The following is a 110,721-nucleotide window of genomic DNA, read 5'->3' as shown; positions in this document are numbered from 1 at the left end:
TTGCACCGATGTTGTCCTCGGCTTTGGCTCGTATGCATTCTTCGATGATGCGATCCAGTGCGCTGTCGCCGCTGTCTTCCAGGTCCAGCACAGGAATTTCAGCAGCTCGCACGCGTCGGCAATGGTGAGCAAAGCCGTAGTTCTGCAGCAGGTGCTCAGCGATGATGCCGGTGCGACCAAGGGTGGTGACGATCGAGAAGCGAGTGCTGATCAGAGTGGCCATGTGGAAAGCCGCTTCGGCGATGCCAATTACCGGGGCGCGGGTCAGTTCGCGTGCAGCCAGCAGTCCTGGGTCCCCAAAGCAGGCGAGAATATAAGCGTCGGTTCCTTCGCGCTCACCGGTGCGTACTTCCTCAAGCACACCTACCGCGCTGATGGCTTCGTCGAAATGACTCTCGATCGATACCGGGCCGCTACTTGGGTTGCTTGCCACGATCTGAGTGTCAGGAGCTGCGATACGGCGAGCAGCCTGGCCGATCTTCTCGGTCATGCTGGCTGTGGTATTGGGATTAATGACGCGGATTCTCATGGAGTTCCTCTCTTTTCTGCGCTGTATACATCGCTAAGCTTCTGATGGTTTTTTGTATACAGTTATTGGTGCTCGATTTGCATGGGCCGTAGATTGGCGTCTGGTACCGTTACGCCCGGTCATCGGCTCATGCAGCTCAAACTACGACGTCGGCGCGCTTCAGCGCCTGCGCCTGGCCGCGCATCAGGCCGTAGTGCAGCAGCCCGCCGAGCAGGGCGCCGAGCAGCCAGGAATAGCCCGACAGCTGGCCCAGAACGGGCGCCCAGACCGAGGCGACGGAGAACACCGAGGCGACGGCAAAGGCGACCAAGGCCTTGCGGTTCCAGCCGCCGTCGAAGTAGTAGGCCGAGCCGACCTCGGCACTGAACAGTTGCTGCAGATCGAGCTTGCGCCGGCGCACCAGGTAGTAGTCGACGACGATGATGCCGTACAGCGGCGCCAGCACGGCGCCCAGGGTGTCGACGAAGGCGGCGATGCCGACGCTGCTGATGAAGGCCACCCACAGCGCGCCGATGAAGAAGGCGATGCCCGCAGTGATGAAACCACCGGTGCGAGCGCTGATGTGAGCCGGTGCCAGGTTGGCCAGGTCATAGGCTGGTGGGATGAAGTTGGCCACCAAGTTGATGCCCACGGTCGCGGCGAAGAAGGTCAGCGCGGCGATGATGGTCAGGGTCAGGTTGTCTACCCGGGCGACGATATCGGTCGGGTTGGTCAGCGTCTCGCCGAACACCACCACGGTGCCGGCAGTGATCACCAGGGCGATCAGCGAGAAGATCGCCAGGCTCACCGGCAGGCCGAGGAAGTTGCCGATGGTCATCTGCTTCTCGCTTTTGACGAAGCGGGCGAAGTCGCCGTAGTTGATCACCACGGCGGCGAAGTAGGCGACCATGGTGCCGACCACGGCGAAGAACGCAGCCACCGGGCCGGCCTTGTATTCGCCGGTACCGCTGAAGATGTTGCCCAGTTCGCTGAGCAGGCTCGGGCCGGCCTGATACCAGATCAGGCCCATCAGCGCGATCATCACCACATAGACCAGTGGCCCGGCCCAGTTGAGGAAGCGGGTGATCCAGCTCATGCCGCAGACGAACAGGCCGACCTGGAACAGGCAAACGATCACGTAGGACACCCAGCCGATGGCGGTCAGGCCCATGTATACGGCTGGGTCTTGCGGCTGCAGCAGCGAGTTGAGCAGCAGTGCCACGGCGGTGGAGGCGAAGTAGGTCTGCACGCCGTACCAGAAGATGGCGACGATGCCACGCACCAGCGCAGGGAAGTTGGCGCCGCGCACGCCCATGCTGGCGCGGGCGAACACCGGGAAGGGGATGCCGTACTTGACGCTGGGTTTGCCGGTCAGCTGCACCAGGCCCATGACGATGCAGCCGGCGAGGACGATACCGGCCAGCACCGCCCAGCCATTGAGCCCGTAGGAGATGAACAGCGTGGCTGCCAGGGTATAGCCGAACAGGCTTTGAATGTCGTTCGACCAGACGTTGAAGATCTCGAACCAGCCCCAGGTACGCTTCTCGGGCGCCAGTGGAGCGAGGTCCTCGTTGTGTAACGACGGATCGATGTTCTTGATGCGAAAGTCTTCGGTGTTGGACATGGACAGCTCCCAGTTTTGTTCTTGCGCCGCGGCGATCTGTGAGGAGGTTTGTCTGCAGGTTTCGTTTCGATTTTGTATTCGCGTCGTGACTGAATCGATGTATACAGCCATTTCGACAGTGTTTCGGTAGTAACCTGATTGTCTTGTACACAGAAAATACGCTGCTGAACATGGCTTTTGGACAAATTGCACACAAAAAGTAGAAATATTGTGATCAAAAACTTGACCTTGCGGTCAGTTCTGTGGTTGCAAGGCATTGATGAAAAAGCCGGATGGGCGGCCCGATTCTGCACCGATGCGGTGCCAGGCCTGATTGCGGAGCGCCGGGTTGGTGCGCACGGTGTTCAGCCGGGGGGCATGTTAAATACCCGTAGGGTGCGCCTTGCGCACCAGCTCTTTTGCTCGGCCCAAAGAGGAAGATTTCTCGCCTGGTTTAGAGAAATTGTCGGCTGATACCGGGCTGGCAATTTTGTGTGCATACCGTTCACTGGCTTAGCACTATCCGTTACCGAGTCCGCTGAGCGTTTGGGATGCGCCCCTTACGGGCGCCACACCTTGATTCGCTGCGTTTCCTCGCTCCGGCGCCGCTGCGGTGGCCGGCTTACATGGGCCATCCTTGGCCCATTAAGCGGGGCCGCCATCGGTATTTCGCCGCATCCATGCGGCTCGCTCCCCTACGCAACACCTCCGCTCGGCCTCCTGAAGGGGACCGGGCCGTGAGCTTGCGAAATCTCCGGAAGATCAAAGTCGGCAGCGTTTGGATTTTGCTTTTTAAGCGCGATCTTGCAGACGACGCCCAAGCCCCCTTCAGGAGGCCGAGTGGAATCGCCGTGGAAGGGGTTGAGCGACATGGATGTCGCGAGAGCCGTGATGGGCCAAGGATGGCCCTTCACGGCGTGCCCCTGGAGCGGTGATGGAAGGAGGGAACCCCGGCGCAGCAGGGCGGGGGCGCCTAGCTCGTATGCAGGGGTGTGTTTCTTTGCTTACTTTCTTTGCACAAGCAAGAGCTACGAAGCGCAGCGCAGTAACAGCCGCAGGCTGGCCCGCAGGGTGAGCGCAGCGAATCAAGTGAGTCGCCCGTAAGGGGCGAAACCCGTCAGGTCAGGCGACGCGTTAATGGATAGGGCAGCACCGAAAGCACACACTTATTTGCCAGTCCGGTCTCAAGCGCACCGTGCATGGAAAGATGAAGATCAAAGAAAAAGGGGGAGGGGCGCGAGCGCCCATCCCCCTTTTTACCCGGCCGCCGTCCCTACCCGACGTCGGCCAAGTACGTTGCGGCAGTGGTCAGAAGTGATACTTGACCAGTGCCTGCACGGCGGTCTGGTCGAAACGATCATCCGAACCATCCACCGGTTTCACGCCGTATTTGGCGCGCCACATGTTGATCTCGGTGCCCACGTAGAGCTGGCGCTCCTTGCCGAACAGGGCCTTGCCCGCATCCCACTTGACCTGGATCGAGGAGCCGACCGAGGTCTGGGTGCCTGCGTCACGCGACGGCGAGCGCCAGTCGAGGAAGCCGTCGACGACGAAGTCCTGGTCGCCCAGGCTGAACGGGTAAGCCGCGCTGACGGTCAGCTGGGTGGCGTAGCCGTTGCTGTCCGCGTCGGTGAAGAAGGTGTGGTTGTTGATCTTCACCTGATACAGGTTGGTCTTGAAGTAGGTGAAGCCGGGCACTTCCCAGTCCAGGCCAACACCGTACAGGTAGTTCTCCGGACCCGGGCCGCCTTCGCCTTTCTCGTAGGTGAAGGCGGCGAACACGTCCTTGATCGGGCCGGCGGCCAGCTTCTGCCCGGTCAGCCAGCTCAGGCTGAGGCGCGGGGAGAACTCCATGTAGTAGAAGGAATTCTTGTCATGCTGACGGAAGCTGCCGTTGTCGAAGCTGCCGCGCGACTGCACGTTGTCGGCGCGGATGTAATCGAGGAAGTAGAAGACGTCGCCCCAGGCCCAGCCACTGGCGTGCTCGAAGGTGAAGGTGGTCTGGGTGCGCTGTTCTTCGCCATTGAAGTTCATGCGCTGGAAGTTCTCGCCGTACAGGTACGACAGGCTGTTGTCCTGCCAGTAGAGCAGGTCGCTGGCGAGTGCCTGCTGGCCGCAGAACAGTCCGGCTGACAGGGCGAGGCAGTGGGGCAGATGCTTGAGTTTCATGGGTTTTCCTTATTGTTGGCGTGCAAGCGTGCCTCTCCCGGCGGCGTGCCGCCGGGAGTTGGGTCTGAGTCTGGGGTCAGCTCGGCCGGGCGGCCGGGTCGAGGTCGCGGCTGAGGGGCTTGAGGCTGCTGTCGTCGCTGGCTGCATCTTCCGGACGGTTCTGCAGCACGGTGTGCAGGTGCGCCTCGGGGTCGTAGTCGTCTTCCTCGACTTCGTGATTCTCGTCGGGCAGGAAGATGTTCAGCACGATGGCGCTGAAGGCGCCGATGGTGATGGGCGAGCCGAAGATGTTCTTCAGGACGTCCGGCATGTGCGAGAGCACGTCCGGTACGCCGGCTACACCCAGGCCAAGGCCCAGGGAAATGGCCACGATCAGCACGTTGCGGCGGTGCAGGCCGGCTTCGCTGAGAATCTTGATACCGGCCACCGCGACAGTGCCGAACATGATCAGGGTGGCGCCACCGAGCACCGGCTTGGGCATCAGTTGCAACACCGCGCCCACCACCGGGAACAGGCCCAGCAGCACCAGGATGCTGGCGATGTAGAAACCCACGTGGCGGCTGGCCACGCCGGTGAGCTGGATCACCCCGTTGTTCTGGCTGAAGGTGGTCATCGGCAAGCTGTTGAACATGGCGGCGACCGCCGAGTTGCAGCCGTCGGCCAGTACCCCGGATTTGATCCGGCGCATGTACAGCGGTCCTTTGACCGGCTGCTTGGAGATGATCGAGTTGGCGGTCAGGTCGCCTGCCGTTTCCAGCGGGGTGATCAGGAAGATCACGGCGATCGGTACGAAGGCGATCCAGTCGAAGCCGAAGCCGTACTTGAACGGTTGCGGCACGCTGATCAGCGGTACCTCGGCCATGTTGGCGAAGTCCACCCGGCCGGTGAACCAGGCCACCGCAAAGCCCAGGGTCAGGCCGATGATCACTGCAGAAAGACGCAGCACCTGCGAGGACGCGCGGTTGAGCACGACGATGGTGCCCAGCACCAGACCGCCGAGGGCCAGATGGTGCAGGGCGCCGAGATCTGGCGCGCCATAGCCGCCGGCCAGATCGGTCATGCCCACCTTGATCAGCGACAGTCCCATCAGGCAGATGATGGTACCGGTGACCACCGGGGTGATCACCTTGCGCAGCTTGTTGATGAACTGACTGAAGGCAATCTCGACGAACGCGGCGCAGAAGCAGATGCCGAACAGCGTGGCGAGTATCTCCTCCTCGCTGGCGCCGCGCCCCTTGACGATGAAGCCGGCGCTGAGAATCACGCTGAGAAAACCGAAGCTGGTGCCCTGCAGGCACAACAGGCCGGAACCGATAGGGCCGATGCGTTTGGCCTGGACGAAGGTGCCGAGGCCGGAGACGAACAGCGCCATGCTCACCAGATAAGGTACATGGGCGCCAAGGCCCAGAGCACTGCCAACGATCAGGGTTGGGGTGATGATGCCGACGAAGCTGGCCAGCACATGCTGCAGCGCCGCGAAGATGGCTGGGGCGAAAGCTGGTGTGTCGTCCAGCTGATAGATCAGGTCGCTGTTGCCGACGGGCGCAGCTGGGGCTTGGGTGTTGCTGTCTGTGGTCATGTCATAGCCTGCCATTTTGTTTTTATACGGTCATGGGCTTAGAACTTGTTCAAAGTCTGCTGCGCGTCGGCACTGCTGCGTTAAAAACAGGCTCGGACTGCTCATTTACAACTCGTAAAGTCGAGCGCGACTCCGACTGGCCCTCGCCTGTTTTTGCCTTGCATTGCTCTAGCTCGCGAGACTTTGCACAGGTTCTTACACGAGGCTTCACGGCACCTCTGCTCCGATCGATCGAAAAATTGTCCGGTCGGTCAGGATGTGCCGACTATAGCAACTCGTGGACATGGTTAAAAACAATTTATTTAAAGATTGTGCACAATGGCTTGGCCGCTCGCTCAGGTGGCCGACGCCATGCCCTGGGCGGTTGAGCCTGATCGGTTGCAGCGGCTGGGGGACGGAACGAAAGTGCCCGGATCGGGCGGCTTTGGGGGAGCGAGGGCGTCGCCGCGACCGCTCAGGTTCGGATGGTCGAGGGCGACAATCCTCAGGCGTGAGCGATGGACGAGGTTGACGCGCAGGCGCTGAAGGCCTGCGCGTGAGGCTTACAGCGCTTGCAAGCGAAACAGCGCGATCTTGTTGATCTCGGCCAGGGCGTAGGCGAATTCCTCGTCCGGGGTGTTGTGAATCCGCTCCTCGAAGGCCGCCAGGATCTGGTGCCGATTGCTGCCCTTCACCGCCATGATGAAGGGGAAGCCGAACTTGGCCTTGTAGGCAGCGTTGAGTTCGGTAAAGCGGGCGAACTCCTCGGCGGTGCATTCATTGATGCCCGCGCCGGCCTGCTCCGCGGTAGAGGCGGCGGTCAACTCGCCGCGCACGGCGGCCTTGCCGGCCAGGTCCGGGTGAGCGTTGATCAGGGCCAGCTGTGCGGCATGGCTGGCCCTGAGCATCAGACCGGCCATGCGCTGATGCAGGCCGTCAATCTCGTCGATGCGCTCGTCCTGGCCCAGGTCAAACGCCTGCTCGGCGACCCAGGGCGAGTGCTCGTAGATGTCGGCGAAGGCCTTGATAAAGTCTGCACGGCTCAGGCGCGATGGGGTCAGGGTTTGAAAGCGGCTTGTCGCCTGTGCCCCTGGGCCGGCGGCTGGTGTCGTGGGTGGCTTGAGGCTGTCATTGTCGCGGCCGTCCAGGGTGGTCGGGCTGCGGTCTTGCTGGAGGGGGAGGTCGCCGGCACTGGCACCCAGGGCAACAAGCAAGCCAGCCGAAATGGCCAGGCCACGGAACAGAGGGTTGAGCTTCATCGGTGCTTCCTTTTTGTCGGGGTGGTCAGAACATGCTTTGGGGGCTTGCCAGGCTGATTGCTCCTGTAGCCAGCCACGGGGCTGGATCGGCAAGTCGGTGGGGCGGCCGTCCCGGTTCAACCGGGGCGCGCCTGGCAACTGCTGGTGAGTGGCGGGTGGGGCGCTCAGGTCGCTGCTTGCAGGCGCAGCTGTGGTCTGTGCGCAGGGAGTCGTGGTCATAGCAGCGCCTGCCAGTTGTTTTTATCGGCTCATGGGCTTGGCGAGGCTTCACGTGGCCTCTGTTCTGTAGGCGGACGACCTTGCTCGCTTGCTCAGAATGACTCGACTATAGCAATTTGTTCACAGTTAAAAGAACAACTTGTTTTCATATTGTGTACATGAATCGGTGCGCAGTCAGGGCGGCGGTCGGCGTAGCCCTCTGCCTGGCGGCGTGTCGGGTCGCGACGGGCTGCGCGCGGCACGCGTGGCAGGCTGCGACTGGCAAGGCGGGGGCTTGGTGTTGTTGGCGGGGCGTGCGGCGCGGCGTCGCGCACTGACAGCGTTGGCGAGCATCCAGGCGGGGTCGGCAAGAAAATGCCGCGCTCAGGGGCGCGGCATTGCAGTGGATCAGTTGAGCTGGGCGCCCTGATCGATCCATGAGCCAATCAGGTCGCGTTCGTCCTGGGTCATCTGGGTGATGTTGCCCAGCGGCATGATCTGCGTGGCCACGGTCTGCGCGTGGATCTTCGCTGCCTGCGCCTTGATCTGCTCGGGGGTGTCGAGCATGAAGCCGGCCGGTGCGGTGCTGAACATCGGGCTGGTGGGGCTGGACGAATGGCACACGGTGCAACGCTCATGGATCACGCTTTCGACTTGGGCGAAATCGGTGCTGGCGGCAGGTATCGCGCTGTCAGCGGCAGTAGGTGAGGCCTCGCTTGTATCGGCTTTGGCCTGGGTTTCCTCTACAGCAGGCTTGCTGGTTGTGGAGGGGTTGCCGGGGCGGCCGGTAGCAGGAACGGGAGCGTACTTGATCGCCGGGGCTTGGGCCGTTGCCGGTGCGCTGACCGATTGCGTTTGCGGGCCGGTGACGTAAGCCAGGCAGATCATGCCCAGCGCTGCGGCCGGCAGGGTCCAGACGTACTTGCTGCTGTCATGGCGGGTGTTGAAGTAGTGGCGCACCAGCACGGCCAGAATCGCGATACCGGCCAGGATCAGCCAGTTGTACTGACTGCCGTAGGTGCTCGGGAAGTGGTTGCTGATCATGATGAACAGCACTGGCAGGGTGAAGTAGTTGTTGTGGCGCGAGCGCAGCAGGCCTTTTGCCGGCAGGGTCGGGTCCGGCGTGGTGTTGTCTTCGATGGCCTTAACCAGCGCGCGCTGAGCCGGCATGATGGTGAAGAACACGTTGCCGACCATGATGGTGCCGATGATGGCGCCGACATGGATGTACGCGGCGCGGCCGCTGAAGATCTGGCTGAAGCCATAGGCCGCAGCGATGATCAGCACGAACAGCACGGCGCCGAGCAGGGCCGGGCGTTTGCCCAGCGGCGAGTCACAGAGAAAGTGATACGCCACGTAGCCGGCGATCATCGAGCCGAAGCCGATGACGATGCCCATGGCTGGTGCCAGTTCGACGCCCGGCTTGATCAGGTACAGGCTCGGGTTGAGGTAGTACACCACCAGCATCAGGGCGATGCCCGACAGCCAGGTGGCGTAGGCCTCCCATTTGAACCAGTGCAGGTTCTCCGGCATTTTCGGCGGAGCCAGCTTGTACTTTTCCAGGTGGTAGATACCGCCGCCGTGAATCGCCCAGAGGTCGCCCGACAGGCCCTCGCGGGGATTGCTACGGTTGAGGTTGTTCTCCAGCCAGACGAAATAGAACGATGCGCCGATCCAGGCGATACCGGTGATCATATGGATCCAGCGGATGCCCAGGTTTAGCCATTCGGTGAAATGTGCTTCCACGATCTGTACCTCTTTCCCGGGATAGGCACGCCAGCCCCGGGCTTCTCTTATTGGTGGGGTTTGAGGAGAAGGAGCTCGTCCTCATTGAAAAAATGCTCATCGCAGTTGTTGCCGGAACCACTGCGATCAACCACCAGGAAGTCATCCCGCTTTTCGATCGTCAGCACCGGGTGGTGCCAGACGCCGCGATGGTAATTGATGCCCTGCCTGCCATTGCTGAGGAAGGCACGGACGGACCCTGATACAGGTACATCGCCAACTGGCGCGACCACGATCAGAAAGGGGTTGCCGAGCAGCGGAATGAAGGCCTGGCTGCCCAGCGGATGGCGTTCCAGCATGCGGATGGTCAACGGCATCTCCAGCGACTCGGCGCTGAAGATGCTGATGATGGCCTGATCCTCCGGCTGTGCGGTCTCCACGCTGGCCAGCTTGTGATAGCGGCGGGTGGAACCGTTGTTGATCATGAAGAAGTCGCTGCCGTCGGTTTCGATCACGTCACCGAAGGGGGCGAAGGCTTCTTTGCTCAGGGGCTCGATGGTCAGGCTACGCATGGCTGTTCTACTTGTTCTGTTCGGGTGGGGAGGCTGCAGCGCTTACAGCTGCTGCAGGCGGAAGAGGGCGATCTTGTTGATCTCGGCCAGGGCAGTCTGGAATTCCTGCTCCGGCGTGTTGTGAATGCGCTCCTCGAAGGCGGCCAGGATCTGGTGGCGGTTGCTGCCCTTGACGGCCTTGATGAAGGGGAAGCCGAACCTGGCCTTGTAGGCGTCGTTGAGTTCGGTGAAGCGCGCGAACTCTTCGGCGGTGCATTCGTGGATGCCGGCACCGGACTGCTCGGCGGTGCTGGAGGCGGTCAGTTCGCCACGTACGGCGGCCTTGCCGGCCAGGTCCGGGTGCGCGTTGATCAGTGCCAGCTGCGCCTCATGGCTGGCGGACAGGAGAATGTCGGCCATGCGCTGCTGCAGGCTATCGATGTCGTCGACGCTCTCGTCGAGACCCAGGTCGTAAGCTTTCTCGGCGACCCAGGGCGAGTGCTCGTAGATGTCGGCGAAGGCGGCAACGAACGCGTCGCGGCTCAGCTGGGAAGGGGTCAGGGTCTGGAAACGGCTCATGGGCAGCTCTCTCATTCGGTCGCACGGAAGGGATGGGTGGCGTGCCAGTGCCTGGCGATGTCGACGCGGCGGGCGCACCAGACCTTGTCATGGCTCTTCACGTAGTCGATGAAGCGCGCCAGCGAGGCCAGGCGCGCCGGGCGGCCGAGCAGACGGCAGTGCATGCCGATCGACAGCATCTTCGGTGCGCCGGCTTCGCCCTCGGCGTAGAGCACGTCGAAGGCATCCTTGAGGTATTCGAAGAAATCGTCGCCCTTGTTGAAGCCCTGTACCTGGGTGAAGCGCATGTCGTTGGTGTCCAGGGTGTAGGGGATCACCAGGTGCGGCTTTTCTGTGGTGCTGGCCGGGTCCCAGTAGGGCAGGTCGTCGTCGTAGGTGTCGGAGTCGTAGAGGAAGCCGCCTTCCTCACGCACGATGCGCCGGGTGTTCGGGCCCAGGCGGCCGGTGTACCAGCCCAGCGGGCGCTCGCCGGTCAGTTCGGTGAGGATGCGGATGGCCTCGAGCATGTGCTCGCGCTCGGTGGCTTCGTCCATGTTCTGGTAGTCGATCCAGCGATAGCCGTGGCTGCAGATCTCGTGGCCGGCGGCGACCATTTCGCGAATCACCTCGGGGTGACGCTGGGCGGCCATGGCCACGGCGAAGATGGTCAGCGGAATGTCGTGCTTCTTGAACAGGTTGAGCAGGCGCCAGACACCGGTGCGGCTGCCGTACTCATAGAGCGACTCCATGCACAGGTTGCGCTGGCCCTGCAGCGGCTGGGCGGAGACCATCTCGGAGAGGAAGGCCTCGGACTCCTTGTCGCCGTGCAGGATATTGCGCTCGCCGCCTTCTTCATAATTGAGCACGAAAGACAGGGCGATGCGGGCATCGTCCGGCCAGTGCGGGTGGGGTGGGGTTGCGCCGTAGCCGATCAAATCGCGTGGGTAATCAGCGTTCACTGCAGTCTTCCTATCTGGAACGTTGCGGTCACTGCGTGCCGGGTAATCGACGGCTACGCGACCGGGATGGCTAATTGTATACAAAGTTGGTTGCCGTTTGTAAATCGACTTTTCATCATTTTCTTCTCTGCGTGCCAAGGCAAAAAAATTGCCGAGGCGGTCAGCAATGCGTGCTGGTTGTACCGTGGTTGCTGGTTGGCGATGTCGTGGGTAGTGAGCCGATTTGGTGCGCGCATGGCATCTGCATGGGGTTTATTGTGTACAATTTATGAGTAAAATGTTTTATATTCGATCTGCGTGCTATCCTGCCATTGCGTCGGAGCACTGCGACGAGCCGATTTCAACAGAGTAGAGGAGGTGTGGTGTTCGTAGGGCGTGAGGCGCTGCGGGCATCCGAGACCCATGGGACGTTTGACTACACATGTACTGGATGCCGCGCACGGCTGCCCAGGGAGTGACATCAAGGTCGAGCTGTACCGCGTCGAAGGCGCGCAGCTGGAACTGATCAACAGCGTTACCACCAACCATGACGGCCGTTGCGATGCGCCGGTGCTGCAGGGTGACGACTACCGCACGGGCGTTTACCAGCTGCATTTCCACGCCGGCGACTACTACCGCGCCCGTGGCGTGAAGCTGCCGGACACGGCATTTCTCGATGTCGTGGTCCTGCGTTTCGGCATCGACGCCGGCCAGGAGCACTACCACGTGCCGCTGCTGATTTCCCCCTACAGCTACTCCACCTATCGCGGTAGCTGAGTGACTGGCGGGCCAGACGCCTGCCAGACGAATGCTTGTCACCCTCAGACTCGTTTGAGTCCTTACGCCCGCTCACACTGCGGGCTTTTTTTTTGCTCGCGCGTAGGGTGCGCCGCCTGGTTTTTTCGGACCAAACGCAAAGCCCCGGCACATAGCCGGGGCTTCGCTCGGCGCGGGGTGTTTGCCGTCAGAGGAAGGCGAACTTGGCGATGAAGATCACGCATAGCACGTACAGGCTCAGCGAGACCTTGTCACTCTGGCCTGTCAGCAGTTTCAGCGTGGCGTAGGTGAGGAAGCCCAGGGCGATGCCGTTGGCGATGGAGAAGGTCAGCGGCATCATCACCACGGTCACGATGGCCGGGATGGTGTCGGTGTGGTCCTTCCAATCGATGTGCGCCATGCCGCTCATCATCAGCATCGCGACGTAGATCAGCGCGCCTGCGGTGGCGTAGGCGGGAATCATGCCGGCCAGCGGTGCGAAGAACATCGCCGCTAGGAACAGGAGGCCGACGGTGATGGCAGTCAGGCCAGTGCGGCCACCGGCGGCGACGCCTGCAGCGCTTTCCACGTAGCTGGTCACCGGCGGGCAGCCGACCATGGCGCCCACGACGCTCGAGGTGGAATCGGCTTTCAGGGCCTTGGACAGGTTCTGGATCTTGCCATCTTCATCCACCAGATTGGCGCGATGGGCCACGCCCATCAGGGTGCCGGCGGTGTCGAACATGTTCACGAAGAGGAACGCCAGAATCACGCTGATCATCGCCACGTTGAACGCGCCGGCGATGTCCATGGCCAGGAAGGTCGGGGCCAGGCTCGGCGGCATCGACACCAGGCCACCGTATTCCACCAGGCCCAGGGCCCAGCCGATTGCGGTCACGCCGAGCATGCTGAAGAGAATGGCGCCAAACACGTTGCGGTGGCTGAGCACGGCGATCATCAGGAAGCACACGGCAGCCAGCAGCGCCGAAGGGTTACTGAACGAACCCATGGTCAGCAGGGTGGCCGGGCTGTCGACGACGATGCCGGCGGTCTTCAGGCCGATCAGGCCGAGGAACAGGCCGACCCCGGCACCCATGGCGAAGCGCAGGCTCATCGGAATGCTGTTGAGCAGCCATTCGCGAATCTTCGACAGGCTCATGATCATGAACAGCACGCCGGAAATGAACACTGCGCCCAGTGCGATCTCCCAGCTGTAGCCCATTTCACCGACGACGGTGTAGGTGAAGAAGGCGTTCAGGCCCATGCCGGGTGCCAGGCCGACCGGCCAGTTGGCGTACAGCCCCATCAGGAAACAGCCCAGGGCCGCGCCGATGCAGGTGGCGACGAACGCGGCGCCGTGATCGATGCCGGCGGTGGCCATGATGTTGGGGTTGACGAAGATGATGTAGGCCATGGTGACGAAGGTCGTCAGGCCGGCCAGCAGTTCGGTCTTGATGGTGGTGCGGTGCTCGGTCAGTTTGAAGAAGCGGTCGAGCAGGCCACCTCTTGCCAGTTGATTCGCGTGTTGTTCTTGTTTGACGCTTTCCACAGCGGGTACTCCTCATCTCTCTTGTTGTGTACCGCCCAGAGCGTTGCGCAAGAACAATGCTCTCTGAGGCAGGCGGTGTTTTCGACGGTGCTTCCTGGCTAAGTTGTTGACCGAGCGGTCAAGAAGTCACTCAGGCGCGATTATGATGTTGTATACAAAAAATGCAATTAATGTTTTTAATGTTGCATTGATCGCACCAATGGGCCGTGCCGCCGTGGGTGCGTAGGGATTTGGCGACAATCTTCTCGGTCTTCAGGGTTAAGTTCTTTTAAAACAAAGAGATATGGTTATGGCCGACTGGGAGGCTTCTATCGGCCGGGCAACGATTCGTCAGCCGTTGAAGATTCTTAGCCGCTAATGGCCTGAATGAGGCAGCTATATATAAGGAAAGAATTGGTTGTTCTGCGCTCAGCCTCAGGCGATGAGCTGCCGGTAGCTCAGCTATGACGTCATACAACGAAGGGTGTAGTGGCTGGTTGACTTGTGTACAATTGCCTGAATTTTTTTCTGATGTTTTTTCGCTCGGAGCTTGTCAGCTACCGGGTAGAACACAGTAGAGTCGCAGTGTCGCCGACTCTCATTGACGCGAGCCAGAATGAACGATCAATTGCAGCCTCTCAAGAAGCAGCCGCGCGTGGGCAAAAGCAGCCGCAGCGGGACTCAGGACGATGTCGTATATGCCCATATCTTCGATGCCATTCTCGAGCAGCGTCTGGCGCCCGGCACCAAGCTGAGCGAAGAGGCGCTGGGTGAGATCTTCGGCGTCAGTCGCACCATCATCCGTCGCGCCCTTTCGCGTCTGGCTCATGAGGGCGTGGTGTTGCTGCGCCCGAACCGTGGCGCGGTAGTGGCCAGCCCGAGCGTCGAAGAAGCGCGGCAGATCTTCTACGCGCGCCGTCTGGTCGAGCGCGCCATCACCGAGCTGGCCGTCGAGCACGCGACCGCCGAGCAACTGGCCGAGCTGCGCCAGATGGTCAAGGACGAGCAGGACAGCTTCTCACGCGGCGATCGAGGTGCAGGTATTCGCCTGTCCGGCGAGTTCCACCTGAAGTTGGCCGAGGCCGCGCGTAATGCGCCGCTGGTAAGTTTCCAGCGCAGCCTGGTGTCGCAGACCTCGCTGATCATCGCCCAGTACGAAAGCGGCAGCCGTTCGCATTGCTCCTATGACGAGCACAACCAACTGATCGACGCCATCGAGGCGCGCGATGCCGAGCGTGCCGTACACCTGATGATGCATCACATGGATCACATCGACAGCAAGCTGAATCTGGACGAGGAAAGCGCCTCGGACGATCTGCACGCAGTGTTCTCGCACCTGCTCCAGACCAAGAAGAAGCCCGGCCGCAGTGCTGCCAACCGCTGATTTGTTGCGTGTAACAAGAAAGCCCCGATGCTCGCGCATCGGGGCTTTTTCGTATCCAGCGCGGTAGGGTGCGCCGTGCGCACCATGGCCACGTGAAATTGGCCGGTGTGCTCGATCTGGGAACGGTTGATGTTCAGGGTGGATTACGCGGCGTACCGCTCTCATCTGCGCCTGCAAAATTGGCGTTCAGCGCCGCGAACCGACCCGTCAATCCGTAGGGTGGATCGCGCTTTATCGATCCACCGCTTTGCTGGATGTGAAAAACGACCTCCACCCTGCGCCACCCTGTCCGCCGCAATTCCCGTGCGGCCCTTGGTGCGCGCGGCGCACCCTAGGTCGGCCCGTGGATCGCGCGGTACACCCCGCGCTTAACGCTGGTGCACCGATACGCCGGCGGCGAAGGTTTCCTTCACGGTGCGGTCATCGCCGAGCATGGTCAGGGCGAACAGGCGTTCTTCCAGGCTCCTGGCCTGCTGCATGCGGTAGCTGATCAGCGGCGTGGCGTTGTAGTCCAGCACCAGGAAGTCGGCGTCCTTGCCGGGCAGGAAGTTGCCCAGCTTGTCGTCCAGGTACAGCGCGTTGGCGCCGCCCAGCGTGGCCAGATACAGCGACTTGAACGGGTCGAGTTTCTTGCCCTGCAGTTGCATGATCTTGTACGCCTCGTTCAGCGATTGCAGCTGGCTGAAGCTGGTGCCGGCGCCGACATCGGTGCCCAGGCCGACGCGCACACCATGGGCTTCCAGTTTGTTCAGGTCGAACAGGCCGCTACCCAGGAACAGGTTGGAGGTCGGGCAGAAGGCGACCGCCGAGCCGGTCTCGGCCAGGCGCTGGCATTCGTCGTCGCACAGGTGCACGCCATGGGCGAACACCGCGCGTGGGCCGATCAGCCTGTGGTGGTCGTAGACGTCCAGGTAGCCCTTGCGCTCGGGGAACAGCTCCTTGACCCAGGCCACCTCGGCCTTGTTCTCGGAAATATGGGTGTGCATGTACAGATCGGGATACTCGCCGAACAGCTTACCGGCCAGGTCCAGTTGCTCCGGGGTACTGGTGGGCGCGAAGCGCGGGGTGACCGCGTAGTGCAGGCGGCCCTTGCCGTGCCAGCGCTCGATCAATGCCTTGCTCTCGGCGTAGCCGGATTCGGCGGTGTCGGTCAGGTAGTCCGGGGCGTTGCGATCCATCAGCACCTTGCCGGCGATCATGCGCAGGTTGAGCTTGTCGGCCTGCTCGAAGAAGGCGTCCACCGACTGCGGGTGCACGCTGCCGAACACCAGGGCGGTGGTGGTGCCATTGCGCAGCAGTTCCTTGAGGAAGATCGCCGCCACGTCGCTGGCGTGCGCCTTGTCGGCGAACTGTTTCTCGGTGGGGAAGGTGTAGGTGTTGAGCCAGTCCAGCAACTGCTCGCCATAGGAGGCGATCATGCCGGTCTGCGGGTAGTGGATATGGGTGTCGATGAAGCCGGGCGTGATCAGCGCGTCGCGGTAGTGCTGAATGTCGACGCCGGCCAGCTTCGGCAGCAATTCGGCAGCTGCGCCGACCTGGGCGACTTTGCCGTTCTCGATCAGCAGGATGCCGTCCTCGAAATACTGGTAGGACGGCTCGACGCCGACGACGGCCGGGTCGGCGAGGCTATGCAGGATGGCGGCGCGGTAGGCTTTGATATTGGTGGTCATCTGTTAGGTCTCGATTGAGCGGGCAGTGCGTAGGGTTCGCGGGGCCGCCTAGGCTGTGCGCACCACGGACAATGCGGTGTTATTGGTGCGCGCGGCGCACCCTACTGGGCGCGGCGTGAATTAGGCAGAGTAGTCAGGACCGGCGCGAGGCCGGCAGCAGCTTGGCGATGCTGGATTCGCCTTTCTTCACGTCCTGGCCGAAGCTTGCGTTATAGGTGGCGATCACTTCGCCGGCGATGGACACGGCAATTTCCACCGGCAGTTTGCCCTTCACCTCGGCCAGGCCCATGGGGCAGCGCATGCGGGCCATCAGGCTTTCCTCGAAGCCACGTTCGCGCAGGCGATGCTCGAACCTGACGCGTTTGGTCTTTGAGCCGATCAGGCCGTAGTAGGCGAAGTCGCCGCGCTTGAGGATCGCCGCAGTCAGCTCCAGGTCGAGCTGGTGGTTGTGGGTCATGACGATGTAGTAACTGCCGGGCGGCATGTTCTCCACCTCGTCGACCACCTCGTCGCTCAGGATCTTCTGCGCGCCAGCGGGGATCTGCTCGGGAAACTCGTTCTCCCGCGAGTCGATCCAGCGCACCTTGCACGGCAGGCTGGCGAGCAGTGGTACCAGTGCGCGGCCGACGTGGCCGGCGCCGAACACGGCGATCTGCGCCTGTGGCTGGCCCATGGGCTCGAACAGCAGCACGGTGGCGCCGCCGCAGCACTGGCCGAGGCTGGCGCCGAGGGAGAAGCGCTCCAGGCGCGTGTCCTGGCTGCGCGTGGCGAGCATCTCGCGCGCCATCTCCATGGCCTTGTATTCCAGATGACCGCCGCCGATGGTTTCGAAGATGCGCTCGGCGGTGACCACCATCTTCGAGCCGGCGTTGCGCGGCGTCGAGCCTCGCTCTTCGATGATGGTCACCAGAACGCAGGCTTCACCTTGTTGCTGCAGGTCGGCGAGGGCGCTGATCCAGCTCATTTGCTCAGCCTCCAGGAAGGCGTGGTCTGTCCCGGGCGCGGCAGGCGCCAGTTGCTCGGCGAAGGGTCGAGAATCGGCTCCGGTGCCGGGCGAGCAGGGCGGTTATTCGGTTCGGTGTGTTTTGTCATTGTTGTGCACCGTGGTTTGGGGGGAGGGTGGGCTTCAGCCCACCAATACACCCCCGTTGATGTTGGTGGGCTGAAGCCCACCCTACGCTCCGACCGTTTCCATTTCGACGGCGCTTGTTCTGGCTTGTTTCAACTTGCGCATCTGCTCCACGCCCCAGAGCACGCGCTCGGGGGTAGCCGGGGCGTCGATCTGCGGCTGCACCTTGTAGTCTGCCAGGCTGGCCACGGCGTCCTTCAGGGCACACCAGGCGGCGATGCCGAGCATGAACGGCGGTTCGCCGACGGCCTTGGAGTGGAACACGGTGTCTTCCGGGTTCTTGCGGTTCTCCACCAGCTTCACGCGCAGGTCGATGGGCATGTCCGCGATGGCCGGGATCTTGTAGCTGGCCGGCCCGTTGGTCATCAGCTTGCCCTTGGCGTTCCACACCAGTTCTTCCATGGTCAGCCAGCCCATGCCCTGGACGAAGGCGCCCTCGACCTGGCCAATGTCGATGGCCGGGTTCAGCGAGTCGCCGACGTCATGCAGTATGTCGCCGCGCAGCATGCGGTATTCGCCGGTCAGGGTGTCGACCAGCACTTCCACGCAGGCCACGCCGTAGGCGTAGTAGTAGAAGGGACGGCCGGCGGCCTTGTCGCGGTCGTAGTAAATCTTCGGCGTGCGGTAGAAGCCGGTCGAAGACAGCGAGACCTGGCCGAAGTAGGCCTTCTGGATCATCTCCTCGAAGGACAGGAACTGATCGCGCACGCGCACCTGACCATTGCGGAATTCGACGTCTTCCGTGCTGACCTTGTACTCGCGCACCAGGAAGTCCACCAGGCGCTGCTTGATGATCTCCGCCGCGTTCTTCGCCGCCATGCCGTTGAGGTCGGCGCCGCTGGAGGCGGCGGTTGGCGACGTATTCGGCACCTTGTCGGTGTTGGTGGCGGTGATCTGGATGCGCTCGATATCGACCTGGAACACCTCGGCCACGACCTGCGCGACCTTGGTGTTGAGGCCCTGGCCCATCTCGGTGCCGCCATGATTGAGGTGGATCGAGCCGTCGGTGTAGATGTGGATCAGCGCGCCGGCCTGGTTGAGGAAAGTGGCGGTGAAGCTGATGCCGAATTTCACCGGGGTCATGGCCAGGCCTTTCTTCAATACCGGGCTCTTGGCGTTGAAGGCGCGAATTTCTTCACGACGCTTGGCGTACTCGCAGCTCTCCTCCAGCTCGGCAGTCATTTCGTGAATGACGTTGTGCTCGACGGTCTGGTGGTAGTGGGTGACGTTGCGCTCGGTCTTGCCGTAGTAGTTGAGCTTGCGCACGTCCAGCGGGTCCTTGCCCAGGCTGCGGGCGACGGCGTCCATCACTTCCTCGATGGCGACCATGCCCTGCGGGCCGCCGAAACCGCGGTAGGCGGTGTTCGAGGCGGTGTTGGTCTTGCAGCGATGACCGTTGATGGTGGCGTTGCCGAGGAAGTAGGCGTTGTCCGAGTGGAACATGGCGCGGTCGACGATGGAGCCGGAGAGATCCGGCGAGTAGCCGCAGTTGCCGGCCAGATCCATCTCGATGCCGTGCAGCAGGCCGTCGTCATCGAAGCCGACGTCGTACTCGACGTAGAAGGGATGACGCTTGCCGGTCATGCTCATGTCTTCCATGCGCGGCAGGCGCATCTTGGTCGGCCGGCCGGTGAGGTGCGCAATCACTGCGCACAGGCACGCCGGGCCGGCGGCCTGGGTTTCCTTGCCGCCGAAGCCGCCACCCATGCGGCGCATGTCGATGACGATCTTGTTCATCGGCACGCCGAGCACTTCGGCCACCAGCTTCTGTACCTCGGTGGGGTTCTGCGTCGAGGTGTAGACCAGCATGCCGCCGTCTTCGCTGGGCATGACCGAGGAAATCTGGGTTTCCAGATAGAAGTGCTCCTGGCCACCGATATGCAGGCTGCCCTGCAGGCGACGCGGGGCGCTTGCGAGCTTGCTGGCCGAGTCACCGATGCGGTGGGTGTGGCTGGCGAGCACGAAGTGCTTCTTGCGCAAGGCCTCGACCACGTCGAGCACCGGCTCCAGGTCCTCGTATTCGACGATCGCGGCCATGGCCGCCTTGCGCGCGGTTTCCAGACTGTCAGCAGCTACCGCCAGCACCACCTGGCCCACGTACTCGACCTTGCCGTCAGCCAGCAATGGATCACCGGCGACCACCGGGCCGATGTCCAACTGACCGGGTACGTCATCCTTGGTGATGGCGATGGCCACGCCTGGAAATTCGTAGCAGGGGCGGGTGTCGATACGCAGGATGCGCGCATGGGCGCGATCCGACTGGCGCGCGTAGACGTGCAACTGGTTGGGGAATTCCAGGCGGTCGTCGACATAGACCGCTTCACCGGACACGTGCTTGTCCGCGCTCTCGTGCTTGACGCTCTTGCCGACGCCGCTGGTCATGCCGGCGCGGAACAGGGCGGCCAGCTCTTCCTGGGATTTGTGTTCGATATGACTGGACATCTTCGCCTCCAAAACTTCGCATGCCGCCGGGCGGGCCGGCGGCGTATCAATTCACTGCGCCCTTAGAACAGGCTCTTAGGCGTAAGCGGTAACCCGGGTTTCGACCTCGGGCGACTGCTGCTCCAGGAAGAACTTGCGCAGCAGGTTCTGGGCAGTGAGCAGGCGGTATTCCTTGCTGGCGCGGAAATCCGACAGCGGGGTGAAGTCTTCACCCAGCGCGGCGCAGGCGCGTTCGATCACGCCCGGGTACCAGGCCGAGCCGACCAGTGCCGCTTCGCAGGCGCTGGCGCGTTTGGGGATGGCGGCCATGCCGCCGAAGGCAATACGCGCTGCGGTGACCACGCCCTCGACGATAGTCAGGTTGAAGGCGGCGCAGACGGCGGAAATGTCGTCGTCCAGGCGCTTGGAGACCTTGTAGGCGCGGAACGCCTGATTCGCCTGGGCACGCGGCACGATGATCTTCTCGATGAATTCGGCTTCCTGGCGCGCGGTCACCTTGTAATCGAGGAAGTAGTCCTGCAGCGGCAGGATGCGCCGGGTGTTGCCCTGGCGCAGGGCGATCTGCGCGCCAAGAGCGATCAGCAGCGGCGGAGCGTCGCCGATGGGCGAGGCGTTGCCGATGTTGCCGCCCAGGGTGCCCTGGTTGCGGATCTGCAGCGAGGCGAAGCGATGCAGCAGTTCGCCGAAGTCCGGGTATTCGCGCGACAGCGCTTCGTAGCAGTCGGACAGCGCTGCGGCAGCGCCGATTTCGATGGCGCTGTCGGTTACTTCGATGCGCTTCATGTCTTCGATGTGGCCGACGTAGATCATCACCGGCAGTTCACGGTGGAACTGGGTGACTTCCAGGGCCAGGTCGGTGCCACCGGCGAGCAGGCGTGCCTCGGGGTTGGCAGCATAGAGGTCGGCCAGGTCGGCCACGGTCAGCGGCACCAGGCAGCGCTTGTCGCCACTGTTGAGCTCGGCGGTTTCACGCGGGGCGATGGCCTGGAGCTGGGCCACGGTGTTGCTTTCGAAGGCATCGAACTGATCCGGCTGCTTCTGGCAGCAGGCCTGCTCGGCGGCATCGATGATCGGGCGGTAGCCGGTGCAGCGGCACAGGTTGCCGGCCAGGGCCTCCATCGTTGCGCCCTTGTCATAACCCTTCGAATTCTTCTGCAGGGCGAACAGCGACATGATGAAGCCGGGTGTGCAGAAGCCGCACTGCGAGCCGTGGCAGTCGACCATTGCCTGTTGCACGCTGTGCAGTTGGCCCTGGTGCTTGAGGTCTTCGACGGTGATCAGCTGCTTGCCGTGCAGGCTGGAGACGAAGGTCAGGCAGGAGTTGAGGGTGCGATAGCGCACGCGCTCCCCAATCAGCTCACCGACCACCACGGTGCAGGCACCACAGTCGCCGGAGGCGCAGCCTTCCTTGGTTCCGGTTTTGCCGACGTGTTCACGCAGGTAGTTGAGCACGGTGACGTTGGGGTCCAGGGCATGCTCGGTGCGCAGCTCCCGGTTGAGTAAAAACTGGATCAAGGACGACCTCCAGGCACTTTATTGTTATGAATCGGTGGCTCGCCGGGTAATGCGCACGCATTGCAAGGTCCGGGCGTGATTGGCCATGGGGGCAATCTAGAGTTTTCTGACTTTTGGGTCAACAAATATTTGACCTCGTGGTCAGCTTCTTGTCATGCATTTCAGTTATCAGCGCGGCGGGCGGGATTGATGCTCTGAGCGTAGCGGTTTTCGTGCCAGCGAGTGCTCTGCTGCGGGGGTTACGCAGGATGTCGCGGGGCTGCCTGGGCCTCGCGCACAAATGTTCGGCGGCGAATGGTTGGTGCGCATGGCGCACCCTGGGTGACTTTCATGCCTGCGAGGGCTCTGCCAGGGGGCCGAAGGGGGGGGCGCCGCGCGCACCAATGACCACGGGTACACATGGCACAGCACTGGTGCGCACAGCCTGGGCGGCCCCGCGACACCCTGCAAAAGCAAAACCCCGGGAGCTTGCGCAGCCGGGGTTGCTGGAGCAGGAGGCTTACGTCAACTGCGACTCACTCAGTTGGTGCTCTTCGCCGGCGTAGTAGGCGCGCACCCTGGGGTCCATCACGGCGCGCCACAGCGGTGGGAACACCGCGAGCACGATCATCCCGGCATAGCCATTGGGCAGCTGCGGGCTGTCGTCGAAATGGCGCAGCACCTGGTAGCGGCGCTTGGCGTAGGCGTGGTGGTCGGAGTGGCGCTGCAGGTGGAAGAGAAACAGGTTGGTCAGCAGGAAATTGCTGTTCCAGGAATGGTGCGCATTGGTGCGCTCGTAGCGGCCATTATCCAGCTTGCGCCGGTGCAGGCCGTAGTGTTCGACGTAGTTGACGATCTCCAGCAGGGTAAAGGCGATGAACGCCTGGCCGAGGAAGAACAGGGCGCCCAGCCAGCCGAAGGCGAGGGTGAAGCCGAGCAGCATGAGCGCGCTGATGGCGTACCACCCGATCAGCTCGTTGCGCCAGTGCAGTGCCGGCAGGCCGCGCCGCTTGAGACGCTCGGCCTCCAGCTTCCAGGCGTTGAGAAAGTTGTGCTTGTAGGCGTGGGGCAAAAAGGCATAGAGGCTCTGGCCGAAGCGTGAGGAGGAGGCATCCTCGGGCGTGGAGACGTGAACGTGATGGCCGCGCACATGCTCCACCTTGAAGCCGGCGTAGCACACCGCTGTCAGTAGCAGGCCGCCAGCATTCTGCTCCAGGAGTGCGTCCTTGTGGATCAGCTCGTGCGACACGGTGATGCCGATGGCGCCCATCACCGTACCGACCGACAGCACCCAGCCGAGCTTGCCGACCCAGCTCCAGCCTTCGTACGTGGCGAATACCCAGCCGCTCCACACCAGCATCGCCAGCAGCAGCGGCACCGTGGCCAGGCTCAGCAGGCGGTAGTAGCCCTGAGCTTCCAGGGCCGGCACTTCGTCGCGCTCATCCGGGTTGGCCGGGTCGCGACCGACGACGAAGTCCAGCAGGGGAATCACGCCGAACACCACGCCGATCACCAGCCAGGGCCAGGCGTCTGCATGGGCGCTGCCCTGTGACCAGTGATAGCTCAGCGGGATGCCCAGTACCGGGATCAGCCAGATCCAGTAGCCGACCTTTTTCAGGGCGAGCATCCAGTGTGAAGGCAGGCGTTCGAACATCGAATTCTCCAGGTCATTGCTGTCGCGGGGCTTATCTCAGATTGTAGGACAATCCATTTTCATGGACAGATGCCCACGACCAATCTTTAGAACGGAAAGTGCCCTGTGGGGACGCTTGGCGGGGTAACACCCTGTGTTACACTCGCCGCCAGATTTTCTTGCTCCCGCCCAGCCGTGACGGGGCTCCCAGACTCGACCGCCTGCCCCTGGATCGACGCAAATAAGGAATGTCATGACATTCAAGGCCCCGGACAGCCTCGCCGAGCAAATTGCCCATCACCTGGCCGAACGCATCATTCGCGGTGAGCTCAAGGAGCGTGAGCGCATCCAGGAGCAGAAAGTCACCCAGGCCCTCAACGTCAGCCGCGGCTCGGTGCGCGAAGCGCTGCTGATTCTCGAACGTCGCCACCTGATCGTGATCCTGCCGCGCCGTGGTGCCCAGGTCAGCGAACTGACCCCGCATCACGTCACCAGCCTCTACGCGCTGACCATCGAGCTCTACATCATGCTGGCGCGTGCGGTGATCGAGCGCTGGAAGGTGGAAACCGACCTGGCGCCCTTCGTCGATATCCAGCAGCGCCTGCTGGCCAGTCTGGAGCGCGGCGATATCGGCGCCTTCGTCGAGAGCAGCTTCGACGTGATGCGTGCGGCCTTTCCCTTCGCCGACAATCCCTATCTGCAGGAAACCCTGGAGAATCTGCTGCCGGCCATCAGTCGCACCTATCACCTGGCGCTGGAGCGGCGCAAAGGCGAGATGGGCCAGTTCATGGGCACCTTCGCCAGTCTGCTGCAGGCGATCATCGCCCGTGACCACGCGCGCGCGCGCGAGGTGCTGCAGGCTTATGGTCAGCACAACTGCCAGCTGGTGCTGGCGACCCTGGCCGAGCGCTGAGCCCCGATGCGCCTGAAGAACATCAAGCTGGCCGGCTTCAAGTCCTTCGTCGATCCGACGACGGTGAGCTTCCCCAGCAACATGGCGGCGGTGGTCGGGCCCAATGGTTGCGGCAAGTCCAACATCATCGATGCCGTGCGCTGGGTGATGGGCGAAAGCTCGGCGAAGAACCTGCGTGGCGAGTCGATGACCGACGTCATCTTCAACGGCTCCAACACGCGCAAGCCGGTGACCCAGGCTTCCATCGAGCTGATCTTCGACAACAGCGACAATTCGCTGGTGGGCGAATACGCCGCCTTCGCCGAGATTTCCATTCGCCGTCGGGTGACTCGCGACGGCCAGAACACCTACTTCCTCAACGGCACCAAATGTCGGCGCCGCGACATCACCGACATCTTCCTCGGCACCGGTCTGGGCCCGCGCAGCTACTCGATCATCGAGCAGGGCATGATCAGCAAGCTGATCGAGGCCAAGCCCGAGGAACTGCGCAACTTCATCGAGGAAGCCGCCGGCATCTCCAAGTACAAGGAGCGTCGCCGCGAGACCGAAAACCGCATCCGCCGTACCCAGGAAAACCTGGAGCGCCTGAGCGACCTGCGCGAAGAACTGGAACGCCAGCTCGAGCGCCTGCATCGCCAGGCCCAGGCGGCAGAGAAATATCAGGAATACAAGGCCGAGGAGCGCCAGCTCAAGGCGCAATTGCTGGCCCTGCGCTGGCAGAGCCTGAACCAGCAGGTCGGCAGTCGCGAGCAGGTGATCGGCGACCAGGAAGTGGCCTTCGAGGCCCTGGTGGCCGAGCAGCGCAGCGCCGATGCCAGCATCGAGCGCCTGCGCGATGGCCATCATGAGCTGAGCGAGCGGTTCAATCTGGTGCAGGGGCGCTTCTATTCCGTGGGCGGCGATATCGCCCGCGTCGAGCAGAGCATCCAGCACGGCCAGCAGCGCCTGCGGCAGTTGCAGGATGACCTGCGCGAGGCGGAAAAGGCGCGCCTGGAAACCGAATCCCACCTTGGTCACGACCGTACCCTGCTGGCCACTCTCGGCGAAGAGCTGGAGATGCTCCTGCCCGAGCAGGAGATGACCGCCGCCGCCGCCGAGGAATCCGCCGCCAGCCTGGAAGAGGCCGAGGCCGCCATGCACGGCTGGCAGGAGCAGTGGGACGGCTTCAACCAGCGCAGCGCCGAGCCGCGTCGCCAGGCCGAGGTGCAGCAGTCGCGCATCGCCCAACTGGAGCAGAGCCTGGAGCGCCTGGCCGAACGCCAGCGCCGTCTGGGCGAAGAACTGCAGCAGTTGGCGGCCGACCCCGAAGATGCCGCCATTCTCGAACTGAACGAACAGCTCGCTGCGGGTGAGCTGGAGCAGGAAGCCCTGCAGCTGGCCGAAGAGCAGCAGGCCGAGCGTCTGCAGCAACTGCGCGAGGAACTGCAGCAGGCCGGCCAGGCCCAGCAGCAGGCGCAGGGTGAGCTGCAGCGGCTGAACGGTCGCCTGGCTTCGCTGGAGGCGCTGCAACAGGCAGCGCTCGATCCTGGGCAGGGCGCGGGTGATTGGCTACGTGAACAGAACCTGCTGCAGCGCCCGCGTCTGGCCGAAGGCTTGCGCGTGGAGGCTGGCTGGGAGCAGGCGGTGGAAACCGTGCTCGGCGCCGATCTGCAGGCGGTGCTGCTGGATGATTTCGCCGGGCTGGATTTCTCGGTGCTGGAGCAGGGCGAGCTGCGCCTGGCCAGTCCCGTAAAGGGCGGCGCGCGCCGCGCCGGCAGCCTGCTGGACAAGGTCGAGTCGAGCCACGACCTGTCGCCCTGGCTGGCCGGCGTGCGCCCGGTGGAGTCCCTGGAGCAGGCGCTGGCGGCTCGCTCGCAATTGGCCGAGGGCGAAAGCCTGATCAGCCGCGACGGCTACTGGGTCGGCCGGCACTTCCTGCGCGTGCGTCGCGCCGCGGAATCCGATAGCGGCGTGCTGGCGCGCGGTCAGGAGCTGGAACGCCTGCAGCTGGAGCGCGAGGAGCGTGAAGCGGCCCTGGCGCAGCTGGATGAACGCCTGCTGGCGCTGCGCGAAGAGCAGCGTCGCCAGGAGGAACAACGTGAGCAGCAGCGCCGTCAGGGCCAGGAGCTGGCGCGTCAGTTGAGTGAGCTGAAGGCGCGGCTGTCCGCCAGCCAGGCCAAGGCCGAGCAACTGGGCCTGCGCCGTCGCCGTCTGCACGACGAGCTGCAGGAAGCGGCCGAGCAGCGCGAGATCGAGCAGGAACAACTGGGCGAGTCGCGCCTGCAATTGCAGGACGCACTGGACGCCATGGCGCTGGACAATGAACAGCGCGAGAGCTTGCTGGCCAGCCGCGACAGCCTGCGTGAGCGCCTCGATCGTGTGCGCCAGGACGCGCGTCAGCACAAGGATCATGCGCATCAACTGGCGGTGCGCGTCGGTTCGCTCAAGGCGCAGCACGACTCCACCCGCCAGGCGCTGGAGCGTCTGGAAATGCAGGCCGAGCGCTTGCATGAGCGGCGCGAGCAGCTGTCGCTGAACCTGGAGGAGGGCGAAGCGCCGCTGGAAGAACTGCGCATCAAGCTCGAGGAGCTGCTCGAGCGGCGCATGGCGGTGGACGACGAACTGCGTCAGGCGCGTCTGGCGCTGGAAGATGCCGATCGCGAACTGCGCGATGCCGAGAAGCGCCGCACCCAGGCCGAGCAGCAGGCGCAACTGCTGCGCAGCCAGCTGGAGCAACAGCGCATGGACTGGCAATCGCTCAACGTGCGGCGCAAGGCGCTGGCCGATCAGCTCGTCGAGGACAACTACGACCTGCACGGGGTGATCGCCACGCTGCCGGCCGAGGCCACGGAAAGCACCTGGGAAGAGGAACTGGAGCGCATGGCCGCACGCATCGCGCGGCTCGGGCCGATCAACCTGGCGGCCATCGACGAGTATCAGCAGCAGTCCGAGCGCAAGCGCTATCTGGATGCGCAGGATGCGGATCTGGTCGAAGCGCTGGAAACCCTGGAAAACGTCATCCGCAAGATCGACAAGGAAACGCGCAATCGTTTCAAGGACACCTTCGATCAGATCAATGGTGGTTTGCAGGCACTCTTTCCAAAAGTTTTCGGTGGCGGCAACGCTTATTTGGAACTCACCGGCGAAGATTTACTCGATACCGGTGTAACCATCATGGCGCGGCCCCCGGGCAAGAAGAACAGCACCATTCATTTGCTCTCCGGTGGAGAGAAAGCGCTGACCGCCCTGGCGTTGGTGTTTTCCATCTTCCAGCTCAATCCGGCGCCGTTCTGCATGTTGGACGAAGTGGATGCACCGCTGGACGACGCCAACGTCGGGCGCTATGCGCGGCTGGTCAAGGAGATGTCGGCAACGGTGCAGTTCATCTACATCACCCACAACAAGATCGCCATGGAAATGGCCGATCAGTTGATGGGGGTTACCATGCACGAGCCGGGTTGCTCGCGTCTGGTGGCAGTGGATGTCGAGGAGGCGCTGGCGATGGTGGAGGCGTGATGGCAGTGCGCCGCGAGATTAACTGAATACGGCAAAAGCTTGTGTGGCTGCCTGTGTAAAGTTGCCTTTCGTCGTGCTAGCTTATTGCCCACTTTTGTTACACGCGGAAAACGTCAGATAGAACATGAAGTTGGCGCCGCGTTTTATAGTCGAGTTGTGATCCGTTTGATTGGATCTTTTTTTCACCAGAATTTTTAAGGGTCAGGTATTTCATGGAATTCGGTCTGCGCGAGTGGCTGATCGTTATTGGCATCATCGTTATCGCTGGCATCCTGTTCGACGGCTGGCGCCGTATGCGCGGAGGCAAGGGCAAGCTCAAGTTCAGGCTTGACCGCAGCTTCGCCAACATGTCGGACGACGACAGTGATCCGGATCTGCTCAGTACACCGCGTGTGGTGCAACGCGACCACGAGCCGCAACTGGATGAAGACGACCTGCCCTCGATGACTGCCAAGGACCTGCCGCGTCGTCCGCGCAACGAGCCTCAGCAGGGCGACCTCAATCTGGCTGTCGATGAGCCGGTACCGACCTTGCTCAACCCGGTCGATGACCAACCCGTTGAACCCAAGAAAGCCACCAGGCCGGCTGTCGATGCTGCGCCGGTGGAAGAGGTGCTGGTAATCAACGTGGTCGCCCGCGACGACTTCGGTTTCAAGGGCCCGGCGCTGCTGCAGAACATTCTTGAAAGCGGCCTGCGTTTCGGCGAGATGGACATCTTCCACCGTCACGAGAGCATGGCAGGCAACGGCGAGGTGCTGTTCTCCATGGCCAATGCGCTCAAGCCAGGCACTTTCGATCTGGACGACATCGAAGGCTTCAGCACCCGTGCGGTGAGCTTCTTCCTCAGCCTGCCCGGCCCGCGTCATCCGAAGCAGGCCTTCGACGTGATGGTCGCTGCGGCGCGCAAGCTGGCCCATGAACTGGGCGGTGAGCTGAAGGACGACCAGCGCAGCGTGATGACTGCGCAAACCATCGAACACTACCGCCAGCGCATCGTCGAATTCGAGCGCCGGCAACTGACCCAGAAACGCTGAAACACCAGTGCATTGCAAAAGAGCAGCCGAGGCTGCTCTTTTCGTTTGAGAGACCGAGCATGACCGACGCCGCCCACCGTATTTCCGAACTGCGCAACGAACTGGACGCGCACAACTACCGTTACTACGTGCTGGACGAACCGAGCGTGCCCGACGCCGAGTACGACCGCCTGTTCCGCGAACTGCAGGCGCTGGAAGCCGAGCATCCGGAGCTGGTGACACCGGAGTCGCCGACCCAGCGCGTCGGCGGTGAAGCGCTCGGCGCCTTTGGCGAGGTGCGCCATGAAGTGCCGATGCTCAGCCTCGGCAATGCCTTCGAAGAGGACGACATGCGCGCGTTCGACCGCAGCGTGCAGAACGGCCTCGGTATGCAGGGCGGCGATTTGTTTGGTGGCGGTGCCGAGGTCGAGTACAGCTGCGAACCCAAGCTCGATGGCCTGGCCGTCAGCCTGCGTTACGAAAACGGGCAGCTGGTGCGCGGCGCCACGCGCGGTGATGGCAGTACCGGCGAGGACATCACCAGCAACGTACGCACCATCCGCAACGTGCCGCTCAAGCTGCAGGGCGAGGGCTGGCCGCAGGTGCTGGAAGTACGTGGCGAGGTGTTCATGCCCAAGGCCGGCTTCGAGGAGCTCAATGCGCGCCAAGCCGAGAGCGGCGGCAAGACCTTCGCCAACCCGCGTAACGCCGCCGCCGGCAGCCTGCGTCAGCTCGATCCGAAGATCACTGCCAGCCGTCCGCTGGAGTTCTGCTGCTACGGTGTCGGCCAGGTCAGCGGCGAACTGCCGGGCACTCAGGTGGCCATGCTGCAGCAGCTCAAGGCCTGGGGCGTGCCCATCAGTCGTGAGCTGAAACTGGCCAAGGGCGTGGAAGCTTGCCTGGACTACTACCGTGATATCGGCGAGCGGCGCATGAGCCTGGCCTATGACATCGATGGCGTGGTGTTCAAGGTCAACAATATCGAGGATCAGCAGCAGCTGGGCTTTCGCGCACGCACCCCGCACTGGGCCATCGCCCACAAGTTCCCGGCGCAGGAAGAGCTGACCGAGCTGCTCGACGTGGAATTTCAGGTCGGCCGTACCGGCGCGGTCACGCCCGTGGCGCGGCTGAATCCGGTCAAGGTGGCCGGCGTCATGGTGGCCAACGCCACCCTGCACAACATGGACGAAGTGGCGCGCCTGGGCGTGATGATCGGCGATACGGTGATCATCCGCCGCGCCGGTGACGTGATCCCGCAGGTAATGGCGGTGGTGCCCGAGCGTCGCCCGGATAATGCGCGCCCCGTGCATATCCCCGAACAATGCCCGGTGTGCGGCTCGGCGGTGGAGCGCACGCAACTGGTCAAGCGCAGCAAGGGCAAGGAGTCGCTCAGCGAAGGTTCGGTGTATCGCTGCGTCGGTCGTCTGAGCTGCCAGGCGCAGCTCAAGCAGGCGATCATTCACTTCGTTTCGCGCCGCGCCATGGACATCGAAGGTCTCGGCGACAAGACCATCGAGCAGTTGGTGGACGAGAAGCTGATCGCCTCACCGGCCGACCTGTACAAGCTGCAGTACGAGCAGATCATCGGCCTGGAAGGCTTCGCCGAGGTCTCCAGCAACAAGCTGCTGGCGGCCATCGCCGATAGCCGCAAGCCCACGCTGGCGCGCTTTATCTACGCGCTCGGTATCCCCGATGTGGGCGAGGAAACCGCCAAGGTGCTGGCGCGCTCCCTGGCCTCGCTGGCGCGCGTGCGTCAGGCGCTGCCCCAGGTGCTCACCTACTTGCCGGACATCGGTCTGGAGGTGGCGCATGAGATCCACAGCTTCTTCGAGGACGCGCATAACCAGCAGGTGATCAGCGCCTTGCTCGGCGAGTGCGGCCTCGAGTTGCAGGAAGAGGGCGAACTGAGCGCCGAGTTCTCGGCGGTTGCTACCCTCGGCGGCATGCTCGACAAGCTGAACATCCCGAGTGTTGGCCCCGGTGCTGCACAGAAATTGGCTGAGCGTTTCAGAACCTTAGATGCGCTGATTGAGGTGGCGAAGCTAGTCGACAAGGATGCCGATGGGCAATGGCTGAAGCTGAACACCTTGTCGGGGGTGAACGAGAAGGCCAAGCAATCTTTGCGAGCATTCTTTGCCAACCCAGATAATCAGACTCTTGCCCGCGCCATCGAGCAGCAATTGCGTGACTTCGGCATGCACTGGGAAAGCGAGAAGAAGGTCGCCGAAGGCCTGCCGCTGGCCGGGCAGACCTGGGTGCTGACCGGCACCCTGGAGGTGATGAGTCGCGACGTGGCCAAGGAGAAGCTGGAAAGCCTCGGTGCCAAGGTGGCCGGCTCGGTATCAGCCAAAACCCATTGCGTCGTCGCAGGGCCGGGCGCTGGCTCGAAGCTGGCCAAGGCCAGCGAGCTCGGGGTTAAGGTATTGGACGAAGCGCAGTTCCTCGACCAGCTCAAGGCCTACGGTATCGAACCCTAGGGCGCTGTTCGCGAGCAGCGCTCGCTCCTGCAGGGGAGGCGAAGATGCGCCGATCCTGTAGGAGCGGCTTCAGCCGCGAAATGATCGGTGCAGGGTAGCTCCGAGGCTCCCGGATTGCATCCGGGCTACGGTCCACCGCAACGGTGGATCGATGAAACGTGATCCACCCGACGATGTCGGCTGGTGCGGCGCTGACCTGCGTCCGGGTAGGGTGGATGACGCTCTTTTCATCGGTCTTGGCGATGCATCGGCTGTGGAGGGTGCAGCGCTCTGGCGGGTTTCACCCGCCCTACGTTCTGACCATGCTCGGTCGCACCAGCAGAGCCGCACGGCGCACCCTGCATCCGTCGACACGAACCGTAGGGTGCGCCGTGCGCACCGCAGCCCCTCCGATCCTCAACCGGCGAAACGCTGATCCAGATAGGCGATGATCGCCTTGGATTCGTACAGCCAGGTGCTCTGACCGTTTTCCTCGATGCGCAGACACGGCACCTTGATGCGGCCGCCGTGCTGTTCCAGCGCCTGCCGGTGTTCGGCATCGTGCTTGGCGTCGCGCAACTGCACCGGCAGGTTGAGGCGATGCAGGCTGCGCCGCACCTTGACGCAGAACGGGCAGGCGTGGAACTGGTACAGCGCCAGGTCGGCGGTGGCGCGCTCGACTTCGGCTTGCGCCTCGGGGCTGCGCTTGAGCTTGCGCGGGCGGCTGATCCAGTCGACGAATATGACGAGCTGGCCCAGGCCGATACGAAGGGCTTTGAGCAACATGTTGCTAACTCCTGAACGGGCGTGCCGCGAGCGGCACTCCAAATAATGATGAAGATCTTCGTGGCATGACCGCCCTCATCCGGCGCTTCGCGCCACCTTGATCCACAGGGATGTGGTGAATGCAGTACTCCCGCCGGGAGCGGGAGCTGCCTCCCGGAGGGCGAAGGGCATCGAGGAGGGCGTCGCTGCGCGACTTTCACGCTAACGGGGCGATGGCCGTTCAGCCAAGTGAGCGGCCGTCGTCCAGAGGCTGGCTCAGCGAACCAGATTGAGGAATTCGCCGCGGGTCGCCGGGTTGCTGCGGAACTCGCCGAGCATCACCGAGGTGACCATGGAGGAATTCTGCTTCTCCACGCCGCGCATCATCATGCACATGTGCTGCGCTTCGATGACCACTGCCACGCCCAGTGCACCGGTGACCTGCTCGACCGCTTCGGCGATCTGCCGACTGAGGTTTTCCTGGATCTGCAGGCGCCGCGCGTACATGTCGACGATGCGCGCCACCTTGGACAGGCCGAGCACCTTGCCGTTGGGAATGTAGGCGACATGAGCCTTGCCGATGAACGGCAGCAGGTGATGCTCGCACAGCGAGTACAGCTCGATGTTCTTGACCAGCACCATTTCGCTGTTGTCGGAGCTGAACAGTGCGCCGTTGGTGACTTCTTCCAGCGTCTGCTGGTAGCCACGGCAGAGGTACTGCATGGCTTTGGCGGCGCGCTTGGGCGTGTCCAGCAGGCCTTCACGGGTAACGTCCTCGCCAAGCTGGCCGAGGATCGCGGTGTACTGTTGTTCCAGGGACATGGAAAATCCTGTTGGGTATCGAGTGGGCGCAGGGTAGGGCGCCGACAAGGGCCTGACAAGAGTGCCAGGCGCCAATGCGGTTATCTCATTACTCGTCGCGACCATCCATCATGGTGCGCTTGAGGATGATGTACACCGCGCCGGTGCCGCCGTGTTTGGCCAGGCAGGAGCTGAAACCCAGCACCTGCGGATGCTGGCGCAGCCAGGTGTTCACATGGCTCTTGATCATCGGTTTGCGTCCGTCCATGCGCACTGCCTTGCCGTGAGTGACGCGCACGCAGCGAATCTCCAGCTTGGTGGCTTCGGCGAGAAACTCCCACAGCGTATCGCGCGCCTTCTCGACGCTCATGCCGTGCAGGTCGAGGCTGCCGTCGAAGGGGATCTGGCCCAGCTTGAGCTTGCGCATCTGACCGTCCTGCACGCCGTTGCCGGCCCAATACAACGGGTCTTCGGCGCCGACGTCGATGACGAACTGGTCTGACAGCCCGTCCACCTTGGTCTCGCCCTGGCTGATGGTCGCAGCCTGGCGCAGGGTGTTGAACCGTGTACGGTCAGCTTTGGGTTTGCCGGTGTCGGCGCGGTCGTGCTTGATCGGCTTGACGCCGCGCAGCTCGGCCTGGAACAGGGAAAAGTCGTCGTCTTGCATCGGTGGCTCCGCGAAACAGGCGGGCATTTTACCCAAATGCCGGGCGCTGTAAGCGTAGAAAGACCAATTCATGGGAGCCAGCGTGCTGGCGATCACTGATCCTGTCAGCGCAAAGTATCGCTGGCAAGCCAGCTCCTACAGTTGTGGGCGCTGTGTTTTCAGGCGATCAGTCGCGCTTTTTCATCAGTGATGGCGACAGGCTCAGGTCGCTGGGGCGACGCAGGCGTCTGCGGCAGCGACGCCAGAATGCGATGCCGGCCCACAACAGGAACAGGCCGAGCAGTAGCAGAACGATGGCCTCGCCGGTGGAGTCGTTGAGCGTACCCAGCACGGGCGCGCGGCCTGCGAGTGAGGCGATGCCCGCCATCGACAAGAGAATGCCGAAAGTGGCGAGCAGGGCGCCCAGGCCGGCTCCGATACGCAGGCGCCAGTTTCTCGGCTGGCGTGGGCGCAAGCGGCGTGCATCGAAATCGTCGGACAGCTTCATTCCGATTTCCTTTGGCTTATCGCTGCTACGACCGACTGGTCGCGTCCGGGTTCCGCAGCGTTGGCGATAACTGCTACAGGCTTCACACCAGCGATTTGGCGTGCGGCACCAGGGTGGCGAAGTTGTCGCCCAGCGCGATCATCTCGATGCGATGTACCTCGGCGGCGGCAATCACGCTGCCGTCCGCTGCAGGCAGGTCGCGGGTGGCGCAGGCGGCATCGACCAGGGTGCAGCGATATCCATAGTCCTTGGCGGCGCGCACCGTGGTGCTGACGCTGGAATGGGTCATGAAGCCGCAGACGATCAGATCGAGATGGCCGAGCGCCTGCAGGCGATCATGCAGCTCGGTGCCGGCAAAAGCGTTGGGCAGGCGTTTCTCCACGACGATCTCGCCAGCCAGCGGGGCCGCTTCCGGCAGGTGACGACCGCGCGGACCGCTGGGGTCGAGCAGGCCGCCGGGAATGCCGAGGTGTTTGACGTGAACGATGTCGGCACCGGCACTGCGCGCTGCTGCCAGCAGGCTGGCGATCTCTGCCAGCGCGGGGTCCAGGCCCGGCAGCGCGAGTACGCCGCTGCGGTATTCTTCCTGGGCATCGATGATCAGCAGGGTCGCATTGTTCAGGCTGGCCGGCGCGTGGCCACGACCGGTGAGCTGGAACATGGTTTGCGGATGGGACATCTCGGGCTCCTGGCTGATGGTGATGATGTGCCATTGTCCGCTTGCCAGAGCGCTCTGTGAACCTCTATCTGCGCCAAGGCTTGCTCGGTGCATTTTGCCGGAGCAGAATCGGAACTGCCCTGAAGGAGTCAGGGTCGTACGCAAAAGGAGTTGCCATGTCACTTTTGTCGCAGTTTTCCCCGCATTTCTGGCTTTTGTTCTCCATCGCCGTGGCCATCGCGGTTCTGCGCGAGCTGCGTCGTCCTGATGACCAGGCTTTGCGCAAGAAGCGCGAGCGCTCATGAACACTGGTTGATCCGCCATTCATGCGCTAGCCACCCGCACTGGGCTAAACTTCCGCACTTTTCACCCGGAGGCCGCCCGTGACTGCTCTCACTACCCGTTTACGCACCCTGCGTGATTACATCCGTTGGGCTGTCAGCCGCTTTCAGGCCGAGCAACTGTTCTTCGGCCATGGCACCGACAACGCCTGGGATGAAGCGCGCCAACTGGTGCTCGGTGCGCTGCACCTGCCTTGGGAAATTTCCGACGCCTACCTCGATTGCCGCCTGGAAGACGACGAGCACGCTCATCTGCAGGCGCTGCTCGAGCGCCGTATCGAAGAGCGTGTACCCACCGCGTACCTGCTCGGCGAAGCCTGGTTCTGCGGTTTGCCCTTCGTCGTCGATGAGCGTGTGCTGGTGCCGCGCTCGCCGATCGCCGAGCTGATCGACCGTCATTTCGCCCCCTGGCTGCCGACCGAGCCGGCGCGCATTCTCGACCTGTGCACCGGCTCCGGCTGCATTGGCATCGCCTGCGCCTACGAATTCCCTGAAGCGGAAGTGGTGCTGGGCGACCTGTCGTTCGATGCGCTGGAGGTGGCCAACCTCAATATCGAGCGCCATGGCCTGGAGGAGCGTGTCTACTGTGTGCAGGGCGATGGTTTCGCTGGGTTGCCGGGGCAGCGTTTCGACCTGATCGTCTCCAACCCGCCCTATGTCGACGCCGAGGATTTTGCCGACATGCCCGCCGAATACCAGCACGAGCCGGCGATGGGCCTGGCGTGCGGCAATGATGGCCTGGATCTGGTGCGACGCATGCTGGCCGAGGCGGCCGATCACCTGACCGAGCGCGGCGTGCTGATCGTCGAGGTGGGCAACAGCCAGGTGCATGTCGAGGCGCTGTACCCGGAAGTGGACTTCACCTGGCTGGACTTCCAGCGCGGCGGGCACGGCGTGTTCCTGCTGGCGGCCAAGCAGTGCCGCGAGCATCAGGCACTGTTTCGTTCGCGCATCGACGGCTGATCCGCCGGTGCGCACGGGAATTGCGGCTGGCAGGGTGGCGTAGGGTGGATGTCGATTTTTACATCCACCAAAACGGTGGATCGATAAAGCACGATCCACCCTACGGATTGACCTGGGGTGCGCCGCGCGCACCAAGTGCCAAACGGGAATTGCGGCTGACAGGCTGGGATGGGTGGATGTCGGTTTTTACATCCACCAAAACGGTGGATCGATAAAGCGTGATCCACCCTACGGGCTGACGTAGGGTGCGCCGCGCGCACCAGGGGCCGCTAGCGTGTGGCGATCCAGATCAGCAGGCCGGCCTGAAACAGGCTGAACGCCACCAGGCAGGTGATGGTGAAGCGCAGGCCGCTGTCTTCGCGCTTGAGGCGCTCGAGCCGATCTTCCAGCTTGCGCAGTTTGACGTCCTGCTCCTGCAGCGTCTGGTCGGCTTGCTGCAACATCGCGGCGGCGTCCAGCAACTCGATGATCTGCACCTTCTCGGCATGCCAGTCGCCATGCAGCGAGCTGACTCGCGGTGCGCTGTAGAAAGGCTTGAGTTGCAACGGGTCGCTGTACTCGATGGTGAAACCCTGCGCCTTCAGCGCGTGGTCACGGCGGGCGCGGGCGGCGTCATTGAAGTTGTCCTTGGTCGGCAAGGCGGCGCCCTCGACCTGATAATGCGCGTACTGCTTGCGTGCCCAGGCGATGCCCTGGGCCATGAGAAAGCGCCCCAGGCCACGATTGGCCGGCTCTACGCTCAGGCCCTTGTCGGGGCCGAAGCGAACCTCCTTGCGTTGATGGTCGGCCCAGACTTCCAGCAGGTTGTTGTGGCGATGCAGGCGCTGGCCGGGCACCTGGATGGTCAGGCGCAGCAGGCTCGTGTCTTTGGCGTGACGCTCCACCCGGCCAAGCTGAACGAAGCGCAGTGGCCTGGGACCGGTTTCCCGGTCGACGGGTAGCGGCGCCAGACGCAGCAGGCTGAATTGCTCGGCTGGAAGGTCCGCCCAGGGATGTGGCGCGGCAGGCGTTTCGCTTGTCGCCGCTTCGGCATCCGGCGCCTGTGCCTGCGGGGCTGGGTTCTCGCTCATGGGCGTCCTGTGTACTGTTCGGTGGCCTTCGATGCGTTATCGGCCATTTTCCTCAGCACTGGAGTGAATAAAGGACAGGATCTTCTCACCCAGCGCACGGGCCAAGGGTAGCTGTGGATCGTCGTAGGACGCCAGCTGTTCGTTCCAGGGCGCCGGGGTGATGCGCAGGACATGATTCATGCCGGCTATCATCGCCAGTTCGGCATCGGGTTTGGCCTGCTTGAGCGCTTCGGCGTTGTCCGGGCTGACCTGGGCGTCGTGAGTACCTTGCACGATCAGTGCGGGAATTTGCAGCGCGGCGAAGTTTTCCGCCGGATCCTGGCGCAGCAGGCTGATCAGGTAGGGCTGTACGCTGGGGCGATAGATCGCTTGCAGTTCCCTGGGCACCTTGGGCTGCAGCTTGCCGCGAATCAGGTTGGCGAGGATGTGCCGGCTCTCGGCCAGGAGCGGCGGCGGCAGGCGCATGGCCAGTTGCATGTCCAACACCTGGCCGATGGGGTAGGCGGGGCCGGCAATGGACACCAGGGCATCGGCCTGGCTACCGGGCGCGGCCAGGCTGGCGATCAGCGCGCCTTCGCTGTGACCGATGAGAATCAGTCGATCAAAACGCGGGTCATCCCTGAGCAACCCGGCCCAACCTTCGGCATCGGCCACATAGCGCTCGACGCTGAGGTCCCTTTCGTCCGGCGTGGCGGTGCGGCTGGCGGCCACGCCGCGCTTGTCGTAGCGCAGGCTGGCGATGCCATTGCGCGCCAGCACCTGGGCCAGCTTCTTCAGCGCATCGTTATGCCCGCCCTCGGGGTTGTTGCCGTCGCGGTCGGTAGGGCCGGAGCCGGCGATCAGCAGCGCCACCGGCACCGGCTTGTCGCTCTGCGGCACCAGCAGGCTGCCGTACAGGGTGCCCTGGTCGGTGTCGAGGCTGATGGGTGATTGCTGGGTGGTGTTGGCCTGGGCCAGGCCGGTGATCAGTGTGAGGGACAAGAGCAGGGCTCGTAGCATGATGAGGGCAGGGTAGTGGCAGGTTGGCATTGGACGCTGGCCGCGGGCCAAGGTTCGGGCACTTCTAAAAACTAGCTGCGTTGTCATCACTGCGTTAGAAAACAGGCTGGAGCGCCAGCCCGGTCAATGCTCATTTACAGCCCGTAAAGTCGAGCGCGACTCCGATCGCTTTTCGCCTGTTTTCTGCGGGGCCGCCATCGGTATTGTGCTGACTGCCTCGCTTACGTTTTTAGAAATGCCCGTTCGGGGTGAACTGCAAGTTATCGGCAGGTATACTCGCCCACCTTGTGAATCGGGCCTGCGCAGCGCCGGGCCTGAGCTGAATTTCGCGGAGCGTCTTCCCATGTCCGGCAATACCTACGGCAAGCTGTTCACCGTCACCACCGCTGGCGAAAGCCATGGCCCGGCGCTGGTCGCCATCGTCGACGGTTGCCCGCCCGGTGTCGAGATCTCCCTGGAAGACCTGCAGCGCGACCTCGATCGCCGCAAGCCGGGCACCAGCCGCCACACCACGCAGCGCCAGGAAGACGACGAGGTGGAGATTCTCTCCGGCGTGTTCGAGGGCAAGACCACCGGCTGCTCCATCGGCCTGCTGATCCGCAACACCGACCAGAAGTCCAAGGACTACTCGGCGATCAAGGATCTGTTCCGCCCGGCCCACGCCGACTACACCTACCACCACAAGTACGGCATCCGCGACTACCGTGGCGGCGGCCGCAGCTCGGCGCGCGAGACCGCCATGCGCGTGGCGGCCGGCGCCATCGCCAAGAAGTTCCTGGCCAGCCAGGGCATCGTCATCCGCGGCTACATGAGCCAGCTCGGCCCTATCGAAATCCCGTTCAAGACCTGGGACAGCGTCGAACAGAACGCCTTCTTCAGTCCCGACCCGGACAAGGTACCGGAGCTCGAGGCCTACATGGATCAGCTGCGCCGCGACCAGGATTCGGTCGGCGCGAAGATCACCGTGGTCGCCGAAGGGGTGATGCCGGGCCTAGGCGAGCCGATCTTCGACCGCCTCGACGCCGAACTGGCCCATGCACTGATGAGCATCAACGCGGTCAAGGGGGTGGAGATCGGCGCCGGTTTCGCCTGCGTCGCCCAACGTGGCACCGAGCATCGCGACGAGCTGACCCCGGAACGTTTCCTCTCCAACAACGCCGGCGGCATCCTCGGCGGTATCTCCAGCGGCCAGCCGATCGTCGCCCACCTGGCGCTCAAGCCGACCTCGAGCATCACCACACCGGGACGCTCCATCGATGTCGATGGCAACCCGGTGGACGTGATCACCAAGGGCCGTCACGACCCCTGCGTGGGCATCCGTGCCACGCCGATCGCCGAAGCGATGATGGCCATCGTGCTGATGGATCACCTGCTGCGTCACCGTGGGCAGAACGCCGACGTGCGCGTCACCACGCCGGTGCTCGGTCAGCTTTGAGCGACAAGCCACAAGCCGCAAGTCACGAGCGGTGGTGCCGAAGCTTTTGCTTGCCGCTTGAAACGTGCCGCTCATGACTGCTTCTCTGCCGTACTGGCGGCTGTCCGGTTTCTACTTCTTCTACTTCGCCCTGCTCGGGGGGACGGCGCCGTTCCTGGCGCTGTACTTCGACCACCTGGGCTTTTCCCCGGCGCGGATCGGCGAGTTGATCGCCATTCCCATGCTGATGCGCTGCCTGGCACCGAACCTGTGGGGCTGGCTGGGTGACCACACAGGTCAGCGCCTGTTGATCGTGCGTTTCGGCGCGCTGTGCACCCTGGTCTGCTTCGCCGGCATCTTCTTCAGCCAGAGCTACGCCTGGCTGGCGCTGATCATGGCCACTCACGCCTTCTTCTGGCATGCGGTGCTGCCGCAGTTCGAGGTGATCACCCTGGCCCACCTGCGCGAGCAGGCGGCGCGCTACAGCCAGATTCGCCTGTGGGGCAGCATCGGTTTCATCGTCGCCGTGGTCGGCCTCGGCCTGCTGTTCGAGTGGCTGAGTCTGGATGCCTATCCGGCGGCGCTGCTGGTGATCATGGCCGGTATCGTCGTCAGCAGCTTCTGGGTGCCCAATGCGCAGCCCGTGCTGCGTCCGAGTACGCTGGAGGCGGAGGGCTTTGTGCGCCAATTGCGCCGCCCCGGCATCCTCGCGTTCTACCTCAGCGTCGGGCTGATGCAGCTGAGCAACGGCCCGTACTACACCTTCCTGACCCTGCACCTGGAGGGTGTCGGCTACAGCCGTGGCGCCATCGGCCTGTTCTGGGCGCTGGGAGTGCTGGCGGAGATCCTGCTGTTCCTGGTCATGGCGCGGCTGCTGCAGCGTTACTCGCTGCGCGCCGTGTTGCTGGCCAGCTTCCTGATCACCGCCGTGCGCTGGCTGCTGCTGGGCAGCCTGGCCCAGTATCTGCCGGTACTGCTGCTGGCGCAGTGCATGCACGCCGCCACCTTCGGCGCTTTCCACGCCGCCTGCATCCACTTCGTGCAGCGCAGTTTCGCCGACCGCCAGCAGGGCCAGGCCCAGGCGCTCTATGTCAGCCTGGCTGGCATCGGCGGTGCGTTGGGCGCGCTGTATGCCGGTTATAGCTGGAAGGGCCTTGGCCCGGCCTGGACTTTCGCCATCGCCAGTCTGGTAGCCTTGCTCGCAGCCTTCATCATTGCCACCCGCCTGCCGCCCGAGCGGCCCTGAATCGAGTGAACCCTCCATGAGCAGTCTCGCCGTCCACCTGCACAGGTCCCCGGAGTTGCCGAACAAGGTGCTCAATCACGCCGACGATATCGCCAGCACGCTGGCGGCGGTGGGCATCGACTATCGCCAGATGGAGCTGCCGGCTGCGTTGCGCCCCGGTTGCGAGCAAGCCGAGTTCGACGCGGCCTATGGCCTGTGGCTGCAGGCATTCATGGGCAAGGAAGGGCATGTGCAGCAGGAGCTGTTCAACCTGCAGCGCAATCATCCGCAGAAACTGGAGCTGCGCGCGCGTCATCTGGACGAGCAAGTGCAGTCTAGCGCCAGTACCTGGTTGTTCCTGGGTGGTTTCGCCCAGCTCAGCGTGCATCTGGATGGTTACGTATACGTGCTGCAGGGCGAGCGTGGCGACCTGCTGACGCTGCCGGCTGGCACGCGTCACTGGTTCGACCTCGGTGAGGAGCCGCATGTGCTGGCGCTGCGTCTGAGCCCGAGTGAAGAAACGCCAGAGCGCACCGGTGACGATATCGCCAGCCGCTTTCCGCGCCTGGGGGACTGAGCGAACCCCAGCCAATCAGCGACTATGCTATGCAGGCAACCTCTCGGACAGGAGTGTCGTCATGGGTTCCACCTTCAATGGGCTGATCGGCCTGGTCATCCTGGCCCTGGATATCTGGGCCATCATCAACGTGGTCAAGAGCAACGCGGAAACCGGAATCAAGATTCTGTGGATTCTGCTGATCGTGCTGTTGCCGGTGATCGGTCTGATCATCTGGGCGCTGATGGGGCCGCGCGGCAACGTCAGAATATGACTCGCCTGTGGTTGCTGGCCTTGGCGTTGCTGCCACTGTTCAGTGTGGCAGCAGATGATGCCAACGCCTGGCAGGCCGTGCGCGAAGGCCGCGCGCTGCTACTCATGCGTCACGCCACTGCGCCGGGTACGGGCGACCCGGCGAACTTTCGCCTGGGACAATGCGACACCCAGCGCAACCTCAACGCTCAAGGGCGTGCCGAGGCCCGGCGTTGGGGCGAACTGCTCGCGCGTCAGGGGATCGAGCAGCCGCGTCTTCTCAGCAGTCGCTGGTGCCGCGCGCTGGACACGGCCAGCAACCTGCAGCGCGGTCCGGTACAACCCTTCGCTGCGCTGGATTCGTTCTTCGGCAAGCGCGAGCAAGGCGCCGAGCAGACCGCCGAGCTGATTCGCTCGATCAACCAGCTGCCGGCTGGCGCGCCGTTGGTGCTGGTTTCCCATCAGGTCAATATCACCGCCCTGACCGGTATCTTTCCGGCCTCGGGCGAAGGGCTGATCCTGGCGTTGCCACTGCGCCCGCGTGCCGAGCCTCTGGCGCGCATACCCGCGCCCTAGGCTACAAAGCCAGTTGCGCCTGAGCCGGCTGCAACACGCCCTCGAGCTCCAGCAACTGCTGCTTGCGCGGCAGGCCACCGGCATAGCCGGTGAGGCTGCCGTCTCGGCCGATCACGCGGTGGCAGGGCACGATGATGGAGAGGGGATTGGCGCCATTGGCCGTCCCCACCGCGCGTACTGCCTGCGGCCTGCCGATCACATTGGCCAGCTCCGAATAGCTGCAGGTGCGGCCGTAGGGAATGGCCAACAGCGCCTGCCAGACCGCCTGCTGAAATGCCGTGCCCCGCGGCGCCAGGCGCAATTCGAACTGACGGCGCTTGCCGGCGAAGTATTCATCGAGCTGGCTGCACACGGCGTCCAGCTCACGGCCAGCGGGCTGCCAATGGTCTTCGATGCGCCAGGGCCGGCTGTCCAGCTCCATCAGCAACAGTTGCAGGCCGCTGTCGTCGGCTGCGATCAGCAGCGGACCGACGGGGCTGTCGTGGTAGCGGTAATGCATGATTTCAGCCTCCCGAATAGTTATGCCAGAGATGCGCCGCTGCATAAGCGCGCCACGGGCGCCAGGCTTCGGCGCGCGCTTTCAGGCGGCGCGCATCGATACCTTGCGTTCCCCACACCGGCGCCTTGAGCAGACCCAGGTCGCTGGCGGGAAAGGCGTCAGCCTCGCCGAACGCGCGCAGGGCGATGTATTCCGCCGTCCATGGGCCGATGCCCGGCAGGGCGCACAGCTGCTCGATCAGTGCTGCACTGCCATCGGCCAGGTGCAGTTTCAGGCTGCCATCGGCAATGCGCGCGGCGAACTGCTGCAGGCACTGCACGCGTTTGCCGGGCATGCCGATGCCAGTCAGATCGGCCTCGGCAAGCGCTTGCGGTGAGGGGAACAGATGGCTGATGCCCAGCGTTTCCGGCGTCTCGATCGACGTACCGACACGCTGTACCAGGCGCCCGACTATGGTGACCGCCGCCTTGACCGTGACCTGCTGGCCGACGATGGCGCGCACCGCCTGCTCGAACGGATCGAAGGCCACCGGCAGGCGCAGGCCGGGATTGCGTCGCAGCAGCGGCGCGAGCAGTTCGTCAGCGCTCAGGTGCAGGGCAATCGCTTCGGGCTCGCTGTCGAGATCGAACATGCGCCGCACGCGTTGTTCGAGTTGCTCGAGGTGTGCGGGCGAGGCCAGGCGGCAGCGCAGTTCCAGCGCGTTCTGCCCTGGCAACGGGGCAACCCGAAACCAGCCGGGTGTGCCGTCGAGGCTGAAGCCGCGGCTGTAGCTGTCCGCGCTCAGTGACTCCAGCCCGGGAATCGCGCGCAGGGCGAAATGGCTGTGGAACTGTTGCCAGTCCCAGGGCGGTTGGTAGGGCAGAAGCAGCGTGATGATGTTCATGGCTGGCACCCTAGCGCGGCGTTTGCGCCTTGTCAGCGTGAAGATGACTTTCAAACTGCGGCGATCTTGCCTGTGTGCGGGGGCGCGGTGCGCACGGCGCACCCTACATGAAGCGCGTTCCAGGCGCACGGGCTTGTCGTAGGGTGCGCCGCGCGCACCAGGGGAGCCAGCGGCGATACATGGCAGCACGGCTCAACGGCACCCTAGGAGCCACGTTGATAACGCCCGGGCGTGATGCCTTTCCAGCGCTTGAAGGCGTGGATGAAGTTCGACAGCTCGCCGTAACCCAGGCGCTCGGCGATTTCCTCCAGGCTCAGGCCGCCGGCATCCAGCAGCTCTTCGGCCAGCGCCTGGCGCACTTCATCCTGCAGGGCGCGAAAGCTCGTATCTTCTTCGATCAGGCGCCGGCGCAGGGTGCGGCTGCTCAGGTGCAGGCGCTCTGCGACCTGTTCCATGTCGGCGATCCGCCCCGGCGACTGCAACAGTAACTGACGCACCCGCCCGGCCAGGCCCTGATGCCATTGGTGGCGCGTCAGCAACGCCTGGCATTGCTGCTCGCAAGCACTGACCAGTTGCGGATTGGCCCGTGGCAGTGGGTTGTCCAGCAGGGCGGCGTCAAAGCCCAGGCGATTGTGCGCCGCGCCAAAGTGCGGCATCTGGCCAAAGGCAGTGATGAAGGGCGAAACGTCAGCCGGCGCCGCCTGGCGCAGTTCCACATTCAGCAATCGCAGTGTGCTGCCGAGCAGCTCGCGCACGACCACCAGGGCACCGAGCATGTCGCGCTGCACGATGAAGTCATGCAGTGTCGGGGGTAGGGCGCTGTCGTCGAAGTTCAGGCTGGCGACGGCGTCATCCACGTTCAGGCTGATGCGGGTGAAGGCATAGGTCAGGCCGTGATAGCGCAGCCCCAGCTCGGCGGCCTGGCGTACCGTGGCGCTGCTGAGAATGGCGTAACCCCAGGCACCGTAAGTGGTCAGGTGGTAGCGCCGCCCGGCCTGCAAGCCAAGGTCGCCAACGTCGGGCAGCGCCTCGATCAGGTTGGCGATCAGCTGCAGTTCGCGCTGCGCGTCGATCTCCCAATTCAAGCTGGCCAGTTGCACCGGACTGAGCTCCGTTTCATGCAGGCATCGGTCCAGGCTCAGGCCAAGGTCGAGCCCCAGTTGAGTGAGCAACTGGAGACTGATGATGCTGCGTCGTGCAGGCCAGGGGGCTGACATGGATTGTCCGAAAATCACAATATCCTGGCCGACTATGCCATAACCTCGGTGTGGCGAGGCAAGTAGCATCGACTCATCGTCATACACGGGTTGGGGAGACCACAATGAATAACAACCCCCGTACGAACGCGCCCTGGCGCGTGTTGATCATCGGCAGCGGTTTTGCCGGTCTGGGCTTGGCCATGCAGCTGCGCAAGGCCGGCGAGGACGACTTCCTGTTGCTGGAAAAGGCCGGCGAGGTCGGCGGCACCTGGCGCGACAACAGCTACCCGGGCGCCGCCTGCGATGTGCCTTCGCACCTGTATTCCTTTTCCTTCGAGCCCAAGCACGACTGGTCGCGCAAGTTCGCGCCGCAGGCGGAAATTCACACCTATATCCTGCAGTGCGTGGAGAAACACCGGTTGCGCCCGCACATCCGCCTGAACAGCGAAGTGCTCGGTGCCGAGTTCGATGCCGCGCGCGGTATCTGGCGCGTCGAACTGGCGGGGGGCGAAGTGATCGAGACGCAGGCGCTGGTCAGTGCCTGCGGCCAGCTCAATCGGCCGGCCTACCCGAAACTGCCCGGCCTGGAGCATTTTCGCGGCGAGGCTTTTCATTCGGCGCGCTGGCGGCATGACCTGGATCTGACCGGCAAGCGTGTGGCGGTGATCGGCACCGGCGCTTCGGCGATCCAGTTCGTACCGCAGATCCAGCCGAAGGTCGCCAGCCTGAGCCTGTTCCAGCGCTCGGCGGCTTATGTGCTGGCCAAGCCGGATCGTGCCTATAGTCCTTGGGAGATCGCCCTCAAACAGCGTTTGCCCCTGCTGCAACGCGCCGACCGCCTCCTGCAATACCTGCATCACGAGGGCCGGGCGCTGGCCTTTATCCGCTTCCCCTGGTTGATGCGCCTGTTTCGTCATAGCTTCACCCGCCATCTGCAACGGCAGATGCCCGATGCTGGCAAGCGTGCGCAGTTGCAGCCGGACTATCCCATGGGCTGCAAGCGCATCCTGATCAGCAACGATTACTTCCCGGCGCTGGCGCAGGCCAATGTCGAGATCGTCGACGCGGCGATTCGCGAGGTGCGCGAGCAGTCGTTGGTGACGGCCGATGGTCGTGAGCATCCCTGCGATGTGCTGATCTACGGCACCGGTTTCACCGCCACCGATTTCCTCGCGCCGATGCGCATTCGTGGCCTCGATGGGCTGGAGCTGAACCAGGCCTGGAAGGAGGGCGCCGAGGCCTACAAGGGCATCAGTGTCAGCGGCTTTCCCAATCTGTTCCTGCTCTACGGGCCGAACACCAACCTCGGCCACAACTCCATTCTCTATATGCTCGAGAGCCAGTACGCCTACGTGCTGGGCTGCCTGCAGGCGCTGCGCGAACAGGGGCTGCGCTACCTCGATCTGCGGCCGACGGTGCAACGGCACTACAACGCCGAGTTGCAGCAGGCGACTCATCGAACGATATGGGAACAGGGCTGCGACAGCTGGTACAAGACCGCTACCGGCAAGCACACCAACAACTGGCCGGGGTTCACCTTCACCTATCGCCTGATGACCCGTACTCCGGAGCTTGCCGACTATGACTGCGTCCGCTGACTTCAAAGCCCCCGCTGCCGAGCAGATGCTGCTGCGCGGCCTGTTGCGCGGTTTTCTGCGTCTGTTCTTCCGCAGCCTGGTACGGCCGCCGATGCCGGTGGCCGGGCAGCGTCGTGTGCTGCGTGCACTCACCGCCATCACCCTGGCGCCGCGCGGAGTCAGCCGCAGCGCCGATACCCTGGCCGGGCGCCCCTGCGAGTGGCATCGACCGCCAGCCAGCACTGGCAGCGTGCTGCTTTATCTGCACGGCGGCGCCTTCATGATCGGCGGGCCTGACACGCACCGGGGCATTTGCGCCAGCCTGGCCAAACGCGCTGCCCTGGAGGTCTGCGCGCTGGATTACCGCCTGGCGCCGGAGCATCCCTACCCGGCAGCGCGCGATGATGGGGTGACGGCTTACCAGGCGTTATTGGAGGCCGGCCATAGAGCCGAACAGATCGCCATTGGTGGAGACTCGGCGGGCGGCAACCTGAGTCTGGTCTGTTGCCTGCGCATCCTCGAACTCGGCCTGCCGGCGCCTGCCGCACTGGTGTGCTTCTCGCCGGTCACCGATTTCACCGGCGAGCAGATGCACGAGCCGCCAGCCGGCGACCCACTGCTCCACCCCAGCTGGGTCGAGCAGGCTGCGCAGCTGTATTGCCCGGCCGACCTGCCGCGCGCCGATCCGGGCCTGTCGCCGCTGTTCGCCGATCTTGGCTGCCTGCCACCGACGCTGATCCAGGTGGGCGAAGACGAGTTGCTGCTCAACGACAGCCTGCGCCTGGCCGAGCGTGCCAGGGCGGCCGGAGTGGACGTGCGTCTGGAGCGTTATCCGGGGTTGTGGCACGTGTTCCAGGCGCATGTCGGCATGCTGCGTGCGGCGGATTACGCCATCGCCCGCGTGGTGGCCTTTCTCCGTGAGCGGGGGGTGTGATGAACAATATCCTTATCAGTGGCGCCGCATCGGGCATTGGCGCCGCCACCGCGCGGCTGTTTCACGCGCGGGGCTGGCGCGTCGGGTTGCTCGATGTCGATGAACGGGCGCTGGCAGCCTTGGCCACGGAGCTGGGCGGCGCCTGGCATGCGCCGCTGGATGTGGTCGATGCCGCAGCGGTGAAAGCCGCGCTGGCCGATTTCTGCGCGCTGAGCGGCGGCCAGTTGCGCCTGCTGTTCAATGGCGCGGGCATTCTGCGCACCGGCGCCTTCGCCGATATCGAGCAGGAGCAGCACGCGCGTCTGGTACAGATCAATGTGCTCGGCGTGCTCAACCTCTGTCATGCGGCTTTCGCCTATCTCAAGACCACGCCAGAGGCGCAGGTGATCAACATGGGCTCGGCCTCGGGGCTCTACGGTGTGCCACAGCTGGCCAGTTATTCGGCCAGCAAGTTCGCCGTACGGGGACTGACCGAGGCGCTGGAGCTGGAGTGGCGCGAACACGGCATCCGCGTGGGTGACCTGATGCCGCCGTTCGTCAACACGCCGATGGTTCGCAGCCAGACGCAGCGTCCACCGGTGATGCGCCGTCTGGGCGTGCGCCTGGAGGCCGAGCAGATCGCCGAAGCAGCCTGGAAGCAGGCCCATGCCAGCACCGTGCATCGCCCGGTGGGGCTGCAGTTCGGGCTGCTGTTCAGCCTTGGGCAGATCACCCCGGGCTGGATCAACAGATTGCTGATGGCCTGGCTGAGTCGCCCGTGAGTTCGGGCGAGGCGTTCAGGCTGGCCAATTGCCGCTGGTCGCCGGTTTTGTCACAAAGGCTTTCTGTATAGCGCGAATCTCTCTCGTAGCAGCTACTCTACGGGAGACGGTTTCAGTTCGGTGTTCTGCCGGGCAGTCGTCGATACGCTTGCAGTAGACACATCGAGCATCTGCTCGATTCTCGGGGCGGCGCCACTTGGGTGCATCTGTAAACGCAGGGCGTTTTCAGAGGTTTCCGGTAAGAGCCGCGACACCGTCCGCAGGACGGTCGCATTGGGAAAGCGGTTAATCCATCCATAGCCTGAGAGGGGGTCGTTTATGAGCACAGCCTTCCACGAAGACTCCAGCACGTCGGTGCTGCGTCGGATGAAAGAAGGGGGATTCGACTTCGCCCAGTTTCACCCGATCGAGTTCTACGCCATCTTTCCCGACGAAGAACGGGCCAGAACGGCGGCCAGAAACTTTCGCGGCGAGTCGCTCAACGCTCAGATATCCGCCCGTGAGGACGGCATCTGGCACCTGCAGATTAGCAAAGTGATGTATGCCACCCATGCCGGTATCGGCGAGTTCGAACAGGACCTGGAGTCCATCGTCGTCCCGCTGGGCGGCAAGATGGATGGCTGGGGCGTTACCCAGGAGGTGAAAGCGTCAGCCATGCGTTAAAGGTGAATGCAGCGGTATTCCCCACCACAGACCATCGGCCGGCTGTCCGGCCGATGGCTTCAATTCCCAGCCCACCTCGACTTGCCAATCCTTCTCGCGCAGACTGCGCGGCGGAGGTAGCTATGGCCGATGTTCTGATCCTGACTCATATCGATTATTGCCCGCCAGCCCACCTGGCGCAGGTGCTGCAGGCGCGTGGCTGCAGTTTCGACGTGCTGCGCGTCGATCTGGGTGAGTTGCGCGGCTACGACCTGGAGCTGCCCAAGGCGGTCGCCGTGATGGGCGGGCCGATGAGCGTCAATGACCCGCTACCCTGGATCGCCGACGAAGTGGCTGCGCTGCAGCGCTTTATCGCACGTGACATTCCCATCATCGGTCACTGCCTGGGCGGCCAGCTGCTGGCCAAGGCACTGGGCGCCAGCATCCGCCGTATGGCCTACACCGAGGCGGGTTGGCAGCGTATGCAACGCCGCCCGGAGGCAGCCAATAGCCCCTGGCTGGCGCATGTGCCCGCAGCGTTCAGTATTTTTCAGTGGCATGGCGACACATTCGCGCTACCTGAGGGCGCCCAGCCACTGCTGAGCAGTCGTTGGTGTGATAACCAGGCTTTCGCCTGGGGTGACAAGGTGCTGGCGTTGCAGGGCCATCCGGAGATGACAAAAGAGCTGATCGAACTCTGGCTCGATGACTGGGCCCATCTGCTCGATGCCAGCCAGCCCAGCCAACAGAGCATCGCCGAGATGCGTGACGACCTGGGCGGGAAGGTCAGGTTACTGAATCAGGTGGCCGAGGGTTTCTACGCGCACTGGCTGAAACTGGCTGGGCTTTGACGTCCCAGAAGAGCGGGTAACAATAACTCTGTGGCAGGAGATCTCTCATCGTCTGGAAATATGGCACCGTCGTGCGGTTAACCGATACATCGCCGCCACGCGAGAGCCTATTCCCTGCGCGGTGCTGCTTCTACAAGGGTTATTGGACGCCATGCGGTAGGAGCCCCGCCCCGGGGCGAAGCCTTTGCAGCGCCAGGCTCTAAAGCGCGTGAGCACCGGTTTTTCCGGTGCCTACGGGCCCCAATAATTGAAGTAGTAGATGTTGCCGGGCTTGATCTCGATATCGATTTCCCCACCGCACTTGATCGTGCGCGTCCCGGGCATTATCTCCCCGGCCTCGTGAAGCTGGTGAGGCCAGTGTTCGTCGTCTACCGAGAGCGCTCCACAGCCACCACCGTTATCGTGTTCAATCACCAGGTAGGTTTTGCCGTCCGTGGATGGTTTGTAGCGGCCTCTGAGTTCATAAGTGGCATCCGTATCCGTGGAGGCAATGCTCACCATCAAAAACGCCACTGCAATCACAAGAGCGGAGCATAGAACTGCGCCGAGGGTGATCAGCAAATACTTGAGTGCTCGCATCATTTGCTGGGGTACTTGTTCAATTTCATGGCTCGTCAGGGATCAGCGTCAGCAGATCGGTCACCCCGACATCCGCACCCGCCTGGGTTAGTAGCGTCGTAGCCTGGCCGCGGTGATGCGTCTGGTGGTTGAACAGGTGCATCAGCAGGGCGAAGAAGTGCTTTTGCGCGGCCACACCCTTCATGTTGCGGTAGCTCAGCGGCTGATCCAGCTGCTCTTCGCCCATCTCGGTGGCCAGGGCTTCGATGCAACTGTCCAGCTGTTTACGCAGTGCGGCCAGCTCGCGTATATCCGCACCCATCGGTTGATCCAGGCGCGTCGGCTTTTCCAGCCCTGCAAGCGCCTGCAGTGCCCGGAAGTTGGCCGGGTGCGCGGTGTAGCGCCCCAGCCAGATACGGTCGGCCACCAGCAGATGATTCAGCGTGCCGAGGATCGAGCCGAAGAACGCACCCCGCTCGGCACTCAGCGCTTCGTCAGGCAGGGTGGAAGCCGCTGTGTAGAGCCGTTCGTTCATCCAGCTGTTGTAGCGCGCCATCAGGCGGATATGGTCGATTCTCTGCATGGATTCACCTGTTGCTAACGGTTTACCGGTGATTATCGCGGCTGCGCCAATCGTCTCTCAGTAGCCCAAAGAGTGCCGAGTCCGAGACCTGTCCGTCGATGATCCAGCGCTGGCGTAGCAATCCTTCCTGGCTGAACCCCAAACGTTCAAGCGCGCGGCCGGAGGCGGTATTGGTCGGGTCGATCTCGGATTCGACGCGATTGAGCTCCAGGGTTTCGAACCCGTGGCGTAGTAGCTCACCGGCCGCTTCCTGAACGTAACCCTTGCCCCAGGCAGAGGAGGCGATGCCAAAACCGATCTCCGCGCGGCGTGACTCCGGCTGATAGTTGAACAGCAGGCATTTGCCTATCAGCTCGGCGCTTTCCCTGTCGACGATAGCCAGGGTCAGGCGTTGGCCATCGTGCATGGCCTGTTGCTCGGCGCGGATGAAGTCCTGCGCCATGGCCTCGGTGGTCCAGGGTGGGGTATTCCAGTACTGCATGACCTGTGGATCGGAAAAGATCGCGAACAGCGTTGGTGCGTCCGCTGCTTGCAGAGGACGCAGCAGGAGGCGATTGGTTGTCAGTGTCACGGAGAGATCAGACATGGGTTTCCTTGTATTCAGAAGCGCTCATCGGCGATGGCCGGTAGCACCAGCTCACGCACGTAACGGGCATCGGACAGCGTCGGAAGCGTTCGCAGCAGAGCGACGGCATCGTGCACTGGAATCAGCTGACCTCTGCTCTTTTGCACCGTCTGCGCGAGACGACGGTTGCTGGCTTCCGAGGTCCACTACTGACCGTCCGGCTCCGACCACACGGCAAACTCGTTGCCGCCCGGCTCGACGAAGTGAAAGCGTCTGCCGCCGGGGAAGGAGAATATCGGTTTGACGATTTCCCCACCGGCGGCCTCGACCTTGGCCAGAGTGTCTTCCAGCTGTGCGCTGTAGAACACGATCAGCGCGCTGCCGTTGTCGCTGCGCGCGGACATCTCGGCGCTGAAGAAACCGCCATCCAGGCCTTCGTCGGCGAAGGCTGCGTAATCGGGGCCGTAGTCCGTGAATCGCCAGCCGAAAGCGGCCTGGAAGAAGGCCTTGGTGGCCGGCAGATCGCGGCTGGGGTATTCGACGTAATTGATCTTCTCGTGAGCAGGCATGCCGGGTTCCTTGGCAATGAAAGAGAGGGAGGTTACTGACGTGATTTGGCCAGATCGATGGCCGCCTGAATAGCTGCGCGTGCTTGCGGGCTGTTTTTCCAGCAGGTCGAGCCCAGCTGACCGGCTACCGCCGTGACGATATCGCTGACGCTGGCTTCGGCCAATTCCTGCAAGGAGTTTATGCCGATCTGTTCGAGTCGCTGCACGACAGTAGGGCCTACGCCTTTAACGTTTAGAAGGGCTTGGTGTTCATCGGTTGGGAAAGGCATTGGGATTGTTACCGCGCATTGGTTAAGGGCCGGGCTTTGGCCCTTCTCAGTGAATATTGAGAGTGATTTGGATGCATTGTCAGGTTTCGGTTGAAATGAAATGGGTCTTGATGAATTTTTGGTTGATTAGAACGAAGGCTGCTGTGCTGTAAAAGATGAACATTACGGTTAACCCAATCATAGTTGTTATCTGTTCTGCTGTTTGGGCTGGTATTTTTAAAAGCATGGTGGCTGTAGTGACGCTTGCTAGTAATGATGGCACTGCCATAACCCATCTCGACCAGTTTGCGCCTCTATAGAGAAACCAGCACAGAATGCAGTTTATTGTCAGTCGAATTAAGTCTTTTGTCTCAGGTGTGGGGAACCAGCTATATATAGATAAGGAGACGAAACCAAAGATGATGGTCAGGACTACTATTTTCTGATTATTCATGTGGTGGCTCGATAGGTATCTGGTGCATGGTTAAAGCGTAGGCTTCGGATCGCCCGCAGTGAGCGGGGCGAGCGATTTTTTTTCGCTAGTTAGGCGTTACTGCTACCTTCTTTTTTAAAAATATTCGTCTTGCTGGGCTAGGAGCAGTGCTTCTTCAGGATGTTGAGCTAATTTTGAAGCGTCAATTCTTGTTCCGGTCTTTTGGGGCTTTATAGCGCAAACAACATGATGAAAGTCGCGAGCAAGATCAATGATGTTGCCGACTTTTAACTGAATTTCTGAACTGTATTTTTTCCAGTTGGCGTCATCACAGTCAGCCAGATAGTGAATGCGGTACTCGAACATACGTAGTTCCTAACGTTTGGTTAAGGGCGGGCTTTAGCCCGTCCCAGTGAGCGAAGCGAACATTTTGAATATCACATATTAGGCTTGCGGTAGTTCTGAATTACGCGTTATTAGTTCTACTTCTACACTTTCAAACCAAGTGTCTTCATCGGAGGTCGGATAGCCCCCAAATGCGTTGTAGTTCACGGTCAACTCTGCTTCTTGAGCGATCGGAGTGACGGCCGTGAATCGAAGAAACTGACCTCCACCGCATGCCTCGTAGCGTAAGTTTGCTGGATTTGCGTGGTTGTACATACTGCCGTATCCAAGGGCAATTGCATGAACGCCTTCAGTCTTTGCTAGAACGGACCAGTCGAAAACGATACGGCGAATTTCCATGGGTAGGTCATCAAAGTTTCCCGATATCAGTATGACTGGACATATTTCTATAGTTTCTCCAGAGGTTATTGGCCGGCTGGCGTAAACACCTCGCCCCATAGGTGTCCCAGTATCTTTGACGTAACCAACAGATGGTTGTGTGCGCATGTTCTTGGCCTAACTATAAATAGACACCAAATGGTGCATAACCTGCGGGCGATTTTTGTGGATAACCTTCCTGGCCATTTTCAAGATCCTTCTCTAGCTCGCGGGAGGTAGCGAGGCGATGGGGTGTTTGGGAGGTTATACACCATGTCGTATAACGGCTGGCAAGTGTCAATTATGCGAAAGCGGGGATGGTCGGGAAGGGCGTAGGAAAGATCGCGAGCAAGCTCGCTCCTACAAAAAGCGGGGTGGGGAGGGGAAGGCGCAGCGGTGAGCCGCTGCGCCTTTCGTTTCAGCGGTTGAAGCGTTCGACCAGGGCGTATTGGCCCTGTGCGGTGTTGGTCAGGGCTTCGCTGAGTTTGGCGGTATCGTTGGCTTCGCCGGCGGTCTGGTCTGCCAGTTGGGCGATGGTGGTGATGTTCTGGTTGATCTCGTCGGCGACGGCGCTTTGCTCTTCCGCCGCTGCGGCGATCTGGTTGGCCATGTCGGCGATATTGGCCACCGAGTCGCTGATGCCGGACAGCGCCTGATCGGCCTGCAGCACGCGCTCGACGCCTTCATCGGCCTGCTTGCGGCCGATTTCCATGGTCAGTACGGCTTCTTCGGCAGTGCGCTGCAGTTTGGCGATCAGTGCGTGGATCTGTTCGGTGGATTCAGCGGTGCGTTGCGCCAGCGAACGCACCTCGTCGGCCACCACGGCGAAGCCACGGCCCATTTCGCCGGCGCGGGCGGCTTCGATGGCGGCGTTGAGGGCGAGCAGGTTGGTCTGGTCGGCGATGCCCTTGATCACGTCGACCACGCCGCCGATCTCGCTACTGTCCTGGGCCAGGCGGGTAACCGTCTCGCCGGTGTCGCCCACCGATTGCGACAGGCGCTGGATGGCTTCACGGGTTTCTGCGGCGATGGTGCGACCTTCGCTGGTCAGGCGGTTGGCTTCCTGGGTGGCGATGGCGGTGCGGGCGACGTTGCTGGCCACTTCCAGAGTGGTGGCGGCCATTTCGTTGACGGCGGTGGCAACCTGCTCGGTCTCGCTGCGCTGGCGCTCGAGGCCGGCCGAGCTGTTGTGCGCGAGCTTGTCGGCTTCACGCGCTTGCAGGGTCAGTTGCTCGGCGGTGTCCTGCAGGCGGGTGAGGCAGGTTTTCAGGCGCGCTTCCTGGCTGAGCATGGCCATTTCCAGGCGTGCTTCGGCGCCACGGCTGTCGGTGTACATCTGCGCGATCAGCGGGTCGGAAGTGGTTTGCTCGGCGAGGCGCAGCAGGCGTTTGACGCCGCGCGTCTGCCAGGCGATGCCAGCCAGGCCCAGCGGCACCGAGAGCACGGCAGCGAGGATGAAGCCCCAGTTGCTGCCCATCCAGTGGCCGATCATGAAGCCGATCTGGCTGACCAGGATGAAGGGCATCCACGCCTGGACGATGGGCAGCCACTGGTTGCTGGCCGGTACGGCCGATTTGCCGGCGTTGAGGCGGGCGTACAGCGTTTCGGCGCGGCGCACCTGCTCGGCTGTCGGTTTGATACGGACGGATTCGTAGCCGACAACCTGGTTGTTCTCGGTCACGGGCGTGACGTAGGCGTTGACCCAGTAGTGGTCGCCGTTCTTGCAGCGGTTCTTGACGATGCCCATCCACGGGCGGCCCTTCTTCAGGGTCGTCCACATGTGCTCGAACACGGCGGACGGCACGTCAGGGTGACGCACGATGTTATGTGGCGCGCGCAGCAGTTCTTCGCGCGTGAAGCCGCTGACTTCGACGAAGGCGTCGTTGCAGTAGCTGATTTGTCCTTTGAGGTCGGTGGTGGATATCAGGCGTTGTTGTGCAGGAAAGGTGCGCTCACGCTGAGTGACCGGCTGGTTGTTACGCATGGCAGGTATCCGTCGTTGTAATGCCCTGTCATCGGCCGGCGAGCGGCGAAGTTGAGGGCTGAATCCATTTTCGGCGAGTGTAAACGCTTTTTGAACGGCGTCACGTTTCTGTCGCGGCGTTGGCCATCTCTGGCTCGACGGATAAGGAGGCCCTGCCGCCAGTGGCGGCAGGGCAGGTGCATCAGTTGGCGATCATCTGGCGCAGCACGTAGTGCAGGATGCCGCCGACCTTGAAGTACTCGACCTCGTTGAGGGTGTCGATACGGCACAGCACTTCGACTTCCTCGTGCGTGCCGTCTTCGCGGGTGATGATCAGCGTCAGTGGCATCTGTGGGCGCAGCTCGACGCCTTCCAGACCTTCGATGGCCAGCACTTCCTTGCCGGTCAGCTTGAGGCTGGTGCGGTCGGTACCGGGTTTGAATTGCAGCGGCAGCACGCCCATGCCCACCAGGTTGGAGCGGTGGATGCGCTCGAAACTTTCGGCGATCACCGCCTTGACCCCCAGCAGGTTGGTGCCCTTGGCCGCCCAGTCGCGGCTGGAGCCGGTGCCGTATTCCTTGCCGGCGATGATCAGCAGCGGCGTGCCTTCGGCCTGGTAACGCATGGCCGCGTCGTAGATCGCCAGCTTCTCGCCGCTGGGCACGTGCAGGGTATTGCCGCCTTCCTCACCACCGAGCATTTCGTTGCGGATACGGATGTTGGCGAAGGTGCCGCGCATCATCACTTCGTGGTTGCCGCGGCGCGAGCCGTAGGAGTTGAAGTCGGCCTGGGCCACGCCGTTATCGCGCAGATAGCGCCCGGCCGGGCTGTCAGCCTTGATGTTGCCGGCCGGCGAGATGTGGTCGGTGGTCACCGAGTCGCCGAGCAGGGCGAGGATGCGCGCCTGGCGGATATCGGTGATACGCGGCGGATCGCCGGCGATGTCTTCGAAGAACGGCGGATGCTGGATGTAGGTGGAGTCGCCCTGCCAGGCGTAGGTGTCGGCCTTGGGCACGTCGATGGCCTGCCATTTCTCGTCGCCGGCGAAGACTTCGGCGTATTCCTTGCGAAACATGGCGGTGTCGACCTGGGCGATGGCCTGACTGATTTCGGCCTGGGTCGGCCAGATGTCCTTCAGATAGACCGGCTGACCGTCCTTGCCGGTGCCGAGGGCGTCGCTCGTCAGGTCGAGGCGCACGCTGCCGGCCAGGGCGTAGGCGACCACCAGGGGCGGCGAGGCCAGCCAGTTGGTTTTCACCAGCGGATGCACGCGGCCCTCGAAGTTGCGGTTACCGGAGAGCACCGAGGCGACGGTCAGGTCGGCCTGGGTGATGGCTTTCTCGATGGGCTCGCGCAGCGGCCCGGAGTTGCCGATGCAGGTGGTGCAGCCGTAGCCCACCAGGTCGAAGCCGAGTTTCTCCAGGTAGGGCGTCAGGCCGGCGGCGTTGAAGTATTCGGTGACCACCTTGGAGCCGGGGGCCAGCGAGCTCTTCACCCAGGGCTGGCGCTGCAGGCCTTTTTCCACCGCCTTCTTGGCCAGCAGGCCGGCGGCCATCATCACGCTGGGGTTGGAGGTGTTGGTGCAGGAGGTGATGGCGGCGATCACCACGGCGCCGTCTTTCAGGCGATGAGTATGGCCGTCGTCCTGGTAGTCGATTTCGCCGCTCTGCTTGTCGCCGCCGACGGCCGTGCCGCCGCCGCCTTCGCTGAGCAGGCGACCCTCTTCCTTGGCGCTCGGCTTGAGCTGCAGGCCGACGAAGTCGTCGAAGGCCTGGTTGACCTGGCCCAGCGAGACGCGATCCTGCGGGCGCTTGGGCCCGGCCAGGCTGGCTTCGACGCTGCCCATGTCCAGGCTCAGGCTGTCGCTGAACACGGGCTCTTCGCCTGGCTCACGCCACAGACCCTGGGCCTTGCTGTAGGCCTCGACCAGTTGCACGGTGGCGTCCGGGCGGCCGGACAGGCGCAGGTAACCGAGGGTGATGTCGTCCACCGGGAAGAAGCCGCAGGTGGCGCCGTATTCCGGGGCCATGTTGGCGATGGTGGCGCGGTCGGCCAGGGGCAGGTCGGCCAGGCCGTCGCCGTAGAACTCGACGAATTTGCCCACCACGCCCTTCTTGCGCAGCATCTGGGTGACGGTGAGCACCAGGTCGGTGGCGGTGATGCCTTCTTTCAGCTTGCCGCTGAGCTTGAAGCCGATGACTTCGGGAATCAGCATCGACACCGGCTGGCCGAGCATGGCCGCTTCCGCCTCGATGCCGCCGACGCCCCAGCCGAGCACGCCGAGGCCGTTGATCATGGTGGTGTGCGAGTCGGTGCCGACCAGGGTGTCGGGGTAGGCGAGGGTGACGCCATCTTCCTCCTTGGTCCACACGGTGCGCGCCAGGTACTCCAGGTTGACCTGGTGGCAGATGCCGGTGCCCGGCGGCACCACGCTGAAGTTGTCGAAGGCGTGCTGGCCCCAGCGCAGAAAGGCGTAGCGCTCGCCGTTGCGCTGCATTTCCAGTTCGACGTTGTCATGGAAGGCGCTGGAGGAGGCGTAGCGGTCGACCATCACGGAATGGTCGATGACCAGATCCACCGGCGACAGCGGGTTGATCCGCTGTGGGTCGCCGCCGGCCTTGGCCATGGCGTCGCGCATGGCGGCCAGGTCGACCACCGCCGGTACGCCGGTGAAGTCCTGCATCAACACGCGCGCCGGGCGGTACTGGATCTCGCGGTCGGAGGCGCGCTGGTCGAGCCAGTCGACCATGGCCTGCAGGTCCTGCGGCTGCACCGTCTGGCCGTCTTCGTTGCGCAGCAGGTTTTCCAGCAGCACCTTGAGCGACTTGGGCAGGCGGTCGATGTTGCCAAGGCGCTGGGCGGCTTCGGGCAGGCTGAAGTAGTGGTAGGTGGCGTCGCCGACTTTCAGTTCGCGGCGGCAGTTCAGGCTATCGAGGGAGGGCATTGCACATCTCCTTGGGCCCGCACGGTTCGGGCTGTGTCTGATGGCGGCAGACCTTCAAGCTAGTTCGGCTTGGGCTGTCTGGCTAGCGCATTTCCTTTATCGGTCGCTATACGCTGCCTGTTCTGGGTGGCCGGACCCCATCGAAACGCGATGGCAGGTGGCTTCGTATCTGTGGGCAGCGCATATGTAGCTGGACAGGTTTAGCGGCTCGGGGTTCCGCTCTCGGGTATCATGCGCACCCCAAGGAGACCCTTTGATGAATACCCTGTTTCTGCATTGCCGCCCCGGTTTCGAAGAGGAGGTTTGCGCCGAGATCACCGACCTCGCCGCACGCCTGGACGTCCCAGGCTACTCCAAGACCAAGCCCGGCAGTGCGTGTGCCGAGTTCGTCTGCAGCGAGGCGGCCGATTGCGAGCGGCTGATGCGCAGCGTGCGTTTCAACCAGCTGATCTTCCCGCGGCAATGGGCGCGCGGGGCCTATGTCAGCCTGCCGGAGAGTGACCGTATCAGCGTGTTGCTGGAGGCGCTTGCTGAGTATCCGGTGTGCGGCAGCCTGTGGCTGGAAGTGGTGGATACCAACGACGGCAAGGAGCTCTCGACCTTCTGCAAGAAGTTCGAGGCGCCGCTGCGCAAGGCGCTGCTCAAGGCCGGCAAGCTGGTGGACGATGCCAAGAAGCCGCGCCTGCTGCTGACCTTCAAGAGCGGGCGCGAGGTGTTCGCCGGCATCGCCGAGGCGGACAACCAGGCGATGTGGCCGATGGGTATTCCGCGCCTGAAGTTTCCCCGTGAGGCGCCCAGCCGCTCCACGCTCAAGCTGGAGGAGGCCTGGCACCATTTCATTCCGCGCGAGCAGTGGGATCAGCGCCTGGCGCCGGGCATGACGGCCGTGGACCTGGGCGCCGCACCGGGCGGCTGGACCTGGCAGCTGGTCAATCGGGAGATCCGCGTCACTGCCGTGGACAACGGGCCGATGGCCGAAAGCCTGATGTACTCCGGTTTCGTCGTGCACCAGCGCGCCGATGGTTTCACCTTCCGCCCACGGCATCCGGTGCACTGGATGGTCTGCGACATCGTCGAGAAGCCGGCGCGCACGGCGGCGATGATCGAAACCTGGCTGGGCGAGGGGCTGTGCCGCGAGGCGGTGGTCAACCTCAAGTTGCCGATGAAGCAGCGTTACGCCGAAGTGCGGCGCCTGCTCGACCGCATCGAGTCGGGGCTGGCGGAGCGCGGCTTGAAGGTCAGCATCGGTTGCAAGCAGCTGTATCACGACCGCGAGGAAGTGACCTGCCACCTGCGTCGGCATGGCAAATGATGATCTGCGCGCAGGCCTCAGGGCTGTGCGCGCAGGTGACCTGAAGGTTAGCTTTGCGCGACAATGCGCGCCTGTATGTGGAGCCCCTTATGTCCGAAGCCCTGACCCTCAATCACGATGACCTGCTCGATGCCAGCGGCCTGAATTGCCCGGAACCGGTGATGATGTTGCACAACAAGGTGCGCGACCTGTCGCCGGGCGGTTTGCTCAAGGTGATCGCTACCGATCCGTCGACCCGTCGTGATATTCCCAAGTTCTGCGTGTTCCTCGGTCACGAACTGCTCGGGCAGGCCGAGGAGGACGGCAGCTACCTGTACTGGATTCGCAAGAAGGCCGATTAGACAGTTATCTCGTAGGGCGGGTGCAACCCGCCAAATAGCGGATGTTGTTGGTCGCGATGGCGGGTTGCCCCCGCCCTACGGTTTGCTAGCTTTCGCTGTTCCATCCCGCCTGTCCCGGCGCCAGGCCGCAGCTGTTCAGCAGTGTCTGCCAGGCCTTGACGTGACGCGCCGTGGCTGCGCGGAAATCCTGCCACAACGAATCCTGCTCGCCGGCCAGGCGCTGCAGGTGCTCGCGGGTAGCCGAGGGAATGCCGTCGATGCGCTGCAGCTGCAGCAGCGCCGCCTGCCACTGCCGGCCGCGCTGGTCGACCTGGGCCAGATAAGGCTGCAGGCCGCCAGCGTAGAACTTGATGAAGATGTTCTGCAGGATGCGCCCGCGCGGGGTCGCCTGGCCCAGCGGGCAAAGTGGGCGGTTCTGCTGGCGTTGCTCCAGCAGTTCGCTGCCGGCGTCGAGGTTGTGGCGCAGGCTGGCCAGGCTGGTGATCAACTGGCCGCCTTGCTCGCTGGCGTAGAGGGCGAAGAACAGCGGCTCCAGCTGATCGGCGCTCGGCGGTAGCTGCGCGGGCAGGGCGGCGCCGATGCTGGCCAGCCGCTGCAGTGCGTCCAGTGCGGCGCTGTCTTCCTGCGTGTCCACCGGCAAGGCCTGGTCGGCGAAGCGCAGGTAGTCTTCGAACTCCGGGCTGCCGTTCAGCGCATTCCAGAACACTGCAGGCAGTTGCTGACGCTTGTCGCTGGCCAGGCGCTGCAGGGTGGCCTTCAGGCTGGAGTCGTCCTGCAGATGGGGCAGGCAGTCGTCGATGGCGCGCAGCAGATCGCCTTCATAGCCCAGCCGTTGGCTGGGCATCAGCTGCTTGCCCAGGCTGCTGTTGCGCTGGCTGATCAGCTGCTGCAGGCGCGGACAGCGCCGCGCATCGATCACCAGATCGAGCAGGCCGATGCGCAGTTCGGGGATCGCCGAGATTCGCTCGCGCCGAGTCGGCAGGCGGTACTGACTGATACTGCGACTGTCGAACGAGCTGATGTTCGGCGCATCGAGCGAGCGCTGCAGGCGTTCGAGGTAGTCGCTTTGCAGGGCCAGGCCGTCGTTGGCCGGGCCGCAGGCGGTGAGCAGCAACAAGCAGAGGAGCAGGGCGAGTCGGGTCATGCGCTCAGTCTAGAGCTGATTTCCTGCCTATCCAATCACTCAGGCAGCCCGGCGAATGCGTTTGCGCGCGCTGCGCGCCAGGCGCACGGTGAGCATCGCGGCGGCGCAGGTCAGTCCGACCACCAGCCCCTGCCACAGGCCGCTGGGGCCGCTCGGTTCGCCGAACAGGTCAGACAGCCCCAGCGCATAACCCACCGGCAGGCCGATGCCCCAGTAGGCGAACAGCGTCAGCAGCATGGTGATGCGCGTGTCCTGATAGCCGCGCAGTGCGCCGGCAGCCGTCACCTGAATGGCATCGGAGAACTGGAACAGCGCCGAATAGACGATCAGCGTTGCCGCCACCGCGATCACCGTCTTGTCCGGGGTGTAGATCTGCGCGATCTGTTCGCGCAGCAGGAACATCAGGCTGGCCGATACGCAGGCGTAGCCCAGCGCCGCCGCCATGCTTACCCCGGCAGCGAAGCGCGCTTCGCGCGGCTGACCACGGCCCAGCGCCTGACCGACGCGCACGGTGGCGGCCATGGCCAGCGAGTAAGGGATCATGAACACCATGGAGCTGAAGTTCAGGGCGATCTGGTGCCCGGCGACCACGGTGGCGCCAAGGCCGCCGATCAGCAGGGCGATCACCGCGAAGATGCTCGATTCGGCGAACACCGCGATGCCGATTGGCACGCCAATGCTCAGCAGGCGTTTGATCACCGTCCACTGCGGCCATTCGAAGCGGGTGAACAGCGAGCTGGCGCGGTAGTAGGGCGCCCATTTCACCCAGACCAGCATGCCGATCAGCATGAAGCCCATCACCAGCGCCGTTGCCCAGCCGCAGCCGACACCGCCCATGGCCGGCAGGCCGAACTTGCCGTAGATGAAGATGTAGTTGGCCGGGATGTTCAGCAGCAGGCCGAGGATGCCCAGCACCATCGCCGGGCGGGTGTGACCGAGGCCGTCGCTGAAACAGCGCAGCACGTGATACAGCGCCACTGCCGGGAAACCGCAGGCCACCGCGCGCAGGTAACCCATGGCGGGGGTGATCAGCTCCGGGTCGATGTTCATGGCGCGCAGGATGAATTCGGCGTTCCACAGCAGGGTCGCGGCGCTGCCGCCGACGGCCAGGGCCAACCAGAGTGCCTGGCGCACCAGCGGGCCGATTTCGGCCTCTGCGCCGGCGCCGAAGCGCTGCGCCACCTTGGGTGTGGTGGCCAGCAGGATGCCGGTCATCAGCAGGAAGACCGGCACCCAGATCGAGTTGCCCAGTGCCACTGCAGCCAGATCCTGCGGGCTCACGCGCCCGGCCATCAGCGTATCGACGAAGCCCATGGCGGTATGCGCCAGTTGGGCGATGATGATGGGCGTGGCCAGGATGAGCAGGCTGCGCAGTTCCGTGCGCACGCGGCCAAGGCGGGTGTCGGTAGACATTTCGACTCTTCGGGATGGCAGGAAACCGCGTAGTCTACGCCTTGACGTGTCGGTCAGGAAAGCGCGATCTGCACCTCTGTCTGGCGGCTCTCGAGGCGACGCTGAGGTGTCGACTGACTTAGAATGGCGGCCTGCCCGATGGAGCCTGCCATGCACATAGTCGCCGACGAAAACATTCCCTTGCTCGATGAGTTCTTCGCTGCGTTCGGCAGCATCCGCCGCTTGCCCGGGCGCGGCATCACGGCAGCCGATGTGCGTGATGCCGACCTGCTGCTGGTGCGCTCGGTGACGCAGGTCAGCCGCGCCTTGCTCGAAGGGAGCCGGGTGCGTTTCGTCGGTACCTGCACCATCGGCACCGACCACCTGGATCTCGATTACTTCGCCGAAGCCGGCATCGCCTGGAGCAGTGCCCCCGGTTGCAATGCCCGTGGCGTGGTGGATTACGTGCTGGGCAGCGTGCTGACCCTGGCCGAGCGCGAGGACGTAGACCCGGCGGCGCGCGTTTACGGTGTGGTTGGCGCAGGGCAGGTCGGCGGGCGTCTGGTCACTCTGTTAGAGGGGCTGGGCTGGCAGGTGCGCGTGTGCGACCCGCCGCGTCAGGCCGCCGAGGGCGGCGACTTCGTCAGCCTGGAGCAGATCATCGACGAGTGCGATGTGATCAGCCTGCACACGCCGCTGGACGCTTCGACGCGGCATCTGTTCGGTGCGACTCGCCTGGCGGCATTGAAGCCAGGAACCTGGTTGATCAACGCCAGCCGTGGTGCTGTGGTGGACAACGCCGCGCTGCGCAGCCTGCTGCCGCAGCGGCCTGATCTGAAGGTGGTGCTGGATGTCTGGGAAGGCGAGCCGCTGGCCGATGTCGAGTTGGCCGCCCTGTGCCAGCTGGCGACGCCGCATATCGCCGGCTACAGCCTGGACGGCAAGCTGCGCGGCACGGCGCAGATCTACCAGGCCTGTTGCCGGGTGCTGGGCGTGGCCGAGCAGGTGAGCCTGGCCGATCTGTTGCCTTCGCCGTGGCTGAGCGAGCTGAGCATCGACGGCAGCGCGGACCCGGCCTGGGCCCTGGCCAGCATCTGTCGCGCGGTGTACGACCCGCGCCGCGACGATGCCGACTTTCGCCGCAGCCTGGCCGGCGATGCCGATGCCCGTCGCGCCGGCTTCGACCGCCTGCGCAAGCATTACCCCATGCGCCGCGAGATCGATGGCTTGCGCGTATGTATTCAGGGCGATTCAGCGCCGCTGGCTGCTCTGGTGCGAGCCCTGGGCGCCACCGTTTCGTAGGGTGGGTTGGCCGCTGGTCACGGTTGTCGATCTGCCCGCTATGCCGGGTGCGGCGTAACCCACCATCGGCGCAACGCGATCCATCGCCCGGTGGGTTACGTGGGGCGGCCATCCGAGCGCGCGGAGTTCATCTGCGTCTGGAAGCTCGGCACTCGGCGCCGCTAACCCGCCCTACGAGATAGCGTGCATTCGCATGCCTTATTTTGCCTTAATTAAATTGCATGCAATTTAATTGCTCGCTACTTTGTTCGTCACTTCAAGCCCATTCAGGACGACTTCCCATGAGCAACGCACTTTTCGATATTCCGGTCACCACCATCAAGGGCGAGCAGAAGACCCTGGCCGACTTCGGCGGCAAGGCTGTGCTGGTGGTCAATACCGCCAGCAAATGTGGCTTCACCCCGCAGTACAAGGGCCTGGAGAACGTCTGGCAGCAATACAAGGACAAGGGCCTGGTGGTGCTCGGTTTCCCCTGCAACCAGTTTGGCAAGCAGGAGCCGGGTGACGAGGGGGCGATCTCCGAGTTCTGCGAGCTGAACTTCGGCGTCAGCTTCCCGCTGTTCAAGAAGGTCGACGTCAATGGCGCAGGCGCTCATCCGCTGTTCGTGCAATTGAAGAAGCGCGCACCGGGTCTGCTGGGCAGTCAGGGTATCAAGTGGAACTTCACCAAGTTTCTGATTGGCGAGGACGGCCAGGTGGTCAAGCGCTTCGCCCCGACCACCAAGCCTGAAGAATTGAGCAGTGAGATCGAAGCCCTGCTGAAATGAGCGCTTTCGACAGCGCCGGGCTGCAGCTGGACAACCAGCTGTGCTTCAAGCTCTACGCCGCCTCGCGTGCGGTGATCCGTGCCTACAAGCCGATGCTCGACGCACTCGGCCTGACCTACCCGCAATACCTGGCGATGCTGGTGCTGTGGGAGTGGCAGGAGCGGGCGCCTGAGCATCCGACGCTCAAGGCGCTTGGGCAACGCCTGCAGCTCGACTCCGGCACCCTGACGCCGCTGCTCAAGCGCCTGGAGCAGATGGGCCTGGTGCAGCGTTGTCGCGCGCAGACGGATGAACGCGAGGTGCATCTGGCCCTGAGCGACGCTGGCAGGGCGCTGCAGGCTCGGGTCCTGCCACTGAAGGTGCAGTTGCTCTGCCAGTTCGGCGATCAGGATCTGCTGGAAATGGAAGGGCTGCGGCGCAGCCTGGATCGACTGCTGGCTCGGCTCAGCGACTGACCTCATCGGGCAGCCAGGTGTCGAGCATGACTGCCAGCTCTTCACGGCGGAAGGGTTTGGCGAGGTAATCGTTCATGCCGGCAGCGCGGCAGCGCTCGCGCTCGTCGGACAGCGCATTGGCGGTCAGGGCGACGATGGGCAACTCCGGCCAGCGGCCATTGCTGCGGATGCGTCGACTGGCTTCGTAGCCATCCATCACCGGCATGTTGCAGTCCATCAGGACCAGGTCGATCGGCTCCTGCTCCAGCACCTCCAATGCTTCCGCGCCGTGTGCGGCGACCAGCACCTGGTAGCCGAGCTTGGCCAGCATGCCTTTGGCCACCATCTGGTTGACCGGGTTGTCTTCGACCAGCAGTACGCGCGCCGTGCTTTCCCGCGCGGGTTGCGCCTGGGCGCTGCTGTGCAGGTCGCCGTCGTCGCTGTGCAGGATGTGCCGCAGCACCTGCAGCAGGCCGCTGCGCGACAGTGGGCGGGCGATCTGCAGCAGCGGCATGAGGCGCTGCGCCTGCTCGTGTGGCAGGAAGTTGCCATAGGCGGTGACCAGCAGAACCGGCGTGCTGATCGCCGGGCGCATACCCAGCAGGCATTCCGGGCAATCGCTGATCAGCAGGTCGGCATCCACGCCGTGCAGGCTGGCATCGGTATCCAGGCGCTGATAACTCAGGCCCCAGATTGGCAGCCACTGGCTGAGCATCTGCTGCAGGCCGCTACTGGCCGGCGTCATGGCCACGATGCGGCCTTGCAGTGAGGGTTGTGAGCTGACTTGAGCATGGGCGGGCAGCGGCAGTTCGGCGCAGAACTCGCTGCCGAAGCCCTCTTTCGACTGCAGCGTCAGCGTGCCATGCATCGCTTCGCACAGGCGTCGTGTCAGCGCCAGGCCGAGCCCGGTGCCGCCGTATTCACGGGTGATGCCCACTTCGGCCTGCGCGAAGGGCTGGAAGATGCGCGCTTGAGCATCCTCGGCGATGCCGATGCCGGTATCGCGCACGCGAATGCTGATGCCCTCCTGACTGCAGGCGACGATCAGGTCGACGCGGCCGAAACGGGTGAATTTGAGCGCATTGGACAGCAGGTTGCTGACGATCTGGCGCACCCGCGTTGGGTCGCCCAGCACCTGGGTGGGCAGTGCCGGATCGATCAGGCAGGTCAGCTCTACCGCGCTGGCGGCATTCTGTGACAGCAGGCTGGCGGTTTCCTCGGCCAAGGCGCCGAGGTCGAAGGGGATCTGCTCCAGCTCGAGCTGGCCGGCTTCGAATTTGGACAGGTCGAGAATGTCGTTGAGCAGTTCCACCAGTACCTTGCCTGAGTCATGGGCGATGCCCAGTTGCTGGCGCTGTTCGGCGCTGAGCGGGCCGTCCAGGGCCAGCGCGAGCATGCCCAGCAGGCCGTTGAGCGGCGTGCGGATCTCATGGCTCATGTTGGCCAGAAAGGCCGAGCGCGCCTGGGCCATGTTCAGGGCGGTGGTGCGCGCCACTTCCAGTTCGCGGTTGGACTGGCTGAGGCGGGCGTTGGTGGCCTTGAGCTCGGCAGTGCGCGCCGAGACGATGTTTTCCAGTTCGTTCAGGTACTGGGTCAGGCGGTCTTCGGCGTTGCGTCTGTGCTCGATCTCCTGGGCGATGCTCGACAGCTGGCGGTTGGTGACCTCCACCAGGGTGCCGATCTCGTCGCGTTCGTGGCCCTTGGGGCAGGGCACCGGACGGTGTTGCGGGTCTTGCGGATTGCGTTCGCTGAGTGCGCGAATCACCCCGGTCAGGGGTTTGGTCAGCATGAAGTAGAACAGCACCAGCAGAATCAGCGACAGCAGCAGGCTGCGTGCGAAACCGGTGAGGAGGGTCAGCAGCGAACGTCTGAGAAAGTGACTGCCGAAGGCGTAGGTGTCGACTTCCAGGCGCAGAAAACCTAGGGCTTCGTTGGGCGCATGGCTGACGTGGAGCGGGTCCTGGAACTGCCGCTGAGCGCCGAACAGGCTGTCACTGAAGACCCGGTAGCGGCTTTCCCTGCGTGGGCGGCTGACGCTGGCCAGCACCAGTCCGCTGTTGTCGATCAGCTCGGCGCGGGTCACTGCGGGCGAGCGCAGCAGGCCGAGGACCAGCTCCTGCGCCAGTTCCGCGTCGATGTTGTAGGCGATACGGGCGGCGGGGTTGTGGCTGATTTCCAGCAACGCGCGAATCTCGCGGTTGATGGAGGCTTCTTCGCTGGCATAATCGACCGCCACCTGGGTGACGCTCAGCAGCGTGCCAAGGATAAACGCCACCAGGACGGTCAGGCCGGCCTGTTTGAACGACAGGCGATTGGTGAGCGAAATGTCCATAGATGCGTGCGTGGTCTCTGATCCCTGGGCGCCTGCCAAGCATAGCTGATAGCGACCCTGTACCGGCAGAGCCTGCAACGTGCGGTTCTGCGCAAAAGGAGTAGTAGATCGTGGATTCCCGGTTACTGGATTTTCTTGCCCGCGCCGAGCAGGTGCTAGAGCGCATCGAGCCCTTGTTGCCCGCGCTGCGTCCGCACGTGGACTGGAGCACGTGCGTGGCGGCGCGCTGGGTGCGTGATGGTCGCAGTGGCTACCTGATGCCGCTGGATGTCAGCCTCGACCTGTCGCTGAGCGACCTGCTGGGTGTGGACGCCCAGCGCGAGCAACTGGCGCGTAACACCCGTCAGTTCGTCAGCGGCATGCCGGCCAACCACGCCTTGCTTTGGGGGGCGCGCGGTACCGGCAAGTCGTCGCTGGTGCGCGCCTTGCTCGCCGAGCACGCCAAGGCCGGCCTGCGTCTGATCGAAATCGAACGCGATCACCTGGCCGACCTGCCGCGTGTGGTGGAGTTGCTGGCTGGCTTGCCGCAGCGTTTCGTGCTGTTCTGCGACGACCTGTCGTTCGAGGCGGGCGAGGGCGACTACCGGGTGCTCAAGAGCGTGCTCGACGGCTCGCTGGAGCAGGCGCCGGATAACGTGCTGCTGTACGCCACCTCCAACCGTCGCCACCTGGTGCCCGAGCATCAGAGTGATAACGAGAACTGGAAGCGGGTCGACGGCGAGCTGCACCCCAACGAGGCGGTGGAGGACAAGATCGCGCTGTCCGATCGTTTTGGCCTGTGGCTGTCGTTCTATCCCTTTAGCCAGGATCATTTCCTGCTCGTCGTGCGTCACTGGGTCGACGTGCAGGCGCGTCAGGTCGGGCTCGACTGGAGCTGGGACGAGGCGCTGGAAAAAGCCGCCATTCGCTGGGCGCTGGGCCGCGGTAATCGCAATGGCCGCTGCGCCTATCAATTCGCCCGCCACTGGGTCGGGCTGCAACTGCTGGAGCAACAGGCATGATCGATCTTTCTCAGACTGGTGGTGATCTCAACGGTTACCCGCTGCTGAGTGCACAATTGCAGGCATTGCTCAGCGGCGAGCGCGACTTCATCGCCAATGCTGCGCAGTTTTCCGCCTTCCTGTTTCACGAGCTGGCCGACCTGAACTGGGCGGGCTTTTATCTGGTGAAGGATGGCGAGTTGGTGCTCGGCCCGTTCCAGGGCAAGGTGGCCTGCGTGCGCATCGCCTTCGGTCGTGGTGTCTGCGGCGCGGCGGCGGCCAGCCTGCAAACGCAGCGAGTCGAGGATGTGCATGCCTTTGCCGGGCACATCGCTTGCGACAGTGCATCGAACAGCGAACTGGTGGTGCCTCTGGTCAAAGAAGGGCGCCTGATCGGCGTGCTGGACCTGGACAGCCCGTCGCTGGGGCGGTTCACCGAGGTGGATCAGGCCGGTATCGAAGCGCTGGCAGCGATCTTCCTGGCCGCCAGCGACTGCTGAATACGCCTTGGGCGCTGCGGGGGCTTGATCCGCTGGGGTGCGCCGCGCGCACCGCTGGCTTGAGGTGTCGCCGAGGCTGATTTCGCAATTGGTGCGCGCGGTGTTCAGCGCTTGGCGCCGATCTTCTCCAGTGTGCGCAGCTCACGCGGCAGCAGTTGCTGCACGCAGGCGCTGCCCTTGATGCGCGCGTAGTGCGCCGCCAGGTTCGGCCAGCGGCCGGCATCGAGGGTTTCCCCGCCGTGCTCCATGTTGATCAGTTGGCTGGCCAGCGCCAGGTCGGCCATGGACAGCTGGTCGCCAAGGAAGTAGGGCGCGTCGCCCAGTGTGGCCTCGAAATAGTCGAAGTGATTGGGCAGCTTGTCCTTGAGCGTCTGCTGCACCTTTTCCTCATCGCATGGCTGGCCCATGGTGGCTTTCAGCACGCGGTTGCGAAACACGGTGAAGGTACACAGCGGCGCCAGCTCGTAGTCTGCGTATTTTTCCAGCCAGCGTACCTTGGCACGTTGCTCCGCACCGTCGCCATACAGTGGCTTGTGCTCTGGATAGCGCTCTTCCAGGTACTGGCAGATGACGCTGGAGTCCGCCAGCTTGAGGTCGCCATCGCGAAAGGCGGGAATCCGGCCCAGCGGATTGAGCTCGCGAAACCAATCCGGCTGGCCGAAGGGCATGACCACTTCGAGTTCGTAATCCAGGCCCTTTTCGATCAGGCACAGGCAGAGTTTGCGAACGAAGGGGGACAGGGGTGCCCCATAAACGGTCAGGCTCATTGCAGCTCCTATCGGCGATCAACGTGGTTGATTGAGCGAAGGCGGTCGTCTGCTCAGTCGTAGATGTTCTTCTTCTTCCAGTCGTCTTCCAGGTCCTTCAGGCCTTCGGTCAACTGGCTGGGTTCATCCGCTGCGGGTGCGCTGTTGTTGAGCACCATGGCATTGGCGCGCGCCAATTGCTCTTCGAAACGCTTGAGCTGCGTCTGATAAGGGGCCGGGTCAGGTTGCTTGCGCAGATACTGCACGCCGCGTTCGAAGGCCAGGCGGGCCTGGCCAGGTTGGTTCTGCTGCATGGCCGTCTGGCCCAGGGTGCTGAAGAACTCGATATGCACCAGTACCAGCATCTGGCGAATCTGCTTGAGCCAATGCTTGCCATCGTTGGCGGGCAGCAGGCCACCCTGTGCCGAGCTGGTGATCAGGGCGTGCAGGTTTTCCAGCAGGAAACGCACATCCTTGGCCTTGGCTTCGTTGGTGATAGGTTGTGGTGGGTTCTTCACCGGGATGGATTCGCCCTGAGCGATCTGGGTCTTGAGGGTGTCGATATCGTTCTGCAGTCTGGTGTTGTGCTTGTCCAGCGGTAGCAGGCGTTCGCTGACTTGCAGCTGCAACTGGCTCAGCAGCAGCTTCAGCTGCGGTGTCATCAGCTGCCCAGGCATGCGTTCGGAGATATCCTGGCAGCGACGAATGCGGTCGAGCAGATCAGCGCGCTGGCGCGCTTTCTCCAGCTTGTTGTTCTCGACGGCATGGTTGACGTAGGCAATCACCATCAGCAGGGCGATGCCACCGACGATCAGCATGGTTATCACGAGTGCGGACACTGCTTGGGACCTCTCGAGAATCGATTTTTCGACCGAGTGTAGTGGCTTGGCTGCAAGGCTCCTAGTGGCATATCGATTTATGGGCTGAAGTCTTTGATTTTAAAAATTTTTTAGAGAGAGGTTGACGACCCTCGAAAGGCTCCATAGAATGCGCGCCACTTCCAGCGCAATGCTAGAAACAGAGCGAAGGAAGCCGGAAAGTTGCTTGATGTTCCGGGGTGTGTCCCCTTCGTCTAGTGGCCTAGGACACCGCCCTTTCACGGCGGTAACAGGGGTTCGAGTCCCCTAGGGGACGCCACTTTCAAGCTGTAATGCGGGAATAGCTCAGTTGGTAGAGCACGACCTTGCCAAGGTCGGGGTCGCGAGTTCGAGTCTCGTTTCCCGCTCCAAAATTTGGAAATGCTGCCTCGGCAGGATTTCAAACGAAGTTCCAGGTCCCCTTCGTCTAGTGGCCTAGGACACCGCCCTTTCACGGCGGTAACAGGGGTTCGAGTCCCCTAGGGGACGCCACTTTCAAGCTGTAATGCGGGAATAGCTCAGTTGGTAGAGCACGACCTTGCCAAGGTCGGGGTCGCGAGTTCGAGTCTCGTTTCCCGCTCCAAATAAACGAAAACGCCGCTCAATCGAGCGGCGTTTTCGTTTCTGTCGTTTGCGTATCAGGTCATCTGCGCCAGATACAGCAAGGCATAGCCCAGCCCGCACAGGCCCAAGCCCAGCCAGGGCGAGAACAGGGCGCGCCACAGCCAGTGGCGCGGGGCGAAGCCGACGCCGTGGATGAACGCGTTGGACACGCCCCACATCACCAGCATCAGCAGCGAATGGCTGTAGCGCCCCTGGCTGTCGAGCATGGCGCCGGGATGGATCAACAGCAGCAGCGCCAGCGGCGTTGCCAGCAGCCAGGAGAGCACGCGCAGTGGCGCGCGCTCGCTCAGGGTGATGTCACTCATGCTCTCTCTCGGTGTCGAGATCCTGCGTGGTTTCCAGCCACAGCGCGTTGATGATGCCGAAGCTGCTGGCCAGTAGCACGCCGAGAATCCAGGTGAAGTACCACATCGCGTTTCTCCTCAATACAGGCCGTGTGGGTTGGCTTCGATGCTGCTGTCGTTCAACGTGCCCCACATGCGGATGTAGCTCCACAGGGTGTAGAGCAGGATGATCGGCACGAAGATGCAGGCAACGACGAACATGATGCCCAGGGTCTTGTGGCTCGACACCGCGTCCCACACGGTGAGGCTGGAGGCCGCATCGAGGCTCGACGGGAAGACGAAGGGGAACAGGGCGAAGCCGGCGGTGCAGATGGCGCCAACGATCATCAGGCTACTGCCTGCGAAGGCCAGGCCAGCGCGGCGCCAGATGCTGGCGAGAATCGCCAGCAGTGCGCCGATTACGCCGAGCACGGGAGCGCCCTGGGTCAGTGGGTAGCGACTGTAGTTGCCGAGCCAGCCGGCGTTGTCGGCCAGCACCTGCTTGTTCAGAGGGTTCAGTGCGGCGCCGGTATCGACGACGCTGGCCAGGCTCATGCCCTTGATGCCGAGCGCCAGCCAGCTACCGGCCAGCAGGAAACCAATCAGGAATACCAAGGCGCTGAGGTAGGTGGCACGGCGCGAGCGTGCTGCCAGGTCACCTTCGGTGCGCAGCATCAGCCAGGCGCCGCCATGGGCGCAGAGCATGCTCAGGCTGACCACGCCACAGAGCAGGGCGAAGGGGTTGAGCAGGGCGAAGAAGGAGCCGTGGTAACTCGAACGCATCATGCCGTCGAGCTGAAACGGCAGGCCGAGGAACAGGTTGCCGAAGGCCACGCCGAACACCAGCGCCGGTACCGCGCCGCCTACGAACAGGGCCCAGTCCCAGGCGCTGCGCCAGCGGGTGTTTTCCAGCTTGCTGCGGTAGTCGAAGCCCACCGGGCGGCAGAACAGGGCGAACAGCACCAGCAGCATCGCCCAGTACAGCCCGGAGAAGGCCACCGCGTAGACCAGCGGCCAAGCCGCGAACAGTGCGCCACCAGCGGTGATGAACCACACCTGGTTGCCGTCCCAGTGCGGGGCGATGGTGTTGATGGCGACGCGGCGCTCGTTGTCGGTCTTGCCGACGAAGGGCATCAGCGCCATGGCGCCCATGTCGAAGCCGTCGGTCAGGGCGAAGCCGATCAGCAGTACGCCGATCAGCACCCACCAGACGAGTTTCAGGGTTTCGTAATCGAACATGACGAAGTCCTCAGGCGTGGGCCGGCTGCTGTTGCTCGAAGTGGTAGCGTCCGCTGTGCAGGCTCGACGGGCCGAGGCGGGCGAACTTGATCATCAGGTACATCTCCACCACCAGCAGCAGGCTGTAGAAGGCGATCAACGCGATCAGCGAGCCCCAGACGTCACCGGCCGACAGGCTGGAGGTGGACAGATGGGTGGGCAACACTTCACCGATCGACCAGGGCTGGCGGCCATGCTCGGCCACGTACCAGCCAGTTTGCGCGGCGATCCAGGGCAGTGGCAGACTCCACAGCGCCCACTTGAGCAACCAGGGTTTGCTTTCCTCGTTCTTCTTTGCCGAGGCCCAGAAAGCGCAGGCGAACAGCGCCAGCATGAGAAAGCCGCAGGCGACCATGATGCGGAACGTCCAGAATAGGCTGAACACGTTGGGAATGGTGTCCAGCGCCGCCTGTTTGATCTGCGCTTCGCTGGCATCGACCACGTTCGGCGTGTACTTCTTCAGCAGCAGGCCGTAGCCCAGGTCGTTCTTCACTTCGTTGAAGGCAGCGAGGGTCGTGGCCGACTTGTCGCCACCACGCAGCCGTTCCAGCAGTTCATAGGCGGTCATGCCGGTGCGAATGCGCGCCTCGTGCTCGATGAGCAGGTCCTTGATGCCCTTGACTTCCTTGTCCAGCGAGCGGGTGGCGATCAGGCCCAGGGCGTAAGGGATTTTCACGGCGTAGTCGGTACGCTGCTCATCCTGATTGGGTAGACCGAACAGGGTGAAGCCGGCCGGTGCCGGGTGGGTATCCCATTCGGCCTCGATGGCGGCCAGCTTGGTCTTCTGCACATCGCCGATCTCGTAGCCGGATTCGTCACCGAGGACGATCACCGAGAGAATGGACGCAAGGCCGAAGGCCGAGGCGATGGCAAACGAGCGGCGGGCGAAACCCAGGTCGCGTTTCTTCAACAGGTAGTAGCTTGAGATGGCCAGGACGAAGATCGAGCCGGTGACGTAGCCAGCAGCCACGGTATGCACGAACTTGACCTGCGCCACCGGGTTGAACAGCAGTGCGCCGAAGTCGGTCAGCTCCATGCGCATGGTCTCGAAGTTGAACTCGGCGCCCACCGGGTTTTGCATCCAGCCATTGGCGATCAGTATCCACAGCGCCGAGAGGTTCGAGCCAATCGCTACCAGCCAGGTGACGGTCAGGTGCTGCAGCTTGCTCAGGCGATCCCAACCGAAGAAGAACAGGCCGATGAAGGTGGACTCGAGGAAGAAGGCCATCAATCCCTCGATAGCCAGAGGTGCGCCGAAGATGTCGCCAACATAGTGGCTGTAGTAGGCCCAGTTGGTACCGAACTGGAACTCCATGGTAAGGCCGGTGGTGACGCCCAGTGCGAAGTTGATGCCGAACAGCTTGCCCCAGAACTTGACCATGTCCTTGTAGACCTGTTTGCCGGTCATCACGTAGACCGACTCCATGATCGCCAGGAGGAAAGCCAGGCCCAGGGTCAGGGGGACGAAGATGAAGTGATACATCGCTGTCATGGCGAACTGCAGACGTGACAGATCGACGACTGATTCCGAGATCATCTCGGTTGCTCCTCGGTGGGTATTGAAGACGGGGTGGGTTGACCGAACAGGTGCCGCTCGACGCGCTGTTGGCCGTCTTTGGGTACTGTTGGTTCGTTGAACCAGATGGCCTTGATGCCCAGCAGCAGGGTCAGCTTGATCAGCAGGAGCACAGTGATTTCGCGTACCAGCGGAATGCGCCAGGGGGAGGGGGGATTACGTTCGGGCATCTCGATGCTCCGGGTTTACCGGCGCAGACCCTGAGGCTGCGCCGGTAGGATGAGTATTTCCTGATGTTACAAGATACTCATGGGGGTATGTAGTGGCTGGAGTTGATGCAGGTCAGGGGAATGATGATTCGTGAAGGTTTTCTGGATCAAACTCCCTCGGTGGCTTAGTCGAACGCCGGCAGCTCTGGTGACAGCAGCTCGTGTCCAGCGGCTTGCCAGGCCTCGATGCCGCCGCTCAACGACAGCACGTTGCGATACCCCATTTCTCGCAGTGCGTCGGCAGCCAGAGCCGAGCGACCGCTGTTCTTGCAATAGAGGACCAGCTTGAGCGTGCGCTCGGCCAGTTGCGGATCGTTGCCCAGCTTGAATTCCAGCAGTCCTCGGGGAATGTTGATGGCGCCAGGAATGTGCGCAGCGTTGTATTCATCCGCCTCGCGCACGTCTATCAGCAGGTCGGCATCGCGGATAGCAGCCTCGGCTTGCTGTAGATCGACTTCCTTGATGCGGGTCTTGGCGGCGAGCACGAGATCATGAGCACTTTTCATGAGGATTACCTTGCTTGGACAGTGTCTGGGAGGATTGCGATGTTGGCACCGGGGCGAGCTGCTTGAGTGCCTCGAACTGGCTAATGAACACCTGGCCGCCGAAGGTTTCCAAAAAGTCGGAGCGACGTAGCTGATCCATCACCGGCCCCTTGACTTCGGACAGATGCAGCTGCACGCCGGCGGTGTGCAGGCGCTCGACGATGGCGTGTAGCGAGTCCAGGGCGCTGGCGTCGATCAGGTTGACCCCCGAACACATCAGTACCAGATGGCGTACCTGCGACCGGCTGGCGATCAGTTCGCCGATACGGTCTTCCAGGTAGCGGGCATTGGGGAAATACAGGCTTTCATCGACGCGCAGCGACAGGACGCTGGGTGACTCGATCACGTCGAAGCGTTCGACGTTGCGAAAGTGTTCGCTGCCCGGCACCTGACCGACCACGGCGATATGTGGCTGGCTGGTGCGCCAGAGAAACAGCAGCAGCGATAGACCGACGCCGATCAGAATGCCGGCCTCGACGCCGATCAGCAGCACGCCGAGCAGGGTGGCGATTTGAGCAGCGCCATCCTGGCGTGAATAACGCCAGGTGTGTTGCAGTGATTTGAAGTCGACCAGGCTGAGTACGGCAACGATGATGGTCGCTGCCAGCACGGCCTGTGGCAGGTCGTGCAGCAGCGGTGTCAGTAGCATCACGCTGAGGCCGATGCCGATGGCGGTGAACACACCGGCCATGGGCGTCTGGGCGCCGGCATCGTGATTGACTACCGAGCGAGCGAAACCGCCGGTGACCGGGAAACCACCGCTCAATGCCGCGCTGATGTTGGCGGCACCGAGGCCGAGCAGCTCGTTGTCCGGCTGTATGCGCTGGCGCCGTTTGGCCGCGAGGGTCTGGCCGACGGAGACCGATTCGACGAAGCCCACCAGGCTGATCAGCAGCGCCGCGGGCAGCAACTGCACGGCCAGATCGAGATCCAGTGTCGGCAGCGTCAAGCCTGGCAACCCCTGTGGCACCAGACCGACGACCTTGACTCCGGCTGGCTCCAGTTGCAGCAGGCCGACAGCGGCAATGGCCACGATGATCGCCAGCACCGGCCCGGCCTTGGCCAGGTTACTGGCCACTTGCGGCGACAGGCCAAGGCGTTGCAATACCCGTTTCAGATGGGTTCTGGCCCACCACAGCCACACCAGGGTGAGTGCGCCGATAACCAGCGTCGGCCAGTTCGTATCGGGCAGCGCAACCAACAGTTGTGGCAACAGGTGTGGCAGGTTCTCACCGGAGGCCGAAACCCCGAGCAGGTGCTTGAACTGGCCGACGGCGATCAGAATGCCGGAAGCGCTGATGAAGCCTGACACCACCGGATGGCTGAGAAAGTTGGCGATGAACCCCATGCGCAGCATGGCCATGGCTGCCAGCAGCAGCCCGCAAAGCAGCGCCAGGAGCATCGCCGCGCCGATGTAGGCCTCGCTGCCGAGGGGAAACAGTGGTGTCAGGGTGGCAGCGGTCATCAACGAAACCACTGCTACCGGACCGACCGCCAGGGTGCGACTGGAGCCAAACAGGGCGTAAGCCAGCAGCGGCAGGATGCTGGCATATAGACCGGTCACCGGAGGCAATCCCGCGAGCATGGCGTAGGCCAGACTTTGTGGAATCAGCATCAGGGTGACGATCAGCGCGGCGAGTCCGTCCTGTGCCGCGCTGCCCCGGTCGTAGCGTCGACCCCACTCCAGGCAGGGCAGCCAGTGGTTCAGTTTCATTTCTGCTCCTTGCCGAAATCACAGGCTGCCGGTGCCTCGACTGCCAGCGGTTGGTGCGGCAGATGCTTGGGCTCGGCCAGCCACTCGCGACCACGCAGCATCAGGTCGAAGTAGATGCTTGGCATCATCCGCACCTTGAGATCCCAGGCCAGGCGCCTTGGCACTGCAGGATCCAGTGGGAAGGTGGGCAACAGCTTGCCGCCGTAACCGAACTCGGCCAATACCACCTTGCCGCGTTCCACCGTCAGCGGGCAGGAGCCATAACCATCGTAGATCGCTTGCGGGCCTCTGCCGGCCAGCACGGCCAATACGTTCTCGGCAACCACGGGTGCCTGTTTGCGCACCGCAGCGGCAGTCTTCGCGTTGGGCGCGGCGCAAACGTCGCCCAGGCTGAAGATGTTGCCGAAGCGCGGGTGGCGCAGGGTCTCGTGATCGGCCTCGACCCAGCCGTCCGCACCTGCCAGCGGGCTTTGACGAACGAACTCCGGTGCCCGTTGCGGCGGTACGGCGTGAAGCATGTCGAAGGTCTTCTCGATCACCCGTTTCTCGCCATTGGCATCGACCTGAGTGAACCATGCCTTGCGGGCCGGGCCGTCCACGGCGGTCAAAGTCGTACCGAAGCTGAGTTGCGCGTTGTAGCGCTCGACGTATTTCATCAATGGCGGCACGAAGGCAGGTACACCGAAGAGCACGGCGCCGGCCGAGCAGAACTCGACGTCTATCTGCGGCAACACGCCCTGTTTCAGCCAGCAGTCGCACGACAGGTACATGGCCTTCTGTGGTGCACCGGCGCATTTGATCGGCATCGGTGGCTGGCTGAACAGTGCGCGGCCCTTGCGCAGGTTCTGCACCAGTTGCCAGGTATAGGGCGCCAGTTCGAACTGATAATTGGAGGTCACGCCATTCTTGCCCAGGGTTTCCTTCAATCCTTCGACGCCGTCCCAATTAAGGCTCAGACCGGGGCAGGCGATCAGCACGCGGTAGTTCACCCGGTTGCCATCCTCGAGCACCACGCGCTGCTGGTCCGGCTCGAAACCGGCCACGGCGGCGCGAATCCAGTGTGCGCCGTGAGGAATGCAGCGCGCCATTGGACGCTCGGTGCGGGCACGGTCGAAGATGCCTGCGCCAACCAGCGTCCAGCCCGGTTGGTAGTAGTGCTGCTCACGTGGCTCGAGTACGGCGATGCGGAGGTCGGCATTGCGCTTCAGCAGGCTGGCGGTCACTGCGCAACCAGCGGCGCCGCCACCCACCACCACCACGTCATAGCGTTGCGTCGGCGTATTGCTCGGTTGCGCCTGGGTAAGCGGCGCCTGCTGCCAACGTTGCTGCAGGCGCGCAGCGAGGCCGCTGAGGTCATAACCCTGTGCGTTGGCAGTGCTCAACAGTACCTGAGGATCGAGATGATGGGCTTCGCTCAGCGCCCATAGGCTGGTGGAGCGGGTGCCGGTACGGCAGAACGCCAACAATGGGCCGCGTATCTGTCCGAGCAGGGCGCTGAAGGCATTGACGTCCCCATCGTTGATCTGCCCGGACGTTACCGGCAGGTAGTGGTAGTCCAGGCCGCTGGCCTTGGCCGCGGCAGCCATTTCGGCGGAGCTGGGTTGGCCTTCGCCTTCACCGTCGGGGCGGTTGTTGATCACGCTGCGAAAACCGGCAGCGGCGAGCATACCCATATCACCAGGTTGCAACTGGGGCGCTACGGCGATGAAGGGAGTCAGATGCTTGAGCGATTCCATGATGACGACCTCAGAGTACGTCGAGGGGGATCTTCAGGTAGCGGGTGCCGTTGTCTTCGGCCGGCGGCAGCTTCCCGGCGCGCATGTTGATCTGCACCGAAGGCAGGATCAGGTTGGGCATGCCCAGGGTGGCGTCACGCTTGCGCCGCATGGCGACGAAATCAGCTTCGGCGATGCCCTGGTGAACGTGGATGTTGTGCGCGCGTTCCTCGGCCACCGTGGTCTGGTTGCGGTAGTCGTCGCGGCCCGGCGCCTTGTAGTCGTGGCACATGTAAAGGCGGGTTTCGTCCGGCAGGGCGAACAGTTTCTGGATCGACTGGTAAAGGACGTGTGCGTCACCGCCGGGAAAATCGCAGCGCGCGGTGCCGTAGTCAGGCATGAACAGAGTGTCACCAACGAAACCGGCATCGCCGATCAGGTAGGTCATACAGGCCGGGGTATGGCCGGGCGTATGGATGGCTTGGGCCTTCAATTCGCCAATGTGGAATGAATCGCCATCGTGGAACAGGCGGTCGAACTGGCTGCCATCGGTGGCGAACTCGGTGCCGGCGTTGAACAGCTTGCCGAAGGTATTCTGTACCACGGTAATGTGCTCGCCGATGGCCAACTTGCCACCCAGCTCACGCTTGAGATACGGCGCAGCGGACAGATGGTCGGCGTGCACGTGCGTCTCCAGCAGCCACTCGACGTGCAGGCTACGCTCCCGGACGAAGGCCAGGATGCGGTCTGCGCTGGTATGCGAGGTGCGTCCGGCGGCAGGGTCGTAGTCCAGTACCGAGTCGATGATCGCGCAATGCCGAGTGGCCGGATCGATGACGACATAGCTGTAGGTGTAAGTGGCTGGGTCGAAGAATTCGACGACATCGGGGTGCATGGTCAGGCTCCTCTCATATACCCATGGGGGTATTTAATTAAGATTGAGCGTAACTGTTTTTTGGTTCTATGCTTAGATTAAAATCGAATAATAGAAAAGACCTTGTTCGGGTCAGCTATAACCCTTTTGCAGCCTTTTCAGTGCCTGGCCTGCGCGGGATCGCCAGGTGTCGGCGCGCACGAGCGGCGCGCCGGGAGGGCATCAGGTGTACTTCGTGAATATCTCGCGCACGCGTTGCAGTGAGGCGTCAATGTCTTGCTCGGGGTCGAGCATGGCCTCTTCGATCAGGCAGGTCAGCATCAGCCGGTAGGACTTGTCCAGTGCGCTGCGCGCCGCCGAGAACTGCTGGGCGATGGCGGCGCAGTCTTCACCGCGCTTGATCATTGCCTGGATGCCGCGGATCTGCCCCTCGACCCGGGCCAGGCGCTTGAGCATCGCTTGCTGCTGCTCAAGCATGCGTACTTGCAGGTCGGTAGTCTCGGTCATGGAGCTTCCTGGGCAATGGGGCGGCTGAGGGTAAAGGCGCCGCGCAGTTCGCCGACCTGATAACCGCGGGCCTGATCATGCGGATAGTACTGGTCAATGGCCTCTTGTACCTCTGTTTTGATCGCCGTGCCGTGGCAGGCCAGGCAGGGTTCGCCCACGGCGATGGCCTGCATATAGCGGTACTGGCCGTCGACCTCTTCGCCATGGCGTAGCTCTTTCACCGGAGTACCGGCCTCGGCCGCGCTGGCGAAGCGTTCGAGCACGGCTCGCTCCCAGGCATCGGGAGCGTTGTCCGGATTGCGTACCTTGAGCGAGGTGCGGCCCAGTTGCCAGGCTTGCTGGCTGTGCTCGCTGGCGATCTGTGGCGCCAATGCCTGGCAGGCCCGCACCGCTGCGGTCGGTCCGCCCTCGGCGATGGCCTGACGGACCGTGCCCAGCAAGTGCTCGGCGAATGGTGGGATCTGCGCCGCCGCCTCGTTTTTCCTGGTGGTAGCAGCTTGTGCGGCGGTGCAGGCGAGCAGGGTGGCGAGTAGAAGTGGGCGCATGATCGATTCTCATAAATACTGGTGGGAGTATTTATGCATGAAACATGAAGGCTGTCACCGCCGTCACCTGCGACATTCTGACCAATGAGGTGTTGGCAGTGGGTCAGTGCTTGGAGCTATCGGTGGGCATGGCCAGCAGTTGCTTTTCCTGGTTCCAGTCGAAGGGTTCGTCGTTGTCTTCGGCTTCGAAGCGGCGCTCGTCGAGGGCCTGGTACAGGGCGATTTCCTCGTCCGGCATGAAATGCAGGCAGTCGCCGCCGAAGAACCACAGCAGGTCGCGCGGCACCAGGTGGGCGATCTGTGGGTAGCGGTGGAAGACCTGGCTGATCAGGTCCTGACCGAGGTACTGGCTGGATACCGGGTCGCGCGGCAGTTCGGCGAGCAGTTCGTCGTAGCGCTCGAGGAACAGGGCATGGCTGTCGTCGAGCACCTGCTCGGCTTCGCCCAGGGCGACGAGAATGCCGCGCAGGTGGTTGAGCAGGGCGAGGTGGTGTTCGAGATGGCTGGCCATGGTGCAGGTTCCTGAAGGGCAAAACGGGCGCAGGAGTATAGAGTTCCTGGCGCCCGCTGTCCTGCTTGGCTGGTTTCGGCTCGGGCATCCTGCTTCGCTCTACCTCCTGCATCCCTGCAGTCGTAGCCGCGACGCAAGAAACTCGCGGCTAAAGCCCCTTCCCACAAGCGGTTCGACTCAGCGCACCTTGCCGCGGCTCAGCTTGAGTTCTTCCTTGGCGAAGTCGTCGACGTCAATTACCCGGCGCCGCGCCGCTTCTGCCGCCTGCAGGCGCTGGCCCTGTTCGCCGTCGAGGATGCCGGCGGCAATCGCCGCTTCGATGGCATCCTGACCCGGCGCCGGTTGCAGGCTGCCATCCTTGAGCGCCTGGTGCAGACGCTTGCGCGCATCCTGGCTGGCCTGCACCAGATTCAGCGCATGCTGCAGGGCGCCAACCGAATCCTGATCGGCCTGCGGGCGATAGCAGCCTTCCAGTACCGACTCCAGGGCCGGGTCGCCGGCCTGGCGACCGATGATCGCGGCCACTTCGGCGTCCAGTTCGTCGCTGGGGCCCTGGTGGCGGCGGCCCAGCGGGAACACCAGCACTTTCAGCAGGCAACCGAACAGGTGGTTGGGGAAGTTGCTCAGCAGGTCATCCAGCGCTTGCTCGGCATGATGGAGGTTTTCCTCCATGGCCCAGCGCAACAGCGGACGAATCGCTTGCGGGTAGTCCAGGTCGTGATAGCGCTTGAGCGCGGCCGAACCCAGGTAGAGGTGGCTGAGCACGTCGCCGAGGCGCGCGGACAGGCGCTCGCGACGCTTCAGGTCGCCGCCGAGCAGCATCATGCTGCTGTCGGCGCACAGGGCGAAGGCCGCCGCCAGACGGTTGAGGGCGCGGTAATAGGGCTGGCTGAGGTCGTCGCCGGGCACCTGGCCCAGGCGGTTGAGGGTCAGGCCGAGGAGGAAACTGCTGGCGGCGTTGCCGATGGCGAAGCCGATATGGCTCATCAGCAGCGAGTCGAACTCGGCCAGCGCCTGATCCTTGTCCTCGCGGTCGGCCAGGGCCATTTCCTTGAGCACGTAGGGATGGCAGCGAATGGCGCCCTGGCCGAAGATCATCAGGTTGCGCGAGAGGATGTTGGCGCCCTCGACGGTGATGAAGATCGGCGCACCCTGCCAGGAACGGGCCAGGTAGTTGTTCGGGCCCATGATGATACCCTTGCCGCCGTGCACGTCCATGGCGTGGCCGATGCACTCGCGGCCGCGTTCGGTCAGGTGATACTTGAGGATCGCCGAGAGCACCGAGGGTTTCTCGCCCAGGTCGACGGCGTTGGCGGTGAGGATGCGCGCGCTGTCCATCAGCCAGGCGTTGCCGCCGATGCGCGCCAGGGCCTCCTGAATACCTTCGAAGGCTGCCAGCGGCACGTTGAACTGCTCACGCAGTTGCGCGTACTGGCCGGTGGCGAGGCTGGTGAACTTGGCCGCGCCGGTGCCGACTGCCGGCAGCGAGATGGAGCGGCCGACCGACAGGCAGTTCATCAGCATCATCCAGCCCTTGCCCAGGTACTCCTGGCCGCCGATCAGGTACTCCAGCGGAATGAAGACGTCCTTGCCCGAGTTCGGCCCGTTCATGAAGGCAGCGCCCAGCGGCAGGTGACGGCGGCCGATTTCCACGCCGGGGGTATCGGTGGGAATCAGCGCCAGGCTGATGCCGAGGTCTTCCTTGTCGCCCAGCAGGTGATCCGGGTCGTAGGCCTTGAAGGCCAGGCCGAGCAGGGTGGCCACCGGGCCGAGGGTGATGTAGCGCTTCTCCCAGTTCAGGCGCAGACCGATCACTTCCTCGCCGTTGTACTGGCCCTTGCAGATGATCCCGGTGTCCGGCATGGCGCCGGCGTCGGAGCCGGCCAGCGGGCCGGTGAGGGCGAAGCAGGGGATGTCCTCGCCACGCGCCAGGCGCGGCAGGTAGTGCTGGCGCTGGGCGTCGGTGCCGTAATGCAGCAGCAGTTCGGCCGGGCCGAGGGAGTTGGGCACCATCACGGTGGAGGCCAGGTCGCCGCTGCGGGTCGCCAGTTTCATCGCCACCTGCGAGTGGGCATAGGCGGAAAAGCCCTTGCCGCCGTATTCCTTGGGAATGATCAGGGCGAAGAAGCCGTGTTGCTTGATGTGCTCCCAGGCTTTCTCCGGCAGATCCATCTGCTGGCCGACCTGCCAGTCGCTGATCATCGCGCAGAGCTCTTCGGTGGGGCCGTCGATGAATGCCTGTTCTTCTTCGCTCAGCGTGGCCTTGGGATAGGCCAGCAGCTTGTCCCAGTCCGGCTTGCCGCTGAACAGTTCGCCATCCCACCAGACGGTGCCGGCTTCGATGGCGTCGCGTTCGGTTTCCGACATTGGCGGCAGCACGCGCTGGAACCAGGCGAACAATGGGCGGGTGAACAGTTGCCGGCGTAGATCGCCGAGCAGGATGAACGCGGCGACGGCACCGGTGACGATCCACAGCAACAATTGCAACCAACCCGGTACCGGGCTGAACAACGCCATGGCCAGCAGGTAGGCTGCGGTGATGCCGAGGGCAGGCAGGGCGGCGGTACGGCTATGGGCCAGGTAGGTGACCCCGAGCAGCAGAACCAGCAACCAGATGACGAGCATGTGCATTCCTCCATGATTCGAGCGGGCGACGCCCCGAGCATAGCGCTAATTGGCGGCAGGGGCGGTGAGCTTGGCCGGATCGTCGTCAGCGTGGCGCAATCGACGGGATTAGACTGAAGCGAACTTCAGGAGTATCCGTCATGCAGACCTGTCTACGTCCCGGCCGCTTCATTGACAGTGACCACCCAGCGGTAGTCGAGTTCGCCGAGCGTTGGCGTGGCGCCTCACGAGAACCGCTCGGTCAGGCTGTGGCGCTATATCTCGCGGTACGTGACGAGATTCGTTACAACCCCTATGCCTTCAGTCTCGATGCGCAGACATTGAAGGCCAGCCATGCGCTGGCGAGCGCTGAGTCCTACTGCGTACCCAAGGCCAATCTGCTCGCTGCTTGCGCCCGGCATTGCGGCATTCCCGCGCGTATCGGCCTGGCCGACGTGCGCAATCACCTGTCCACGCCGCGCCTGCTGGAGTTGCTGCGCAGCGAGGTGTTCGCCATGCACGGCTATACCGAACTCCATCTTAACGGGCGCTGGGTCAAGGCCACGCCGGCGTTCAACGAGGCGCTGTGCCGGGTATTCAAGGTAGCGCCGCTGGAATTCGACGGCGTGCATGACAGCGTCTTTCACCCCTATAACGACAGGGGCGAGCGTTACATGGAGTACCTGCACGACCACGGTCAGTTCGAAGATCTGCCCGAGCAGCTGTTCTTCGATCATCTGCGCGTCTGTTATCCGCACCTGTTCGAGGCCGGTGCGTTGCAGTTGAGTGGCGACATGCAGCGTGAGGTCAGTGTTATCGACTGAGTCGATAATCAAGATCGGCAGGACGGCCTTTTCTCCGCGCGTCAGGGTAGGTAGGGTGCATGCCAGCAATGAGCGGACGAAACACGCGGTTGCAATCGAGCGTCTTCGCCCTCATCTATAACGACCTCACTCTCGCGCGGGAAACCCCATCTTCATGAGCGCCGCCCTGACCATTCGCCAGTTGACCAAGACCTACGGAAACGGCTTCCAGGCCCTGCACGGCATCGATCTGGACGTTGCCGAAGGGGACTTCTTCGCCTTGCTCGGCCCCAACGGCGCCGGCAAGTCCACCACCATCGGCGTGCTCTCCACGCTGGTGAACAAGAGCAGCGGCACGGTCAGCGTGTTCGGCCATGACCTGGACCGCGAGCCTTACGCGCTCAAGCGCTGCCTGGGCGTGGTGCCGCAGGAGTTCAACTTCAACCAGTTCGAGAAGGTGTTCGACATCGTCGTCACCCAGGCCGGCTACTACGGCATTCCGCGTTCGATCGCCAAGGAGCGCGCCGAGCAGTACCTGACTCAGCTCGGCCTGTGGGACAAGCGTGACGTGGCTTCCCGCGAGCTGTCCGGCGGCATGAAGCGCCGCCTGATGATCGCCCGTGCACTGGTGCACCAGCCGCGCCTGCTGATCCTCGACGAGCCGACTGCCGGGGTGGACATCGAGCTGCGCCGTTCGATGTGGAGCTTCCTCACCGAGCTGAACAAGCAGGGCACCACCATCATCCTGACCACCCACTACCTAGAAGAGGCCGAGCAGTTGTGCCGCAACATCGGCATCATCGACCACGGCCGTATCGTCGAGCTGAGCAGCATGAAGGATCTGCTGAAAAAGCTGCACGTCGAGACCTTTCTCTTCGACCTCAAGGATTCCTACAGCTCAGTGCCGGCGCTGCAGGGCTATCCGGCACGCCTGGTCGATCACCACACCCTGGAAGTGCAGGTGGAGAAAAGCCAGGGCCTCAACGCGCTGTTCCAGCAACTGGCGCAGCAGCAGGTCGAGGTGCTCAGCCTGCGTAACAAGAGCAATCGCCTGGAGGAGCTGTTCGTCTCCCTGGTGGAAAAGAACCTGGCCAAGGTGGCGCAATGACTTCTCAGTACCTCAACAGCGAATTCGCCGCCAACCTGGTGGCCCTACGTACCATCGTTCACCGTGAAATCCGCCGCTTCGTGCGCATCTGGCCGCAGACCCTGCTACCGCCGGCGATCACCATGGTCCTGTACTTCGTGATCTTCGGTAACCTGATCGGCCGGCAGATCGGCGACATGGGGGGCTTCAGCTACATGGAGTACATCGTGCCGGGGCTGATCATGATGTCGGTGATCACCAACAGCTACGGCAACGTGGTGTCGAGCTTCTTCGGCAGCAAGTTCCAGCGCAACGTCGAGGAGTTGCTGGTGTCGCCGGTATCACCGCACACCATCCTCATCGGTTTCGTCGTCGGTGGCGTGCTGCGCGGTCTGGCGGTGGGCTTCATCGTCACGCTGCTGTCGTTGTTCTTCACTCAGCTGCAGGTGCATCACCTGGGCGTGACCGTGTTGGTGGTGCTGCTGACGGCGACCATCTTCTCCTTAGGCGGCTTCGTCAACGCGGTGTATGCGCGCAACTTCGACGATATCTCGATCATTCCTACTTTCGTGCTGACACCGCTGACCTACCTGGGCGGGGTGTTCTACTCCATCACTCTGTTGCCGCCGTTCTGGCAAACGGTGTCGCTGGGCAACCCCATCCTGCACATGGTCAATGCCTTCCGCTACGGCATTCTCGGGGTGTCCGATATCCGCATCGGCGTGGCCATCGGCTTCATGCTGCTGGCCACCGCCGCGCTGTACACGCTGTGCATCCGCTTGCTGGTCAGTGGGCGCGGCATGCGTCAGTGACGTTTGCCGCTGTGCAGGAGCGTATTTATTCGCGATTCTCGCGGCTAAAGCCGCTCCTGCAGAATGTGGCGACGACCGAAAAAACATAGCGAAATAACTTGCGCATCTGTCAGTGACGCAGCAGCCGGTTAGACTCCGCCTCTACCGAAAAAAAGGGGCTGATCATGACCGTGCTGTTGCGTGCTCTTCCATGGTTGTTGCTGGGTACCTTCGTTGCGCCTGTGAGTGCAGCCGACGGCCCAATGGTCGAGGTCGTGTCGGTGCGGCAGGTGGAGGTACGTGACGAGCTGATCACCTTCGGTTCGCTGCGCTCCGACGAGTCGGTGATGATTCGGCCGGAAGTCGAAGGTCGCCTGGCCACTCTGCATTTCCGCGAGGGCCAGGCGGTGACCGCCGGCGACCTGCTGATCAGCCTCGATGATGCGATTGCCCGCGCCGAATTCGCCCAGGCGCGTGCCAATCTCGACCTCGCCGAGAAGAACCACCAGCGTGCGCAGATGCTGTTCCAGCGAGGTGCCAGTAATGCCCAGGCGCTGGACGAAGCGCAGAGCCAGCTGCAGGCCGCGCGTGCCAGCCAGGCGCTGGCCCAGGCGCGGCTCGACAAGACCCAGATCAAGGCCCCTCACGACGGCACGCTCGGCCTGCGCCAGGCCAGTGTCGGTGACTACCTCAGTGCCGGGCAGAACATCGTCAATCTGGAAGTGCTCGACCCGCTCAAGGTCGACTTCCGTATTCCGCAGAAGGCCGTGGCCCAGGTGCGCCTCGGCCAGACCGTGGAGATCACGCTCGACACCTACCCGGGCGAGCGCTTTCGCGGCGAAATCTTTGCCATCAACCCGCGACTGGACGAAGCCGGGCGTAGCCAGGCGATCCGCGCGCACATCGGCAACGATGACCGCCGCCTGCGCCCGGGCCAATTCGTGCGCGTTTCGGTGATTCTCGAAGAACGGCCCAATGCGCGGGTGATTCCCGAGGAAGCGGTGATGCCGCAGGGCGACAAATTGCTGGTCAACCTGGTGGTCGATGGCAAGGTCGAGCACCGTGAGGTGACGCTGGGCAAGCGTTTCGACGGGCTGGTCGAGGTGCGTGAAGGCCTGCAGGGCGACGAGACCATCATCAGCGCCGGATGGCAGCGTGTGCGCGAGGGGCTGGCCGTGCGTACCAAGAGCGGGGAGCGCCAGCCGTGACACTCTCCGACGTCTGCATTCGCCGGCCGGTATTCGCCACCGTTCTGTCGCTGATCGTGGTGCTGTTGGGGCTGATGGCCTACGACCGCCTCAACGTGCGCGAATACCCCAATATCGACGTGCCCATCGTCACCGTGCAGGTCACCTATCCCGGCGCCAGTCCGGAAATCATGGAATCGCAGGTGGCGCAGCCGGTGGAAGACGTGCTCTCGGGCATTGAGGGACTGGATTTCGTCACCTCCATCAGCCGCGCGGAAAACACCCAGATCACCGCGCAGTTCCGCCTCGGTCGCAGCGCCGACGAGGCTGCCAATGACGTGCGCGATCGCCTGGGGCGGGTGCGCAGCCTGCTGCCGGACGAAGTCGACGAGCCTATCGTGCAGAAGGTCGAGGCCGACGCTCAGCCGGTGATCTGGATCGCCTTCCACAGTCAGCAGCACAGCGCCATGGAGATCACCGACCTGCTCGAACGGGTGATCAAGGACCGTCTGCAGACCATCCCCGGCGTATCGGAAGTGCAGGTGCGCGGCGCGCGTACCTTCTCCATGCGCATCTGGCTCGACCCGGAAAAGCTCGCCGCACACAACCTCACCGTGCAGGATGTGGAGGCCGCGTTGCGCCGGCAGAACGTGGAAATTCCGGCTGGGCGCATCGAGTCACGCGAGCGCGAGTTCAGCGTGTTGTCGGAAACCGATCTGCGCACTCCCGAGCAGTTCAACGAGCTGATTCTCGACGAGTCGCAAGGTTACCTGCTGCGCCTGTCCGATGTTGGCCGCGCCGAGGTGGGGCCGCGCGACGAGCGCACCGTGGTGCGCTTCAACGGTTTGCCTGCCGTGACCCTGGGCCTGGTCAAGCAGGCCACGGCCAACCCGCTGGATATCTCCGACGGCCTCGAGGCTGCCTGGGACGACGTCCAGGCGCTGCTGCCCGCTGGCATGAACATGACCGTGGCCAATGACAACTCGCAATTCATCCGTGCCTCCATCGACAACGTCTTCACCACCATCTGGGAGGCGGTGGCGCTGGTCATCCTGATCATCTTCATCTTCCTGCGTTCGCTGCGCGCCACGCTGATTCCGCTGGTGACCATCCCGGTCTCGTTGATCGGCGCCTTCGCCCTGATGTCGCTGATGGGCTTCACCATCAACACCCTGACCCTGCTGGCCATGGTTCTGGCCATCGGCCTGGTGGTGGATGACGCCATCGTCATGCTGGAGAATATCCATCGCCATATCGAGGCGGGGATGAAGCCGGTGCAGGCTGCCTTCAAGGGCAGCCGCGAGATCGCCTTCGCGGTGATCGCCATGACCCTGACCCTGGCTGCGGTATTCGCGCCCATCGGCTTCATGCAGGGCACCACCGGCAAGCTGTTCACCGAGTTCGCCTGGACCCTGGCCGGCGCCGTGCTGGTCTCGGGTTTCGTGGCGTTGACGCTGACGCCGATGATGTGCGCGGTGATGCTCAGGCCGCATCAGCACGAGCAGCGCCATGGGCGCGTGTACAACCTCATCGAAGGCTTCCTCAATGGCCTGACCTACAACTACAAGCACAGCCTGGATCGTGCGCTGCACGCTTGGCCGCTGGTGCTGGGTGTGCTGTTCGGTGCCTTCGTGCTGTGCGCCTGGCTGTTCAGCGGGTTGCGCTCGGAGCTGGCGCCAACCGAGGACACCGGCACCATCGTCGGCGTGTTCAATGGCCCGGACGGCGCCACCATCGACTACACGGCGCGCTACGGCCGTGAGGTCGAGGCGGCTTACGCGAGCATCCCGGAGACCAATCGCTATCTGATGATCGCCGGTTTCCCCACGGTGGCCCAGGGCATCTCCTTCATGAAGCTGGAGGACTGGAGCGATCGCTCGCGTACCCAATTCGAGATTCGCAACGAGTTGCTGCCGCAGTTGCAGGACATCGCCGGCATGCGCGTGACGCCGGTCAATCGTCCACCGCTGGGGCAGAGCGCGCGTAACCAGGCGATCAACTTCGTCGTGCGCTCGTCCATGGAATACGCCGAGCTGCAGGGCTACGTCGATCAGCTGATGGAGCGCATGCGTGATTATCCGGGGCTGGAGGGGCTGGACAGCGACCTCAAGCTCAATTCGCCGCAGCTCAAGATCACCGTCAACCGCGAGCAGGCAACAGCGGTTGGCACCGATGTGTCGGTGATCGGGCGCAGCCTGGAAAGCCTGTTCGGCAGCCGCCAGGTGACCCGCTTCAAGCAGAACGGCGAGCAGTACGACGTCATGGTGCAACTGCAGGATATCGACCGCAGCAACCCGCAGGACCTGGATAGGGTCTACGTGCGTGATCGCGACGGCGGCATGGTGCAGCTGTCCAACCTGATTGAGGTGCGTGAGACCGTGGCGCCGCGCGAGCTCAATCACTTCAACCAGCTGCGTGCGGTGACCATCAGTGCCAACGTCGGCACCGGCTACACACTGGGTGAGGCGCTCAATCATCTGGAAGTCGCCGCCCGTGAGGCATTTCCGCCAGAGACGCAGTACGACTACACCGGCACTTCGCGCGACTTCAAGGAGTCCAGCTCGGGCATCCTGCTGATCTTCGCCCTGGCACTGGCGTTCATCTTCCTGGTGCTGGCTGCGCAGTTCGAGAGCTTCAGCGATCCGCTGATCATCCTGTTCAGCGTGCCCCTGTCGATGGCGGGCGCCTTGCTGGCGCTGAAGCTGTTCGGCGGCACCTGGAACATCTACTCGCAGATTGGTCTGGTGACCCTGATTGGCCTGATCACCAAGCACGGCATCCTCATCGTCGAGTTCGCCAACCACTTGCTGCGCGAGGGCAAGGCGCTGCGTGACGCGGTGATCGAGGCCTCGGTGCAGCGCCTGCGGCCGATCCTGATGACCACCGGCGCCATGGTGCTCGGCTCGCTGCCGCTGGCCATCGCCAGCGGAGCCGGCGCGGAAAGCCGTCAGCAGATCGGCCTGGTGATCGTCGGCGGGCTGTTGGTCGGCACCTTCTTCACTCTGTACGTGATCCCGACGCTGTACCTGCTGCTGCGCCGCTGGGCGCCGCTGCGGGTGATCGAAGACGAGCCGGCCGAGGCGTAGGGTGCGCCGTGCGCACCGGCTTTCTCGATCTCGTGGCAGGTACCTGTGCGAGGTGCTTTGGCGGCAAGCTCTTGTCGCTGCTACAGCCCACTCCCATGGTGTTGGCTTTGCAAACTGCCGGTGCGCATGGCGCACCCTACGATGAGATCGTATCTGGCTTGGTGCGTGCGGCTGGCCGGTCAACCCGTTAAACTCGCGCGGTTTTTCGCCACCCTGGATTACCCGCCATGCAGCACCCCGCCGAACATTCCCCGCTGGGTAAGTCCAGCCAGTACATCGCCGAGTACAGCCCCGAACTGCTGTTTCCCATCTCGCGTACCACCAAGTGGGCGGAGCTGGGCCTCGATGGCGCCAGCCTGCCGTATCAGGGGGTGGACTACTGGAACTGCTACGAGCTGTCCTGGCTGCTGCCGTCCGGCAAGCCGGTAGTGGCCATCGGTGAGTTCGCCATCCCTGCAGACTCGCCGAACATCATCGAGTCGAAGTCCTTCAAGCTGTACCTCAATTCCCTGAATCAATCGGCTTTCGCCACCTGGGATGAGCTGCAAGCGACGCTGGTGCGTGATCTGTCGGCGGTGGCCGGCAAGCCGGTGGCGGTGCGCCTGCGCTCGCTGGCCGAGGTTTCTGAGGAGGGCGTGGCGACGCTACCGGGTCAGTGCATCGATGAGTTGGACATCCGCGTCAGCCAGTACGATCACCCGCAGCCCGAGCTGCTGCGTTGCGATGCCGGTCGGGTGGTGGAAGAGCGCCTGCACAGCCATCTGCTCAGGTCCAACTGCCCGGTCACCGGCCAACCGGACTGGGGCAGTCTTGTGGTGCAGTACCGCGGCGCGGCGCTGGATCATGCCAGCCTGCTGGCCTACCTGGTGAGCTTCCGTCAGCACGCCGATTTTCACGAGCAGTGCGTGGAGCGCATCTTCCTCGATCTGCAGCAATTGCTGCAGCCGCAGTCTCTGACTGTCTATGCGCGTTATGTGCGTCGCGGCGGGCTGGATATCAATCCGTACCGCAGCAGCGAGGCGATCACGCCGGAAAATGCTCGCCTGGCACGCCAGTAGCCCATGAAAAATGCCGCCCAATGGCGGCATTTGCTTGAGTTGCTCGATGTTAGCCGGGGCAGGGCATTCAGATACCCATATTGGCCAGGCTCTGCATGATGTTGCGCAGGGTGCCGGCGAGGGTGGGGTGGCTGGCCTCGAAACGTTCCACCGCCAGATTGACGCCATCGACCAGCGTGGCGTCGGGCGCCGAGGCCGCCTCACGCGCCAATTGCACTTCGATTTCCTGGGTCAGCAGGTAAAGCGATGCGCGTTCTTCCTCGCTGAGCGGCGTGTCCTGGGCCAAGTGTTGCTGGAGGGCTTCCAGTTGCTGCTGCAGGTCGCTTGCTGGCATAGAGTTCTCCTTATCGAATCAGCTTAGGCATTGACCCCCAGCGGCGCTGGAAGTTTTCAACCCGTACCTGAAGGTTAATCCAAGCGGGCCGGCTTTGCCTGATCCGAGTCAAAGGCTCAGGGCTTTTCGCCCTTGCTGCGGCGCACGCCGATATCGTCCAGGCTGGCCTCGATTTCCCCCAGGTGATCGACCACCGAATGCACGCCCAGGCGATAGAGTTGCAGCGTGGCCTGGGCGCGCAGGTGTTCCTGATCGCTCGCGTCAAGTGCCTGCCAGTCGGCCAGGGCGTAGCCGCAGAGTGGGCCGCAGGCAGCCAGGCCGATGGTCCAGCAGCCGGCATTGAGCCCGGCTTGCAGCAGCAGCGGATTGCCGCTGACGACGATGCAGCCATCCAGGCGCTCGACGTCCAGCTGGCTCAAGGCTTGCCAGCAGCTGTCTGGTGCCGGCCACGGCCTGGCCTGGTGCGCCAGTACCGCTTCGATGGGCGTGGGCAGCGCTTCGGCCAGGCGCAGGCTGGCATCGGCTGGCAGGTCGTCCAGCCAGGCGCAGGGCGTGTCGGTGGCATGCAGGGTTTGCAGCAGCTGTGCAGCACCTGGGGTCAGCTCGGCATGGTCGCCGGCCACCTCGCTCAGCGTCTGTTGCAGCGCCTGCCGCTGTGCTGCGCTTGCCGGTTTGCCTAACCAGGCGTCCAGTGCCTGTTGCGGCGCAGCCGCGAGGTTCGACGTCGTGCACTCGGGATGCAGTCGTTGCAGCGCGACGGGTAGCGTGCGGGCGCCGAAGTCGACCAGGCAGCCGGACAGTTGAAGGATCAGGGCAGTGCAGGGGGAGGGCATGGGATCATCCGTGGCATTGGCCTAGGCCAATCTAGCGCCGAAGGATGACCGCAATGTGACCGCTAGATGACGTTGAACAGGGCGCGTACATGCTCCGGCAGGGCCACCGACCGGCCGCCTTCATGGTCGATCCACACCAGTTTGCAGTAACCCTCGCCGTAGACGGTGAGCGGGTCTTCGACGGTGGTCAGCCGGTGTTCGATCACCAGGCTGCTGCGCCCCGCCGCGCCGGCCCGCAGTTCGACCACCACGGTGGCGGGGTGTATCACCGGTTTCAGGTAGGTGTGCTGGGTCTGCAGTACCACCGGGCCGAACGGCACGTTGCTCATCGGCACGCCGGCCAGCTCGAACCAGGCGACGCGGGCCTCTTCCAGATATTGCATGTAGATGATGTTGTTGACATGCCCGTAGCTGTCCATGTCGCCCCAGCGTACGGGGATGTGTGCAGTGTGCAGCAGGGTCTCGTCGGTCATCGCTTTTCTTCGCTATGCTGCCCAATCAGGGCTTCAGGCTTTATACTACGCGGCATTCGGCCTGCTGGCGGTGGCCACATTGTTTTCCTCAAGGAGAGATTTAAATGCATGTGATCGGTGCTCGCTGGATCTCGCGCCTGGGTGGCCTGATGGCCCTCGTCGGCCTGAGCCTGCTGCCTGCGATGAGTCAGGCCGCTTCGGAAGAAGACCCTTGGGAAAGTTTCAATCGCCCGATCTTCCGCTTCAACGATACCGTCGACACCTATGCGCTGAAGCCGATCGCCCAGGGTTACCGGGCTGTCACGCCGCAGTTTCTCGAAGATGGCGTGCATAACGTGTTCGGCAATATCGGCGACGTCGGCAACCTGGCCAACAACCTGCTGCAGGGCAAGCTGCACAACGCCGGCGTCGATACCGGTCGCCTGATCTTCAACACCACCTTCGGCGTACTGGGCTTCTTCGACGTGGCCAAGCACATGGGCCTGCGCAAGAACGACGAAGACTTCGGTCAGACCCTTGGCGCCTGGGGCCTGAACAGCGGCCCTTACCTGGTCATCCCGCTTCTCGGCCCAAGCACCGTGCGTGATGCCACGGGTCGAGTACCGGACAGCTTCCTGACGCCGTATCCGTACATGGACCACGTGCCGACCCGTAACGTCACCCGTGGCGTGCAGGTGGTCGACACTCGTGCCAACCTGTTGCAGGCAGAGCGTCTGATCAGCGGCGACAAGTACATCTTCATTCGCAACGCCTACCTGCAGAGCCGTGAGTTCAAGGTCAAGGATGGGCAGGTCGAAGACGATTTCTAAGTCCTGTGGATACGAAAAAGGCGGCCTGAAGGCCGCCTTTTTCGTAAATGCAGATTTCAGCTCATGGAGATGATTGCTAGGCCCAGCGACTGACGACCGTCGCCCAGATCGCCCACCCGCACGACCTCTGCCTGGGCGTCGAGGCCGGCGAGTTCGCTGTGCTCCGAAGGGATGTGGACCTTGACCTTGTCGCCCATGCTCAGGGCAACTTCGGCCTCGATTTGCATGCCGGTACTGGAAAGATCCAGGCACAGTGCAGGAATTTCCTGGCCAGCATGATGGAGGACGACTGCAGCTTCCAGTCGCATGCGGATGTAGTCGCGTTTCTCGCTGTACGCTCGATCATTCTGACTCATGGACCCTGTCCTCTTCTTATGAGCTCTCCCGCGGCTCTTATAACCCTCGTCGATTTGACCTGTAAAGCCGCCGAACGACGACCGGTCCCGGCTTGAATCGGCCGGCAGATGGGAGTACCGTCTGCCCCTTGAAATCGCCCTGGCGCCATAGATGCGGCGCCGCGCCACGGGCAGTGACCAAAATTGCCCTGGCGCAGTTTGCCTGGATACCCCATGCACAAAACCAGTGCCACTCTGCTGATCATCGACGACGACGATGTCGTACGTGCAAGCCTCGCGGCCTACCTCGAGGACAGCGGCTTCAAGGTGTTGCAGGCCAACAACGGTTTGCAGGGGCTGGACGTGTTCCAGCAGGAAGGTCCCGACCTGATGATCTGCGATCTGCGCATGCCGCAGGTCGACGGTCTTGAACTGATCCGACGTATCAACGCGCTGGGTGTCGAGGTGCCGGTGATCGTCGTTTCCGGCGCCGGCGTGATGAACGATGCCGTCGAAGCCCTGCGTCTCGGCGCTGCCGATTACCTGATCAAGCCTCTCGAAGACCTGGCGGTGCTGGAGCATTCGGTGCGCCGCGCGCTGGATCGTGCGCGTCTGCGTGTCGAGAACCAGGCCTATCGCGAGAAGCTGGAAGCGACCAACCGTGAGCTCCAGGCCAGCCTGCATCTGTTGCAGGAAGACCAGAACGCTGGCCGTCAGGTGCAGATGAACATGCTGCCGGTGACGCCCTGGCAGGCCGATGGGCTGAATTTCGCGCACCAGATCATTCCGTCGTTGTACCTGTCCGGTGACTTCGTCGATTACTTCCGTATCGACGATCGGCGCATCGCGTTCTATCTGGCCGATGTCTCCGGCCATGGTGCGTCCTCGGCATTCGTCACCGTGCTGCTCAAGTTCATGACCACGCGTCTGCTCTACGAGTGGCGACGTGGCGGCACGCTGCCGGAATTCAAGCCCTCCGATGTGCTCGGTCACATCAACCGTGGCCTGATCAACTGCAAGCTGGGCAAGCACGTGACCATGCTCGGCGGGGTGATCGACGAGGAGAGCGGCATGCTCACTTACAGCATCGGCGGGCATCTGCCCTTGCCGGTGCTGTTCGAGAATGGCCAGGCGCGTTACCTGGAAGGCCGCGGCCTGCCGGTCGGTCTGTTCGAAGAAGCCGAGTACGGCGATCTGGTGATGCAGCTGCCGGAGTCTTTCAGCCTGACCCTGCTCTCCGACGGCATTCTCGACCTGTTGCCGGGCGACACGCTTAAAGAGAAGGAATTGGCGCTGCCACAACTGGTTAGCCAGGCTGGCGGTACGCTGGGCGGTTTGCGTCAAGTTCTCGGTCTGGCCAATCTGGGCGAGATGCCGGATGATATCGCCTTGCTGGTGTTGAGCAGGAACCTTGCATGAATCCTGGGATAAGCCCCGGTCGCATCCAATTCGCCGAGCAGGATGGAACCTTCGTCCTGAAGTTCGTCGGTGAAGTCCGTCTGACGCTGTGTTCAGCTCTGGATGCCACGATTGAAAAGATTTTCACCGCGTTGAATTTTTCGGCCATCGTCATCGACCTGACCGAAACCCGCAGTATCGACAGCACGACTCTCGGGTTGCTGGCGAAGCTGTCCATTCTGTCGCGGCAGAAGGTGGGCCTGTTGCCGACCGTTGTCACCACTCACGACGACATAACGCGTCTGCTGGAGTCCATGGGGTTCGACCAGGTGTTCAACATCGTCGACCGGCCGATTCCCTGCCCGGATTGCCTGGATGATCTGCCTTCGCAGGATCAGTCCGAAGAGGTGGTGAAGGCCAAGGTACTGGAAGCGCATCGCATCCTGATGGGGCTCAACGACTCCAACCGCGAGGCTTTTCACGATCTGGTCAGCGCACTCGAGCGCCACTGACCTCCCGCTTTCTGCAGGGTGCGCCATGCGCACCGACTCCTGCAAAGGTAGTCGCTGGTGCGCATGGCGCACCCCAGGGTTTGGTCGCGCAGTATTGAAAAGGGGCGTCAGCTTGGCTGACGCCCCTTTGTCATTCAGGCCCTTGCGGCCAGCAGCGCTTCGAGTTTTTCCTGATCGCGGGCGAACAGGCGGATGCCTTCAGCCAGTTTCTCGGTGGCCATGGCGTCTTCGTTCAGTGCCCAGCGGAAGCCGCCTTCATCGAGGCTCTGGCGAGGTTCGCCGGTAGCGCCAGGGGCAAGCTGGCGACTGAGTTGGCCATCGTCCTCGGCCAGTTTCTGCAGCAGGTCGGGGCTGATGGTCAGGCGGTCGCAGCCGGCCAGTGCTTCGATCTGACCGAGGTTGCGGAAGCTCGCACCCATCACCACGGTGTCGTAGGCGTTGGCCTTGTAGTAGTCGTAGATGCGCTTGACCGACTGCACGCCCGGATCTTCGCTGCCTGCGAAGTCACGGCCCTCGGCCTTCTTGTGCCAATCGTAGATGCGCCCCACGAACGGCGAGATGAGGAAGACGCCGGCATCGGCACAGGCCTGAGCCTGGGCGAAGGCGAACAGCAGGGTCAGGTTGGTCTGCACGCCGACTTTTTCCAGCTGCTCGGCGGCGCGGATGCCTTCCCAGGTCGAGGCGATCTTGATCAGCACGCGTTCGCGGCCAATGCCCGCTTTTTCGTAAAGACCGATCAGGCGCTCGGCGCGGCGCAGGGTCGCGTCGGTGTCGAACGACAGGCGCGCATCGACTTCAGTGGAGATGCGGCCCGGAATGACCTTGAGTATCTCCTGGCCGACGGCTACCGCGAAGTGATCGCAGGCCAGGCCGAGCTCTCCCTTGCCGGCACTCACTGCCTGACTCAGCAGATCGGCATAGCGGGGCAGGGCAGCCGCCTTGAGCAGCAGCGAGGGGTTGGTGGTGGCATCCACCGGTTGCAGGCGGGCGATGGCGTCGAGGTCACCGGTGTCGGCGACCACGGTAGTGAACTGCTTGAGTTGTTCCAGCTTGGAGGTCATGACGAGGCCTTGTCGTTGCAGATGGCATGACCTTACCTGAGGCGCAGCAGGCGCTCAACGGTCGGGTCACTGACAAAATTTACCTTTGCGGGCTGCGCTTTTTGCCGACTCGTTCGTCTTTATCTATGACGATGCGTGAGAACGCGCCGAAGTCGGTGGAGTCCGACTTTAGACGAGCGGCCAAGGAGCCCGAACATGTCGACCCAAACCCTGCTTTCTCGTTCAGTTTCCGCCGGTCTGGACACGCGCCAGTGCCGTGAGTGGCTGCAGGCCGCCGGGCTGCGCTTCAGCATGCCCAGGCTCAAGGTGGTGGAAGCGCTGTGCAGCGCCAATGATGAACAGGGCGTGTCCGCGCGCGAGCTGCATCGGCAGCTGAGCGACGCCGGCGAACCGCTGTCGCTGGTCAGCGTGCGCCAGGTGCTGCGCCGCATGGAGGAAAACGGCCTGGTGCAGACGACAGGGCGTAGCCGCTATCGCCTCAGCGCGCCGGATTAGTGCCCACGTAGCAGTTCGGCCGCCTGGTCGAGCAGCGCCAGCGGGTCTTGCACCTTGTGAATGTCCACCGACAGCAACTGGCGAAAGCGCCGCGCGCCTGGGAAGCCCTGTGCCAGGCCGAGCACGTGACGGCTGACGTGATGCAGGGTGCCGCCTTCGCGCAGGTGTTGCTCGACGTAGGGTTTGAGTGCGAGCAGGGCGTCCATGCGGGTGATGCCCAGGTCTTCGGCGCCAAACAGGCGGCTGTCCACCTGCGCCAGCAGATAGGGATTGTGATAGGCCTCGCGACCGAGCATCACGCCGTCGAAGGTCTGCAGGTGCTGCTCGCATTCCTCGAGGGTCTTGATGCCACCGTTGAGGATGATCTCCAGGTCCGGGAAGTCCTGCTTGAGCTGAGCGGCGACGTCGTAGCGCAGCGGTGGAACCTCACGGTTTTCCTTCGGCGACAGGCCTTCGAGGATGGCGATGCGTGCATGCACGGTGAAGCTGCGGCAGCCGGCGTCGCGCACCTGGCCAACGAAATCGCACAGCTCTGCATAGCTGTCACGGCCATTGATACCGATGCGGTGCTTGACCGTCACCGGAATGCTCACGGCGTCCTGCATGGCCTTCACGCAGTCGGCCACCAGCGCCGGATGGCCCATCAGGCAGGCGCCGATCATGTTGTTCTGCACCCGATCACTGGGGCAGCCAACGTTCAGGTTCACCTCGTCATAGCCGTGTTCTTCGGCCATCTTCGCGCAGGTCGCCAGGTCCTGCGGGTTGCTGCCGCCCAGTTGCAGGGCGATGGGGTGTTCGCATTGGCTGTAACGCAGGAAACGCTCGCGGTCGCCGTGGATCAGCGCGCCGGTGGTGACCATCTCGGTGTAGAGCAGGGCGTGCCGCGACAACTGACGGAGAAAGAACCGGCAGTGACGGTCCGTCCAATCCATCATCGGGGCGACGCTGAATTTTCTGCTTACAAGCCTTTTATTTAGAAGAATATTTTGCAATTTTGTGACCGTAATTTTGCTTGGTTTTGCCGCGGAGTGCACAGGCGGTGCAGGCAGAAGGTGCGAGAGGAACATTATACATGTGTGCCATTCGCATACCGTTTACACAGGCGATCAAGGTTGGATAGGTGAAGGGGTAGGAGAGGAAAGTCAGATTTTTTGGATGACTTTCAATCTCTGCCAGGTGAAGCCGCGTTCCCAAAATCATGGCGACCAGGGCGAAGAGCGTTAGGCATACAGGCTACGCCGGTCGCAGCCAAGTCAGCTTGCGGAACCAGCATTTGTAAAGTGCAAGCTGAAGAGCGTTCCCGCATCGTTGCTTTTGACGCGGGCCTCTCCCGAATGAACGTGCATGATTGATTGGACGATTGCCAGCCCGAGTCCGCCGGAGTCGTCGGGTTGATTGCGTGAGGCATCACAGCGGTAGAAACGCTCGAACAGATGGGGTAGGTGCACAGCGTCTATGGGTTTGCCCTGGTTGTGGACCAGGATTTCCAGGCTATTGCCCTCCATCTTGGTACTGATGGTGACTGGGCTGTCAGCAGCACCATAACGGAGCGCGTTAGCGACGAGATTTGCCAATGCCCGACGCAGGAGCTCTGGTTCTGCTTCGACCTGACCATGGCTGCGATTAACCAGCCAGATGCCACGGTCCTCCGCCATGCCGTCGAAATACTCACAGAGTTGTTCGACAAGAGCGTGCAGGTCGACCGGTTCCCGCTTGAGCGTTGCTTTGGGCTGCTCGCACCTGGCAAGAAACAGCATGCTGTCGATCATTCTGGCCAGTCGCTCGTATTCTTCCAGGTTGGAGGCCAGCACGTTCTGATACTCCTCGTCCGAGCGGCTGCGACCGAGCAGTTGTTGGGTCTGCCCCATCAGGTTGCTCAGGGGCGTACGCATCTCGTGTGCCAGGTCTTCAGAGAAGCGCGATAGCTGGGCGAAGCCGTGTTCCAACCGAGCCAGCATCTGATTCAGCGCCTGGCTCAGCACTTCGAGTTCGGCCGTATCGGCGAAGTCGTCGAGGCGCAGATGAAGGTTGCGAACGTCGATGCCCGCCGCCTGAGTGGCCAACGCTCTCACAGGGCGCAACCCTCTTTGACCGATCAGCCAGCCGAGGGCGAACGCAAGGAAAACACCCGCTGCAAGCGCCATCCAGATTGTGTTTCGATAGGCGCTGAGCATTTGCTCGCGCTCATCTGCGCGTTTCCCGGCTATCAGTTTCAGATGTCCTCCGGTACGCGATACGTCCAGCCAGGCCAGGCGCAGGGAGCTGTTGTGCGGATCATTGCCCAGCTTGGGTGAAGAGGCATCCGGCAACATGGGTAACGGCAGCGACGCTGGGTTCACCTCGATCAGCATGTGATCGTCTGCATCGACTATCCACAGGAAGCTGTCCCTGTTGCCCAGCATGTTTTCGTAAAGCTGGGGGCGACTGCGCAAGGCCTCGATGCTCTCGGTGTCATCCAGAAGAGCCTGCATGCGTTGCAGGCGACCCAGCAGAGCCTGATCATCTCGCCAGAGGATTTCCCGCTCAAGCGAGTGATACAGGTAGGCCGCCACGGCACCGAGCAGCACGCAGCTCGAAAGCGCGAACATCAGTGCCAGGCGCAGACTGAGCGTTCTGGGCCACAGTTTCATGCCTGAAGATCCAGCATGTAGCCCATGCCCCTCACGGTGTGAATCAGTTTCAGTGGGTAGGGATCGTCAACCTTTGCGCGCAGCCGTCGAATGGCCACGTCCACCACGTTGGTGTCGCTGTCGAAATTCATCTGCCAGACGTGCGAGGCGATCAGAGCCCTCGACAGGACTTCACCCTGCCTGCTGAGCAAAAGGTGGAGCAGTGCGAATTCCTTGTTCGTCAGGTTGAGACGCTCACCTGCGCGGCTGACCTTGCGCTTGAGCAGATCGAGCGCAAGGTCCGCTACCTGGAAGTGTTCTATTTCGCGGGGCGGCCCTCTTCTCAGCAGCGTGCGAACCCTGGCGAGCAGCTCGGCATAGGAAAAGGGCTTTATCAGATAATCGTCGGCGCCCAGCTCCAGCCCTTTGACCCGGTCCTCTATTGCGTCACGAGCGGTCAGAAACAGCACCGGGGTGTCATGCCGGCGTCGAATGATCTGCAGCAACTGCCAGCCATCGAGTCCTGGCAGCATGACGTCGAGAATGATCAGGTCGAATTCGCACTCCTGCACGAGATGCTGACCATCCAGGCCGTTCAACGCGACCTCGACCATGAAGCCTGATTCGCTCAGACCCTTTCTCAAGTAGTCAGCCGTCTTGGCTTCGTCTTCCACCACCAGAATGCGCATTTCTATCTCCCGAACCTGTGCATAGCCTAGGCGGATCCCCTGCTGACTCCCATTACAAATTCGTAATCCTGGCGCAATCCATCTGCCGGTCGCCGGTGGGCAAGATTGCCGGCATCCGCTCAGCAGAGCCTAACCAGGAGAACGGCATGCCCAAGCTTCACATCACTCTGTCCGCACTGACGCTGACTATCATCGCGTCGAGTTCATGGGCCTCCGAGCAAGTCGCGATGCGTCAGGACGTGACGTTGCCGCTGGCCAATCAGTTGCTGGATGCAACCCTGTCTGCCTGCCACGCAGAAGGCCGCACTGCGGTCGCAGCAGTCGTCGATCGTGGCGGCAACCTGGTCGCTCTGCAGCGCGACGATAACGTCGGCCCACACAACACGCTGGCCGCGCAGCGCAAGGCGTTCACCGCCTTGTCGACGAAAACGCCAACCCGCTTGTTGGCCGAGCGAGCCCGCAGTACCCCCGACGCCGAGAACCTCAATACGCTCGATGAGCTTCTGCTGTTGGGCGGCGGCGTACCACTAAAAGTCGGTGATCAGGTCATCGGTGCGATTGGCGTCGCAGGGGCGGGTGGTGCTGCCAATGATGAGGCCTGCGCACTCAAGGCCATCGACCAGATTCTTTCCATCCACCAATAAACCGGAGATACAGCATGAAAGCTCTCAAAACCCTTCTGGCTGGTGCAATTCTGAGCGGCCTTTCTTCCTTGGCGTTGGCAGATGCCAACCCACTCAGTGTTCATGTGCTGAACCTGCAGGACGGGCTGCCGTCGCCAGCCGTGACCGTCACGTTGGAGAAGAAGGATGGCCAGAACTGGCAGGCGCTCAATGACGGTGTCACCAACGAGCAGGGGCGTATCACTGCCCTGTATCCGCAAGACAAGGCACTTGAGAAGGGCATCTACCGCGTGACGTTCAAGACCGGCGAGTGGTTCGCGAAGCACGATACGAAAAGCTTCTTCCCCGAGGTGCCTGTGATCTTCGAGGTCGATGGTACCGTGCCGCACTACCACATCCCGCTGCTGCTCAGCCCCTATGGTTTTTCGACATACCGAGGCAATTGAGTCGGTCTTGGTTTGATCGCATCACCTGGTGGCATGGTTGAAATGGGGGATGTCCGGCTGGTCTGGGTATCACCATGAAACCGATGTTTCGCACCTGGCCGCATGCACAAGCGATTCGGGTCGGCTTGGCCGGCCCGTCTTGCTGCCTGGCGCGACCCGTGCCGTGCACTTCTGGGAGCCAGTCTGTCCATGCAATGTCGGTAACCAGCAGCACCCGCCCGACCTCATCGGCCTAGAAGCCCCGCAATGAGTGACGTTTCACTTCGCTCGGAGAGCTGGCAGTCATGGTGAGTTGCCGAGTACGTTGAGGTCATTGCAACCCTTGCCGGGGTCAGCCGGCAGTGAACACATTCCCTCCAGCCCCGCAGTGGCGATATGAGATCGCGATGGGCGCCTGGCTTGCTTCGGTCCTTACAGTGAGTGCTCCCAGCACCTCCAGCACCAGTTTCATCGAGCCCATTCTCGAGGCTCTGATAGCGGGTCGCAGAGTGAACGCGGGCAACAATATGGTTCTCGGTTGTTTCTGCAACAAGTGTCCCCAGCCTCCAGCCCCACAGAATCGTGCCATCGAGACTTATCGTCGGTACCGCAGCGCATGCTTCGTAACCTACAGCCCGACGACAGGTTACTCTATTGCTGGACAAAACCTGTACAAAATATATAATTTGTACAGGTTTTGGCGCTGTCCATGCCTGCCTGCATTTTCTACAGCGCCTGCCTCGAGATCTTATGAACGAGTGCCTGGCAGCCCCTGATTGAAAAAGATCGCATCATGCCCGGTGCTTTCTGGCTGATGTTTCCTAGGGCAGGCAGCCTGGCAGGGCACATGAGGGCAGGCGCTGCTGGTCGGTGGCAGTAACTTGGTGATCACACCGTGCTGAAGCTGCTACGGCACCTAGGGTCTGTACAAGATGTGCGACGGCAAGCGGAAGGCATTGACTATCGGGTAGAGCGGGGTTGGCAGTACAACGAGGGCGCTAAATGGCCGTCGGCAGACCAGCGTGGGGCGTGACTGACTTTCGCAAGGCACAACAGAAATGTCGGGGAAACCATGATCGGCTCAAGCCGGGGCAGTGCGTCTAGGCCAAGCATTTCTCCTGCTCGGAATGCAGTTGCAAGTCTGTACTGAATAATTCGCAGCGGGCCGGTAGGTCTTGCCTGGGAATGACAAAGATTCCGTTGCGAATCGCTATCTACCTAATTCTGTGGAGACGTTAATGTTCAACCGTGCCCTTAAGAAAACACTAGAAGACCAGAGTGCGGAACTGTATCTGCTGCGTCAACAGGCTGAGCAGATGGAACGAAGCATGCTCTCCATCAGACTCGATGCGCAATTCAACATCTGCGAGTTCAACGCGAATTTTGCTAAGGCTCTCGGATACACCAATGATCTTCGGGGGCGTCCGCTGTCAGCGATTGTTCCCCCCTACGTGAAAAGTCTGCCCTGCTTTCATTCATTCAATATGGCTATCTCGAAGTTTGAGCCGGTGAGTGATGACTACCGCTATCTGCGAGCCGACGGGAGCCTCGCCTGGATAAAGCTGAATTGGTTTCCAATCAAAGGCGAGGACGGAAAGCTGTCCCACGTCCAGGGGTACGGCAGCGAGATCAGTCAGGCCCTCGAAAAAGCAAAAGAAAACGAGGCTTTAATTGACGCGTTGATCCGCTCCACTGCGGTCATCCATTTTAATCTGGACGGTACGGTCATCACCGCCAATCAGCAGTTTCTTGCTGCCATGGGCTATTCGCTCGGCCAGATTACCGGGAAACATCACAGCATTTTTTGTCTGCCTGAAGAGGCGAACGCTCCTCAATATGCAGCCTTTTGGAAGACGCTCAACCGTGGTGAATACGTGGCTAATCGCTTCAAACGGATCGACAGCAGAGGTCAAGAGGTTTGGCTGGAGGCGACGTATAACCCCGTTCATGACGCCGAAGGAAAGTTATCCAAGGTGGTGAAATTCGCTAGCGTCGTGACTGAACAAGTGGCTCGGGAAACCCAGGTGCGGGAGGCGGCAGGCGTTGCCTATGGCGTTTCTCAACAAACGGATGTGAGTGCCGCGCGCGGGGCTGAAGTCGTGCAGCAAACTGTTCAGACCATGCAGAGCATTGCTGTACAAATGCAATCGGCCACCGAGAGTATTGAGGCGCTTGGTGAACAATCGTTGTTGATCAGCTCAATCGTTCAGACCATTGGTAGCATTGCTTCCCAGACCAACTTGCTGGCACTCAATGCTGCCATTGAAGCCGCCCGTGCGGGTGAGCATGGACGCGGTTTCGCCGTAGTAGCCGATGAGGTGCGTAAGCTGGCTGGTCGAACCAGCGAAGCCACAGAAGAAATCGTCACCGTAGTGCAGGAGAATCAGGCGCTTGCCGAGCGAGCTGTGCGAGAGATGTTCAGTAGCCGTGAGCAAGCCGATCATGGCCTGGCACTGGCCAACCAGGCCGGTACCGTGATTGTGGAAATCCAGGACGGTGCTAAGCAAGTGGTTGGAGCGGTTGGACGTTTCACCAACGAATTGCAGTAATTCTGTAGCAGGGTCGCGATAGCGTGCGCAGTTGCATCAAGCACTGCCGAAATCATTCGGACCGTTGCCCGGGAGATTGGAGGCATAACCCGCATGAACGAGTTGATTGCAACTGCGCCCCATCAACAGGCTGCAGTCACTGCCGAAGTCAGCCAACACCTGAGAGCTGTCGAACAGTAGTCGAGCGCAATTTACAGGACGCACACGTACTGGATTGCAATGCAGCCACCTGGCCGGCCGATTGAGCATGCGAGTTCTACCCCGTTAACACGGGCGTTTTCCAGAGACATGTGGGATGACGCGTTCTGACGTGTTGACGGGGTTTTCAGGCAAGAAACGCTGGCGCGGCGCTGTTCTACTGGTATCCGTCGCGCAGTGGCGCAACTGCGGGCGGCGGTGTGCAAGTCTACCCGAGCTGTGACTTTTCTCTCGCGACGTGTATCGGTTTAACGCTACAAGCTGCATGCTTCAGGTCGAGCCGCTCCCCAGACAGCGGCCAAATAACAACAACGCCTGCGTGAATTGCCTGCATGAAGATTCAACCTCTGCCCCCACTCAATAGCCTGGTGGCGTTCGAGTCGGCCGCGCGAAACCTGAGTTTCACTCTCGCGGCCAAGGAATTGAACGTCACCCAGGGTGCGATCAGCCGACAGGTGCGCCTGCTCGAGGACTACCTCGGCAAGACCCTGTTCGAACGCACCACCCGCGAGATCAACCTCAGCCCGACCGGCAGTCACTACTACGACACGGTGCGCGAAGCCCTGTTGCAACTGGCCCATGCCACCGGCGAGATCCGTCACTGGCGTGGCGCGCAGCAGGTCACGGTGGTGACCAGTACCGCCATGGCCTCGCTCTGGCTGTTGCCGCGTGTGGCCGAGTTCCAGCGTGACAACGAAGAGGTGGACCTGCGCATCATCGCCTACGACCACGTCAAGGATTTCTCCCGCCTGGACTGCGACCTGGCGCTGTACTACTGCCGCACGCCGCCGAAGAACATGCAGGTGACGTCGCTGTTCGCCGAAGAGGTGTTTCCCGTGTGCAGCCCCGGTTACCTGGCCAAGCACCCGGATTTCTGCGAGCCGACGCAGCTGGCCACCGGCACCTGGTTGTGGTTGGAAGATCCGCAGCGCGACTGGATCAGCTGGCCGGAGTGGTTCCAGCGCATGGGCTACAAGGCGCGCGAGCCGCGCCATCGGATCAATATCAACAGCTACTCGATGCTGATCCAGTCGGCGCTTAGCGGGCAGGGTATCGCGCTGGCCTGGTCGAACCTGGTCGACAACCATCTGCAGACCGGCGCACTGGTGCGGCCCATCGATGTCACGCTGCACACCGACGCACAGTTCTGCCTGCTCGAACCGCTGGGCCGCAGCAGTCGGCAGAGTGTGCAGCGCTTTCGCAACTGGTTGATGGAGCAGGTCGCCAGCGTGCCCGGTGATGAGGTGCAGGCAGGTTGAGACGAGCCTGCCGCAGGCTTTTGACCTGAGGCAGGCCGTAGGTCGCCGGCAGCACGGGCGATCAGTGAGAGGTACGGTGCTGCGCTGGTGGCGTAGAACCGCTGCGCAGCAGGCAGCCTTTACCGGGTTGGCGAGTGCCTGCGGAGCGTTGCGCAGTGGCGGCAAGATGGCACTGCCAGCACCACCGGACAAACCATTTCTCGTCATGAGTCGATGAGCTCATGGCATGGATGAGGCCGCGTATTTGCTGGGTTTAGTCATCCTTCGGCACTGACATTTATGATTTTTAGTCATAAATGTCAGTGCAAAAAATCGTTTGTCGAACAATCCCCTGCTTTTCGACACTGGTGCCCAACGAGCAGCGCCCGAACGCTTGCCGATCACCACCACCGTGCCTTGCAGGGGATAACAACAATGACTCAAGCCACTTCTCAGCAAATCCCAGTGCGTCAGCTGGAAACCGTACTCGCGCCGATCCACGAAGCCACCGGCCTGTCCAACGCGTTCTACACCGATCAGAAGCTGTTCGAGCTCGAGCGCGACCAGATCATGGGCAAGACCTGGGCCTGCGTTGGTTTCGCCAGCGACCTGAGCCAGAACGGCTCGGTCAAACCGGTCGATTTCATGGGCCTGCCGCTGCTGCTGATGCGCAACCGTGAAGGCCTGGTGCAGGTATTCCACAACGTCTGCAGCCACCGTGGCATGAAGCTGGTGGAAGAGGCCGGCACCGTGCAGGGCGTGATTCGCTGCCCCTACCATTCCTGGACCTACGACCTCAACGGCGGCCTCAAGGGCACGCCGCACGTCGGTGGCATCGACAAGCACAAGGATGAGCGCTTCGCCTGCGAGAAGCATGGCCTCAAAGCCATTCGCAGTGCCATCTGGATGGACATGGTGTTCGTCAACCTGTCTGGCGATGCGCAGCCGCTGGAAGAGATGCTGGCGCCGCTGACCGCGCGCTGGAGCCAGTTCCTCGGTGACGATGGCATGAACCTGATGCGCCGCCGCGCCAACATGGATGCCACCACCCTGGACATCGCCTGCAACTGGAAGCTGGCCGTGGAGAACTACTGCGAGGCGTACCACCTGCCGTGGGTTCACCCGAGCCTGAACACTTACTCGCGCCTGGAAGATCACTACAACATCCTCTTCGACGAGCAGTTCGCTGGCCAGGGCAGTTACGCCTATAACCTCTCGGACGTTGCCGGCACCCACCTGCCGCAGTTCCCAAGCTGGCCGCAGGACCGCCTGCGCAATGCCGAGTACGTGGCCTTCTTCCCCAACGTGCTGCTGGGCATCCAGGCGGACCACGCCTTCGCCATGCAACTCGAGCCAGTCGCACCGGGCCGTACCATCGAACACCTGCGTCTGTTCTATGTCGGTGACGAGGCGCTGAGCGACGAGTACGCCGCCTGCCGCAACGCGATTCTGGAATCGTGGAAGGTGGTCTTCGCCGAGGACATCGCCTCGGTCGAAGGCATGCAGAAGGGCCGTCACTCGCCGGGTTATGGCGGCGGTGCGTTCTCCCCGGAAATGGATATCCCGACTCACTACTTCCACCAGTGGGCCGCGCGCAAGTTGCTGGCCATCGCGCAGAACGCCTGAGGAGAAGACCGCCATGTATCCGATTGCCTCTCACTGGCTCAATTACATCGATGGTGTCTGGGTCGACAGCGCCCAGCACCTGAGCGTGAACAACCCCGGCACCGCCGAGCCGCTGGCGACCATCGCCCAGGCGACCGTCGAAGACGCCGAGCGAGCCCTGCTGGCGGCGCGTCGCTGCGCCGACAGCGGTGAGCTGACTCGCGCCCGACCGGCGCAGCGGGTCAGTTGGCTGCTGCGCATCGCTGAGGAAATCCGTGCGGTGGCGGACGAGGGCGCCTGGGTGCTGTGCCAGGAGAATGGCAAGAGCATCAACGATGCCCGCGACGAGTTCATCGAGGCTGCACGCTACTTCGAGTACTACGCCGGCATGGCGGACAAGATCGAGGGCACCTCGATCCCGCTGGGCAACGGCTACATGGACTTCACCGTCTACGACCCCATGGGCGTGTCGGCGCAGATCGTGCCGTGGAATTTCCCGGTGTCCATCTGCGCTCGTTCCCTGGCGCCGGCGCTGGCTGCCGGTAACGCGGTGGTGATCAAGTCGCCGGAGCTGTCGCCGCTGGGCATGTGCGTGCTGGTGCGCGCCATCGTCAAGGCTGGTTTACCGCAGGGCGCGATCAACCTGATCTGCGGCCGTGGCCGCGAGGTCGGGGCGTATCTGGTGAGCAGTGCCAAGGTCGACCAGATCGTTTTCACCGGCTCGGTACCCACCGGCCAGTCGATTCTCCGTGATGCGGCGGCCAACGCCATTCCCAGCGTCATGGAGCTGGGCGGCAAATCGGCGGCCATTGCCTTTGCCGATGTCGACCGCAAGCAACTGCTGGCCAGCGTCAAGAGCGGCATCTTCTTCAATGCCGGGCAGGTCTGCTCGGCCATGTCGCGCCTGTTGGTTCAGCGCGAGATCTACGAAGACATCGTCCAGGCGGTGGTCGAGCTGGCCGAAGGGCTCAGCGTCGGCCTCGGCCAGGACAACCCGGACCTCACCCCGGTGGTCAGCGCCGGACAACTGGCCAGCATCGAAACCCTGTGTCGGCGCGCAGTCGATGAGGGCGCGGTACTGGCCACCGGTGGCGAGGCTCATGGCGAACTGGCCGGGCACTTCATGCGCCCGACAGTGTTCCGTGACGTGCGCGCGGACATGTGCATCGCCCAGGAAGAGGTGTTCGGCCCGGTGCTGGCGATCATTCCCTTCGACAGCGAAGAACAGGCCATTGATATTGCCAACGGCACCGATTTCGGTCTGGTCGCTGGCGTGTTCACTCAGGACATCAGCCGTGCCATGCGCTGCGTGCGGCGCCTGCGCGCCGGCCAGGTATTCGTCAACGAATGGTATGCCGGCGGTATCGAAACGCCGTTCGGCGGCGTCGGTCTGTCCGGTTTCGGCCGCGAGAAGGGCCAGGAAGCGCTGTACAGCTACGTACGCACCAAGAACGTCGCCATTCGCGTGGCGGGGGAGTGAGCGCAATGTTCAAGACCTGGCTCTGTGTGGTCTGCGGCCTGATCTACGACGAGGCCTTGGGCTGGCCGGACGACGGCATCGTCGCCGGCACTCGTTGGGAAGACGTACCGGCGGACTGGAAGTGCCCGGAGTGCAAAGTCGGCAAGGAAGATTTCGAGATGCTCGATATCAGCCCGGTAGTCGCCGCTGCGGCAGCGCCGCTCAGCACGCCGCTGCCGGTGCCGCCGCAACCGCTGCAGGCGGTGGCGGCCGAGGTGCGTCAGCCTATCGTCATCATCGGTAGCGGTTATGCCGGTTATGGTCTGGCCCAGGCCCTGCGCCGCGCCGATGCCGAGGTAGACATTCGCGTGCTGACTCAGGAATCCGGCCACCTGTATTCCAAGCCGGCGCTGTCCATCGGCCTGGCTCAGGGCAAAAGCGCTGACGCGCTGGCCGGTGAATCGGCGCTGGCCATCGAGAAGCGCCTGAAGATTCGCGTCTACCCGCATTGCACGGTGGAGCGCATCGACACCACGGCGCGGCGCCTGCACACCAATATCGGTGAGATGGAATACGGCCAACTGGTCCTGGCCAGCGGTGCCGCACCGATTCGCCTGCCCATCGAAGGGGCCAGCGATGCGCTGATCAGCGTCAACAACCTGCATGACTATCGCAGTTTCCGCGAGCGCTTGATCGGCGTGCGGCGCGTGGCGATTCTCGGCGATGGTCTGATCGGCTGTGAGTTCGCCAACGACCTGGCAGCCAGCGGTTTTCAGGTTAGCGTCATCGGCCTCGGCAAATGGCCGATGGAGCGTCTGCTGCCGGCCGAAGCCGGGCAGCATCTGCAAAACGCGTTGGCAGAGCTGGGCGTCAGTTGGCACCTGCAGAACACCGTGCGTCGTGTCGACGCGCTGGAGCAGGGCTATCGCCTGACCCTGGCCAATGGCGAAAGCCTGGAGGCCGATCTGGTGCTATCGGCTGTCGGCCTGCAACCCAATCTGGGCCTGGCCAAAGGCGCCGGGTTGGCCGTGGGTCGTGGGATTCGGGTCGATGCTCAGCTGCAGAGCTCGCAACCAGGCATCTACGCCCTGGGCGATTGCATCGAAGTCGATGGGCAATTGCTGCCGTACCTGGCACCGATCAATCAGGGCATTGCCGCCCTTTGCAAGACCTTGCTCGGCCAGCCGACGACGGTGAGCTATCCGCTGATGCCGGTGACGGTGAAAACCCCGGCCGCGCCCCTGTGCCTGCTGGCACCGGCACCCGGCACTGCCGGTGAATGGCGCTGCACGCCGAGCGCCGATGGGCTGAGCGCCGGTTTCTACGATGCTCAGGGGCTGGCGTGCGGCTTCGTCCTGCTCGGACGACAGGCACAGACCCAGCGCAACAGCTGGCTGCAAAGCTGCCAGAACGCACAACGATCAGTGGCCTGAGGGCACGCGCATGAGCAAGCAAATCAATCTGCCCCATGACGACAGCAGCTGCGGCTGGTACGCCGCGCTGGCGCAGCAACCCGCGTGCAAGCGCCTGCAAGGCGAGCAACGTGCCGACTATACGGTGATCGGCGCCGGTTTCGCCGGCCTGGCCGCTGCGCGTCGCCTTGGCGAGCTGCTGCCGGATAAACGCATCATCCTGGTCGACGCCCAGCGTGTCGGCCAGGGCGCTTCCGGGCGCAACTCAGGTTTCGTCATCGACCTGCCGCACAAATTCGCTCTGGAACATCCCGACCCGGCCCACAAGCAGCGTCTGCTGTCGCTCAACCGCGCTGCCATCGCCCAACTGCAGGGGTTGATCGAGCGCCACGGGATCGACTGCCAGTGGTCCCACGCCGGCAAGTACCAGGGCGCGGTGGGTCCGCGTGGCCTGGCGTATCTGCAACACTTCGAGCAGTTGCTGAAGAACCTTGGCGAACCCTTTCGCCTGGTCGAGCGTGACGAGCTGGCGCAGGTGCTGGGCAATACCTATTACAGCCGCGCGATCTTCACGCCGGGCTGCTATCTGATGCAGCCGGCAGCACTGGTCACCGGGCTGGCGCGCTCGCTACCGGACAATGTCGAATTGCTGGAAGAGTCGCCCATCACCGGTCTGCAACGCGACGGGCAGGGCGGCTGGCTGCTGCAGGGTAGCCAGGGCACGATTCGCACCGAGCAGCTGCTGCTCGGCACCAGCATCTTCACCCAGGAGTTCGGTTACCTGCGCAACCGTCT

The 110,721-nt window shown here is 62.9% G+C and carries 105 protein-coding genes, 4 tRNA genes and 2 pseudogenes (2 of these 111 only partly in view); 49 read left to right on the top strand and 62 right to left on the bottom strand.

The genetic code is table 11. The annotated features are described in order from the left end of the window. The 9 genes from ACN0X6_RS13095 to puuE form a co-directional block, all read right to left on the bottom strand. Window positions 1–529, bottom strand: the 5' portion of a protein-coding gene (locus ACN0X6_RS13095) for an aspartate/glutamate racemase family protein (RefSeq protein ID WP_417704469.1). Its footprint begins 206 nt before the window's first position; 529 of the gene's 735 nt are visible here — the first part of the coding sequence; the start codon lies at window positions 527–529; its stop codon lies beyond the left edge, outside the window. 136 nt (window positions 530–665) lie between these two features. Then, window positions 666–2,132 carry an NCS1 family nucleobase:cation symporter-1 gene (locus tag ACN0X6_RS13090; RefSeq protein ID WP_417704467.1) on the bottom strand — a complete coding sequence of 489 codons (1,467 nt, stop codon included), beginning with the start codon at window positions 2,130–2,132 and terminating at the stop codon, window positions 666–668. A gap of 1,287 nt (window positions 2,133–3,419) precedes the next feature. Next, window positions 3,420–4,280 carry an outer membrane protein OmpK gene (locus ACN0X6_RS13085; RefSeq protein ID WP_417704465.1) on the bottom strand — a complete coding sequence of 287 codons (861 nt, stop codon included), beginning with the start codon at window positions 4,278–4,280 and terminating at the stop codon, window positions 3,420–3,422. A gap of 76 nt (window positions 4,281–4,356) precedes the next feature. Next, window positions 4,357–5,859, bottom strand: a complete 1,503-nt coding sequence (locus ACN0X6_RS13080; RefSeq protein WP_417704463.1) for a nucleobase:cation symporter-2 family protein — start codon at window positions 5,857–5,859, stop codon at window positions 4,357–4,359. 542 nt (window positions 5,860–6,401) lie between these two features. Beyond that, the gene (gene uraD, locus ACN0X6_RS13075; protein ID WP_417704512.1) at window positions 6,402–6,899 is read right to left on the bottom strand and encodes a 2-oxo-4-hydroxy-4-carboxy-5-ureidoimidazoline decarboxylase; all 498 of its coding nucleotides are present in this window, start codon (window positions 6,897–6,899) and stop codon (window positions 6,402–6,404) included. 804 nt (window positions 6,900–7,703) lie between these two features. Then, on the bottom strand, window positions 7,704–9,041 hold the full coding sequence (locus tag ACN0X6_RS13070; protein ID WP_417704461.1) for a urate hydroxylase PuuD: 1,338 nt from the start codon (window positions 9,039–9,041) through the stop codon (window positions 7,704–7,706). A 47-nt stretch (window positions 9,042–9,088) separates the two neighbouring features. Beyond that, a complete protein-coding gene (locus ACN0X6_RS13065) occupies window positions 9,089–9,592 on the bottom strand; it encodes an ureidoglycolate lyase (protein ID WP_322318488.1) in 504 nt (167 codons plus the stop codon). A 42-nt stretch (window positions 9,593–9,634) separates the two neighbouring features. After that, a complete protein-coding gene (uraD, locus tag ACN0X6_RS13060; protein WP_417704459.1) occupies window positions 9,635–10,150 on the bottom strand; it encodes a 2-oxo-4-hydroxy-4-carboxy-5-ureidoimidazoline decarboxylase in 516 nt (171 codons plus the stop codon). Window positions 10,151–10,161: 11 nt separating this feature from the next. Continuing rightward, a complete protein-coding gene (puuE, locus tag ACN0X6_RS13055; protein ID WP_417704457.1) occupies window positions 10,162–11,088 on the bottom strand; it encodes an allantoinase PuuE in 927 nt (308 codons plus the stop codon). Between the two features lie 402 nt (window positions 11,089–11,490). Here puuE and uraH (ACN0X6_RS13050) point away from each other — a divergent pair, with 402 nt between their 5' ends. Continuing rightward, complete coding sequence (gene uraH, locus ACN0X6_RS13050) at window positions 11,491–11,844, top strand: hydroxyisourate hydrolase (protein WP_003460854.1); 354 nt, start codon at window positions 11,491–11,493, stop codon at window positions 11,842–11,844. A gap of 187 nt (window positions 11,845–12,031) precedes the next feature. On the opposite strand, the gene ACN0X6_RS13045 is transcribed toward uraH (ACN0X6_RS13050), so the two are convergent. Continuing rightward, window positions 12,032–13,372 carry an NCS2 family permease gene (locus tag ACN0X6_RS13045; RefSeq protein ID WP_417704454.1) on the bottom strand — a complete coding sequence of 447 codons (1,341 nt, stop codon included), beginning with the start codon at window positions 13,370–13,372 and terminating at the stop codon, window positions 12,032–12,034. Between the two features lie 595 nt (window positions 13,373–13,967). Between ACN0X6_RS13045 and ACN0X6_RS13040 the strand changes: the two genes are divergently transcribed. Next, window positions 13,968–14,735: a GntR family transcriptional regulator gene (locus ACN0X6_RS13040; RefSeq protein ID WP_024307768.1), complete on the top strand. Its 768-nt coding sequence runs from the start codon at window positions 13,968–13,970 to the stop codon at window positions 14,733–14,735. Window positions 14,736–15,103: 368 nt separating this feature from the next. On the opposite strand, the gene guaD is transcribed toward ACN0X6_RS13040, so the two are convergent. The 5 genes from guaD to ACN0X6_RS13015 form a co-directional block, all read right to left on the bottom strand. Next, window positions 15,104–16,405 (bottom strand): guanine deaminase, encoded by a 1,302-nt coding sequence (gene guaD / locus ACN0X6_RS13035; RefSeq protein WP_417704452.1) that lies wholly within the window; start codon window positions 16,403–16,405, stop codon window positions 15,104–15,106. Between the two features lie 133 nt (window positions 16,406–16,538). After that, window positions 16,539–17,369, bottom strand: a complete 831-nt coding sequence (gene xdhC, locus ACN0X6_RS13030; protein ID WP_417704450.1) for a xanthine dehydrogenase accessory protein XdhC — start codon at window positions 17,367–17,369, stop codon at window positions 16,539–16,541. Between the two features lie 210 nt (window positions 17,370–17,579). Continuing rightward, window positions 17,580–19,976: a xanthine dehydrogenase molybdopterin binding subunit gene (xdhB, locus tag ACN0X6_RS13025; protein ID WP_417704448.1), complete on the bottom strand. Its 2,397-nt coding sequence runs from the start codon at window positions 19,974–19,976 to the stop codon at window positions 17,580–17,582. A 75-nt stretch (window positions 19,977–20,051) separates the two neighbouring features. Beyond that, entirely contained in the window at window positions 20,052–21,491 is a 1,440-nt protein-coding gene (gene xdhA, locus ACN0X6_RS13020) for a xanthine dehydrogenase small subunit (RefSeq protein ID WP_417704446.1), read from the bottom strand. Window positions 21,492–21,990: 499 nt separating this feature from the next. Beyond that, window positions 21,991–23,124 (bottom strand): alkane 1-monooxygenase, encoded by a 1,134-nt coding sequence (locus ACN0X6_RS13015; protein ID WP_417704444.1) that lies wholly within the window; start codon window positions 23,122–23,124, stop codon window positions 21,991–21,993. 232 nt (window positions 23,125–23,356) lie between these two features. On the opposite strand from ACN0X6_RS13015, the gene ACN0X6_RS13010 reads away from it, so the two are divergent. From ACN0X6_RS13010 to ligA, 4 genes are all read left to right on the top strand, one after another. Then, the gene (locus ACN0X6_RS13010) at window positions 23,357–24,016 is read left to right on the top strand and encodes a GntR family transcriptional regulator (RefSeq protein ID WP_417704442.1); all 660 of its coding nucleotides are present in this window, start codon (window positions 23,357–23,359) and stop codon (window positions 24,014–24,016) included. A 6-nt stretch (window positions 24,017–24,022) separates the two neighbouring features. After that, window positions 24,023–27,511: a chromosome segregation protein SMC gene (smc, locus tag ACN0X6_RS13005; RefSeq protein WP_417704440.1), complete on the top strand. Its 3,489-nt coding sequence runs from the start codon at window positions 24,023–24,025 to the stop codon at window positions 27,509–27,511. A 212-nt stretch (window positions 27,512–27,723) separates the two neighbouring features. After that, complete coding sequence (zipA, locus tag ACN0X6_RS13000; protein WP_160017678.1) at window positions 27,724–28,545, top strand: cell division protein ZipA; 822 nt, start codon at window positions 27,724–27,726, stop codon at window positions 28,543–28,545. A gap of 59 nt (window positions 28,546–28,604) precedes the next feature. After that, window positions 28,605–31,001: an NAD-dependent DNA ligase LigA gene (ligA, locus tag ACN0X6_RS12995; protein WP_417704438.1), complete on the top strand. Its 2,397-nt coding sequence runs from the start codon at window positions 28,605–28,607 to the stop codon at window positions 30,999–31,001. A gap of 396 nt (window positions 31,002–31,397) precedes the next feature. Here the strand turns inward: ligA and ACN0X6_RS12990 are convergent, their stop codons facing one another. The 5 genes from ACN0X6_RS12990 to ACN0X6_RS12970 all read right to left on the bottom strand — a co-directional run bounded on the left by ACN0X6_RS12990 (window position 31,398) and on the right by ACN0X6_RS12970 (window position 34,379). Further along, a complete protein-coding gene (locus tag ACN0X6_RS12990) occupies window positions 31,398–31,766 on the bottom strand; it encodes a glutathione S-transferase N-terminal domain-containing protein (protein WP_017679224.1) in 369 nt (122 codons plus the stop codon). 255 nt (window positions 31,767–32,021) lie between these two features. Continuing rightward, a complete protein-coding gene (folE, locus tag ACN0X6_RS12985; RefSeq protein ID WP_075748315.1) occupies window positions 32,022–32,567 on the bottom strand; it encodes a GTP cyclohydrolase I FolE in 546 nt (181 codons plus the stop codon). Window positions 32,568–32,655: 88 nt separating this feature from the next. Beyond that, window positions 32,656–33,213, bottom strand: a complete 558-nt coding sequence (locus ACN0X6_RS12980) for a Smr/MutS family protein (protein WP_417704435.1) — start codon at window positions 33,211–33,213, stop codon at window positions 32,656–32,658. Window positions 33,214–33,379: 166 nt separating this feature from the next. Next, window positions 33,380–33,700 carry a hypothetical protein gene (locus tag ACN0X6_RS12975; RefSeq protein ID WP_417704433.1) on the bottom strand — a complete coding sequence of 107 codons (321 nt, stop codon included), beginning with the start codon at window positions 33,698–33,700 and terminating at the stop codon, window positions 33,380–33,382. Window positions 33,701–33,782: 82 nt separating this feature from the next. Beyond that, window positions 33,783–34,379: a cysteine hydrolase family protein gene (locus tag ACN0X6_RS12970; RefSeq protein WP_417704432.1), complete on the bottom strand. Its 597-nt coding sequence runs from the start codon at window positions 34,377–34,379 to the stop codon at window positions 33,783–33,785. A gap of 155 nt (window positions 34,380–34,534) precedes the next feature. Here ACN0X6_RS12970 and ACN0X6_RS12965 point away from each other — a divergent pair, with 155 nt between their 5' ends. Continuing rightward, entirely contained in the window at window positions 34,535–34,663 is a 129-nt protein-coding gene (locus ACN0X6_RS12965) for a hypothetical protein (RefSeq protein ID WP_417704430.1), read from the top strand. A gap of 78 nt (window positions 34,664–34,741) precedes the next feature. Further along, on the top strand, window positions 34,742–35,662 hold the full coding sequence (gene prmB / locus ACN0X6_RS12960) for a 50S ribosomal protein L3 N(5)-glutamine methyltransferase (protein ID WP_417704428.1): 921 nt from the start codon (window positions 34,742–34,744) through the stop codon (window positions 35,660–35,662). Between the two features lie 269 nt (window positions 35,663–35,931). On the opposite strand, the gene ACN0X6_RS12955 is transcribed toward prmB, so the two are convergent. Then, complete coding sequence (locus ACN0X6_RS12955) at window positions 35,932–36,732, bottom strand: hypothetical protein (protein ID WP_192981653.1); 801 nt, start codon at window positions 36,730–36,732, stop codon at window positions 35,932–35,934. A gap of 36 nt (window positions 36,733–36,768) precedes the next feature. After that, window positions 36,769–37,761, bottom strand: a complete 993-nt coding sequence (locus ACN0X6_RS12950; protein ID WP_417704426.1) for an alpha/beta hydrolase — start codon at window positions 37,759–37,761, stop codon at window positions 36,769–36,771. 313 nt (window positions 37,762–38,074) lie between these two features. Between ACN0X6_RS12950 and aroC the strand changes: the two genes are divergently transcribed. From aroC to ACN0X6_RS12925, 5 genes are all read left to right on the top strand, one after another. Then, complete coding sequence (gene aroC, locus ACN0X6_RS12945) at window positions 38,075–39,166, top strand: chorismate synthase (protein ID WP_417704424.1); 1,092 nt, start codon at window positions 38,075–38,077, stop codon at window positions 39,164–39,166. Window positions 39,167–39,239: 73 nt separating this feature from the next. Beyond that, window positions 39,240–40,391 carry an MFS transporter gene (locus ACN0X6_RS12940; protein ID WP_417704422.1) on the top strand — a complete coding sequence of 384 codons (1,152 nt, stop codon included), beginning with the start codon at window positions 39,240–39,242 and terminating at the stop codon, window positions 40,389–40,391. Window positions 40,392–40,407: 16 nt separating this feature from the next. Beyond that, complete coding sequence (locus tag ACN0X6_RS12935) at window positions 40,408–40,947, top strand: acireductone dioxygenase (protein ID WP_417704420.1); 540 nt, start codon at window positions 40,408–40,410, stop codon at window positions 40,945–40,947. A 61-nt stretch (window positions 40,948–41,008) separates the two neighbouring features. Further along, the gene (locus ACN0X6_RS12930) at window positions 41,009–41,200 is read left to right on the top strand and encodes a PLDc N-terminal domain-containing protein (protein ID WP_037002762.1); all 192 of its coding nucleotides are present in this window, start codon (window positions 41,009–41,011) and stop codon (window positions 41,198–41,200) included. Next, entirely contained in the window at window positions 41,197–41,754 is a 558-nt protein-coding gene (locus ACN0X6_RS12925) for a histidine phosphatase family protein (RefSeq protein WP_417704418.1), read from the top strand. The genes ACN0X6_RS12930 and ACN0X6_RS12925 overlap by 4 nt, the downstream gene beginning before the upstream one ends. Before the next feature lies 1 nt (window position 41,755). Here ACN0X6_RS12925 and ACN0X6_RS12920 read toward each other — a convergent pair whose 3' ends face one another. The 3 genes from ACN0X6_RS12920 to ACN0X6_RS12910 form a co-directional block, all read right to left on the bottom strand. Next, on the bottom strand, window positions 41,756–42,253 hold the full coding sequence (locus ACN0X6_RS12920) for a methylated-DNA--[protein]-cysteine S-methyltransferase (protein ID WP_417704416.1): 498 nt from the start codon (window positions 42,251–42,253) through the stop codon (window positions 41,756–41,758). A gap of 4 nt (window positions 42,254–42,257) precedes the next feature. Further along, window positions 42,258–43,136, bottom strand: coding sequence for a DNA-3-methyladenine glycosylase family protein (locus ACN0X6_RS12915; protein WP_417704415.1), 879 nt, complete (start codon window positions 43,134–43,136; stop codon window positions 42,258–42,260). Between the two features lie 203 nt (window positions 43,137–43,339). Continuing rightward, window positions 43,340–44,353: an AraC family transcriptional regulator gene (locus ACN0X6_RS12910; protein ID WP_417704413.1), complete on the bottom strand. Its 1,014-nt coding sequence runs from the start codon at window positions 44,351–44,353 to the stop codon at window positions 43,340–43,342. Between the two features lie 104 nt (window positions 44,354–44,457). Between ACN0X6_RS12910 and ACN0X6_RS12905 the strand changes: the two genes are divergently transcribed. From ACN0X6_RS12905 to ACN0X6_RS12885, 5 genes are all read left to right on the top strand, one after another. Continuing rightward, window positions 44,458–45,933 carry a flavin-containing monooxygenase gene (locus tag ACN0X6_RS12905; RefSeq protein WP_417704412.1) on the top strand — a complete coding sequence of 492 codons (1,476 nt, stop codon included), beginning with the start codon at window positions 44,458–44,460 and terminating at the stop codon, window positions 45,931–45,933. Beyond that, window positions 45,917–46,846, top strand: coding sequence for an alpha/beta hydrolase (locus ACN0X6_RS12900; RefSeq protein WP_417704411.1), 930 nt, complete (start codon window positions 45,917–45,919; stop codon window positions 46,844–46,846). Before ACN0X6_RS12905 ends, ACN0X6_RS12900 begins: the two co-directional genes overlap by 17 nt. After that, window positions 46,846–47,607, top strand: coding sequence for an SDR family oxidoreductase (locus ACN0X6_RS12895; protein ID WP_417704409.1), 762 nt, complete (start codon window positions 46,846–46,848; stop codon window positions 47,605–47,607). Before ACN0X6_RS12900 ends, ACN0X6_RS12895 begins: the two co-directional genes overlap by 1 nt. Window positions 47,608–47,925: 318 nt before the next feature. Next, window positions 47,926–48,270 carry a ribonuclease E inhibitor RraB gene (locus ACN0X6_RS12890; protein WP_417704407.1) on the top strand — a complete coding sequence of 115 codons (345 nt, stop codon included), beginning with the start codon at window positions 47,926–47,928 and terminating at the stop codon, window positions 48,268–48,270. A 122-nt stretch (window positions 48,271–48,392) separates the two neighbouring features. Then, on the top strand, window positions 48,393–49,100 hold the full coding sequence (locus ACN0X6_RS12885) for a type 1 glutamine amidotransferase (RefSeq protein ID WP_417704405.1): 708 nt from the start codon (window positions 48,393–48,395) through the stop codon (window positions 49,098–49,100). A 231-nt stretch (window positions 49,101–49,331) separates the two neighbouring features. Here ACN0X6_RS12885 and ACN0X6_RS12880 read toward each other — a convergent pair whose 3' ends face one another. The 11 genes from ACN0X6_RS12880 to acnA all read right to left on the bottom strand — a co-directional run bounded on the left by ACN0X6_RS12880 (window position 49,332) and on the right by acnA (window position 57,725). After that, on the bottom strand, window positions 49,332–49,682 hold the full coding sequence (locus ACN0X6_RS12880; protein ID WP_417704403.1) for a hypothetical protein: 351 nt from the start codon (window positions 49,680–49,682) through the stop codon (window positions 49,332–49,334). 22 nt (window positions 49,683–49,704) lie between these two features. Continuing rightward, window positions 49,705–50,241 (bottom strand): DinB family protein, encoded by a 537-nt coding sequence (locus ACN0X6_RS12875; protein WP_417704402.1) that lies wholly within the window; start codon window positions 50,239–50,241, stop codon window positions 49,705–49,707. A 22-nt stretch (window positions 50,242–50,263) separates the two neighbouring features. Continuing rightward, window positions 50,264–50,827: a GNAT family N-acetyltransferase gene (locus tag ACN0X6_RS12870; RefSeq protein ID WP_417704400.1), complete on the bottom strand. Its 564-nt coding sequence runs from the start codon at window positions 50,825–50,827 to the stop codon at window positions 50,264–50,266. 14 nt (window positions 50,828–50,841) lie between these two features. Next, window positions 50,842–50,973, bottom strand: coding sequence for a hypothetical protein (locus tag ACN0X6_RS12865; RefSeq protein WP_417704398.1), 132 nt, complete (start codon window positions 50,971–50,973; stop codon window positions 50,842–50,844). Window positions 50,974–51,012: 39 nt separating this feature from the next. Then, window positions 51,013–51,375 carry a VOC family protein gene (locus tag ACN0X6_RS12860; RefSeq protein WP_395506041.1) on the bottom strand — a complete coding sequence of 121 codons (363 nt, stop codon included), beginning with the start codon at window positions 51,373–51,375 and terminating at the stop codon, window positions 51,013–51,015. A 32-nt stretch (window positions 51,376–51,407) separates the two neighbouring features. Further along, window positions 51,408–51,644 (bottom strand): helix-hairpin-helix domain-containing protein, encoded by a 237-nt coding sequence (locus ACN0X6_RS12855; protein ID WP_079783468.1) that lies wholly within the window; start codon window positions 51,642–51,644, stop codon window positions 51,408–51,410. A gap of 79 nt (window positions 51,645–51,723) precedes the next feature. Next, entirely contained in the window at window positions 51,724–52,077 is a 354-nt protein-coding gene (locus ACN0X6_RS12850; protein WP_417704395.1) for a hypothetical protein, read from the bottom strand. A gap of 114 nt (window positions 52,078–52,191) precedes the next feature. Continuing rightward, window positions 52,192–52,422, bottom strand: a complete 231-nt coding sequence (locus ACN0X6_RS12845) for a hypothetical protein (protein WP_417704393.1) — start codon at window positions 52,420–52,422, stop codon at window positions 52,192–52,194. A 78-nt stretch (window positions 52,423–52,500) separates the two neighbouring features. Then, a complete protein-coding gene (locus tag ACN0X6_RS12840; RefSeq protein WP_417704510.1) occupies window positions 52,501–52,899 on the bottom strand; it encodes an SET domain-containing protein-lysine N-methyltransferase in 399 nt (132 codons plus the stop codon). A gap of 337 nt (window positions 52,900–53,236) precedes the next feature. Further along, window positions 53,237–54,802, bottom strand: a complete 1,566-nt coding sequence (locus ACN0X6_RS12835) for a PAS domain-containing methyl-accepting chemotaxis protein (protein WP_417704391.1) — start codon at window positions 54,800–54,802, stop codon at window positions 53,237–53,239. A 181-nt stretch (window positions 54,803–54,983) separates the two neighbouring features. Then, window positions 54,984–57,725, bottom strand: a complete 2,742-nt coding sequence (gene acnA / locus ACN0X6_RS12830; RefSeq protein WP_417704389.1) for an aconitate hydratase AcnA — start codon at window positions 57,723–57,725, stop codon at window positions 54,984–54,986. A gap of 256 nt (window positions 57,726–57,981) precedes the next feature. Between acnA and rlmM the strand changes: the two genes are divergently transcribed. Then, a complete protein-coding gene (gene rlmM / locus ACN0X6_RS12825; protein ID WP_417704387.1) occupies window positions 57,982–59,037 on the top strand; it encodes a 23S rRNA (cytidine(2498)-2'-O)-methyltransferase RlmM in 1,056 nt (351 codons plus the stop codon). 89 nt (window positions 59,038–59,126) lie between these two features. Then, a complete protein-coding gene (gene tusA / locus ACN0X6_RS12820; protein WP_037002734.1) occupies window positions 59,127–59,378 on the top strand; it encodes a sulfurtransferase TusA in 252 nt (83 codons plus the stop codon). An 85-nt stretch (window positions 59,379–59,463) separates the two neighbouring features. On the opposite strand, the gene ACN0X6_RS12815 is transcribed toward tusA, so the two are convergent. Both ACN0X6_RS12815 and ACN0X6_RS12810 read right to left on the bottom strand, forming a co-directional pair. Then, complete coding sequence (locus ACN0X6_RS12815) at window positions 59,464–60,522, bottom strand: DUF3080 domain-containing protein (protein ID WP_417704386.1); 1,059 nt, start codon at window positions 60,520–60,522, stop codon at window positions 59,464–59,466. A 39-nt stretch (window positions 60,523–60,561) separates the two neighbouring features. Further along, window positions 60,562–61,935, bottom strand: a complete 1,374-nt coding sequence (locus tag ACN0X6_RS12810; protein WP_192981574.1) for an MATE family efflux transporter — start codon at window positions 61,933–61,935, stop codon at window positions 60,562–60,564. Between the two features lie 150 nt (window positions 61,936–62,085). Here ACN0X6_RS12810 and pdxB point away from each other — a divergent pair, with 150 nt between their 5' ends. From pdxB to ACN0X6_RS12795, 3 genes are all read left to right on the top strand, one after another. After that, window positions 62,086–63,216: a 4-phosphoerythronate dehydrogenase PdxB gene (pdxB, locus tag ACN0X6_RS12805; RefSeq protein ID WP_417704385.1), complete on the top strand. Its 1,131-nt coding sequence runs from the start codon at window positions 62,086–62,088 to the stop codon at window positions 63,214–63,216. Between the two features lie 281 nt (window positions 63,217–63,497). Continuing rightward, window positions 63,498–63,983, top strand: coding sequence for a glutathione peroxidase (locus tag ACN0X6_RS12800; RefSeq protein WP_417704383.1), 486 nt, complete (start codon window positions 63,498–63,500; stop codon window positions 63,981–63,983). Next, window positions 63,980–64,438 (top strand): MarR family winged helix-turn-helix transcriptional regulator, encoded by a 459-nt coding sequence (locus tag ACN0X6_RS12795; protein WP_417704381.1) that lies wholly within the window; start codon window positions 63,980–63,982, stop codon window positions 64,436–64,438. Before ACN0X6_RS12800 ends, ACN0X6_RS12795 begins: the two co-directional genes overlap by 4 nt. Here the strand turns inward: ACN0X6_RS12795 and ACN0X6_RS12790 are convergent. Then, on the bottom strand, window positions 64,428–66,749 hold the full coding sequence (locus ACN0X6_RS12790) for a response regulator (RefSeq protein ID WP_417704379.1): 2,322 nt from the start codon (window positions 66,747–66,749) through the stop codon (window positions 64,428–64,430). The two genes, ACN0X6_RS12795 and ACN0X6_RS12790, sit on opposite strands and share 11 nt — an antisense overlap. 110 nt (window positions 66,750–66,859) lie before the next feature. Between ACN0X6_RS12790 and ACN0X6_RS12785 the strand changes: the two genes are divergently transcribed. Together ACN0X6_RS12785 and ACN0X6_RS12780 are read left to right on the top strand one after the other, a co-directional pair. Then, complete coding sequence (locus tag ACN0X6_RS12785; protein WP_417704377.1) at window positions 66,860–67,750, top strand: ATP-binding protein; 891 nt, start codon at window positions 66,860–66,862, stop codon at window positions 67,748–67,750. Then, window positions 67,747–68,229, top strand: a complete 483-nt coding sequence (locus ACN0X6_RS12780; protein ID WP_417704375.1) for a GAF domain-containing protein — start codon at window positions 67,747–67,749, stop codon at window positions 68,227–68,229. The genes ACN0X6_RS12785 and ACN0X6_RS12780 overlap by 4 nt, the downstream gene beginning before the upstream one ends. A gap of 104 nt (window positions 68,230–68,333) precedes the next feature. Here the strand turns inward: ACN0X6_RS12780 and ACN0X6_RS12775 are convergent, their stop codons facing one another. After that, window positions 68,334–68,996, bottom strand: coding sequence for a glutathione S-transferase family protein (locus tag ACN0X6_RS12775; RefSeq protein WP_417704373.1), 663 nt, complete (start codon window positions 68,994–68,996; stop codon window positions 68,334–68,336). Between the two features lie 53 nt (window positions 68,997–69,049). After that, the gene (locus tag ACN0X6_RS12770) at window positions 69,050–69,793 is read right to left on the bottom strand and encodes a hypothetical protein (protein ID WP_417704508.1); all 744 of its coding nucleotides are present in this window, start codon (window positions 69,791–69,793) and stop codon (window positions 69,050–69,052) included. Between the two features lie 243 nt (window positions 69,794–70,036). Between ACN0X6_RS12770 and ACN0X6_RS12765 the strand changes: the two genes are divergently transcribed. The 4 genes from ACN0X6_RS12765 to ACN0X6_RS12750 all read left to right on the top strand — a co-directional run bounded on the left by ACN0X6_RS12765 (window position 70,037) and on the right by ACN0X6_RS12750 (window position 70,415). Then, a tRNA-Glu gene (locus ACN0X6_RS12765) sits at window positions 70,037–70,112 on the top strand. 15 nt (window positions 70,113–70,127) lie between these two features. Then, a tRNA-Gly gene (locus ACN0X6_RS12760) sits at window positions 70,128–70,203 on the top strand. 45 nt (window positions 70,204–70,248) lie between these two features. Beyond that, window positions 70,249–70,324 (top strand) — tRNA-Glu (locus tag ACN0X6_RS12755). 15 nt (window positions 70,325–70,339) lie between these two features. Next, a tRNA-Gly gene (locus ACN0X6_RS12750) sits at window positions 70,340–70,415 on the top strand. Between the two features lie 55 nt (window positions 70,416–70,470). Here ACN0X6_RS12750 and ACN0X6_RS12745 read toward each other — a convergent pair. The 13 genes from ACN0X6_RS12745 to ACN0X6_RS12685 form a co-directional block, all read right to left on the bottom strand. Continuing rightward, complete coding sequence (locus ACN0X6_RS12745; protein WP_417704371.1) at window positions 70,471–70,761, bottom strand: cyd operon YbgE family protein; 291 nt, start codon at window positions 70,759–70,761, stop codon at window positions 70,471–70,473. After that, on the bottom strand, window positions 70,754–70,867 hold the full coding sequence (gene cydX / locus ACN0X6_RS12740; protein WP_074680445.1) for a cytochrome bd-I oxidase subunit CydX: 114 nt from the start codon (window positions 70,865–70,867) through the stop codon (window positions 70,754–70,756). Before cydX ends, ACN0X6_RS12745 begins: the two co-directional genes overlap by 8 nt. Before the next feature lie 11 nt (window positions 70,868–70,878). After that, entirely contained in the window at window positions 70,879–72,018 is a 1,140-nt protein-coding gene (cydB, locus tag ACN0X6_RS12735) for a cytochrome d ubiquinol oxidase subunit II (protein ID WP_417704369.1), read from the bottom strand. Window positions 72,019–72,028: 10 nt separating this feature from the next. Further along, window positions 72,029–73,594, bottom strand: coding sequence for a cytochrome ubiquinol oxidase subunit I (locus tag ACN0X6_RS12730; protein WP_417704367.1), 1,566 nt, complete (start codon window positions 73,592–73,594; stop codon window positions 72,029–72,031). Next, window positions 73,591–73,803: a cytochrome oxidase putative small subunit CydP gene (gene cydP, locus ACN0X6_RS12725; protein WP_417704365.1), complete on the bottom strand. Its 213-nt coding sequence runs from the start codon at window positions 73,801–73,803 to the stop codon at window positions 73,591–73,593. Before cydP ends, ACN0X6_RS12730 begins: the two co-directional genes overlap by 4 nt. Window positions 73,804–73,967: 164 nt before the next feature. Beyond that, the gene (locus ACN0X6_RS12720; protein WP_417704363.1) at window positions 73,968–74,348 is read right to left on the bottom strand and encodes a rhodanese-like domain-containing protein; all 381 of its coding nucleotides are present in this window, start codon (window positions 74,346–74,348) and stop codon (window positions 73,968–73,970) included. After that, a complete protein-coding gene (locus tag ACN0X6_RS12715) occupies window positions 74,332–76,101 on the bottom strand; it encodes a SulP family inorganic anion transporter (protein WP_417704361.1) in 1,770 nt (589 codons plus the stop codon). The genes ACN0X6_RS12720 and ACN0X6_RS12715 overlap by 17 nt, the downstream gene beginning before the upstream one ends. Continuing rightward, window positions 76,098–77,837, bottom strand: coding sequence for a TIGR01244 family sulfur transferase (locus tag ACN0X6_RS12710; RefSeq protein WP_417704360.1), 1,740 nt, complete (start codon window positions 77,835–77,837; stop codon window positions 76,098–76,100). The genes ACN0X6_RS12715 and ACN0X6_RS12710 overlap by 4 nt, the downstream gene beginning before the upstream one ends. 10 nt (window positions 77,838–77,847) lie before the next feature. Then, window positions 77,848–78,711 carry an MBL fold metallo-hydrolase gene (locus ACN0X6_RS12705; RefSeq protein ID WP_417704358.1) on the bottom strand — a complete coding sequence of 288 codons (864 nt, stop codon included), beginning with the start codon at window positions 78,709–78,711 and terminating at the stop codon, window positions 77,848–77,850. 201 nt (window positions 78,712–78,912) lie between these two features. Continuing rightward, window positions 78,913–79,197 (bottom strand): metal-sensing transcriptional repressor, encoded by a 285-nt coding sequence (locus tag ACN0X6_RS12700; protein WP_160017723.1) that lies wholly within the window; start codon window positions 79,195–79,197, stop codon window positions 78,913–78,915. Beyond that, window positions 79,194–79,742 (bottom strand): Tll0287-like domain-containing protein, encoded by a 549-nt coding sequence (locus ACN0X6_RS12695; protein ID WP_417704355.1) that lies wholly within the window; start codon window positions 79,740–79,742, stop codon window positions 79,194–79,196. The genes ACN0X6_RS12700 and ACN0X6_RS12695 overlap by 4 nt, the downstream gene beginning before the upstream one ends. Window positions 79,743–79,845: 103 nt before the next feature. Beyond that, a complete protein-coding gene (locus tag ACN0X6_RS12690) occupies window positions 79,846–80,253 on the bottom strand; it encodes a PA2817 family protein (protein WP_417704353.1) in 408 nt (135 codons plus the stop codon). A 177-nt stretch (window positions 80,254–80,430) separates the two neighbouring features. Continuing rightward, window positions 80,431–82,878 (bottom strand): acyl-CoA dehydrogenase, encoded by a 2,448-nt coding sequence (locus ACN0X6_RS12685; protein WP_417704351.1) that lies wholly within the window; start codon window positions 82,876–82,878, stop codon window positions 80,431–80,433. Between the two features lie 140 nt (window positions 82,879–83,018). On the opposite strand from ACN0X6_RS12685, the gene ACN0X6_RS12680 reads away from it, so the two are divergent. The 6 genes from ACN0X6_RS12680 (at window position 83,019) to queF (ending at window position 90,869) form a co-directional block, all read left to right on the top strand. Next, window positions 83,019–83,681, top strand: a complete 663-nt coding sequence (locus tag ACN0X6_RS12680) for a transglutaminase-like domain-containing protein (RefSeq protein WP_417704350.1) — start codon at window positions 83,019–83,021, stop codon at window positions 83,679–83,681. Between the two features lie 154 nt (window positions 83,682–83,835). Next, window positions 83,836–84,768, top strand: coding sequence for an ABC transporter ATP-binding protein (locus ACN0X6_RS12675; protein WP_417704348.1), 933 nt, complete (start codon window positions 83,836–83,838; stop codon window positions 84,766–84,768). Continuing rightward, on the top strand, window positions 84,765–85,559 hold the full coding sequence (locus tag ACN0X6_RS12670; protein WP_074680473.1) for an ABC transporter permease: 795 nt from the start codon (window positions 84,765–84,767) through the stop codon (window positions 85,557–85,559). Before ACN0X6_RS12675 ends, ACN0X6_RS12670 begins: the two co-directional genes overlap by 4 nt. A gap of 164 nt (window positions 85,560–85,723) precedes the next feature. Beyond that, the gene (locus tag ACN0X6_RS12665; RefSeq protein ID WP_417704346.1) at window positions 85,724–86,746 is read left to right on the top strand and encodes an efflux RND transporter periplasmic adaptor subunit; all 1,023 of its coding nucleotides are present in this window, start codon (window positions 85,724–85,726) and stop codon (window positions 86,744–86,746) included. Further along, complete coding sequence (locus ACN0X6_RS12660) at window positions 86,743–89,811, top strand: efflux RND transporter permease subunit (protein WP_417704344.1); 3,069 nt, start codon at window positions 86,743–86,745, stop codon at window positions 89,809–89,811. The genes ACN0X6_RS12665 and ACN0X6_RS12660 overlap by 4 nt, the downstream gene beginning before the upstream one ends. Window positions 89,812–90,038: 227 nt before the next feature. Continuing rightward, window positions 90,039–90,869, top strand: coding sequence for an NADPH-dependent 7-cyano-7-deazaguanine reductase QueF (queF, locus tag ACN0X6_RS12655; protein WP_417704342.1), 831 nt, complete (start codon window positions 90,039–90,041; stop codon window positions 90,867–90,869). A 67-nt stretch (window positions 90,870–90,936) separates the two neighbouring features. Here the strand turns inward: queF and ACN0X6_RS12650 are convergent, their stop codons facing one another. From ACN0X6_RS12650 to ACN0X6_RS12640, 3 genes are all read right to left on the bottom strand, one after another. Further along, on the bottom strand, window positions 90,937–91,203 hold the full coding sequence (locus ACN0X6_RS12650) for a DUF4404 family protein (protein ID WP_021490580.1): 267 nt from the start codon (window positions 91,201–91,203) through the stop codon (window positions 90,937–90,939). Between the two features lie 116 nt (window positions 91,204–91,319). After that, on the bottom strand, window positions 91,320–92,036 hold the full coding sequence (locus ACN0X6_RS12645) for an HAD family phosphatase (protein WP_417704340.1): 717 nt from the start codon (window positions 92,034–92,036) through the stop codon (window positions 91,320–91,322). A 62-nt stretch (window positions 92,037–92,098) separates the two neighbouring features. Then, window positions 92,099–92,509, bottom strand: coding sequence for an acyl-CoA thioesterase (locus ACN0X6_RS12640; protein WP_417704338.1), 411 nt, complete (start codon window positions 92,507–92,509; stop codon window positions 92,099–92,101). A gap of 104 nt (window positions 92,510–92,613) precedes the next feature. Between ACN0X6_RS12640 and ACN0X6_RS12635 the strand changes: the two genes are divergently transcribed. After that, window positions 92,614–93,318 carry a VacJ family lipoprotein gene (locus tag ACN0X6_RS12635; protein ID WP_417704336.1) on the top strand — a complete coding sequence of 235 codons (705 nt, stop codon included), beginning with the start codon at window positions 92,614–92,616 and terminating at the stop codon, window positions 93,316–93,318. Between the two features lie 56 nt (window positions 93,319–93,374). Here the strand turns inward: ACN0X6_RS12635 and ACN0X6_RS12630 are convergent, their stop codons facing one another. After that, window positions 93,375–93,674: a PilZ domain-containing protein gene (locus ACN0X6_RS12630; protein WP_417704334.1), complete on the bottom strand. Its 300-nt coding sequence runs from the start codon at window positions 93,672–93,674 to the stop codon at window positions 93,375–93,377. 213 nt (window positions 93,675–93,887) lie between these two features. Here ACN0X6_RS12630 and rssB point away from each other — a divergent pair, with 213 nt between their 5' ends. Together rssB and rssC are read left to right on the top strand one after the other, a co-directional pair. Continuing rightward, a complete protein-coding gene (gene rssB / locus ACN0X6_RS12625; protein ID WP_417704332.1) occupies window positions 93,888–95,072 on the top strand; it encodes a two-component system response regulator RssB in 1,185 nt (394 codons plus the stop codon). 8 nt (window positions 95,073–95,080) lie between these two features. Continuing rightward, window positions 95,081–95,563: an anti-sigma factor antagonist RssC gene (rssC, locus tag ACN0X6_RS12620; protein ID WP_026088796.1), complete on the top strand. Its 483-nt coding sequence runs from the start codon at window positions 95,081–95,083 to the stop codon at window positions 95,561–95,563. Window positions 95,564–95,697: 134 nt separating this feature from the next. On the opposite strand, the gene tal is transcribed toward rssC, so the two are convergent. Next, window positions 95,698–96,624 (bottom strand): transaldolase, encoded by a 927-nt coding sequence (gene tal, locus ACN0X6_RS12615; RefSeq protein ID WP_417704330.1) that lies wholly within the window; start codon window positions 96,622–96,624, stop codon window positions 95,698–95,700. 195 nt (window positions 96,625–96,819) lie between these two features. Here tal and ACN0X6_RS12610 point away from each other — a divergent pair, with 195 nt between their 5' ends. Beyond that, entirely contained in the window at window positions 96,820–97,119 is a 300-nt protein-coding gene (locus ACN0X6_RS12610; protein WP_417704329.1) for a transcriptional repressor, read from the top strand. Here the strand turns inward: ACN0X6_RS12610 and dusA are convergent. The 3 genes from dusA to ACN0X6_RS12595 all read right to left on the bottom strand — a co-directional run bounded on the left by dusA (window position 97,116) and on the right by ACN0X6_RS12595 (window position 100,417). Beyond that, a complete protein-coding gene (dusA, locus tag ACN0X6_RS12605) occupies window positions 97,116–98,111 on the bottom strand; it encodes a tRNA dihydrouridine(20/20a) synthase DusA (protein WP_417704328.1) in 996 nt (331 codons plus the stop codon). The two genes, ACN0X6_RS12610 and dusA, sit on opposite strands and share 4 nt — an antisense overlap. 261 nt (window positions 98,112–98,372) lie before the next feature. After that, complete coding sequence (locus ACN0X6_RS12600) at window positions 98,373–99,749, bottom strand: heavy metal sensor histidine kinase (protein WP_417704326.1); 1,377 nt, start codon at window positions 99,747–99,749, stop codon at window positions 98,373–98,375. Then, window positions 99,746–100,417: a heavy metal response regulator transcription factor gene (locus ACN0X6_RS12595; RefSeq protein WP_417704324.1), complete on the bottom strand. Its 672-nt coding sequence runs from the start codon at window positions 100,415–100,417 to the stop codon at window positions 99,746–99,748. The genes ACN0X6_RS12600 and ACN0X6_RS12595 overlap by 4 nt, the downstream gene beginning before the upstream one ends. Before the next feature lie 146 nt (window positions 100,418–100,563). On the opposite strand from ACN0X6_RS12595, the gene ACN0X6_RS12590 reads away from it, so the two are divergent. The 10 genes and pseudogenes from ACN0X6_RS12590 to ACN0X6_RS12545 all read left to right on the top strand — a co-directional run. After that, entirely contained in the window at window positions 100,564–101,061 is a 498-nt protein-coding gene (locus tag ACN0X6_RS12590) for a GlcG/HbpS family heme-binding protein (RefSeq protein ID WP_417704506.1), read from the top strand. A gap of 14 nt (window positions 101,062–101,075) precedes the next feature. Continuing rightward, window positions 101,076–101,486 carry a hydroxyisourate hydrolase gene (uraH, locus tag ACN0X6_RS12585; protein WP_417704322.1) on the top strand — a complete coding sequence of 137 codons (411 nt, stop codon included), beginning with the start codon at window positions 101,076–101,078 and terminating at the stop codon, window positions 101,484–101,486. 1,217 nt (window positions 101,487–102,703) lie between these two features. After that, a pseudogene (locus ACN0X6_RS12580) lies at window positions 102,704–103,471 on the top strand (PAS domain-containing protein); the annotation flags it as partial. Then, entirely contained in the window at window positions 103,460–104,014 is a 555-nt protein-coding gene (locus ACN0X6_RS12575) for a methyl-accepting chemotaxis protein (protein ID WP_416644662.1), read from the top strand. The pseudogene ACN0X6_RS12580 and the gene ACN0X6_RS12575, both read left to right, overlap by 12 nt. Window positions 104,015–104,544: 530 nt before the next feature. Further along, window positions 104,545–105,471 (top strand): LysR substrate-binding domain-containing protein, encoded by a 927-nt coding sequence (locus tag ACN0X6_RS12570; RefSeq protein WP_417704321.1) that lies wholly within the window; start codon window positions 104,545–104,547, stop codon window positions 105,469–105,471. Window positions 105,472–105,885: 414 nt separating this feature from the next. Then, the gene (locus tag ACN0X6_RS12565) at window positions 105,886–107,076 is read left to right on the top strand and encodes an aromatic ring-hydroxylating oxygenase subunit alpha (RefSeq protein ID WP_417704320.1); all 1,191 of its coding nucleotides are present in this window, start codon (window positions 105,886–105,888) and stop codon (window positions 107,074–107,076) included. A gap of 13 nt (window positions 107,077–107,089) precedes the next feature. Continuing rightward, window positions 107,090–108,535: an aldehyde dehydrogenase family protein gene (locus ACN0X6_RS12560; RefSeq protein WP_417704318.1), complete on the top strand. Its 1,446-nt coding sequence runs from the start codon at window positions 107,090–107,092 to the stop codon at window positions 108,533–108,535. Between the two features lie 5 nt (window positions 108,536–108,540). Next, window positions 108,541–108,705: pseudogene (locus ACN0X6_RS12555) on the top strand (rubredoxin); the annotation flags it as partial. Further along, window positions 108,694–109,947 (top strand): FAD-dependent oxidoreductase, encoded by a 1,254-nt coding sequence (locus tag ACN0X6_RS12550; protein ID WP_417704504.1) that lies wholly within the window; start codon window positions 108,694–108,696, stop codon window positions 109,945–109,947. The pseudogene ACN0X6_RS12555 and the gene ACN0X6_RS12550, both read left to right, overlap by 12 nt. Before the next feature lie 10 nt (window positions 109,948–109,957). After that, window positions 109,958–110,721: the 5' portion of an NAD(P)/FAD-dependent oxidoreductase gene (locus tag ACN0X6_RS12545; protein WP_417704316.1), read on the top strand. It continues 565 nt past the right edge of the window; the window shows 764 of its 1,329 coding nt (coding positions 1–764); it begins with the start codon at window positions 109,958–109,960; its stop codon lies beyond the right edge, outside the window.

It is taken from the genome of Pseudomonas sp. (genome assembly GCF_048269965.1).
In the GTDB taxonomy this organism is placed as follows: domain Bacteria; phylum Pseudomonadota; class Gammaproteobacteria; order Pseudomonadales; family Pseudomonadaceae; genus Aquipseudomonas.
Note: the sequence above shows the minus strand (reverse complement) of the source record. Positions and strands in the feature narration are given on the sequence as shown.

What these genes read in the sequence shown, in the direction of transcription:
- ACN0X6_RS12595 (WP_417704324.1), bottom strand. Translation starts at nt 100,417, where the DNA reads ATGCGCATTCTGGTGGTGGAAGACGAAGCCAAGACGGCTGACTACTTG.
- ACN0X6_RS12775 (WP_417704373.1), bottom strand. Translation starts at nt 68,996, where the DNA reads ATGAGCCTGACCGTTTATGGGGCACCCCTGTCCCCCTTCGTTCGCAAA.
- ACN0X6_RS12875 (WP_417704402.1), bottom strand. Translation starts at nt 50,241, where the DNA reads ATGCAGAGAATCGACCATATCCGCCTGATGGCGCGCTACAACAGCTGG.
- ACN0X6_RS12640 (WP_417704338.1), bottom strand. Translation starts at nt 92,509, where the DNA reads ATGACCGACGAGACCCTGCTGCACACTGCACACATCCCCGTACGCTGG.
- ACN0X6_RS12645 (WP_417704340.1), bottom strand. Translation starts at nt 92,036, where the DNA reads ATGCCCTCCCCCTGCACTGCCCTGATCCTTCAACTGTCCGGCTGCCTG.
- ACN0X6_RS12710 (WP_417704360.1), bottom strand. Translation starts at nt 77,837, where the DNA reads ATGGAATCGCTCAAGCATCTGACTCCCTTCATCGCCGTAGCGCCCCAG.
- rlmM (WP_417704387.1), top strand. Translation starts at nt 57,982, where the DNA reads ATGAATACCCTGTTTCTGCATTGCCGCCCCGGTTTCGAAGAGGAGGTT.
- pdxB (WP_417704385.1), top strand. Translation starts at nt 62,086, where the DNA reads ATGCACATAGTCGCCGACGAAAACATTCCCTTGCTCGATGAGTTCTTC.
- ACN0X6_RS12895 (WP_417704409.1), top strand. Translation starts at nt 46,846, where the DNA reads ATGAACAATATCCTTATCAGTGGCGCCGCATCGGGCATTGGCGCCGCC.
- rssB (WP_417704332.1), top strand. Translation starts at nt 93,888, where the DNA reads ATGCACAAAACCAGTGCCACTCTGCTGATCATCGACGACGACGATGTC.
- ACN0X6_RS12955 (WP_192981653.1), bottom strand. Translation starts at nt 36,732, where the DNA reads ATGAGCGAGAACCCAGCCCCGCAGGCACAGGCGCCGGATGCCGAAGCG.
- ACN0X6_RS12905 (WP_417704412.1), top strand. Translation starts at nt 44,458, where the DNA reads ATGAATAACAACCCCCGTACGAACGCGCCCTGGCGCGTGTTGATCATC.
- ACN0X6_RS12880 (WP_417704403.1), bottom strand. Translation starts at nt 49,682, where the DNA reads ATGATGCGAGCACTCAAGTATTTGCTGATCACCCTCGGCGCAGTTCTA.
- uraH (WP_417704322.1), top strand. Translation starts at nt 101,076, where the DNA reads ATGAAAGCTCTCAAAACCCTTCTGGCTGGTGCAATTCTGAGCGGCCTT.
- ACN0X6_RS12950 (WP_417704426.1), bottom strand. Translation starts at nt 37,761, where the DNA reads ATGCCAACCTGCCACTACCCTGCCCTCATCATGCTACGAGCCCTGCTC.
- ACN0X6_RS13085 (WP_417704465.1), bottom strand. Translation starts at nt 4,280, where the DNA reads ATGAAACTCAAGCATCTGCCCCACTGCCTCGCCCTGTCAGCCGGACTG.
- ACN0X6_RS12610 (WP_417704329.1), top strand. Translation starts at nt 96,820, where the DNA reads ATGTCGACCCAAACCCTGCTTTCTCGTTCAGTTTCCGCCGGTCTGGAC.
- ACN0X6_RS12900 (WP_417704411.1), top strand. Translation starts at nt 45,917, where the DNA reads ATGACTGCGTCCGCTGACTTCAAAGCCCCCGCTGCCGAGCAGATGCTG.
- ACN0X6_RS12630 (WP_417704334.1), bottom strand. Translation starts at nt 93,674, where the DNA reads ATGAGTCAGAATGATCGAGCGTACAGCGAGAAACGCGACTACATCCGC.
- ACN0X6_RS12565 (WP_417704320.1), top strand. Translation starts at nt 105,886, where the DNA reads ATGACTCAAGCCACTTCTCAGCAAATCCCAGTGCGTCAGCTGGAAACC.
- ACN0X6_RS12675 (WP_417704348.1), top strand. Translation starts at nt 83,836, where the DNA reads ATGAGCGCCGCCCTGACCATTCGCCAGTTGACCAAGACCTACGGAAAC.
- ACN0X6_RS13065 (WP_322318488.1), bottom strand. Translation starts at nt 9,592, where the DNA reads ATGCGTAGCCTGACCATCGAGCCCCTGAGCAAAGAAGCCTTCGCCCCC.
- ACN0X6_RS12855 (WP_079783468.1), bottom strand. Translation starts at nt 51,644, where the DNA reads ATGCCTTTCCCAACCGATGAACACCAAGCCCTTCTAAACGTTAAAGGC.
- ACN0X6_RS13015 (WP_417704444.1), bottom strand. Translation starts at nt 23,124, where the DNA reads ATGTTCGAACGCCTGCCTTCACACTGGATGCTCGCCCTGAAAAAGGTC.
- ACN0X6_RS12730 (WP_417704367.1), bottom strand. Translation starts at nt 73,594, where the DNA reads ATGATCTCGGAATCAGTCGTCGATCTGTCACGTCTGCAGTTCGCCATG.
- ACN0X6_RS12550 (WP_417704504.1), top strand. Translation starts at nt 108,694, where the DNA reads ATGCTCGATATCAGCCCGGTAGTCGCCGCTGCGGCAGCGCCGCTCAGC.
- ACN0X6_RS13040 (WP_024307768.1), top strand. Translation starts at nt 13,968, where the DNA reads ATGAACGATCAATTGCAGCCTCTCAAGAAGCAGCCGCGCGTGGGCAAA.
- ACN0X6_RS12680 (WP_417704350.1), top strand. Translation starts at nt 83,019, where the DNA reads ATGCAGACCTGTCTACGTCCCGGCCGCTTCATTGACAGTGACCACCCA.
- ACN0X6_RS12815 (WP_417704386.1), bottom strand. Translation starts at nt 60,522, where the DNA reads ATGACCCGACTCGCCCTGCTCCTCTGCTTGTTGCTGCTCACCGCCTGC.
- ACN0X6_RS12835 (WP_417704391.1), bottom strand. Translation starts at nt 54,802, where the DNA reads ATGCGTAACAACCAGCCGGTCACTCAGCGTGAGCGCACCTTTCCTGCA.
- ACN0X6_RS12845 (WP_417704393.1), bottom strand. Translation starts at nt 52,422, where the DNA reads ATGTTCGAGTACCGCATTCACTATCTGGCTGACTGTGATGACGCCAAC.
- ACN0X6_RS12650 (WP_021490580.1), bottom strand. Translation starts at nt 91,203, where the DNA reads ATGCCAGCAAGCGACCTGCAGCAGCAACTGGAAGCCCTCCAGCAACAC.
- ACN0X6_RS12915 (WP_417704415.1), bottom strand. Translation starts at nt 43,136, where the DNA reads ATGAACATCATCACGCTGCTTCTGCCCTACCAACCGCCCTGGGACTGG.
- ACN0X6_RS12720 (WP_417704363.1), bottom strand. Translation starts at nt 74,348, where the DNA reads ATGAAAAGTGCTCATGATCTCGTGCTCGCCGCCAAGACCCGCATCAAG.
- ACN0X6_RS12890 (WP_417704407.1), top strand. Translation starts at nt 47,926, where the DNA reads ATGAGCACAGCCTTCCACGAAGACTCCAGCACGTCGGTGCTGCGTCGG.
- xdhB (WP_417704448.1), bottom strand. Translation starts at nt 19,976, where the DNA reads ATGTCCAGTCATATCGAACACAAATCCCAGGAAGAGCTGGCCGCCCTG.
- uraD (WP_417704459.1), bottom strand. Translation starts at nt 10,150, where the DNA reads ATGAGCCGTTTCCAGACCCTGACCCCTTCCCAGCTGAGCCGCGACGCG.
- ACN0X6_RS12635 (WP_417704336.1), top strand. Translation starts at nt 92,614, where the DNA reads ATGCATGTGATCGGTGCTCGCTGGATCTCGCGCCTGGGTGGCCTGATG.
- ACN0X6_RS12715 (WP_417704361.1), bottom strand. Translation starts at nt 76,101, where the DNA reads ATGAAACTGAACCACTGGCTGCCCTGCCTGGAGTGGGGTCGACGCTAC.
- guaD (WP_417704452.1), bottom strand. Translation starts at nt 16,405, where the DNA reads ATGACCACCAATATCAAAGCCTACCGCGCCGCCATCCTGCATAGCCTC.
- queF (WP_417704342.1), top strand. Translation starts at nt 90,039, where the DNA reads ATGCAGCACCCCGCCGAACATTCCCCGCTGGGTAAGTCCAGCCAGTAC.
- ACN0X6_RS13090 (WP_417704467.1), bottom strand. Translation starts at nt 2,132, where the DNA reads ATGTCCAACACCGAAGACTTTCGCATCAAGAACATCGATCCGTCGTTA.
- ACN0X6_RS12885 (WP_417704405.1), top strand. Translation starts at nt 48,393, where the DNA reads ATGGCCGATGTTCTGATCCTGACTCATATCGATTATTGCCCGCCAGCC.
- cydX (WP_074680445.1), bottom strand. Translation starts at nt 70,867, where the DNA reads ATGTGGTACTTCACCTGGATTCTCGGCGTGCTACTGGCCAGCAGCTTC.
- ACN0X6_RS12840 (WP_417704510.1), bottom strand. Translation starts at nt 52,899, where the DNA reads ATGGGGCGAGGTGTTTACGCCAGCCGGCCAATAACCTCTGGAGAAACT.
- ACN0X6_RS12670 (WP_074680473.1), top strand. Translation starts at nt 84,765, where the DNA reads ATGACTTCTCAGTACCTCAACAGCGAATTCGCCGCCAACCTGGTGGCC.
- ACN0X6_RS12940 (WP_417704422.1), top strand. Translation starts at nt 39,240, where the DNA reads ATGACTGCTTCTCTGCCGTACTGGCGGCTGTCCGGTTTCTACTTCTTC.
- ACN0X6_RS12860 (WP_395506041.1), bottom strand. Translation starts at nt 51,375, where the DNA reads ATGCCTGCTCACGAGAAGATCAATTACGTCGAATACCCCAGCCGCGAT.
- ACN0X6_RS12990 (WP_017679224.1), bottom strand. Translation starts at nt 31,766, where the DNA reads ATGTTGCTCAAAGCCCTTCGTATCGGCCTGGGCCAGCTCGTCATATTC.
- ACN0X6_RS12925 (WP_417704418.1), top strand. Translation starts at nt 41,197, where the DNA reads ATGACTCGCCTGTGGTTGCTGGCCTTGGCGTTGCTGCCACTGTTCAGT.
- ACN0X6_RS12600 (WP_417704326.1), bottom strand. Translation starts at nt 99,749, where the DNA reads ATGAAACTGTGGCCCAGAACGCTCAGTCTGCGCCTGGCACTGATGTTC.
- ACN0X6_RS12685 (WP_417704351.1), bottom strand. Translation starts at nt 82,878, where the DNA reads ATGCTCGTCATCTGGTTGCTGGTTCTGCTGCTCGGGGTCACCTACCTG.
- ACN0X6_RS12570 (WP_417704321.1), top strand. Translation starts at nt 104,545, where the DNA reads ATGAAGATTCAACCTCTGCCCCCACTCAATAGCCTGGTGGCGTTCGAG.
- ACN0X6_RS12970 (WP_417704432.1), bottom strand. Translation starts at nt 34,379, where the DNA reads ATGTCCCATCCGCAAACCATGTTCCAGCTCACCGGTCGTGGCCACGCG.
- ACN0X6_RS12665 (WP_417704346.1), top strand. Translation starts at nt 85,724, where the DNA reads ATGACCGTGCTGTTGCGTGCTCTTCCATGGTTGTTGCTGGGTACCTTC.
- ACN0X6_RS12920 (WP_417704416.1), bottom strand. Translation starts at nt 42,253, where the DNA reads ATGCATTACCGCTACCACGACAGCCCCGTCGGTCCGCTGCTGATCGCA.
- cydP (WP_417704365.1), bottom strand. Translation starts at nt 73,803, where the DNA reads ATGCCCGAACGTAATCCCCCCTCCCCCTGGCGCATTCCGCTGGTACGC.
- ligA (WP_417704438.1), top strand. Translation starts at nt 28,605, where the DNA reads ATGACCGACGCCGCCCACCGTATTTCCGAACTGCGCAACGAACTGGAC.
- xdhC (WP_417704450.1), bottom strand. Translation starts at nt 17,369, where the DNA reads ATGAGCTGGATCAGCGCCCTCGCCGACCTGCAGCAACAAGGTGAAGCC.
- ACN0X6_RS12705 (WP_417704358.1), bottom strand. Translation starts at nt 78,711, where the DNA reads ATGCACCCCGATGTCGTCGAATTCTTCGACCCAGCCACTTACACCTAC.
- tal (WP_417704330.1), bottom strand. Translation starts at nt 96,624, where the DNA reads ATGACCTCCAAGCTGGAACAACTCAAGCAGTTCACTACCGTGGTCGCC.
- ACN0X6_RS12795 (WP_417704381.1), top strand. Translation starts at nt 63,980, where the DNA reads ATGAGCGCTTTCGACAGCGCCGGGCTGCAGCTGGACAACCAGCTGTGC.
- ACN0X6_RS13010 (WP_417704442.1), top strand. Translation starts at nt 23,357, where the DNA reads ATGACATTCAAGGCCCCGGACAGCCTCGCCGAGCAAATTGCCCATCAC.
- ACN0X6_RS12770 (WP_417704508.1), bottom strand. Translation starts at nt 69,793, where the DNA reads ATGCTGATCGTCGGTGGCATCGCCCTGCTGATGGTGATTGCCTACGTC.
- ACN0X6_RS12695 (WP_417704355.1), bottom strand. Translation starts at nt 79,742, where the DNA reads ATGCGCCCACTTCTACTCGCCACCCTGCTCGCCTGCACCGCCGCACAA.
- ACN0X6_RS12980 (WP_417704435.1), bottom strand. Translation starts at nt 33,213, where the DNA reads ATGCAAGACGACGACTTTTCCCTGTTCCAGGCCGAGCTGCGCGGCGTC.
- ACN0X6_RS12800 (WP_417704383.1), top strand. Translation starts at nt 63,498, where the DNA reads ATGAGCAACGCACTTTTCGATATTCCGGTCACCACCATCAAGGGCGAG.
- ACN0X6_RS12870 (WP_417704400.1), bottom strand. Translation starts at nt 50,827, where the DNA reads ATGTCTGATCTCTCCGTGACACTGACAACCAATCGCCTCCTGCTGCGT.
- ACN0X6_RS12590 (WP_417704506.1), top strand. Translation starts at nt 100,564, where the DNA reads ATGCCCAAGCTTCACATCACTCTGTCCGCACTGACGCTGACTATCATC.
- ACN0X6_RS12910 (WP_417704413.1), bottom strand. Translation starts at nt 44,353, where the DNA reads ATGTCAGCCCCCTGGCCTGCACGACGCAGCATCATCAGTCTCCAGTTG.
- cydB (WP_417704369.1), bottom strand. Translation starts at nt 72,018, where the DNA reads ATGTTCGATTACGAAACCCTGAAACTCGTCTGGTGGGTGCTGATCGGC.
- ACN0X6_RS12700 (WP_160017723.1), bottom strand. Translation starts at nt 79,197, where the DNA reads ATGACCGAGACTACCGACCTGCAAGTACGCATGCTTGAGCAGCAGCAA.
- tusA (WP_037002734.1), top strand. Translation starts at nt 59,127, where the DNA reads ATGTCCGAAGCCCTGACCCTCAATCACGATGACCTGCTCGATGCCAGC.
- ACN0X6_RS12975 (WP_417704433.1), bottom strand. Translation starts at nt 33,700, where the DNA reads ATGAAGCTGTCCGACGATTTCGATGCACGCCGCTTGCGCCCACGCCAG.
- ACN0X6_RS12810 (WP_192981574.1), bottom strand. Translation starts at nt 61,935, where the DNA reads ATGTCTACCGACACCCGCCTTGGCCGCGTGCGCACGGAACTGCGCAGC.
- ACN0X6_RS12790 (WP_417704379.1), bottom strand. Translation starts at nt 66,749, where the DNA reads ATGGACATTTCGCTCACCAATCGCCTGTCGTTCAAACAGGCCGGCCTG.
- ACN0X6_RS12965 (WP_417704430.1), top strand. Translation starts at nt 34,535, where the DNA reads ATGTCACTTTTGTCGCAGTTTTCCCCGCATTTCTGGCTTTTGTTCTCC.
- aroC (WP_417704424.1), top strand. Translation starts at nt 38,075, where the DNA reads ATGTCCGGCAATACCTACGGCAAGCTGTTCACCGTCACCACCGCTGGC.
- ACN0X6_RS13080 (WP_417704463.1), bottom strand. Translation starts at nt 5,859, where the DNA reads ATGACCACAGACAGCAACACCCAAGCCCCAGCTGCGCCCGTCGGCAAC.
- ACN0X6_RS12745 (WP_417704371.1), bottom strand. Translation starts at nt 70,761, where the DNA reads ATGAGTGACATCACCCTGAGCGAGCGCGCGCCACTGCGCGTGCTCTCC.
- uraH (WP_003460854.1), top strand. Translation starts at nt 11,491, where the DNA reads ATGGGACGTTTGACTACACATGTACTGGATGCCGCGCACGGCTGCCCA.
- ACN0X6_RS12930 (WP_037002762.1), top strand. Translation starts at nt 41,009, where the DNA reads ATGGGTTCCACCTTCAATGGGCTGATCGGCCTGGTCATCCTGGCCCTG.
- zipA (WP_160017678.1), top strand. Translation starts at nt 27,724, where the DNA reads ATGGAATTCGGTCTGCGCGAGTGGCTGATCGTTATTGGCATCATCGTT.
- ACN0X6_RS12690 (WP_417704353.1), bottom strand. Translation starts at nt 80,253, where the DNA reads ATGGCCAGCCATCTCGAACACCACCTCGCCCTGCTCAACCACCTGCGC.
- acnA (WP_417704389.1), bottom strand. Translation starts at nt 57,725, where the DNA reads ATGCCCTCCCTCGATAGCCTGAACTGCCGCCGCGAACTGAAAGTCGGC.
- ACN0X6_RS12560 (WP_417704318.1), top strand. Translation starts at nt 107,090, where the DNA reads ATGTATCCGATTGCCTCTCACTGGCTCAATTACATCGATGGTGTCTGG.
- ACN0X6_RS12780 (WP_417704375.1), top strand. Translation starts at nt 67,747, where the DNA reads ATGATCGATCTTTCTCAGACTGGTGGTGATCTCAACGGTTACCCGCTG.
- ACN0X6_RS12850 (WP_417704395.1), bottom strand. Translation starts at nt 52,077, where the DNA reads ATGAATAATCAGAAAATAGTAGTCCTGACCATCATCTTTGGTTTCGTC.
- smc (WP_417704440.1), top strand. Translation starts at nt 24,023, where the DNA reads ATGCGCCTGAAGAACATCAAGCTGGCCGGCTTCAAGTCCTTCGTCGAT.
- ACN0X6_RS12935 (WP_417704420.1), top strand. Translation starts at nt 40,408, where the DNA reads ATGAGCAGTCTCGCCGTCCACCTGCACAGGTCCCCGGAGTTGCCGAAC.
- folE (WP_075748315.1), bottom strand. Translation starts at nt 32,567, where the DNA reads ATGTCCCTGGAACAACAGTACACCGCGATCCTCGGCCAGCTTGGCGAG.